Below are 115,343 nucleotides of genomic sequence, written 5' to 3'. Positions count from 1 at the left end.
GATAAGGAATTTGTACAAAGGTTATCGGAAAAAAGCCAAAAGATCACCCCTAATCAAATAGGAAAATATGGACAGTTGCAAGAGTGGCTGGAGGACCTAGATGATCCTGATAATAAGCATCGGCATGTTTCGCATCTTTGGGCGGTGTATCCGGGGAGCGAAATTAACTGGCAAGACAGCCCTAAATTAATGAATGCCGCTAAAAAATCATTGATTTTTAGAGGTGATGGCGGGACAGGGTGGAGTTTGGCATGGAAGATTAACCTTTGGGCCCGTTTTAAAGATGCGGAGCACGCTTATAAAATGGTCAGCCGATTGCTGAGTCCAGAGGAAGCAGGAGGGGGTGTTTATCCTAATCTTTTCGACGCACATCCTCCCTTTCAAATCGATGGCAATTTTGGAGGTGCAGCCGGTGTGGCGGAAATGCTTTTGCAGAGCCACCTCGGTAGCATTGATATTCTTCCGGCATTACCAAAAGCGCTGTACGCAGGTACTGTTAAAGGAATTCGTGCAAGGGGCGGTTTCGAATTGAGCTATCAATGGCAAAATGGACTATTGACCCATTTGGAAGTGTTCTCGCACGCAGGCGGGAAGTGCTCCCTTCGATATCGAGACAAAGAAATCCAATTTCAAACTGAAAAAGGACAAACATATTATTTGGATAGCAGTCTAAAACTCAATAGAAACTCCAAATGAAGATTTAATTGTTGGTGCAATGTTGGTGAAGACCGTCACAGGCTTAGCGATCTAAGCCTGCCGACGTGTCTCTTTGCAAAGAACCAATGTAGAGTTCGCCAAATCATGAAACGATTTTAACAATGCAAAAGATTAGACTGGGACTTTTCTGGATAGGTATATGCTTTAACTTATATGCGCTTGCGCAAGAGCCGCGTAAGCAGTATGACTTAACGGATAATTGGGTGAGTACCATGCATGAAACCGATTCGTTGGCCTTTAGCGGCTTTGAAAAAGACGGATATAACTCGGTAGATTGGCTTTCTGTGCAGGTGCCACATAATTGGGATACTTATGCCGGCTATCGCCGACTACTTCATGGCAATACACATGGTTATGCTTGGTATAGAAAAAAGTTTCGAGTTGAAAACGAAGGTAAGGATAAGCGTTATTTTCTTTATTTTGAGGGCGTGGGAGCTTACGCAACGGTATGGTTAAATGGTAAGAAAATAGGATATCACGCAGGTGGCCGCACTACCTTTACATTAGACATCACAGACGCAGTGCGATTTGACAAAGATAATATTCTTGCTGTAAGAGCAGACCATCCGGCTGCTATACGGGATTTGCCATGGGTATGTGGTGGCTGCTCGGAAGAACGTGGTTTCTCCGAGGGCTCGCAACCTTTAGGAATCTTTAGGCCGGTGCATTTATATGTGACAGATCCCGTTCGCATTGAACCTTTTGGTGTGCATATATGGAATGATACCACCGTTACTTCCAAATACGCGAAGCTGTTTTTAAACACGAGCTTTAAAAATTATGGTGTGGAAGCAAAAAACGCAGTGATTATGCAACAGATAAAAGATCAGGGAGGAAATGTAATTGCAGAAGAGCGTCAACAAAGAACAATTGCCGGTGAGAGCACCGAAGAAATCCGGCAACAACTTGAGCTGAAGAACTTCGTCCGTCTATGGTCGCCCAAAGATCCTTATCTCTATACGATTACCTCACAAATAAGTATCGATGGTAAAGTTGTGGATCAGGTGGAAACACCTTATGGCATTCGCTGGATAAGCTGGCCAATAGATCGAAAAGGAAGTGATAAACGTTTTCTTATTAATGGTAAGCCTTTTTTTATTAATGGAATAGCTGAGTATGAACACATGTTGGGGGGAAGTCATGCTTTCAGCAATGAACAAATAGATGCCCGTGTTAATCAAATCCTAGCGGGAGGCTTCAATGCTTTTCGGGACGCGCACCAACCACATAATCTGCGTTATCAGGAACACTGGGATCGTTTGGGGATACTGAGTTGGACCCAAATGGCGGCACATATCTGGTTTAACAACGATTCATTTAAGGCGAATTTTAAAAAGTTACTCACCGACTGGGTTATCGAGCGGAGAAATAGTCCGTCTGTAATTTTGTGGGGCCTGGAAAACGAAAGTACATTACCGGAAGCCTTTGCTCGGGAATGTACCGAACTGATCCGGAATTTAGACCCTACTACCTCTTCGCAAAGAAAGGTAACTACCTGTAACGGTGGAAGTGGAACGGATTGGGATGTGCCCCAAAATTGGACCGGAACTTATGGTGGTGATCCCGAGGTGTACGACCAAGATTTAAAAAGGCAAATTTTAGTAGGGGAATATGGTGCCTGGCGTACCATCGACTTTCATGCCGAAAAACCGTTTACGAAAACGAGCGCCAATACAGAAGACCGAATGCGTGAGTTAATGGAAACCAAAGTAAGACTTGCCGATAAGGTGAAGGACAGTGTTGCGGGTCATTTCTTTTGGCTATTCAATTCCCACGATAATCCCGGTAGAGTGCAGGGAGGCGAAGGAATCCGAGAGCTAGATCGTATTGGCCCCGTAAACTACAAAGGGCTCTTCACGCCCTGGGATGAACCTACAGATGCTTATTATATGTATCGGGCAAACTTTGTAGATCCGCGAAAGTCGCCGATGGTCTATATTGTTTCGCATACCTGGCCCAATCGTTGGGAAAGTCCCGGAGAAAAAAATGACATCACTGTTTATTCGAATTGTGACGAAGTTGAACTTTTTAATGATGTGAACGGATCGTCACTAGGAAGAAAGAAAAGGGAGGGAATGGGCAAGCCATTTGTGTGGAATAAGGTGCCGATTATGTTTAATGTATTGCATGCAAAGGCTTATGTAAAAGATAAAGTAGTTGCGGAAGATCTCATTGTTTTACAGGGCTTACCGCAAGCGCCCGCCTTTAATCGCTTGTATACAGATGATGAAAAAGTAAAAGACACGAACGGGTACAAATATATTTACCGAGTAAACTGCGGGGGACCAAGGTATGTAGACCAACAAGGACATGTTTGGGAAGCTGACCGCCCATTAACGGCTGATGACAGTTGGGGATCTTCTTCCTGGACCAACGGTTTTGATAATTTGCCTACAACTTTTGCAAGTCAGCGGCGTACTTTTGACCCCATAAAAGGGACCCGCAATTGGTCGCTTCTGCAAACCTTTCGATACGGGAAAGACAAATTGGGTTTTCAATTTCCCGTGCCGGACGGGGATTACCTAGTGGAGCTGTATTTTATCGAACCTTGGTTTGGCACCAGAGGAGGGATGGATTGCAAAGGATGGCGTTTATTCGATATCGCCATCAATGGTGCTATTGTGGATAGCAACGTTGATATATGGAACGAAGTAGGGCATGACCAGGTATTGAAGAGAACGTATGCTGCAAAAGCAAAGAACGGACGCATTGTCATTCACTTTCCAAGGGTAGCAGCTGGCCAGGCGTTGGTTTCAGCTATCGCCATCGCTGCGAAGAAAAAAATAAAAGCAGCTGCACCTTCACCACTTCTTATTCAGCAAGCAAGATTTGATTCTGATTCCGTAGATTTGTCGCCATCAACTTGGCTTGACATCGGAGACGAAGTCTTTTCCGGAAAAACCGACTATTTTACGGTAATTCCGCCAGCGCTATTTGGCGCTACCTGGCTGCGCTTTCCTGCCAATCTGACGGGCCAACAAAAGTCGCTTTCCTTTAATGTATCGAAGGATGTTGACGTATATGTTCTGCTACCAAACGATAACCGTAACGTTTACAATAGCTTAGCGGATTATGAAGATACACAAATGAAAATAGCAAGCGGAGGACCTACCCCGTCAATCTGGAAAATCTACCGAAAACGTTTTAAGGAGAATAGCTTTGTGCATCTTTCGTTTGGAAAAAATAATCCGCCATTAGCGTCCGTAATGGTTGTACCGGTAAGTAAGCTCCAATCAGCGCATGATCTGAAGACGTCAATAACCTATAAGCCTAGCACCGCAACGCGTTCCCGTGGAACAACAGCTATCCGTTATTTGGAAAAGGAGGCGATCAAACTTCCTGCGAACGGACCCGCTCAGATTGATTGGACGATCAAGACGGGCGTAGCCGATACCTATAGTATCACCTTGAGGTATGCCAACAACCTAAAGCAGCCCATAAAGGGGAAATTGACGCTACGAACGTTAGATGGGAGCCTATTGCACGAAGAAAATACGCTTTTTACCCCTTCACGTGCTGGGAAGTGGAGTTATTCATACAGCAATACCGCTACCATGATCAATGCAGGGCAGTATGTTGTAACGCTGACACTGCCTCAATCGAACGGTTTAGTTATTTCAAATCTTGACATTCAATAACGAGTACATTTTGATGCTTTTATTAAGTCCTTTTTTCCGCAATCGATTCCGATGATTTTGGATCTCAAGCTATGCTAACATCCTATAATAAGTAGATAATAATCGCTAAAAAATTACACAGGTAAGCGTTGATATTTGCATTACTAACCATAAGGAAATAGTACAAATTATAGATCTGTTCCACAAAATTAACAGTAAAAGGGAGAGTGAATAATTTTTTCCTTGTATAAAAAATGTCATAATAACACTACTGTTTTTTGGACTTTAACCAAATATATTACCATGAATGATTCTAAAAAATGTCTCAGAATATGCTCGGTTATCATGCTGTTCTTGGTGATCCTATTGCCAAAGCTGTATGCTTTTGAACAAGACGACTATACCCAAGTTATTACCAAAAGAGCACAGAAGATTGTTGACAAACTTAATTTAAATGACGCGAAACGTTTGGCGGTTCGGACGATTATTGTACGGCAATATCGCGATTTAAATACGATTCATACTGAATTGGAACAGAAAGAGCAATCCTATAAGGCAAGTTTAGCGAAAGAAGATGCTAAACTGCAATCAGAGAAAGCTTACGAGATTGCCCAAGCAAAACTAGTCAAACTTCACGGAAAGTACCTGAAGCGTTTGGGGAAGGAGCTCAATGAAGAACAGATTGAGCAGGTAAAAAATGAGATGACCTATAATGTGTTACCGATTACCTATAATGGCTATCTTGATATGCTTCCCAGTTTAACGGAAACGCAAAAAGCACAGATTCTCAGCTATCTTACCGAAGCAAGGGAAAAGGCAATGGATGCAGGTTCATCAGAAGCCAAGCATGCTTGGTTTGGTAAATACAAGGGGAAAATCAATAACTATTTATCAAAGGAAGGCGTGGAGACCAAGATTGCCAGACAAGTATGGGAGAAAAAACTAAAAGAAAAACAACAGAGCCAACGAAATTAGGTTTAAACTGATTTCGCCTTAAACTAACCGAAAATACATAACCAAACCTTATGAACGTACTATTAAAAAAAACAGTTATTGCCGCGAGCAAATTTGTTTTGTGGGCGCTGGTAGGTTGTAGCATCTTAACTATATCAAAATCGTGGGGTGCATCAACAGCAAAGACGTCTAAGGTCGCAAATAGCGCGACGGCAGCACGGATCAACATTCAGGGAACCGTAAAAAATGAAAAGGGAGAGCCTCTTCCCGGTGTAAGCATCAAGTTAAAGGGGAGCAAAACCACCAGCACGACTGACCAGAACGGTGTTTTTCGAATGAACTTACCCACAGGGAATGAAGTTTTGATTTTCAGTTATGTGGGATACAAATCGAAGGAAGTGGCGTTGGGTGGCCAGCGTTCAATCGAAGTCATTCTACAGGAAGATAATAGCGCATTAGATGAAGTAGTTGTAGTAGGGTACGGTTCGCAGCGAGCTAAAGATGTGACCGGGGCGATCGTTTCAGTGGACGTTAAGAAACTTGCTGATATACCCGTTGCCTCAGTTTCTGAATCACTAAGAGGGCAGGTTCCCGGATTGAATGTTACGGGAGGTAGTACCCGACCCGGAGCCATGGCTACCTTAAGTGTCCGGCAACAATTTAATTGGGGCAAAGATGGCGGAAATGACTATCCATTGATCATCATTGACGATGTGATTCAGGTGGATCCGCAAAATGGCAAGCCTTCTATGGAACGGTTCAATATGCTCGATGTTTCAGAAATTGAAAGTATAACGGTATTAAAAGACGCCAGCGCTGCCATCTATGGCTCCCGTGCATCCCAAGGGGCCATTGTTGTAAAGACAAAAAGAGGCCAAGTGGGCGCGCCGCGGATTTCCTATAGCGCTAAGTTTCAAACAAACGATGCCGTAAGCCATGAGAAAGTAATGAACGCTCGGCAATATGGGGAATTTGCCAATAAGTTTGGCAGGGCGCTCGGTTGGAACGACAATTATTTCTATTCAGCGGCAGAACTGTCGCAAATGGAATCACTGAATTACGATTGGTTAGCGAACGACTGGCGGGCTGCCCATACCATGCAGCACTCATTGGACGTTAGCGGAGGTTCTGAAAAAGCAACCTATTATACAGGTGCTTCTTACTATACACAGGGTGCCAATCTGGGATCGCAGGACTTTAATAGGTGGACTTTCAGGGCGGGTACCGAAGTGAAGGTAGCAAGTGACCTGCGCTTGAGCGCTACGATAGCTGCGGCTAATACCAATTTGGAGCGCTCCTTTACAAAGATCAATTTTAGCGACGGATATGCTGTCGGTGGTGAACAGAATGATTATAGCGTATTACTGCATATGCCTAAATACATTCCGTGGATGTATAATATAAACGGCGTCGACCAGTATGTCTCTCCTGCGTTAGGGCCCAATAAATTGGGAAATGTATCGGGCAATAATTCCCTAAGCAATTGGAACTATTATGATATGTTGAATAATGGTTCCAAGACCACCAATAAGGATTTTAACTATAATGCCAATTTCTCTTTGCAATACGATGTGCCTTTCCTAAAAGGACTCTCGTTCAAATTTAATTATGGAATTATTCAAGCGTCAGGCAATACAGAGCAGGTTCAGATGCCGCTATTGTTAGCACGGGCTCGTAACATTAATACGGCAGATAACCATTTATATTCCAACACCACACAATGGGATGATCCAGTACTTAATCGGGCCAATTCCCGCGTTACTTATGACAACACAACTTCCAAGAACGAACAGCTGAACTTCTTTGCCAACTATAACCAAAAATTTGGCGACCATGATATTGGTGCCATGTTCAGCGTTGAAAAAACAACCGCCGGATGGGAAGACCGGTACCAGATTTACGATAACCCAACGAGAGGAGTATATAACGGGACTTCTATATCTGCCGGAACCTTAAACACGTCTAACAGCATCACCTATCGTACAGAAAGTGGAACACTTTCTTATTTGGGACGTGTTAATTATAGCTATAAGAGCCGATATCTTTTACAATTTGTATTTCGTACCGATGCTTCCACAAAGTTTGCACCCGAGAATTACTGGGGCTTCTTCCCTGGCGTTTCTGCAGGTTGGGTCGTATCGGATGAGAATTGGTTCACAGAACATGTTGCCTGGATGAATTATTTGAAGGTGCGCGCTTCTGTCGGGATTACCGGAAATAACAATGTAAATCCATGGAAATGGACTCGGTTATATACAGCAGCGACCGATAAAGGAATGGCCTTTGGAAGTAACGGTGGAATGTATACGACCGGTATAACACCGGATGCTGACCCTAATCGGGACCTTCGTTGGGACCGCACCGTGCAGCGCAATTTCGGCTTAGACATGTCTTTTTTGAAGTCACAACTTAGCATGTCTCTTGATGGTTATTACAATACGACTACCGACATGTTAACGGATATGTCCGGAGCTATCGGAGTACCTATCTCTGTGGGAGGGGCCTTTGCTGAACAGAACTACGCAGGTGTAAAGGCTTGGGGAACCGAAGTATCGGTTACCTGGAAGAGCCATGTCAATGAGGTGAACTACTCCGTAGGTATGAACTTCGGTTTAGGTAATTACAAGACCACGCGATACTTCGATCAACCATTTGATTATCCCTCTGAAATGACTACGCGGCGCGCCGTGGGTAATACCGGATATGGCAATCCTGTTTGGGGATATAAAACATGGAAGCACACATCCGGGGGCGACGGTATGTTACGTACCGATGCAGACATTGATGCCTATTGGAACTATTTGACGGAAAATGCGAATAATTCGGGTATTGAAGGGGCTGAACCTAATTTTATGGGTATTACCGATAAATCGCAGATGAGAAAGGGAATGCTGGTGTATGAGGATGTTCGAGGTGCATTGGATGAAAGTACACAGACCTACGGCGGTCCAAATGGCGTCATAGAAAAGGATTCCGGACAAGATTGGGAAATTCTGAAAAAGTCAAACATGACTTATGGCATCACCACCAATTTGACTGCGGGATGGAAAGGTATTTCGTTTCAAGCCCAAATTTCAACCTCCTGGGGAGGAGCCAACTACTTGGATTATGTCAAGCAAGGTACCAGCAGCACAAACGCGTTGTGGTCGCAGTCCATTTATCTGACCGATATGTACGATCCGGAAACGAATCCGAATGGTAAATATCCCAATATTGCCTATTACGATGATTTCGGTGGAACAAATTCCGACTTCTTCTTGCTTCCTACATTTAGAATGTTTGTCCGTAATTTGAGCATCGGCTATACCCTGCCAAAGAAGTGGCTGACAAAGGCAAAGGTAGATAATGTACGGATTTTTCTTTCGGGAAACAATCTTTGGGATTTATATAACCCCTACCCGAACAAATACCGTAATATGTATGATTCACCGGGCTTGGGTTATCCAACATTACGAACTTGGTCTTTGGGTATAAATTTAGGCTTATAACACACCATTATTTGATCATCATGAACAAGAAGATATTGATTTTTGCAATGACCGTACTTACAATAGTCGGATGCAAGAAAGATTTTTTGGAGGAAATGAAAAGTTACGATAAATACGACGACAGTATTTTTGAGAACGAACTCCAAACAGGTTGGTATATCGACCGGATGTATAACTATTATTTTGTGAGTTACCGAAACCCGCTACAGCAGGTAGTTGGATTGTATAAAGACGATCGGTCAAGAATGACAGAAGAAATAGGAGGCACGGTGGGCGACTATATCAATCCGACTAAGACTTTACAATTAGCCTCACAAGCCGACGGCTATTATGGTAACTCGGTAACGGCCAGTGTACAGAATAATCCCTACACTCGCATACGATTTGCAAACTTCCTGATCGGCAGAATCGACCAGTCGGGGCAAGGACTGTCAGACTCCTTTAAAAGATCCGCCAAAGGACAGATGTATTTCTTAAGGGCCCTACAGTACTTCGATCTTGTTAGGGTTTATGGAGGTGTACCTTTGGTAACTACTGTCCAAGAAAATAGTGCTACTGATGAAACCATTCGAGAGCCAAGAGCTACCTCGTCGGCATGTTTTGAGCAAATCGTGAAGGACTTGGATTCGGCGGCCGCACTGTTGCCGATGCGATGGGACGGCGAAGCAAACAACTATGGGCGACTTACCGCAGCAGGTGCACTGGCTATGAAAAGTCGTGTTCTATTGACGGCTGCCAGCCCATTGTTTAATAAAGATTGGGATAACCCGGCTAATGAACGTTGGCAAAAGGCCTTGGAAGCCAGCCTGGATGCAGAAACAAAATTGACCGGCGCAGGCTATGGATTATTTGGTTCAAATGCAAAGGATTGGGCGGAAATGACCTTTAGAAATGACAATTCGTTTAATCCGGAGGCATTGATGGTTTTTTTACTATCAAATACTTCCACCGGTTCCGCGGGCTATAATAACGGATGGGAAAATCAGGTTCGTCCAGCTTCTTATCGGGGAGGTGGAGGTCTGGCTGCGCCAAAAGAGATGCTCGATCTTTTTCCAATGGCCGATGGTTCGCGCCCTAATGCCGACAATTATGTAGACACCTTCTTCTTTGTCAATAGAGATCCTCGGTTTTATCGAACATTCGCTTTCTCCGGATCAAAATGGGGAATTAAGGGTAACGAAAATAAATCGACCTGGTTCTATAGATGGAAAGACAATGAAACATCTACCAAGGTGACCTATTATGCGAATGACCAAACCAATAGCCCTGCACTAGTTCGCAAAATGTCCGATCCTGCGGCAGATAGCACCGGCTTTGCTTTTTCCGGTACGGATATCTTTGAGTATCGTTATGCGGAGCTGTTGCTTAATATAGCAGAATGTTATGCTGCTCGAGGAGAGATTGGAAACGCGGTGAACTACCTGACCAAAATTCGTCAACGGGTTGGTATTCCCTCGGCGAATAATTACGGAATAGGCATGCCGACCTCTAAATACGCTGCTTTGGAGGCATGTTTATACGAACGAAGGGTAGAACTGGCTTATGAAGGAAAGCGCTTTTGGGATATACAACGTTGGATGCTTTATGATAATATCCAGGAAAGTGGCAATTCGGTACAGAAGCTAGGCTTGAGCCCGATAAATGGTACGAAACGTACAGGCTATTACTGGCAATCAAAAACCTTTGGTAGGGATCCGCTGACCAATGCCGATAGAAACATCCTGATTGATCCTGATGCTGCGAACTTTAATGAAGAAATCGCCAAGCTAAAGGCAATTTATCAAAACTACTTTGTGATGACACCATTAGACCAAGAATGGGATCGCGTAAACAATGTACCGGTTACCATCCTATTCCGTCCCAACTATTACCTATCCGGGCTTTCGGCAACGGTGTTGAGTAACAACTCCTGGCTGGCGCAGACAAAAGGCTGGTTGGATTATTCCGGGGCTAGTGGTACTTATGACTATCAGCAATAAGCTGTAATTGAATGTTATGTTTAACCTTTTATTAAATAAATATGAAAAAGCAACAAATGGTGAGAGGGTTGGTAATATTTAGCTTTATTTTACTCGCTAGTTTTAAGAGTAGTTATGCGCAGAATGTAGAGATTCCTATTATTTTGCCCTACACAGGTAATTTCAACAATTGGATTATTACATTTACAAGTGGCAGTGACACTTATACTTTCGAAACAAATGATGACACCTTTGATTCGGGTATTTTAGGTACCCTACCTAAGGGTACTTATACGATTAATTTTAACAGTCCCTACTTTAGTTCTGAGAACTTTGATATTTTGGTTTACGATGGATCAGATCTCACCGGACATGGTATAACCTCGTTTACAGATCTAACCTTATACAATGTTGTTATTGGTGATGAACCGCTTATTCAAATAGATGCCGGTTATTAAAATGCATCAAAACGACTGATAATAAGTTTCTTCTTTTTTGTAATACATTAGTTTAATTTTTGGTGATACGCGGCACAATCTTAATGATTGTGTCGCTTTTTTGTTTTTAGATGATAGACGGCGAAATGAGCATAGGATATTGACTAGATCTATTAGCAGAATAGTAGCGTTATCTGCCGATTTTTAAAGCCTTGATTGCAATAACAACTAAATAATTGAAAAATGTCCTTCTCTATGTAATAAATTCGTGAAAGATAATATTGTATAATATCGCGTCAATATACTATAGAATATTTCGTGTCATCTTGACGATATTTGATACTATATATTTAACCAAGGTTCCTTACTTTCGGGTAGGGTAAACAAAAGCTAACCTTTAAGTAAATGCTATAAACTAATGAAGAAGTTTTTTTTAGTGCTACCCTTTTTTATTGGGATCGTTGCAACAACATATGCCCAATATCCAAAAATACCACAAGATGTCAAGCGGAAGAGTGACTCGATGATGAAGGCCGCAGCATGGCAGTCTGAAATTGCTTGGCAAAAAGCCCTGCCTATTATTGAAGAAGAAGCAAAAAACGGGAAACCCTATGTGCCTTGGGCATCGAAGGCCATTGATTTGCCACAGGCCGATATTCCGGCATTTCCCGGTGCTGAGGGGGGCGGAGCCTATTCTTTTGGTGGTCGCGGTGGAAAAGTAATTGTAGTTACGAGCTTAGCAGACAGTGGCCCCGGTACATTGCGGGAGGCTTGCGAACAAGGTGGGGCGCGTATCGTCGTATTTAATGTTGCAGGAATTATTCGTTTAAAAACACCTTTGATTATTCGCGCTCCGTATATCACCATCGCAGGTCAATCTGCGCCAGGAGACGGGGTTTGTGTCGCCGGGGAGTCTGTTTGGATTAATACGCATGATGTAATTATCCGTTTTATGCGTTTCCGCAGAGGCGAAACATGGGTTGGACGAAGAGACGATGCCATTGGCGGCAATCCGATTGGCAATATTATGGTTGACCATGTTTCAGCAAGTTGGGGATTGGATGAAAACATGTCAATGTATCGCCACATGTATAATGATAGTACCGGGAAAGCGATGGAGGAAAAGCTTGGAACCGTAAATATTACCATTCAAAACTCAATTTTCTCAGAAGCTTTAGACACCTGGAACCATGCTTTTGGTAGTACCCTAGGTGGCGAAAATTGTACGTTTATGCGGAATTTATGGGCAGATAATGCAGGTCGGAACCCTTCTATCGGTTGGAACGGTGTTTTTAATTTTGCTAATAATGTAGTATTCAACTGGGTGCATCGTTCGACGGACGGAGGTGATTATAAAGCCATGTATAATATTATCAATAATTATTACAAGCCCGGTCCACTCACACCGAAGGACTCACCGGTGGGCTATCGCATCATTAAACCGGAATCGGGTAGAAGCAAATTGCCTTACGTGGTATTCGGTAGATTGCATGTCGCCGGAAATATTGTTGAAGGGAATGAACGGGTTACCAAAGATAATTGGGATGGTGGCGTACAAATCGAGGGGAAAGATGGAAATGAAATGAGCTTGGAAACTGCCAAGACTTATTTTGCCAAAATGAAATATGATAAACCCCTTCCGATGGCTAAAATCAGCATTCTGCCTACTAAAGAAGCTTATAATTATGTGCTTGACAATGTCGGCGCAACACTTCCAAAAAGAGATCCGGTTGATACACGCGTTATTGAACAGGTAAGAACAGGAAAGATAAACTATATAAAAGATGTAAAATTGCCTGAAACGCAATTTGAACATCGTCGATTGCCAATTGACTCCTATAAACAAGGTATTATTACCGATATTAGTCAGGTAGGCGGCTATCCTGAGTACAAAGGTACACCTTATAAGGATAGTGATAAGGATGGGATGCCGGATGAGTGGGAAAAAAAGAATGGTTTAAATCCCAATGATCCAAGTGACGCATCGAAATATGCGGACAATGGCTATACGAATATTGAGAATTATTTGAATAGCCTGGTGGATGTAAAGACGGTGAAGCCGGTTTTAGCAAAGAATTAAGATTATCGCTGGTTGCGATTGGTTTAATATGGTTTATTGTGGTTTTAGTAGTTGGTTAGTGTGGTCCCTTACCTTTGCGCTCTGCTTAGGTAAGGGTAACACGCTTTATGCCCAAGACGCACTCGATTCGCCGTTGAAATGGGAAAGCAATCAATTGGTATATATGCCAGATAGTCTGGGCAATCGTATTCCTGATTTTTCCTACAGTGGTTATAAAGGAGGAGAGGAAGCGATCCCTTTGGTAGAAGCAAAGGCCTTGGTTAAACATCAAACGTCCGATGCAACGGCTACTATCCAGTCGGCCATAAACTACGTTGCTCAATTGCCGCTTGATCAAAATGGATTTCGAGGTGCTATATTGCTTGAAAAAGGTACTTATCAAATTGATGGCAGTTTGGTGATTCCCGCTTCGGGCATCGTCTTACGTGGCAGTGGCGCAATGAAGAATGGAACCGCATTGATCGGCACCGGTACAAGTCGGGAAACCTTGATCCGAATTGTCGGAGTAATGGATAGTACGCAAAGCCATACACAGAAAATTAAAACGAAATATGTACCCGTGAATGCCATGGCATTCGAGGTGACAAATAGTAAATCTCTTAAACCGGGCGATGGAATCACCATTCATAGGCGCTCGTCAGCGGCTTGGATTAAAACCCTAGGGACCGATCATTTTGGAGGTGGTATTACATCCTTGGGATGGAAACCTGGGCAGCGGGATATCTATTGGGACCGGAAGATTACAAAAATTGAAGGAAACAAAGTTTATATTGATGCGCCTATTACGACGGCGCTGGATCATCGCTATGATACAGCAGCAGTTAGTGTCTATCAATGGAAGGGACGAATTGGGCAAATCGGTATTGAAAATATAAGTTTGGAGTCGAGCTTTGAAGCTTCCAATCCTAAAGATGAAGATCACCGATGGACGGCCATAACAATGGAAAACGTAGAGGATGCTTGGGTTCGGCAAGTCAATTTTAAACATTTTGCAGGCTCAGCAGTTTATGTAGCAGAAACAGGTAAACGGATAACCGTAGAGGATTGTAAATCGACAGACCCTATATCAGAGATCGGCGGGCAGCGTAGAAATACTTTTTTTACCAATGGGCAACAAACCCTATTTCAACGCCTCTATGCAGAATATGGTTATCACGATTATGCAGTAGGCTTCATGGCGGCAGGGCCTAATGCCTTTGTGCAATGCCAAGCAGTACAACCTTTCAGTTTTAGCGGAGCGGTTGATAGTTGGTCATCTGGGAACTTGTTCGATTGTATAAATATTGATGGCCAAGCGCTGCGTTTTTCCAATTTGGAACAGGACGGGAATGGAGCCGGCTGGGCGGCCGCGAATAGCGTGTTTTGGCAATGTTCGGCTGCTCGCGTAGAATGTTATCAACCTCCAACGGCCCAAAATTGGGCTTTTGGAACTTGGGCACAATTTGTGGGGAATGCTTATTGGGAACAATCTAATGAGCATATTAAACCCTACAGTTTGTATTATGCGCAGTTAAGTCAACGGTTGGATGATCGTGCTGTCGGACGAGCAATTTTAATGCCCGAAGAAACGGAGGCATCCAGCAGCCCCTCGGTAGAAGTTGCCGAGGAGTTAACCCAATTAGCTGGCAAGCCCAAACTGACATTGAGTCAATTTATTGATCAAGCTAGTGAACGCACCTCTATATCTTTAAAGTCCAAAGAAGCCAAGCTGATTATTGCGGTTTCACCGAAAGCCGAAAATTCAATTACTTCATCGCCGTCGACTATACATATAGAAAATGGTTGGCTTGTAGGTAAAAAAGGTGTACTAACCGGAAAGCGGCAGGATGTGCAATGGTGGAACGGCAGTGCACGGCGCTACGCGCTGGAAAAAGCCCGCCCACATATCACCCGTTTTGTTCCCGGACAGGTAGGAAATGGCCTGACGGATAATTTAAAGGACGTTGTCGACACCTTGAAGAATCAGCAGGTTGTTGCGTTTGAACATAATTATGGGCTTTGGTACGATCGGAGAAGAGACGATCATGAACGTATACGTCGTATGGACGGCGATGTATGGCCTCCGTTTTACGAATTACCCTTTGCCAGAAGCGGTGAAGGACTCGCTTGGGATGGTTTAAGTAAGTATGATTTAACTAAATATAATAAGTGGTACTGGTCGAGATTAAAAACTTTCGCCAACCTCGCAGAAGCACAGGACATCTTGCTCGTTCATCAAAACTATTTCCAGCATAATATTATCGAAGCGGGCGCCCATTATGCTGATTTTCCATGGCGTACAGCAAATAATATTAACCAAACAGGTTTTCCTGAACCTCCACCCTATGCCGGCGACAAGCGGATTTTTATGGATGCCCTATTTTATGATGTTAGTAATCAACATCGGGCGGCTATCCACCGTGCCTATATCAGGCAGTGTCTAAATAATTTCAAGGAAAATAAAGGCGTACTGCAGTTAACGGGCGCAGAGTATACCGGACCGTTGCATTTCGTTCAATTTTGGCTGGATGTCATTGAGGAGTGGGAAATAGAAAACAAGCAGCAGGCGCTAATCGGGCTGAGCACTACGAAAGATGTACAGGATGCGATATTGGCCGATGCAAAGCGTAATAAAATCGTCAAGGTGATTGACATCCGATATTGGTACAAACAGGCCGATGGTAGCACTTATGAGCCCAAAGGGGGGCAGCATTTGGCACCACGACAGCAGGCCAGGTTGTTCAAACCGAAGAAAACATCCTTCGAGCAAGTTTATCAGGCTGTATCCACTTATCGGGAACAGTACCCTGATAAGGCGGTGATCTATTCGGCAAACGGCGCAGAAAGTAATGGCTGGGCGGTATTCATGGGAGGAGGTTCGTTGGCAAGCATTCCAAACTCACTACCCAGCGGCTTTTTATCCGCCGCTTCACAGATGAAGCCACAAGCAAGCGGAAAGGCGGGGATGTATATGCTGCAAGGAGAATTTGGAGAGCGAATTATTTACGCTGACGGCTTAAACGAACTGGAAGTCGATCTGCCCAACGGTAAGGGGCGATACATCGTGCTTTACCTTGATCCGGCAACTGGAAAGGTTAAGGGAAAACAACACTTACAAAGTGGTAAAAAACAACGAATTCAACTAAGAAATACTAACCAAAGCATTGTGTGGATACACCGTGCTTAACAACCGACATATTATGATGAAATTTAGCAACTATGCTTTCATATTGGCCTTTTTCTGCTTTATGAGTTGCACTAACAAACAGAAGAAAGAAGATTCTCTTCCACGTTTGAAAGTGTCTGAAAATGGGCGTTACATTGTGACGGAGGATGGTAAGCCCTTCTTTTGGCTAGGAGATACCGGCTGGTTATTATTTAGTAAGCTTACCAAAGAGGAAATCGACCGATACTTAGAAGATCGGCAAGAGAAGGGCTTTAATGTGATTCAAGTGATGCTATTGCATACGTTGAAAGCTAAAAATACGTATGGCGATTCCGCACTCATAATGGGAAATGTAGCAAATCCAGCGATTGGAGATACAACCGGGCAAGATAGCACCCAGCTAGCCTATTGGCAATTAGTGGATTACACGGTTAAAAAAGCGGCCGAAAAAAGCATATACCTGGCTTTAGTGCCGGTTTGGGGCACCAATGTAAAAGAGGGCGGCGTAAGTAGCGAGCAGGCTAAAACCTATGCTACTTTCTTGGCCGAGCGCTATGCATCGGCACCTAATATCATTTGGTTAAACGGAGGCGATTTGAAAGGAAGTGATTCAATTGAAGTTTGGAAAACGATTGGAAATACCTTAAATCAACTCGATTCTAATCACCTTATTACCTTTCATCCTCGAGGGCGCACTACTTCATCTGAATGGTTTCATCAAGAATCATGGCTTGACTTCAATATGTTCCAGTCGGGCCATCGGCGCTACGACCAAGACACCTCTGCAAATGAAACCAATCATTATGGTGAGGATAACTGGCGTTTCGTAAAAGGCGATTATCAACTAACACCTACAAAACCAACAATAGATGGCGAACCATCTTATGAGGGGATTCCGCAGGGTCTGCACGATCCGAAAGAACCGAGATGGACAGATAAAGATATACGTCGTTATGCTTACTGGTCGGTATTCTCCGGTGCTTTCGGCTTTACTTACGGTAATAATTCCATCATGCAATTCCTAAGCAAAGCCGATACATCCGCAGCCTATGGTGCAACGGTGTTATGGCAAGACGCTTTACAAGATCCGGGAGCCGGACAAATGCGTTATTTAAAGGAACTGATGTTATCAAAATCCTTTTTAGATCGCGTGCCCGACCAGTCATTATTGGCAGAAAACGGAGAACGCTATGATTACAAAGTCGCAACCCGAGGTAAAGATTATGCGTTGATCTATACTTATAATGGAGGAACTGTTAAAGTTAATCCGACAAGCTTATCAAGCGACAAACTGAAAGCCTCGTGGTTCGATCCGCGTACAGGTGTCTATACCGCAATTGGCGCGGTACAAAATACAGATGGGCAAAGCTTTGAAGCACCAGGCGGAAAGAAGGAGGGGAATGATTGGGTATTGGTTTTAGAGGCGATTTAATTGTTGGTTATTAGTTGTTCGTTATTGGTTATTCGTGTTGGTTATTGGTATTATGGAGGGGAGTAAAGGATAGCGTTTAAACCTTGAAAATTATGAATACATCACTCATCACTCATCATTCATCATTCATCGTTAATATACGTTCATCATTTAAAATCGTGCTGTTGGTGACAGTGGCAGGTTTTTTAGCCTCTTGCTCCAAAGATATATATATGTTTAGTTCTTTTCATGAGCCGGCGGATGCGGGATTACGGTTGTTGTATAGTGAAGATGCTTACCACTGGAAAGATTTGAACCATGTATTTATTAAACCTACGGTGGGTACCCAAAAGGTAATGCGTGATCCCTCCATAGTTCGAGGCCCGGATGGCCTGTTTCATTTGGTCTGGACCTGTAGCTGGAAAGGCGACAAAGGTTTCGGTTATGCAGCGTCGAAAGATTTGATCCATTGGTCGGAACAACGCTTTATACCGGTTATGGAACATGAGTCGGAAACGGTAAACGTATGGGCTCCTGAATTGTTTTATGATGATGAGGAAAAGCAGTACATCATTATATGGGCTTCCACCATTCCTTATCGTTTCGAGAAGGGCGTGGAAGAAGAGAAGAACAATCACCGAATGTACTATACCACTACAAAGGATTTTAAAAGCTTTACGAAGGCGCAGCTCTTCCTCGATCCCGGATTTAGCGTCATTGATGCTGTGATTGTCAAAAGAAAACCGAAAGATTATGTGCTGGTGCTTAAAGATAATACAAGGCCGAATCGTAATTTAAAGGTAGCTTTCGCTGAAAAAGCTTTGGGACCTTATCACGATGTTTCCCAAACCTTTTCAGGTGAAAAAACAGAAGGACCGAGTGTGGTTAAAGCAGGAGAAGATTATCTGATTTATTTCGATTCATATGGTGATAAAAAATATAAAGCCGTAAGTACAAAGGATTTTAAGCAATTTAAAGCGATCGACGACGAGGTCAGTATTCCGGAAGGGCATAAACATGGTACCATTTTCAAAGCAAGTAAAGGCGTTTTGAAGGGTTTAAAAAAGGAAGTGGAATAAGAAGAAATAATATAAACTGCTTCGTTGTACCTTCTCGCAGTGATGATACAATGTACTTCATTGCGAACCGAAGCGACTGGTTATGACAGGAGTGAAGCAATCTTAACTATATCGTTTTCAGGTGTAACGATTGCCATAAAAGAAAATTACTATCGGAAAGTTTACCTAAGAAGGTTTTGCTAGGCAGTCACTGGTCGTTAGCGATAAATCCGGCCTAGAAATATCCGGATAGAAGAGGCTAAGGAATGGCAGAAGTTTTCATAGGAGATTTCAAGCCGGGAGTTTTTGGTTACTTTTTGCGGAAAAAAGTAACACGAATTTAAAAATAAGGGCTTTGGGTATGATACCCGATAGTCATTAAAAGAATCTATAAAATGATATTCAAACTAAAAACAACAATATTAGTATTTAGCCTCTCCTATCTACTTCAAGTAGGAAAGGCAGCCGCTCAGGACACAGTAAAATACATCGGCACTACCTTATCCAATGTTGATTACCATCACGGTCAGTTAAGTCCGGCCGTTGGTGTACACAATATTCAGGTATTTAGAGCCAATAGAGAGCATCCTGAATTGGCAGGAGGACATAACTGGACCTACAATCATCAACCCATGCTTGCCTATTGGAACAATCAATTCTTTTTGGAGTTTTTGAGCGATCCCATTGGTGAGCATATTCCACCAAGTGAAAGTTTATTACAGACATCGAAAGATGGTTATCAATGGTCAGATCCCGTGGTGGTCTTCCCACCTTATAAAATACCCGATGGGTGGAAGAAGAAAGGAAATGATAAGGTTGCCAAAGATCTCTACGCCATCATGCATCAGCGCATGGGTTTTTATGTGTCAACGAGCGATCGCTTATTCGTGTTAGGCTATTACGGCGTGGCCATGGATGCAAAGGATGATCCGAATGACGGAAATGGCATCGGGCGGGTGATTCGTGAGATATACCGAGACGGTCGTTTCGGTCCAATTCATTTTATCCGTAATAATGCTTCCTGGGATAAAAAGTTATCAGCCTTTCCGTTTTATACCGAAAGTAAGGACAAAGGATTTGTGAAAGCCTGTGAAGAGCTGTTGGCACAGCCCCTGATGATGCAGCAGTGGGTAGAGGAAGCAGATCGGGACGACCCCTTGATTCCATTGAAACGCGCTATTAAGGCGTTCAATTACTACCATCTTCCAAATGGGCAGGTGGTGGGCTTATGGAAGCATGCACTGACTTCGATTAGCACCGATGGAGGTAAAACCTGGGCATATGATCCGCTGCGCGCACCGGGATTTGTGAATAGTAATGCCAAAATATGGGGACAGCGCACAGAAGATGGGCGCTATGCTACGGTGTATAATCCTTCTGAATTTAGGTGGCCACTCGCGGTTTCCACCAGTGATGATGGCATTCATTATAAAGATTTATTGCTAGTAAATGGCGAAATATCGCCCATGCGCTATGGTGGAAACTATAAATCTTATGGTCCGCAGTATGTGCGTGGAATTGTGGAAGGTAATGGTAATCCCCCGGGGCAGGCCATGTGGGTGTCTTACAGTATGAATAAGGAAGATATGTGGGTAGCCCGTGTCCCTGTTCCGATTACTTCCGAAGTCACGCAACCGATCAAAGAAGTCTTTAGCCGGATGACGGATGGTAAAGAATTAAACGATTGGAACCTTTACAGTCCACTTTGGGCATCTGTTCAGATCGAGAAGACTACTAATGGAAACAAGGTTTTGGCTTTAAGGGATAAAGACCCTTATGATTATGCAAAGGCAGAACGCGTAGTACCTGAAAGCAAAAAGTTATCGGTAAAGTTTACCTTGGTCCCACAGCAGGTTGATCACGGACTCCTCCATATAGAATGCATGGATGCAAAAGGGCAAGCCGCTGTACGTTTGATATTGGACAAGGATAGCCTCTTAAAAATCAAAGCAGGTTATCGGGATTCAAAGCTCAGTACGTATGAAAACGGGAAAGCTTTACAAATTGAGTTAAATCTGGATGTAAGCAGTCGCTCGTATACAGTTGCTGTCAATGGTGAGCAGAAAGGAACAAAAATATTTTTCGCGCCGGTAGCTAGTATTAGTCGTGTGGCCTTTCGAACGGGTGAAGTGAGGCGCTTCCCCGATGCGGATACACCAACAGACCAAGACTTTGACCTTAAAAATCCGGGAGATCCGGTGAAAGAGGCGGTTTATTATATTCAAGACTTCAGTGCTGAACGTAGGTAATGGAAATGCATGTAAAAGTTCGTGCCTATAACTGTTCAATACAGAAGATCTGGCCTCAAAAGGTTTTTATCGTTGGGTTTGTTTTCAAAGGAGATAAAACTATTCCGATAAAATCGGAATGGCCGGCAGAGGCTAAGTAGTCGAACATTCTTTGAAAGAAGCTTTTCAGCCAGGAGTTTTTGGTTACTTTTTGCGGAAACCTCGAGCCTGTAGGCGAGAAGTTTGAAGGCCTTAAAAACTGACAAATGATGAAAAAAAGTAACACGAATTAAGAGATATTAAATAGAAGTTATAAGCTTAATGATACGCAAAAAAGGTTCAATTTTTTTAGCTACCTTGTTTTTTGTTAACTTTTCTTTTGCCCAAGAAGCAAAACGCCTTTACCTATCGGGCACAGGGAAAGACAATCGAGTAAATTGGGAATTCTATTGCACAGGCGGAGCTCATGCAGGAAAATGGACTTCTATTCCCGTTCCATCCAATTGGGAGTTGGAAGGTTTTGGGAACTATAATTATGGCTTTGATAAAACCGAGCAGGTTGGGAAAGAAGAAGGTTTATATAAATATCGCTTTCCGGTTCCTAAAAAATGGAAGACGCAACATATTAACATTGTGTTTGAAGGCGTGATGACGGACGCCGAAGTGAAGGTTAATGGTCAGTTGGCTGGTCCCGTTCACCAAGGCGCTTACTACGCTTTTAAGTACGATATTTCGAAACTTTTGCATTACGGAAAAGAGAATGTGCTCGAAGTGAAGGTATCTAAACACTCCGCCAACGAATCGGTAAACGCAGCAGAGCGGAAAGGCGACTTCTGGATTTTTGGTGGTATCTTCCGTCCCGTATGGCTAGAAGTACTGCCCCAACGGCATATCGCGCGCGTTTCGATCAATGCCTTAGCAAATGGTGCCTTCGAATCCTTTGTAAAAGTTAATGGACAAGCTGACCGGATACAAGCACAAATTTATACACTGGAAGGTAAGGCCGTTGGCAATGTCATGCAGCAATCACTGGCTGGTGGTCAAGCGCAGATCAGTCTTAAAGGCCATATAGAAAAGCCTTTGTTATGGTCGGCCGAATTCCCTCATCGTTATGAAGTCGTATTTGACCTATATGATAAAAACAAATTGATCCATCGGGTTAAGCAGCGATTTGGCTTTAGAACGGTGGAAGTGAAGCAGCGGGATGGTATCTACGTCAACGGGGTAAAGATGAAATTTAAAGGAGTTAACAGACACTCCTTTTGGCCTGGCTCAGGAAGGACAACCAGTAAAGCCTTAAGTATCGAAGACGTTGAGCTGATGAAAGCCATGAATATGAATGCGGTCAGGATGTCACATTACCCACCCGACGATCATTTCCTGGAAGTCTGTGATTCGCTCGGACTTTATGTAATGGATGAATTGGCGGGATGGCACGGGCATTATGACACCTCAACAGGTACCAAGTTGCTAAAGGAGATGATGGTTCATGATGAAAATCATCCATCCATCGTGCTATGGGCCAATGGAAACGAGGGCGGCCATAACTTTGATTTAGATAGCATTTTTCTACAAGAGGACAGGCAGCAACGCCCTGTTGTACACCCTTGGCAATTATTCGGCGGGATCGAGACGCAACACTACCGAGAATATAATTATGGCATTGGGAATTACGATCATGGGAAGGATATTGTGATGCCTACTGAATTTCTCCATGGCATGTACGATGGCGGTCACGGTGCCGGATTAGAAGACTATTGGAAACATATGTGGTCAGAACCGCTTTCAGCAGGAGGGTTTTTATGGGACTTCGCCGATCAAGGCGTGGTACGAAAGGATAAAAAGGATTCCATCGATACCGATGGCAATCGTGGTGCCGACGGTATCGTGGGGCCCTATCGCGAAAAGGAGGGGAGCTTCTATGCCATTAAGGAAATATGGAGTCCTGTATTTATCGAGCGCAGGGAAATTACACCCGCCTTCGATGGTGTCTTGTCCATTGAAAATCGCTATGCCTTTACCAATCTAAACCAATGTTCCTTTACCTGGAAGTTGAAGACTTGGTCGGGCGATGGCCTAGCCACTGATTCTGTTAGTGGGACTATAACATCGCCAGATATTAAGCCATTTGAAAAAGGAACCTTACATATAACACTTCCCCAAAACTGGCGAAATTATCAGGTCTTGTATCTTACAGTCCGCGATCCTTATAAAAAAGAACTGTTTACCTGGTCGTTTCCCGTGCAAATTCCAAAGGAAGTGGCCAGCCAATTAATTAAAGAAGAGGGAACGAATAAAATAACCCATGAAGAGCGGGATAGCTTACTTCTCGTGCATATAGGAGCGCTGCGCTTGACCTTGAATAAGCAAAATGGCCAATTGTTACAGGTGACAAATGGAAAAGGAACGATCCCTTTCCATGACGGTCCCGTTCTGCAGCAAGGCATAAATAACTTTGGCAATTTTCAATTACATCAGGACGGAGCCAAACTCGTTTTTGCTTCTACGTTCGACAAAAAAACAAATTACAATACATTGGAGTGGACTTTCTTCCCTTCTGGATTGGTGAAACTTTTTGTACGTTATTTTCCGGGGGATTATTTCACCGATTATGTTGGCCTGAATTTTTCACTTCCCGAGAAGGAGATGTTGCGTGTTACTTATATGGGTAGAGGACCCTATCGCGTGTGGAAAAATAGGATGAAGGGGCAAAGTTTGGGCGTATGGGACAAAGCATATAATACGAGTGAAACGGGCGAGGCACCGTGGTTGTATCCTGAATTTAAAGGTTATCACGCGAATCTATACTGGGCGCGTATCAAGACTAAAAACCATTCCTTTAAAGTAATAACTCCCGATGAAGATATCTTTCTGCGACTGTACACACCTGCGTTTAAGGAAGACCCGTGGAAAAATTATGATCTCGTCTTCCCTTCGGGTGATATCTCCTTTATGCAAGGAATTTCAGGAATTGGGACGAAAACCCAAAAGCGGGAAAATACAGGCCCCATGGGTATGAAGAATATATTTTACGACTATGAAAAGGATCCTACACGTGCAAAAGAGTTGACCTTGTATTTTGATTTTAACGAATAATAACAAGATGCGAAACAAGCGTTTATTGGTTTTTATTTGCTGTACTTTATGGTTTTTCCCGGCAGTTTTTGCCGAGATGACCGATGTGCGGTTAAGCGATCTACGCTGTGAATCGCTAACTAATCCATTGGGGATTGATCAAGAGGTTCCGCGACTGAGTTGGCAGCTAATCGGCAGTAAACGGGGTCTGATGCAAACAGCTTATCAGATACAGGTGGCGTCTTCTTTGGATTTATTGAAACAAGGATACGCCGATCGATGGGATTCAGGTAAGGTGTTAAGTGATAGTAGTATACAAGTACCCTATAACGGAGAAAAACTGAATAGTCGCGATCAATGTTATTGGCGGGTGAAAATTTGGACAGATGATGGAGAGACTCGGTGGAGTGAACCTGCTTATTGGACTGTCGGTCTTTTGCGATACAATGATTGGAAAGGTAGATGGATTGGTCTCGATCGATCCTTTGATTGGGACCGTGAAGATCAATTCTCCAGGTTATCGGCGCGCTATTTCCGCAAGGAATTTCAAACGGATAAAAAGGTCAAACGGGCAATGGTTTATATCATAGGATTAGGCCTGTATGAACTTTATATAAATGGTGAAAAGATAGGAAAACAAGTACTAGCCCCAGCTCCTACTGACTATACGAAGGAAGTAAAATACAATACTTTTGATGTAACTCAATACCTTAATCAGCGCGGTAAGCATGCGCTTGGCGTTATATTAGGCAATGGTCGTTTTTACACCATGCGGCAAGCCTATAAACCATATAAAATAAAAACGTTCGGCTATCCAAAGATGCGTTTGAATCTTGATATATGGTATGAGGACGGCACGAAGGAAACAATCAGCACGGACGACACGTGGAAAGTGACGGCGGATGGGCCCATAAGAACCAACAACGAATACGATGGTGAAGAATATGATGCACGGAAAGAGTTGCTTGGCTGGCATCAGGTAGGGTATGACGATCAAACTTGGCTCAAAGCGTCTTTTGTACAGGAACTAGGCGGTATGCCTCGTGCACAACTCAATGAACCTATGCAAGTAATGGATACCTTGCGACCGAAAACGATTCGTCTACTTAATAAAAATACTTATATCGTCGATATGGGGCAGAACATGACCGGTTGGCTGAAAATTCGGGTAAAAGGCGCTTCCGGAACGGCTGTAAAGATGCGTTTCGCCGAATCCCTTCAAGCAGATGGGAGCTTGTTTGTTGCTAATTTAAGAGACGCGAAAGTAACGGATGTATACACCTTACGTGGCGAAGGAACGGAATATTGGGAACCACGCTTTGTTTATCATGGCTTTCGATACGTAGAAATAAGCGGCTATCCGGGGGAACCTACCTTAGACGATTTGCAAGGCTTAGTTGTTTATGATGCCTTGGCAACTACCGGCAGCTTTACAAGCGACCGGCCAATCTTGAATGCGATTTACCAAAATGCATGGTGGGGGATTGCGGGAAATTACAAAGGCATGCCGGTTGACTGCCCTCAGCGGAACGAACGACAGCCCTGGCTTGGTGACCGTACAACAGGTTGTTATGGAGAGAGTTTTTTGTTTGATAACGCGAAGTTATATGCCAAATGGCTGGACGATATTCAGGGTGCTCAACTGCCGGATGGAAGTATTCCGGATGTAGCACCTGCTTTTTGGCGCTATTACAGTGATAATGTAACTTGGCCGGGAACCTATTTGACCGTTGCCAATATGCTGTACCAACAATATGGGGATGTATATGCTATCAGGAAGCATTATCCATCCATGAAACGATGGATACAGTATATGTGGGAAAATTATGAAGAAAATGGATTGATCACAAAGGATAAGTATGGTGATTGGTGCGTGCCACCGGAATCCAAAGAGCTGATCCATTCCAAAGATCCATTACGTCAAACGGAGGGCATGTTATTGGCCTCGGCAAGCTATTATCAGCTGTTGCGACTGATGCAAGGCTTTGCGGATATTGTAAACAATGAGGTTGATAAGCAATTCTTTGAGGCCAAAGCAGCGGATATAAAGGAAGCTTTTAACCAAAAGTATTTGAACAAGAGTTTAGGACAGTATAGTAATAATACGGTGACGGCAAATTTACTTCCTCTTTATTTCGATATGGTTCCAAATGAATACCGAAAGCAGGTTTTTGAAAATATCGTTACCAAAATTACGAAGGAGAACAAGGGACATATCAGCACGGGTGTCATTGGCACGCAGTACTTAATGAGAGGACTTAGCAATCAGGGGCGTGCTGACCTAGCCTTTCAGTTGGCGACAAACACCAGCTACCCCAGCTGGGGATATATGGTGGAAAAAGGTGCAACAACGATTTGGGAACTATGGAATGGTGATACCGCAAATCCTTCCATGAATTCCCAAAACCACGTGATGCTATTGGGTGATTTACTGATCTGGTATTATGAACATTTAATTGGCATAAAAGCAAATAAACCGGGTTTCAAGCAAATTGTTATGAAGCCCGATTTCAGTCTCCCGCTCATGCAGGTAGAAGGGGCCCATCGTTCGGCATATGGACAGATCCGGAGCAGCTGGAAAAAAGGAAAAGATAAACTGCAATGGACGGTTGAAGTACCGGGCAATACAACCGCGCTGGTTTATTTTCCAACAGCAGATCAGGAAAAAATCCGTGAACATGGAGAAGGAATAGAAGGTCTGGAAGGCCTTCGATTTGTGAAAAAAGAAAACAGCCATAGTGTATTTGAGGTGGGAGCCGGAACGTATCAGTTCAGTGTTGACTTGGTTGAGTGATGAGTGATGAGTGATGAATGATGAATGATGAGTTGCCCGTTGTGAGTTGTGAAAAAGGTTTGTGTGACTGAAAGCTGATTGCTGATAACCGAAATCCGATAGCTAATAAAAATAAATTGTAGAGATGAAACAATTAAAAAACATCAAAACCTTAAGTTTCCTGTTTGCTTTGTTGCTATTCGCCTTTGCGAGTCATGGCCAAGATGATGCGGCGCGTTTGGAAAAGTCGGATGCCGAGCAGCTCAAGAAAGCACAGGAATGGGTCGAAAATTTGCAGTTGCACGACAAAACAAAAGAAGCACGCGTGGTGCAGGTGATATCCGGGCATCTAAAGGCCGTACGGGATTGGCACAATAGTCACCCGTTTACGGAGGTACCGGCGGGTATCAATCCCGCGACGGGAAATAAGTTAAGTGAACTCGATCGGCAAATCATTGCGGATAGTGCCATGCCGACAGAAGTTCATCAACAATTAATGGACGGTTTGCGAAAAGATTTGACTGAAGAGCAGGTAGCGACTATTCTGGATAAATACACGATCGGTAAAGTGGCTTTTACAACAAAAGGTTATGAAGCGATTGTTCCCGATTTAACAGCAAAAGAACGGGAGGTGATCAAGCAAAACCTCGAGCAGGCACGGGAGCAGGCGGTGGATTACAAAAGTATGAAGCAGATATCTGCTGTTTTCGAGATTTACAAAACCAAAATTGAACAGTATTTCAATGCAAATGGCCGGAACTGGCGTCAACTATTTAAAGCCTATGTCGATGCGGCAAAGGCGAAAAAAGCAAAGGAGAAAAATAATGGGTAAAAAGATGAAGATTAGTTTATTAACCTTGCTTATGCTTGGTGTATTTATAGGCCTGCATGCTCAAGAAAAACAGCCGTGGAAACAGGGCATCCTGAAAGAAGAGTTTTTGTATGAGAAGGCGGCTTTTCCATCGTGCCATTCAGCAACTATGGCAGAAACGCCTAGCGGTTTGGTAGCAGCTTTTTTTGGTGGGACCAAGGAGCGTCATCCCGATGTGGAGATTTATGTTTGCCGCTGTGAAAACGGCACTTGGACGGCTCCGATCTCGGCCGCTGATGGTGTACAGGAAGATGGTAAGCGTTTACCTACGTGGAACCCTGTGCTCTATCAAATTCCGGGCGGCGATTTACTTTTGTTTTATAAAATCGGTCCTAAACCCTCAGCGTGGTGGGGAATGCTAAAGCGCTCGAAAGATGGGGGAAAAACCTGGTCGACTGCCGAAAAGCTACCAAATGGCCATATCGGTCCGGTGAAAAATAAACCCGTCTTACTCGATAACGGACAACTTTTTTGCCCCAGCAGTACCGAAGGTAACGGCTGGAAAATCCATTTCGAAGTGACGCCGGATTTCGCGAAGACTTGGCGTAAAATTGGCCCCTTGGCCGCGAAGGATAGTATTGACGCGATCCAACCAAGTATCCTCGTACATGGTAATCGCACTTTACAGTTGCTTGCGCGTAGTCGCAATAGGGCTTTAGTGCAATCCTGGTCGACCGACAACGGCGAAACCTGGTCGCCACTCGAAAAAACAAGCTTGCCGAATAATAACTCAGGAACCGATGCGGTAACGATGGCCGACGGTCGCCATGTATTGGTTTATAACCATGTACTTCCTCCGGGAAATCTGGCAAAAGGCCCCAGGACACCTTTAAACGTATCGGTATCAAAAGACGGAAAGAGCTGGTCGGCCGCCCTGATACTGGAAGATTCTCCCATTAGCCAGTATTCCTATCCCGCCGTGATCCAAACGAAAGATGGTTTGCTGCACTTTATTTATACTTGGAGGCGACAAAAAATAAAACATGTTGTCGTTGATCCAAAGAAACTCAGACTGTTGCCTATTCAAAATGGAGAATGGCCGAAAGTAAAGGGGTATACAGCTCCTAAACTAGAAGAATACAAGAAAGAGGAAGATTAACAATGACAGGTCGAATTTCATTTATACTACTCATATCGCTGGTAATAAGTCAGCTATGTTTTATGCGATCAACTCGCGCGCAGGACAGCGATCGTCAATACCGGATGCCGCTTAAAGACGTACTGCAACAAATTGAGGCTCGCTTCGGTGTCAAGATCAAATACAACGAAAATCAGGTAAAAGATCGAAACTTAACCTATGCCTTATGGCGGTTTAGACCAACGGTAGATGAGACCCTATCTCAGGTCTTAGCGCCCTTGGACTTAAAAGTGAACAAGGAAAAAGAAGGTGTTTATGAGTTAAAGGCCTACGAATACTACCGTTGGCCTGTGCAAGAAGGTTGGGAGAAACTGGATACGCTGGCCGCTCGATATCACGACAAAGCAAGTTGGGAATTAAGGAAAGACAGCCTTAGGAAAGAATTATGGAACGCATTAAAATTAAGTCCATTACCCGCTAAGCCTGTCTCGAAACCGATAGTTACACCTGTACGGAAAATGGATGGTTATACGGTTCAGAATATTGCCCTTGAAATATTACCGGGAGTCTATGTGAACGGATCCTTATATCGGCCAATGAAAGCAAGGGGAAAAATACCCGTTGTTTTAAGTCCGGACGGACACTGGCAAGGCCATCGATTCCGCAAAGATGCACAGATCCGTTTTGCCATGACGGCCAGAATGGGAGCGATGGCCTTCAGTTACGATTTGTTCGGTTGGGGCGAATCCGGTTTACAATTTAAATACGAGGATCACCGAAAGAGCTTGTCGCAAACCGTACAGACACTGGGAGCCGTACGTATTCTCGATTATTTGTTAAGCTTGCCCGATGCAGATACTTCGCGGGTAGCTATCTGCGGAGGCTCCGGCGGTGGCAGTCAAACCGTGTTGATGGCAGCCCTTGATCCCCGTATTAAATTAAGCATTCCTGTCGTTTCACTGTCCTCATACTTCTATGGAGGATGTCCTTGTGAAAGTGGTATGCCGATCCATTTGTGTGGTGGTGGAACGAATAATGTGGAACTTGCAGCTATGGCCGCACCTAATCCACAGCTTGTTATATCCGATGGCGGGGACTGGACGGCCCATATGCCTGAGCATGATTTGCCTTATTTGCAAAAACTATACGGTTATTATGGGAAGCGAGAACTGGTGGAGAATATACATCTACCGCAAGATGGACATGATTTCGGTTTTTCCAAGCGCAAGCCGGTATATGATTTTATGATCAAGCATTTCGGTTTGGATGAAAAAGCCGTGAAAGATAAACAGGGAAATTACGACGAAAGTAAATGTACGATCGAAGATGAAAAGGCACTTTATGTATTTGGGGAGAATGGGGAAAAACTTCCTGTAAATGCCTTGAAAGGTTATGAAAATTTAGAGAAGTTGTTTCAATGAAATTAATTTGTGTTACTTTCTTCCGCAGAAAGTAACCAAAGACTCATCGCTTGGAACTTTGCTACAATGGTAGTGCCTCAACCTGCAAACCGCAAATTTCCTAGGCGATATTTTAGTAGAACGGAGGGTTTTGCAGATACCTAATAAAAAATAAGTGACTAACAAATATACCGTGTTGTGAAAAAGATTAATACTTCTGGTTAAAAGCAGATGCCTTGATATACGAAAATGTCGCCTCCAAAATTTACATTGTGCAATGGGAAGCACTAACGATCCTGTAAATTTTGCAGCGACGAGTTTTTTTGAATACTTTTTTTGCGGAAAAAAAAGTATTTGGCGGTGTCGCTGCCATTAAGCGACAAACAAAATGCTCTTAACCCTAATATTTCAACTTTGTTATCAGTAAAATCCAGATTTATGGAATCAAGAATAAGTCGAAGAAAATTTTTACACCAAGCCACTGCGGTGACCTTGGGAACAGCTTTATTACCTAATACAATCTATGCCTCCGCTAAAAACCCTTATAAAATAGGCGTAATAGATTTGATGATGCTGAAAAGGCAAAAAATCAGCGCACTTGATTTAACGCATGAATTGGGGGCGGATGGCGTGGAGGTTGATATGGGCGGTTTAGGTAATCGGGATACATTTGATAATAAACTAGCCGATCCGGCAACGCGGAAGGCTTACTTGGATAAACTAAAAGCGCTGAACATTGAAATATGTTCCTTGGCTATGACTGGTTTTTACGCACAATCCCTGGCTAAGCGCGCTACATACCAACAAATGGTACAAGACTGCATCGATACCATGAAAGCGATGCGTGTGAAGGTTGCTTTCCTTCCTTTGGGTATACAGTGCGACTTGATTCAATACCCGGAACTGCGACCAGTCTTGGTGGAGCGTTTGAAAGTTATCGGAAAAATGGCGGCTAAAGCAAAGGTAACGATTGGCATCGAGACGGCGCTGGATGCTGCGGGAGAAAAGAAGTTTTTGGATGATATCGGTTCAACCTATATCCGAAGCTATTTCAATTTTTCGAACGCCTTAAAAAATGGACGTGATCTGCATCAAGAATTACGAGTCTTGGGAAAAGATTATATCTGTCAAATACATTGCACGGATGAAGATGGTGTATGGCTCGAAAACAATAAACGCTTGAATATGATAGAAGTGAAAAAAACATTGGAGGAGATGGGCTGGAAGGGATGGCTAGTAATAGAGCGATCCAGAGATGCCAATAACCCGCGTGATGTAAGAGGTAATTTCGGTGCGAATACACGTTATATGAAGAAAATTTTTCAAGCATCATGAGTGCGGTTCAGTCTTTTGTTAGCTGTCTATTGCTCTTGGCCTGCTTGCTTCAGGCATGTAACAACCGAAAAGAAAAAAAAGAACAACAGCTGCATACCATTCCGACCGCTCAGGAGGTGGGAGCGGCTTGTATGCCGGATACAATTGCACCGATAAAAGCACCGTTTCCCATGAAAAATCTGAAGCGGCCTGTTTTTTCGGATCAAACCAAAAACATAGCGGACTTAGGAGCTAAAGCAGGTGCCCAAGTAACGGCTATTATTCAACAGGGTATCGATGAATTATCTGCTACGGGAGGGGGAACACTACGCATACCAAAAGGCAAGTGGAAAACAGGGCGTATTGCTTTGAAGAGTCATGTTAATTTGCACCTTGAGGAGGGTGCTGAGCTATATTTTAGTGGAGAGATTAAAGACTATTTACCCGTTGTCTTCACGCGTAATGAAGGTATGGAAGTGATGTCTTTAGGCGCCTGTATTTATGCAAATAATCAAGAGAACATTGCTATTACGGGTAAGGGACGGCTCATAGGGCCTGCAGAAGGATCCGTTCGGAAACAAATTATGACCCATGATGTAATTGAAAATGTTGTTCCACATGATAAACCGGTAGCCGAACGTATATACGACGGGAAGGACGGAAGTTTTATTTTTCCTCCCATGTTTATCGCGCCTATTAACTGCAGGGATGTACTTATTGAGGGAATCCGACTTGAACGCACTGCCTTCTGGAATATTGTGCCGCAATATTGCGATCGGGTCATTATAAGAGGGGTAACCATTCACTCGATTGGCATCCCAAGAGGTGATGGTATCGATGTTGAATCGTCGAAGAATGTACTAATCGAATACTGCACGTTGCAGACCGGTGACGACTGCTTGGCGATGAAAGCAGGGAGAGGCTGGGACGGATTGCGCGTTAATAGGCCTACCGAAAATGTGGTGGTACGCTATTGTCTGGCAGAAAAGGGGCATGGCGGGATTACCATTGGAAGTGAAACCGCCGGTATGATCCGTAAATTATATGTACACGATTGTGTTTTTAACAACGAAGGAAATGGAATACGTTTTAAAACAAGAAGACCGAGAGGAGGTGGTGGAGAGCAGTTGTTCTATGATCGTATTCGCTTACGTGTTGGAGAAACAGCGCTACGGTGGGATATGTTAGGAAGTGCAGTCCATGTAGGAGCGGCTGCCGATCGTTCTCAGAAAGTTGAGCTTAATGAACTAACGCCCCATTTTCGGGATATTCAGATCAGTAATCTAATCGTTGAAGATGCTTCACACTTTGTTCGAATAGATGGTATCCCGGAAGCTCCGTTGGAAAAAGTAGAAATTCGTCAGGTGAGAGCCAAGACCGAAAAGCTTTTTGATATAAAAGATGCGAGGCATATTGCCATTGAAAATGCAAAGCTGATTAGTCAAGATTCGATGGTCCATCTGGTAAATACGCAAGATATTACCTTTACCAAGGTTGACTTCGATATCCCTGCCAAGAAAATTTATCAGCATATCGCAACAGATGGTGGTGACTCGGTTATTTTGAAAGATATCCGATATACGAAAAATGATCGGTTTGAATGACTATCTAATGCAAAAGAAGTACTGTAATACTGCATAAACATCTGCTTCGGTACTGAGAAGGGATTCAATAACCTACGTTCTTCATGCAATTTTTTCATCAATATTGAGCGATTTTTTTTAATTTACAAAAGTTAGTGTAGACAGTAATAAATAGGTTGACGCAATCTTCATATTTTAGCAATTGATGAAAAAAATCGTTTTATTCCTCCTGTCGTTATGCCTCTTGCCGTCGGCTAATGCTCAGAAAAAACAAGTAGCAAAAGAGCTAAAAGCAATAATGGCAAAGTATGAAGCCGTCGGCCTATCGGTTGCAGTGCTAAAAGGTGAAAAAATCGTGTATAACCAATCGTTTGGTTTTAAGGACCTCACTACAAAAGAAAAAATCCGGAATCATGATATTTTCCGTATTGCCTCCATTTCCAAATCATTTACGGCGACATCTTTAATGCAATTGGTGGAAGCGGGTAAATTATCCTTGGATGATGATGTAAGTAATCTTATTGGTTTTAAGGTGAGAAACCCACGTTTTCCGGATAGGAAAATCAGTTTAGAGATGATCCTTTCTCATCGTTCCAGCTTGAGTGATAAAAATGGTTATTTTACCTTGGATGTGCTGAATCCGGACAAAAATGCGGAATGGGAAAAATGTTATCATGATTATGCACCAGGAGAGGGCTATCAATATTGTAATCTAAACTTTAATCTTGCCGGTACTATTTTGGAAAAAATATCCGGACAGCGGTTTGACCAATATGTGAAGACGCATATTCTTGATCCGTTAAATTTGTATGGAGGGTATTGGGTTGATGGTTTAGACAGTACCCGCTTTGTTAAATTATACGAATATGATACGGCAGGATTCAAATTAGCTGTTGATGCTTATGCTCCGAGAAGGAAAGAAATAGCTGTTTATCAAATGGGAGTAAGTACGCCGATTTTTTCTCCTACAGGAGGGATGAAAATATCAGCTAGGGATTTGGCCCTATATATGGGTATGCATATGTATTATGGAACTTTTAAAGGAAAACAGCTCATCACAGCGGCCAGTTCTCGCCGCATGCAAACGGTTTTGGATCCAAGTAGCGGTTATGGATTAGCCTTACTATCTACAAAAACAGTCCTTCCGGGAAAAACCTTGCTTGGGCATACGGGATCCGCTTACGGCTTATACAGTGCTATGTTTTTCGACCCTGCTAAAAAATATGGTTTTGTAGTGATTACCAACGGTTGCAATACAACGGACCCAGATGCGCCGGATAAACTTCGAAACGATTGTATTGCTAGTTTATATCGTTATTTTATTTCCGATGTGTGGTAATCAAGTAATTAAACAGTGCCTCCTAAAAATCCAAGTGCGGTACCCAGGGATTATCTTCGGTGAACTCTCGTTAGTCGGTTTCACCTTTAACATGTAGATGGAGGCGAATTCCCCGAGTCAAGAAGAACACTATGTAAAAAACAAAAATTTACAATTTCAAAACCAGATCGCCGTTTAAAGATAATATCCTACAATACAAGGAAAAATTGTTATAAGCGGATATATTCCAGTCCATTTATCTTTGCAACAAGGGCTAACCATAAACCTGAGGCTTTATACGAGTACTAACGAGGTTTATAAACTAAAAAATGGGTAGGATTATCATTATATTATGTGTGTTGTTTCATTGTTGGGGAAATAACTTTGCCGCTGACTGGAAGGCAACAGGCCTACGCGTGGAGTCTAAAAGCAATCCGAGGGGCATCGTAAATTTGCAACCTTTGTTAAGTTGGAAACTTGAAAGCCAGTTACGAAATACAAAACAAGTAGCTTATCAGGTACTGGTGTCGGATCAGCAAGGCAGCTGGGCGGATGATAAGCACATTGTTTGGAATTCGGGAAAAGTGGAGAGGGGTACAAGTATTCAGGTTCCATACCAAGGAAAGCCGTTGTCGGCCACTCAATGCTATTATTGGAAAGTTAAAGTGTGGGATAATCACGGCAATGAGTCAACATGGTCGGAGCCTGCTTATTGGCAAATGGGACTTTTCACCAAAGAAGACTGGAAGGGTGGCCAATGGATTGCTTATGAGGAGTTGCCGGAAGAAAGACGGGATCCCTTGCCAAAGGCCGATAAAAAAGATACGTATCAGGATAATAATGTGCTTCCCTTATTCAGGAAGTCATTTCAGGTTCAAAAGACAATCGAAAAAGCAACCTTATTTATTAGCGGTCTGGGACATTTTGAAGTGCATATAAATGGTGATAAAGTAGGCGACCATTTTTTAGATGCCGGGTGGGTTAAATATGATAAAGAAGCCCTGTATGAAACATTTGATGTCACCGAAACTTTAAAGAAAGGTGAAAATGCGATCGGTGTTCTTTTGGGAAATGGCTTTTATTATGTTCCTCCCGTAAAAGGTAGATACCGAAAACAAAAGGTAGCCTTTGGTTATCCAAAGATGATTTGTCGTTTGCAGTTGCGTTATACAGACGGGAGCCAAGAGGATATTGTCAGTAACCGTACTTGGAAGACCGATAAGGGTCCAATTACCTTTTCCAGTATCTATGGTGGCGAAGACTACGATGCACGTTTAGAGCGGAAAGGCTGGGATGATAGAGGCTTTGACGATACCGCATGGAAGCAAGCCATTGTAGTGGGAGGTCCTCCTGAAATCAACCCCCAAATGACAGAGCCCTTAAAGATCATGGAGCGATTTGATCCGAAGACCATTACAAAAACAAGTGCCGGAAACTGGGTTTATGATTTAGGTCAGAATGCTTCCGGTATTGTGCAGATTAAATTGAAAGGAAATCGTGGGGATACCGTTCGCATATATCCGGGCGAACTATTGAAAGAAGGAGCCGTTACCCAAAAAGCAAGCGGTGGTCCCTATTACTTTACCTATATTTTAAAAGGTGAAAATGAAGAACGTTGGCAAGCCCGTTTTTCGTATTATGGCTTCCGTTATGTAGAAGTACGCGGTGCAACACCGAGAGATCAGTCCGAAGGAGAAAAACTGCCTCAAATCATCAGTCTACAAGGGTTGCATGTTCGCAATGCAGCTCAACAGGTTGGTTCTTTTCAGTCGTCCAGCGATTTATTCAATCGCACACATCAGCTAATTGATTGGGCAATCAAAAGCAATATTATGAGTGTATTTACTGATTGTCCGCATCGCGAAAAACTTGGTTGGCTGGAACAAACCCATTTGATGGGGCCCTCAGTGCACTATAATTATGACATTGAATCCCTTTTGCAAAAGATAATAGAAGATATGCGAAAGTCGCAGTTGCCAAATGGTCTGATACCTGAAATTGCCCCGGAATATGTCGAATTCAACTGGGGCGGCGACATGTTCCGCGATTCACCTGAATGGGGAAGTGCAAGCATTATTCTTCCCTGGTACTTATACAAGTGGTATGGGAACAAAGAAGTGTTGAAGACGGCCTATCCGATGATGAAGCGTTATATAGGCTACTTGCAAACGAAAGCAACTAACCATATCCTTAAACAAGGCTTGGGCGATTGGTATGACCTTGGACCAAAACCACCTGGCGTTTCTCAACTGACGCCCATGGGCGTTACGGGAACCGCTATTTATTATTACGATTTAAGATTATTGGTGAAAATTGCCGAGCAGCTCGGAGAAACGAAGGATCAAGAGGCATTTGCATCACAGGCGAAAGAGGTTAAAAAAGCGTTTAATGATACCTTTTTCCATGTCAATACCAAACAATATGCTAGCGGGAGTCAGACCGCAAATGCGATGGCACTTTATATGGAGCTGGTCGACACTTCCGATAGAAAAGCGGTTTTGGATAATTTGATTCAAGACATCCGGAATCGGAATAACGCATTAACAGCTGGAGATATTGGTTATCGCTATGTACTCCGGGTTTTGGAGCAAGCCGGTCGGTCAGACGTCATTTATGATATGAACAGTCGTACCGATGTGCCCGGCTATGGCTATCAACTGGCTAAAGGTGCTACCGCATTAACCGAGTCATGGCAAGCGTTACCCTCCGTTTCCAATAATCATTTCATGCTAGGTCATTTCATGGAATGGCTTTACAGTGGCTTAGTAGGGATTAGACAACAAGAGGGAAGCATCGCTTTCAATCAAATCGAAATCCGACCGGAGGTAGTCGGGGATGTCCGCAGTGCAGAAGGAACCTACGACTCTCCCTACGGCCTGATTCGTTCAGCATGGAAAAAGGAGAAAGGTCAGTTTGAATTGGCAGTAAAGATTCCGCCGAATACGCGAGCCGCGATTTACTTACCCGTTCAGGACGGAGCATCTATTTATGAGAGTGGAAAAATGATGAATGACACGGACTGGAAAATAATAGGCAAGGAGCAAGGACGCATGATCGTTCAGATTGGATCGGGGGATTATCGGTTTAAAGTGGTAATGAATGATGAATGATGAGTGATGAGTTGCGAGTTGCCCGTTGTGAGTTGTGAGTTGTGAGAAAGGTTCGTTCGACTGAAAGCTGAAAAAGAATGATGAATGATGGGTGATGAGTGATGAACGGTGGGAGAATAGGCTTTTTTACTTCCTGCCTACCGCAGGCAGGTTTACTTTTGAATTTTTACTTTATCATACCTAAGTCTTAATACAAAAAATGGAAAAACACCTATATATTATTTTACTTTTTATTCTTCTCGGCAAGGGAGTTCCTCTTTATGCGCAAGCGGTAGCAGTGACACCCGAAGAGATGGAAAGCATCTACCGCGAGGTTAAAACACCGTATAAATATGGCTTGGTGATGGTACCGCCTAATAATGATAAAAAAATGGATTGCCCTACGGTTTTCAGAAAGGGCGATAAATGGTATATGACCTATTTAATCTTCGATGGACGTGGCTATGAGACTTGGCTGGCTAGCAGTGTTGATCTATTGAAATGGACAACCTTAGGCAAATTAATGTCATTTTCCGATCATGAGGCTTGGGATGCGCATCAAAAGGCCGGATATAATGCCCTACAGGATATAACTTGGGGAGGTACTTATGAGCTAAACAAATACAAAGGAAAATATTGGATGTCTTATTTTGGAGGTGACGGTAGAGGGTATGAAGCCGGTAATCTCTCCATTGGCATGGCTTATACAAAAGGGAAACCTTGGATAGCCCATGAGTGGACACGTATGGAAAAACCTTTATTCACCGCAAAAGACGCGGATGTGCGATGGTGGGAAAACCGTAAGTTGTTTAAAAGCACGGTGATCGAGGATAAAAAGCGATTAAGCGGTCATCGCTTTGTGATGTATTATAACGCCAATGGTGATTCAGCTCAAAATAATCTGAAAACACGGTGGTTTGAGCGGATCGGTATGGCCGTTTCAGACGATATGGTCCATTGGAAGCGCTATCTTCAGGAACCGATTGTCCATCATCCGGTAGGTATCACCGGTGATGCCGTCATTCAGCAGATCGACGATACCTACGTTATGTTTTATTTCGGTGCTTTTTGGCAAGATCGAAAGGGTGCCTTCAATCGTTTCGCAGCTTCCAAAGATTTAGTCCACTGGACGGATTGGGAAGGTGAAAACTTGATCGAACCTTCTGAACCCTTTGATGCTTTATATGCGCATAAATCTTTTGTGCTGAAGCACGAGGGCGTAGTCTATCATTTTTATTGCGCAGTGAATAAAGACGAGCAGCGGGGAATTGCCGTTGCTACTTCTAAAGATTTAGGAAAAAGTGAGCTGCAGTTTGTTGCTCCGCCTGTAAACCAAAAAAAACAACCATAAAATTTCTCAGAAATGTTTAAAGCCATTACTTCATTCTTCTTTCTCTATTTATTCACCTTGGCACTGTATGGGCAGGAATGGGGAAAAGCACGCTTTAATGATCAATGGAAGTTTCATTTGGGAGATCAGCCACAAGCAAAATCGGCAGACTTTAACGATGCAACCTGGCGAGAGCTGGATTTGCCACACGACTGGAGCATTGAAGGCACATTTTCGAAAGAACACCCGTCAACTAACCAGGGCGGCGCGCTTCCTGGAGGCATTGCATGGTACCGAAAGACCTTTCAATTAGCCGATACGATAGAGGGAAAGCAAGTATATATCGACTTTGACGGCATTTATCGCTATAGTGAAGTTTGGATTAACGGACACTACCTTGGAAAACGGCCGAGTGGTTACACGTCCTTCCGCTATGATTTAACACCTTATATAAAAGTCGGTAAACAAGCAAATGTAATTGCAGTTCGGGTTGACAATAGTCAGCAACCTAATTCCCGTTGGTACTCGGGTTCCGGCATTTATCGGAATGTTTGGCTGGTAACCAAAAATAAGATTGCTGTGGATCATTGGGGTGCTTTTGTAAGGAGCCCATCGGTTCAAAAGGAGCGGGCTATTATCGAACAGCAGACTACTTTTAAAAACCTAGAAGGTAAAGCTGTATCGGCAGATATAGTGATTACGATATTTAATAAAGAGAATAAGGCAGTTGTTAAAAAAAGCTTTCCTCAGCAACTGCCTTTGGGTACAAGTAAGGCAAACTTTGAAGTTGAAGTGCCGCAGCCAATCCTTTGGAGTCCCGAAAACCCGTATTGTTATCAAGTCGAAACACAAGTTTACGTTGGAAAACAACTAGTAGATCAATATAGGGTACCGATGGGCATTCGCTACTTTTCTTTTGATGCTAAAGAAGGTTTTTCGCTCAATGGAGAGAGAAAAAGGATACTAGGTGTTTGCATGCATCATGATCTGGGTGCCTTGGGAGCGGCCATCAATAAGAAAGCTATGGAAAGGCAACTTGTGCTGCTCAAAGAAATGGGTGCTAATGCCATTCGGATATCTCATAATCCACCGGCACCGGAGTTCCTGGATTTATGCGATCGTTTAGGCTTTTTGGTAATGGATGAAGCCTTTGATATGTGGCGGAAGAAAAAGAATAAGTTTGACTACTCGCTCGACTTTGATGAATGGCATCGACAAGATCTGATTGACCTGATCAAGCGCGACCGTAACCACCCGTCGGTTATCTTGTGGAGTATTGGGAACGAAATACGAGAGCAGTTCGACAGCACCGGTAGGGCGCTTACCCAAGAGCTGGTGGCTATTGTCCGTCGAGAGGACAATACCCGCCCGGTTACCGCTGCATTAACTGAAACTCATTTAGAAAAGAACTTTATTGCGCAGGCTAAGGCATTGGATATTTTGGGATTCAATTATAAGTATGAACAATACGATAGCCTGCCGATCAATTTTCCGGGACAAAAGTTCATCGCTTCGGAAACAACCTCTGCATTGGCAACCAGAGGCCATTATGATTTAGGGCATGATACCTTACGGTTTTGGCCACCGAGTGCAAAAGAGAAATTTGTTAAGAACGGGAATCCTGATTTTACCGTGTCTGCCTATGATCAGGTTGCGGCCTATTGGGGTACGAGCCATGAGCAGGCATGGAAGGCGGTTAAACAGCGCGATTTTATGACCGGACTTTTTGTATGGACGGGTTTCGATTATTTAGGCGAACCGGTGCCTTATGATTTCCCTGCGCGAAGCTCTTATTACGGTATCATTGATTTGGCGGGTTTTCCAAAGGATGTATACTATATGTACCAAAGCGAATGGACGGATAAGCCCGTATTGCATTTATTGCCACATTGGAACTGGCAAGTGGGGCAAACCGTTGATGTATGGGCCTATTTTAACCAAGCCGATGAAGTGGAGCTTTTTCTGAACGGTCGATCCTTAGGAACTCGGCGGAAGCAAGGGGACGATATCCATGTTTCCTGGAAGGTTCCTTTTCAAGCCGGAACGTTAAAAGCCGTTTCCAGCATAAATGGAAAGGAGGTTTTAGTAAAAGAAATTAAAACCGCTTCCACACCAGCCAGCATTCGGCTTACGGTAGATAAAAATAAATTGCGTGCAGGGATAAATGATCTAGCGTTTGTTACGGTGGACATCATGGACGACAAGGGAAATCCGGTACCTATAGCAGATAATGAAATTGTGTTTGATATACAAGGGCCAGGATTTATAGCAGGCCTTGATAATGGTTTTCAGGCGGATTTATCCTCGCTGAAAGGAAACCGAAAGAGAGCGTATAACGGCAAATGCCTAGCTATTATTCAAGCTAAAGCGAACACAGGAGAAATCATTTTAAAAGCAAGCGCAAAAGGGTTAAAAGGAGCGGCGTTGAAACTGAAGGTGGTGAGAATGATGAATGATGAATGATGAGTGATGAATGATGAATGATGAGTTATGAGGGATGAGTGTTTTTAAGTAGCAGTAGCACGAGCAGTGATGCCGAACGTTGACAGCTCTTAGCTGATAACTAATAACTAACAGCTAATAACTAAAATAATATGAACAACAGCATTTTTTTTGATCATATCCGTGTTGACAACTATTCTTCAACGCCAAAATACCTGCAACTCGCCTATGCGATATTAAGTGCCGTTAAAGAGGGAAAGTTTCAAAAGGACAATATATTGCCTTCTTTGAATGAGCTTACCAATCATTTAGAGATTTCGAGGGAAACGGCCGATAGAGGGTATAAATACTTACGGTACTTGGGTATCCTAAAAGCCGTGCCGGGAAAGGGGCATTTTATATCAACCACGGAAATCAGCAGTCCCGATCGTATTTGCTTGTTGGTTAACAAAATCAGCGAAGGGAAAAGCCTTTTTTATCATGAATTGGTAGCATCATTAGGTAGCCATATTCCGATCGACTTTTATGTATATAACAACGATTTTTTCTTGTTTAAGCGTTTATTAAATCAGCGGCACGACTATAGCCACTATGTGATACTGCCCCATTTTTTTGATAACCAAGATGAAGCGGAGGCTTTGATCGACTCACTTCCAAAAGACAAATTAATCCTACTGGATAAGCGTCTGAAACGACTTAAAGGGAATCATAGTACGATTTATGAAGACTTTGAAGGGGATATTTACCAGGCTTTGGAAAAAGCCTTACCTGCGCTCGAAAAATACCACACCTTGAAACTTATCTTTCACCGAAAGAGTTATCTGCCTAATGAAATTAAACGAGGTTTTAATAGGTTTTGTCAACAATATGCTTTTGAACGTGCCATTTTGGATACAATGGATCATATTCAATTAAATAGAGGCGAGGTATATATCTGCGTAAATGATGATGATATGGTGAATCTGTTGGATAAAGTTTCGACATCAGCTTTCGTGTTGGGTAAGGATTTGGGAATTATTTCCTACAATGAAGCACCATTAAAAAAATACATTGCCGGTGGTATTACGACCATCAGTACCGATTACAAACAGATGGCCTCCTTAACCGCTCAGTCGATTAAAGAGAATACGCCACAGCACATTGCTTTAAACTTTTGTTTACAGCTTAGGGGTTCGTTATAAACAATGATCTATTTATTAGGACAATGAAAATCAAATACTTCATTCCAATTTACTTATTGTTTACGCTGCTTTTTCAGGGAGTAAGCGGGGCAGAGATTTGGGTGTCTCCCAAGGGAAAGGACACCTACAGAGGCAGTATTGACTCACCCTTGGCTTCTATAAGTGCCGCATTAAGGAAGGCAAGGGAATGGAGGCGCTTACAGGCCAAGGAGGTATCCGGAGGGATTGACATTATTTTACAGGATGGAACCTATACATTACATGAAGCTATTTTTATCCGCCCGGAAGATGCAGGAACGGCGGATAGTCCAACACATATTAAAGCCTCCGCTAATGCACATCCGATTATCAGCGGAGGCATCAGCTTGCCGCATGGCTGGAAAAAAGTAAATAGAAGAATTGAAGGGTTACCCGCAGCAGCCCAGGGAAAAGTTTGGGAAATCGAAGCACCACTAATGGGTGATCAGGTACTTGACTTTAGGCAACTTTGGGTTAATAACCGGAAAGCGAAGCGTGCAAAGAGCACGGAAGGCGATCGCATGGAAAGGATATTATCCTGGGATCATCAAGCCCAAACCTGTTGGATTCCCAAGCCTAAATCGACACGGTTCAGCTGGCAGCCGGGAATGGAGTTTTTCATTCATCAATGGTGGGCCATTGCTGTATTACGCGTAAAAGAAGCATTTGTACAGGGGGATAGCGTGCGTCTATCATTTTTGCAACCGGAGAGTAAAATACAATCCGAGCACCCTTGGCCCGCACCATGGATATCGGAGGAGACCGGAAACTCTGCCTTTTACCTAAGCAATTCTATCCAATTTTTGGATGAGCCGGGAGAATGGTATCTTGATAAACTCCGTCGAAAGCTTTACTATTGGCCTCAAAAAGATGAACATTTAGCTACCGCGAATGTTATTGTTCCGTATTTAGAAACCCTGCTCCGCATAGAGGGCGCGCTGGATGCTCCTGTAAAGCATATCCATTTTTCCGGCATCAGTTGGCAGCATAGTACATGGCTTCGGCCCTCACAGCAAGGACATGTAGCTTTGCAAGCCGGTATGTACTTATTGGACGCTTATAAACTAAAGATTCCCGGAACGCCCGACAAAAAGGGACTCGAAAATCAAGCTTGGATTGGTCGGCCACCGGCTGCGGTAAGTGTATCGCATGCACAGCACACGTCTTTTAAAGGGTGCCGATTTGAACATTTAGCCTCTACGGGTTTGGATTATCATAAAGCCGTTCAGTTCAATACGATCCAAGGAAATGTGTTTCATGATATAGGCGGATCCGGTATATTGCTAGGTGTGTTTTCGGATGAGGCGTTTGAAACACACCTGCCTTATAACCCATCGGACAGGCGGGTTGTGGCCTCCCATAATAGCGTAGAGAATAACCTCATTAAAAATGTCACAACGGAAGATTGGGGGTGTGTGGCTATAGGAGCAGGCTATGTCAACAATACCGATATCCGGCATAACGAAATCAGTGAGATCGCCTATACAGGTATTAGTTTAGGTTGGGGCTGGACGCCAACGGTGAATGTAATGGCTAATAATCGTGTTATTGCCAATAAAATTCACCATTACGCCAAGTACATGAATGATGTAGCCGGTATTTATACACTCTCTGCGCAACCAGGCTCCGTCATCGAAAATAATTATATCGACAGCATCTATACCGCTCCATATGCCCATTTGCCGGAACATTGGTTTTACCTCTACACCGACGAAGGATCAGCTTATTTCACGGTTCGGAACAATTGGTGCCCGAAAGAGAAATTTTTGCAGAACGCGAATGGTCCCAACAATGTTTGGGAAAATAACGGCCCTATGGTATCAGAAGAGATAAAAAGAAAAGCAGGATTGGAGGACGCGTATGGTTGGTTAAGGAATGATGCCTGCCTGCCGGTAGGCAGGAATTAGGAGTTATGAGCGATGAATTTTGGAAATAGACCTTATCCTCTAAAGCTTATAGCTTATCGCTTAAGGCCTACAGCTTGATTGGAAGCTAATTCCTGAAAGTTGGCAGTGAACGGCGAAATTTAGTTGTTGGTTGCTAGTTGTGAGCGGTGAAGGCGAACCAAAAATTGATACATTTGGTTAAAAGCACAGACTGTATGTCTTCGAAAATGTCGCCTCCAAAATTTTACATCTTGCAGGTGAACGCACTACCGTTCTTGTAAAAGTTTGAAGCGACGAGCTTTATTCACTTTTGTTTGATTTTGATGGAGTTCATGAGCTCACTACGCTCGGTTTTGTTACTTTTTTGCGGGAAAAAAGTAAGAAGAGCTTTGATAATATCCTACACAAGCAAGCAAATATCTTACAAAACTTCAGCAGGTTTAAAACGTAAGTTTGACGCTTAAACCAATTTGAGCGTTGAATTTTTTTATTGTGGATATAAACCTAATTCAATGAAGTTAATCATGTTAATGACAAGCCTTTGGCTGTTGTCGGGGATAGCCTACAGCCAAGAACGTTCCTTGCAAGGAATGGTAATGAATGCCAAAACGAAAGAACCGCTTCCGGGAGTGGGAATTAAGACGAAAGATGGCACGAAAAGTAGTGTGACGGACGCCGAGGGCCGTTTTCGTATCGTAATCTCCCCAAATACCAAGAGCCTTATTATTTCATCCATTGGCTATGAGACGAAAGAAGTACCTGTTCAGCAACAGGATTTGCTACGAATTGAGCTTGTGGAACAAGAGCAAAGCCTTGATGAAGTCGTGGTGGTAGGTTACGGTACGCAAACTAAACGTGCGGTAACAGGGGCGGTAGCATCAATTAGTCACGAAAAAATTCAGGATCGCTCTTTCAGTAATGTAGCACAGTCGCTGGCAGGGCAGTTAGCAGGTGTAAACATTTCCCAATCTCAAGGAGCGCCGGGGCAGTCGCCAAATATTCGGATCCGTGGAACGAGTTCTATTACTGCCGGTACCAATCCGCTCTACGTCGTAGACGGCATGCCTATAGAGAACTTTAATTTAAATAATATCAACCCACAAGATATCGAATCTGTGGAAGTACTAAAAGACGCTTCGTCAGCAGCTATTTATGGTTCGAGAGGAGCCAATGGCGTCGTATTGGTAACGACCAAATTGGGTAAAGCGGGTACAACTCATGTCGGTTTCAACTACGAGTATGGTATCCAAAAAGTGAGTCGGCGCATTGATCTGATGGATGCACAACAATACATTCAATATTATGTCGACGCGCATAACAATGGGTGGATCAACTCGGGAGAAGGTAGAAGTGCTAGCGATCCAAATAGTGTTCGAACCAAGCCTTTTCAAATCCCGGAAGACTTTACCGATCCAGTGAAACGAGCTGCTTTGGGTACAGGAACCGATTGGCAGGACGTTATGTTTCGTACAGCCCCTTCGCATCAGGCGCAGTTATCTGTTTCAGGAGGTACGGAAAAAACACAATTTCTGTTTTCCGGCAATTACCTCGATCAAGAAGCGGTATTAGATCAGAATTATCTAAAGCGTTTAACCCTGCGCTCCAATATTCGGCAACAAGTATCGGATCGATTTGCCGTCGGATTAAATTTAGGTGTGACGGGCGTTTACGATCGTACCGAAGGAACGGAAGGAAAGAGCGATGTCATCAGTCTAGGTTTGCAAAGTGCACCTATATTTCCGGTGTATAACGAAAACGGTAACCTTGGATTTAAGGACCCGAATTCGACCTGGTACCGTTTTGCGCAATATACGGATTTGCAGCTATGGCATCCCTATTCACTCACAAGAGAACTTCACAAGCAGAATAAATCGTTCAATACACTTGGTAATGCCTTTGCTGAATACACAATTCTTGATGGGCTTAAATTTAAGACAAGCATCAATGCAAATCTGCTGAATACACGTTACGAAATGTTCTGGAATAAAGATCAGAAGTATGGGTATTCGTCGGCCCTTCCTGCACAGGGAAACGCTAACTCTCGATTTATGCTTAACTGGTTGTCGGAAAACACCTTAAATTATGATAAGCAGTTCAATGATCACGGTTTGGCTGTCTTACTAGGATACACGGTGCAAAAGCAGCGAGATGAATACCAAGCGCTTTCTGCCGGTAACTTTCCCAACAATCTGGTACCGACATTAAATGCGGGAACCGTGAATGGTGGAACTTCCCTGGCCTACGAATGGGCCATGATATCGTATCTAGGTCGCGTGAATTACAATTATAAAAATCGCTATTTTCTATCGGCAGTATTACGCCGGGACGGAAGTTCACGTTTTGGAGCAAATAACCGCTTTGGTTATTTTCCGTCTGTCTCCGCGGGCTGGGTGATATCCGATGAACAATTTTTCGAATCAGTAAAAGCAATTAATAACCTGAAATTACGTGCAAGTTATGGGGCAACGGGTAACAATCAGATTCCTAACTACGGTCCGATTGGCCTATTGGGAGCGTCCAATTATGTTTATGGAAGTGAGCTGGCAACAGGTTTAATGTTGACCAATATTCCTAATCTGGATTTGCGGTGGGAAAGAACCAATATGCTAAACCTGGGTGTAGATGTCGCCTTCCTTCAAGACCGCTTCCGGTTGAGTGCCGAATTCTACCATTCTGTTACGAATGATCTTTTACTCAATGTACCCGTACCGGATATCACCGGTTTTGCGACACAGTTAACCAATGTGGGTAAATTAAGGAACCGGGGATTTGAGCTGAATATTAATAGTCGGAATATAGACCGTGATTTTAAGTGGAGTACCGATTTTAATTTGTCGTTGAACAGAAATAAGGTTCTGCAATTGGGTCCCGGTAATGCGCCTCTACTTTATACCGATTACGTTGTTCAGGTAAAAACGGAAGTCGGCCAGCCTATATCAAACTTCTTTGGCTATATATATGACGGTGTTTACAAAAATCAGGCAGAAATAGACGCGAGTCCGGCCAGAGCTGACGGCTTTACAAAACCCGGAGATCCAAAAATTAGGGATGTAGATGGCGATGGCCGTATTACAGAAGCCGATCGAACCATTATAGGCAATAACCAACCCGATTTTATTGTAGGTTTGAACAATAGCTTTTCGTTTAAAGGGATTGAGCTATCCTTTCTTTTCCAAGGTTCATTTGGCGGTGAGATTACCAATCAGCTGGTTCGATTTAATGGTATATGGAATGCCGGACGTAATGCCTTTGCTAAGGTAGCCAATTATTGGAAATCGGAAAGCGATCCGGGAGATGGCTGGCATTTTAAGCCAACGGTTGATCCCAAAGGTTATCAAGAACGCTTCTCCAGCTATTGGGTAGAAGATGGCACCTTTGTTCGACTGAAGAACATCCGAATTTCCTATGCCTTGCCACAACGTTGGGTGTCAAAAACACCGGCAAAAGGAATACGCATTTTTGCCAATGCAGAAAACGTTTATCTGTGGAGTAAATACACCAATTATGATCCGGAGAATACCACTTACCAATCGACATCCTATAGCAATATATTTTCGAATGCGGTGCCGTCTGCAACATCAACTGTAAGTGTTCCATCCGGTGCATTTTTAGGAGTGGATTATGGCTCTTATCCGTTGCCGCGCGTTATTACGTTTGGCGCGAAAATCGATTTTTAGAAACAAGATTTAAGGATAAAAATGATTATTATGACACGCTTATTTAAAGTATATATATCACTGTCCATCATCTTCGTCCTGAATGGATGTGGAAAATCTTTTCTGGATCTGGCACCTATTTCCAATGCCAACCAGTCGAACTTCTATCAAACCATTGAGGATTTTGAATTAGCGGTTAACGCCGCATACGCCACTTTATATACCTTTTACGGTCCGACAAGCGCCGTGTCCTACTTTGCTGAACAACTATCAGACAACGCAACGCTCTATAATGTAGCAGGTATTCAGTCTGACCGTTGGGCCTTCAAGGATTATAATCTGAAACCGTCTAATACAGAAGTTTATCGCTTTTGGCAAGAATGTTACAAAGCTTTGTATAATGTCAATATTGTATTGGATAAAATTGGATCCGCAGAACTCAACGAAACCTATAAAACGGAAGTAATCGCACAGATGCGTTTTCTCCGTGGCCTATATTATTTCAATATGGTGCAAATGTGGGGAGATATTCCGTTGGTGAGCCGGCCGATTTCCGTTGAAGAAAGCTATGCCACCCTGCGCTCACCGGAGTCGGAGGTATATGCCTTTGTGGTAGAAGATTTAGCATATGCTGCGGCCAATTTACCCGAACCCACGGCCGTCACCCTAGCAGGTAAAGCTTCGAAATATGCTGCGTTGACCTTATTGGGGAAGGTTTATTTAGCTTTAAACCAAAAGGACAAAGCGGCGGAGAGTCTCTTGCAGGTTTATGGGAAGTTTAGCTTAATGCCACGGTATGAAGCTTTGTGGGGTGCAAATGTTAAAAATACAGCCGAATCCATTTTTGAAATCCAGTATCAGGGCGGAAGTCCTAATTTGCCTTTTAGTAGATACTGGCGTGAGTACGCGCCGACAGAGAATTTTGTGCTTACCTTGTATGGTGGCGGAATGAATCAGGTAACGGACGACTTGTATGGTGAGTTTGAGGAAGGCGATCCGCGAAGAGAACAAACCGTATCCCTGGGATATACCAATAAAGAAGGAACTTTTATTCCCATTAAATTTCAGAATAAATGGGTTGATAAAGAAGCGCCAGCTCCCTCCGGCGAAGAGCTGAGCAATAATAATTTCATGGTACTGCGCTACGCAGATGTATTATTGATGTTGTCCGAAGCGACAAACGATCCCCGTTATTTGAACGAAGTGCGGGCGCGGGTCAATTTACCGCTGTATGGTAGCGATGCTTATCCGAGTAGTCAATATAATAGCTTAGCCTTAGCTATTGAGCATGAGCGGAGAGTAGAGCTCGCCTTGGAGTTTCACCGATTCTTTGATCTGAAGCGGACCGACCGGGCGGTAGCGGTTGTAAGTAAGACGAAGCCGATCAAGAACGAAAACCAAACGGTATTACCTATTCCGCAAATAGTTATTCAGCAAAATCCGGCGATTACGCAAAACCCGGCTTATCAAGGATTATAAAAAAATTATGAGAAATATTGGATTCGCGTTATTGTTTTACTTTTCCTTTTTTTCGCTTTCATCAGCAGCTACGTCTGAACATAAAAAGGAACTTGTTTTAGTGGTACCGAAGAATATGGCACCGCGCTTCAAGTATGGTGTAGATAGCTTGGCGAGAACTTTACTCTCGGCGGGATATAAGGTGGATACAGACTCCAGTGGTATGGGGAAAACATCGAAAAGACGATCACTTTTAATCGGAAAAGTTTCGGATTTTTCAGGAAGATGGAAACCTGCTGAGGGACTTGATGAGAAGGAAGGTTTTCATATTAAACTCAGTGCAAATGTAGGCGCTATCCAAGCGCTGGATGATAGTGGTATCTTATACGGGACGTTAAAATTAACGGAAATTATCATGGAAAATGGTGGCCTATTACCGACGGATTTACAGTATGAAGATCACCCGGAAATGGTATTGAGAGGGACGGCCATCGGTATTCAAAAAACACACTATCTGCCGGGAAGAACGGTGTACGAATATCCCTATACACCAGCGGAGTTTCCATGGTTATATGATAAAAAGCAGTGGATACGGTATCTGGATATGCTATTGGAAAATCGGTATAATTCGCTTTATCTGTGGAACGGACATCCTTTTGCATCTTTAGTGCGCTTACCCGAATATCCTTACGCAGTAGAAGTGGATGAAGAGACATTCATGAAAAACGAAGCCATCTTTAAGTTCATTACGGAGGAGGCAGATAAAAGAGGGATTTGGATTATTCAAATGTTCTACAATATTATTATATCCAAACCATTTGCTGAAAAACACCAACTCAAAACCCAGGATCGAAATCGCCCCATCATACCGATGATTGCGGATTATACCCGGAAGTCGATTGCCGCTTTTGTGGAGAAGTATCCAAATGTGGGTTTACTGGTTACCCTTGGAGAAGCGATGGAAGGTGTAGGGCAAGATGACGTGGATTGGTTTACCAAAACCATTATTCCCGGTGTACAGGACGGCCTGAAACGCTTGGGATTAACGCAAGAACCACCGATTGTTTTAAGGGCGCATGATACGGATGCTCCTCGGGTGATGAAGGCAGCGCTTCCTCTTTATAAAAACCTCTACACGATGGCTAAGTATAACGGTGAGGCTTTAACAACGTATACGCCGAGAGGGAAATGGGCCGATTTGCATCGTACATTGAGCAAGGCAGCACCCGTGCATATACAAAATGTACATATCCTGGCCAATTTAGAGCCCTTCCGTTATGGTTCGCCGGATTTTATTCAGAAAAGCGTGCAAGCCATGCATCAGGTGTATCAAGCGAACGGATTGCATTTATATCCACAAGCGTCTTACTGGGATTGGCCTTATGCCGCCGATAAGATCGACAATATGGGGAATAAGCGACTATTACAGGTTGATCGGGATTGGCTCTGGTATAAAGCGTGGGCACGCTACGCTTGGAAAGCCAATCGGGATAAAGTTAAGGAGAATGATTATTGGTCGGGTTTGTTTGCGCGGCAATTTGGTGTCAATAAAGAAGCAGGGCTTGCAATAGTAAAAAGTTATGAAGAGATGGGAGAAATTGCCCCTAAGCTTTTGCGTCGTTATGGCATTACTGATGGTAACCGCCAAACATTAAGTCTTGGCATGTTTATGACGCAGCTGATCAACCCTTATCGCTACGGACTTTTTACTTTACTCTATGAGTCGGAAGCACCCGAGGGAGAGATGATCATCGATTATGCCAAGAAAGAATGGAACAAAGAACCGCATATAGGCGAAACCCCAATACAAGTGGCGGATGAGGTAAAAGAACATGGTAGAAAAGCAGTTGAGGGGATTGAAGCAGTGCAGGGTAAGGTGCAACACCATAAAGAGGAGTTTGAACGGATTCGCAATGATATGTACTGCTATCAAGCCTTGGCCAACTTTTATGCCGAAAAGGCAAGGGCTGCAATTGCGGTATTGCGCTACAAATATTCAAATGATATAATTGATTTACAGCAAGCCTTACCCTATCTGGAACGGAGCGTTGAACATTATCGACAGTTGACGGAACTAACCCGTCACAGTTATTGGTATGCAAACAGTATGCAGACTACGCAACGTAAAATTCCCATTCGCGGCGTAGACGGAAAATATAAAACTTGGGAAGAGTTATTGCCGCTTTATGAAGAAGAGTTAGTCCACTTCAGGCAACAGATCGATTCATTGAAAGGGGCGCCTAGAAGAGCAGATGTCGCAGTCAATCAGCTTCAATCAGTAGAGGTGAAATTGGAAGATAAAGAGCTGGAATATTATTCGTTGACCAAGGGCGCGAATCCATACGCTGACACGCCTGCTAGCCTGTCGGATTTAGCACCCGATTTAATTGGTTTGAAAGGCGTTCGTCTCCGTCAACGAAAATTAATCGACACGCTGACAAGCATTCGTTTTAGTACAACAAAGCCTGTTAAATTATTGGTAGGATACTTTAGACAGAAAGACCTTGCCTTCGGAGCGGAGCGCAGTGAAAATTCATATGCACCGGCGCCTGATTTGGAACACGATGCATCTGCCAACGACTATGGTCAGTCGGAAGTCTTTATTGCCAATGCGATAGCCTTAGGCGATCAACCCGCTGTAGACATTCACACCTATTCCTTTGCTGCGGGCAAGCACAGCTTAACCCTGCCAAAGGGACAACTCTTGTTGTTGGGATTTATAGATGGAACTATAGAACTAAAAAATTATGACGCTAATATTGGTGTGCCACCTGATGAACGGAACATCGATTGGTTATTTGAGTAATATGAAAAAACTTACTTGTTGTTTCCTTTGGTTGTTGTTCGCCTGTTCTTCTTCTGCACAGCAGCATGGACAGCCCTATCAATTTGTACAGCTTGTATTGAACGATAGTGACACCTTATCTGCTGAGTTGATGGCTGATTTGCTGAATCAGTCTGGAAGTAAGGATGATTTATACCATTGGAGAAATCGCCTTTTATTTTATGGAAAGGAGGAGGAGGCTATGGCCTTTTATGAGCAAAGTAAAATACGGTTTCCAAAAGCAGAAGTGATGTTAGTCCGCGAACCTTTTTATGTGTTTGATAGGACGCGATGTACAGACGGTAAGGAAAATAGCCGAAAGCGAGATCATCTAATTCTATCGGCCAATCTAGTGGCTGATAGTGCGAAGCAACAATCGTATCTCGATTATCACCGTCGGCAATTCGATGAATGGCCGGAAGTATCCGAGGGTTTTTGCAGAGCAGAATTTCAACAAGTGCAGCTATTTAAAACAGGTCGGCAGCTACTATTGGTTATCGATATTCCGGAAGGAGCAAATTTTGAAGAACTCAATAAAAGAACGGTGGAAAACAATCCACGAGTCGATGAATGGAATCGTTTGATGTCCACTTATCAGGAAGGCTTACCTGGTACCAAGGTAGGAGAAGTCTGGGTGCGGTTTGAAGCGACGAACGTTGAACGTTGAATGATGAGTGAATGTTGAATGATCAATGAGCTGAGAGTTGTGCGGTTTGAGAAAAGCCATAAGCGATAAGCTTTAGGCTCTAAGGTTTAAGGAATACGAAGCAGCATCCAATATCGATTTGCCGCTTTCTACCAACGAATAGTTAATAACTAACAACCAATAACAAACAACTAATAACGAAGATGTTAAAACTAGGGATTTTAGGTTTAGGTGAAGGCCGTAGTACGATTTCTGCGGCCTTGAACAGTTCAAAAATTGAACTGGTAAAAATGTGTGATCTGAATGAAGCGCTGTGTAAACAAAGAGCTGAAGAGTTTAACTTTTACGCGTATACTACGCAATACAGCGACTTACTAAAAGACAAATCAATAGACGCTATCGCTGTTTATACACCTGATAAGTTTCATGCGGAACACGTAAAACTTGCGCTCATGCATGGAAAACATGTGGTTTGCACGAAACCCTTTATTGATAATTTGGCTGATGCCAAGCCCTTATTGGAGTTAGCGCAGTCGAGTGGAAAAAAAGTTTTTATCGGACAAAGTTCGCGTTTTTTTGAGCCCATGAAAAGGCAGCGTGCCGATTTTGAAAAAGGTGTAATCGGAGAATTGATTACGATAGAGGCTTATTATCATGCCGATCATCGTTGGTTTTTAGCGAAACCGTGGTCTTTAGAATCTAACTTCAAATGGTTGTATGGCGGCTTAAGCCATCCGGTAGATTTTATACGTTGGTATCTGCCCGATATTGAAGAGGTAATGGGGTACGGCATGTTAAGCAGTAACGGGAAAGCGGGAGGATTAAAAAACGAAGACACGATGCATTTCATTTTCAAAGCAAAAGATGGCCGTATAGCGAGGGTCAGCGGAGCCTACACGGGGCCAATTCAACCCGTAATGCGGGATAGCGAAATGAGCTGTATTCTGAGGGGAACAACAGGCTGCAGTCAGGGTGATTATATGGATTTGCGTTATGCCGTCACCACCGCTGAGGGAGAGGAAAAGATAATCACTTGGGAACATAAGCTAAAACACTATTTCCGATTTGAAGGAAAAAGCCATCACGCCGGTGAATACCAAAACTACCTCGAATACTTCGCCGATAATATAGCGGCCGGGACCACTGCTTATCCTGATATTACTGAAGGTATAGGTACCGTTATCTTATTACAAGCGATGGACCGTTCATTACGCCTTGGAACCCCTGTAAAGCTACAGGAACTATATGATGAATTCGGTTTAGAGAACCCAATTAGATAAAGGATTGAAGGATGGAAAGTATTGCGTCAAAGTTGACCTGGGTTGATTATGCAATTATTGTCGGATATATTGCGTTATTGCTTATCATTGGACTTCGATCTAGTTTACTAGGTAAAGCAAAGCAGCAGGAATCGTTGTTTCTTGCTAACAAATCATTGGGTTGGGCAAGTATCGGCTTTAATATGTGGGCAACCAATGTTGGGCCTTCCATGCTTTTGGCCTTTGCTAGCATTGGATATACGACCGGTATCGTAGCGGTAAATTTCGATTGGTATGCTTTTGTGTTTTTATTGTTGTTAGCCCTTGTTTTTGCGCCTCGTTACCTAGCAGCCGATGTTATGACTTTACCCGAGTTTATGGGGAAACGCTACGGCGATACAACGCGCAGTATATTGGCATGGTATTCATTGGTGAAAATGCTGATCTCCTGGTTATCCCTCGGGCTTTTTGCCGGAGGTTTTCTGATTCGACAGGTACTGGGTGTTCCGATGTGGATTTCGGTGGTGGTGCTTGTCTTTTTTGCAGCCTTCTTTACCTACATTGGCGGATTGAAAACCATTGCCCGCATCAATATCTTTCAAATGCTGTTATTGATTGCGGTTTCCTGCTTGCTAACGGTGTTGGGCTTGCATCAAGTGGGCGGCTTTTCGGCTCTCTATAAAGGCGTACCGAGCGGGTTCTGGAACCTCATAAGACCGGCATCTGATCCAGATTACCCTTGGCATGCCATTCTCCTAGGTTATCCGGTGGCTGCGATTGCTTTCTTTTGCACGGATCAAGCGATGGTACAATCCGTCTTAGGAGCGAAGAACTTGGAACAAGGACAGCTAGGCGTCAATTTCATCGCTTGGTTAAAGATACTGTCGCTCCCTCTTTTTATTCTTACCGGCGTGTTATGTGCTGTGTTGTATCCCAACCTAGCCGATCCAACACAGGCCTACATGACCATGGTGACCAACCTTTTTCCAACCGGGCTGAATGGATTGGTGATTGTGGTGTTGATAGCGGTGTTGGTGGGGACGATCGGTTCTTCCTTAAATTCGCTGAGCACAGTTTTTACCATGGATATCTATGTCGAGCGCCTGCATCCTACAGCTAGTAAAGCGCAAATTGTCCGGGTAGGGCGACTAACCATTCTTGTTGGCTGTCTCTTTGCTATTATGATGGCCTTGGCGATCGACCAGATTAAAGGGCTTAATCTCTTCGACGTCTTCCAATCGGTACTCGGATTTATTGCACCGCCCTTATCCGTTGTCTTCCTTTTAACGGTATTTTGGAAACGGACAAGTCGCCTGGCTGTTAATGTTGTACTTTCTTTGGGATCTGCTTTCAGTTTAGGAGTAGGAGCCGCTTATCTATGGGTATTTACGCCAGATAAATATACTTTCTGGCCGCATTACCTGTTGTTATCGTTTTACATTTTTGTTATCTTGATGGGAACAGCGATCCTGCTTTCATTTGTTGGGAGAAAGGAAGACTTACCGGTGATACCTTATCTGGCCGTAAAAACAACGAAAACCGTGAAATGGGCATGGGGAAGTTTAATAGGGATTATGGTGTTGCTTTATGTCCTTTTCAGTGGGCATTAACATATCACCTGTTTCATGTGTCGAAAGCATTACGAGTAAGCGCCTTTACTGTGGAATAATGCTTATATTAAAAGAGCGTTTATTTTAGTCAATTTTTATTTAACACATGTTCTTTTCCTTAGATGAAAAGAGAACCAAAACCGAAGAACGTAGTGATGAGTTCATGAACACCTTTGAAAACAAGCAAAAGTAAATAAATCAAGGCTTTGTAAGCTACCTTGCAACTGATTGCAAAGCATTAACAGCGCGTATTGGAGCCGTTTCACTTCCTCAATCCGCTTGAATATTGCAAGATGAGCAGATGTTCAAATGCTTTGCTGCTCGTTGCTTCGGTATCCTCCAAGGCCGTTTAAGCACTTCGGAACGGCTTTGCAAGAGGACTTCCGTGTGTAGGGAAGAACGGCCTCACAGCGTGAGCGTTAAAAAGATTTAGGATAGCCAAGGCAAAAAAATCATGTGAAAAGCGAAGCAATGGATTGAAGGGAAGGGCGGCTCCACATGATTTGAGCGATGGACCTAAATCTTTAGCGAAGGATGTGCTGCCTTGATTGTTTGGTTCTTTATGATCAAGCATAAAGAACATGTAATAAGAAATTTGACTAAAGAAGAGGTTCCATTTTAATAAGCGGTACAGATAGCTAATATACTACAAAAGCTGGTTAACATCTTACAGTCGCAGAAGCTCAAAGAGTTTTATCTTTGAAGTTACTAACGCTTATAAATCATGTCCGTATATCGTCCAAAAAACAGGATCCAATTACTTGGCTGGCTTGTTCTAATACTTTCTTTGATTCATGCCACTTCATTTGCACAGAACAAAGCTACGTGGATTTGGTATCCGGGTGATTTTGAAATTTGGTTAAGTAATCAAATGCAGAATCGTCGAACAGAGCGCGCTACTTTCTTTCCTCCTTTTTGGCGAATGGACAATCCCTATGTGCTGGTGGATTTCCATAAGGTTTTCGATCTAAAAGAACCGGAAGATGTAAACATATATACAGAGGGGCAGTATAATGTAAAACTCGATGGAAAAATGCTGGAGGGCTATCCCAAAACCATTCATGTACCTGCCGGGAAACACAAGATCAATCTAAAAGTATATGCGCAGGATCGGGTGCCGGCCATCTATGTTCAGGGGAAGACCATCGTGTCGGATAGTACTTGGTTGGTTACTAACGAAGATAAGGAATGGATTGACGAAACAGGAAAGGCGTCCGATCAATCCGGTACTACCTGGCTGCAAGCAGGTTCATGGAATTTCGAGAGTCCCGTGCAGCGTCCTTCAGAGTTCCGTTTAGCTACTACGCCTAGACAGGCAGTGTCACGGGCAGTCAAAGGAAAAGGCTTTCTCGTAGATTTCGGAAAGGAAACCTTTGGGTTTATAAAACTTCACGGACTGGAAGGTGAGGGCATTGTATCGCTTTACTATGGAGAATCGGAAGAGGAAGCCTTGTCGACCGAAAGCTGCGAGACCTTGGATCGCGTGCAAGTGAACAGCAAACAGTCCATTGACTCCACCTTAAACTTATCAAAAGCTTTCCGCTATGTGTATGTAGAGCCTTCGGCGCAAACAAAAATTGATTCCATTTCCATGCTCTATGAATATCTGCCACTGGAAACAAAAGGAAGTTTTCGTTCATCCGACGAAGAGTTGAATCGCATCTGGGATGTGGGGAAATATACGATGGAGTTAACCACCCGCGAATTTTTTATTGACGGCATCAAACGCGATCGCTGGATCTGGTCGGGTGACGCCTACCAGAGTTACCTCATGAATTATTACCTTTTCTTTGATAGTCCTTCCGTAAAACGCACCACCTTGGCCCTTCGGGGTAAAGAACCGGTTAGTAGTCATATTAATACGATTATGGATTATACGTTTTACTGGTTCTTGGGTATTTATGATTACTACTTGTACACAGGCGATAAAACTTTTATTCAGTTGGTTTATCCCAGAATGCAAAGTCTGATGGGTTTTTGTTTAAGCAGGCGGAATAAGGAAGGTTTTATGGAAGGAATGGCCGGCGACTGGGTGTTTATCGATTGGGCTGAAAACCTCAGCAAAAAAGGGGCGCTTAGCTTTGAACAATTATTATTTTGTCGCAGTCTGGAAACAATGGCCTTATGTGCCGACTTGCTCGGTAATGAGGACGCTTCGAAATATCGAGACGAAGCAAAACGACTGAAAAGCAAAATATTCTCACAATACTGGGATGCCGATAAGAACGCCTTTGTACATAGCAGCATAGATGGTAAGGCGAGCGATCATGTGACGCGTTATACCAATATGTTTGCTATATTTTTCGACTACCTGACCGAAGAGCAAAAGGAAGGTGTAAAAACAAATGTTTTACTAAACCAATCCGTACCAAAGATTACCACCCCTTATATGCGTTTTTATGAATTGGAAGCGCTCTGCGCTATGGGCGAACAAACATACGTTCTACAGGAAATGAAAAACTATTGGGGAGGGATGCTGCGCTTAGGTGCTACGTCCTTTTGGGAAGAATATAATCCCGATAAGCAAGGAGCGGAACATTACGCCATGTACGGTCGCCCTTTCGGAAAAAGTCTTTGTCATGCTTGGGGAGCAAGCCCCATTTATCTGCTCGGAAAGTATTACTTAGGTGTCAAACCCACAGCACCTGGTTATGCAAGCTTTTTGATTGAGCCAAATTTAGGAGGACTGGATTGGATGGAAGGAAAAGTACCCACACCATCCGGGCATATTGAACTTTATTGCAGTAAAAAAGAGATAAAGGTAAAGGCTGACGCAGGAAATGGCATACTAAGGGTAAGAAGTAAGGTAATGCCTTACGGAAAAGGAATAAAAGCCGTTGAGAAAAGTAAAGGCCTTTATGAAATAGAAATTTTAAGTAACACGGATTACATTATTAATTATCAGATGCTTTCTCATTAACTGACCGTTGTGCTTGGCCGCATAATCTCTCCGTTTTGCTTAAAATATCGCCTAGGAAATTTGCGGTTTGCAGATTGACGCACTAACGATGTAGCAAAGTTCCAAGCGATGAGTCTTTGCTCCACTTTCAGCGGAAGAAAGTGGAACGAGATGATGATAATATCCTATAACAGCTAGCCAATTTCTTACAGAAAAGATAAGCTCCCTACTTTTATTTTTGATACTCACTAGCCAGCAAATTAGAACGAACCGTGATTATAAGCAATTGTCGTTTAAAAAGTAATTTAGTAATCTTGATCTGTGGGATGCTTTCGGCAAGTCTAAGTGCCCAAACCGTGGATGGTCTTCCAGCCACCATACCACCTGTTCCTTCTGTATATCAGGCAGAACCGTGGGAAGATCCATTAATAACGAGTGTAAACAGAGAGCCGGCTCGTGCAACGGCCTATTCTTATAGTACAGAACAAGACGCCTTATCCGACAATCGGGAAAGCTCGGGTAGAATGTTATCATTGAATGGCAAATGGGAGTTCGCTTTTGTGACTAAACCTGCTGATGCGCCGAAGGATTTCTATAAAGCTAAAGTGAGTGGATGGAATAAAATCGATGTGCCCTCCAATTGGGAGATGAAGGGCTATGATATCCCGATCTATAAAAGTGCGGTCTACCCATTTCGTCCGGTTGATCCGCCGAGGGTTCCGAAGGACTATAATGCTGTTGGCTCTTATCAGCGAACCTTTACGATACCCGAAGACTGGAACAATTTAAATGTTACGCTTCATTTTGGCGGGGTAAGCTCTGCTTTTAAAGTCTGGCTGAATGGTAAGTTTTTAGGATACGGGGAAGACAGCTGCTTACCTTCAGAGTTTAATATAACACCCTACCTTCGGGCCAGCGAGAATGTACTATCGGTACAGGTAATCCGGTGGAGCGACGGATCATATTTAGAGGATCAGGATCACTGGCGTATGAGTGGCATCCAACGGGAAGTAATGCTTTTGGCCGAGCCAAAAGTGCGCATCGCCGACTTCCACTGGCAGGCTAAATTGGATAAGGATTATCAAGATGCGATACTGAGTATACGACCACGCATAGAGAACTTGACAGGCGATTCCATCAACGGATATAGTGTACGTGCACAACTATATAATGCTGAAGGGGAACCGGTTTTTGAAAAGGCTTTACAGCGCTCCGCCAATGATATTGTGAATGAGATCTACCCACGACTCGATAATGTGAAATTCGGCTTATTGGAAACGAAGGTGCTTAACCCTAAAAAATGGTCGGACGAGGAACCTTATTTATATCGCCTTTTATTGACATTGGTAGATAATACGGGAAAAATATTGGAGGTAAAAACCTGTCGTGTCGGTTTTCGTAGTATAGAATTTGATAAGAATAGCGGAAAGTTACTGATAAACGGGAAAGTGACCTATCTGTACGGCGTTAACCGCCATGACGCACATCCTGAAAAAGGAAAGGCCTTGTCGAGGGAAGATATCAGGAAAGACCTTCAATTGATTAAACAATTTAATTTTAATGCCATTCGAACCAGCCATTATCCCAATGATCCCTATTTATACGATCTATGTGATGAGTATGGCATTTTTGTAATGGATGAAGCTAATTACGAAACGCACGGTCTTGGGGGGAAACTAAGCAACGATCCACAGTGGACACATGCCTTCATGGAACGAACGAGTCGCATGGTCATGCGCGATAAAAATCATCCATCCATTATTATCTGGAGTTTAGGGAATGAGGCAGGCCGAGGGCCGAATAATGCGGCTATGGCCGCGTGGATCCATGATTTTGATATTACACGACCGGTGCACTACGAGCCGGCTATGGGAAGCCCGAGAGAAGAGGGTTATATTGATCCCTCCGACCCGAGGTACCTAAAACCCAATGACCACGCACATCGACTTGGTAATCCAAGGGATCAATATTATGTAGATATCATCAGCAGGTTCTATCCCGGGATTTTTACACCGGAACTGTTGTTGAATCAGCAGAATGGAGATAAAAGGCCCATCTTGTTTGTCGAATATGCGCATTCAATGGGAAATTCGACAGGGAATATGAAAGAGTTTTGGGATATTTTCAGAAGTCATCCGCGATTGATTGGCGGATTTATCTGGGAGTTTAAAGATCATGGGTTAATAAAAAGAGATGGGCAGGGAAAGTCCTATTTTGCCTATGGGGGTGATTTTGGTGAGAAAAGGCACGATGGTAATTTTTGCATCGATGGCATCGTTGCCTCCGATGGCCGACCGAAGGCGGCTATGTATGAATGTAAGCATGTGTATCAACCGATCGAGACGAAGTTGATCGATACGAATGCAGTGCGATTGCAAATTTTCAATCGTCATGCTGTTCGCAATTTGGATAGTTATGACCTAATTATTTCCTTACTTGGTGATGGAGAGGTACTCCTGACAAAAAATCTAGGAAAATACCCCTTGAAGGCAGGATCAGACACCACTGTATTGCTTCGTAAATATCTACCAAAGCTAAAAGACAACAAAGAATATTTACTCAATATCAGTTACCGGTTAACAGAAGAAAAGTCGTGGGCAGCCAAAGGTTATGAAATAGCTACGGATCAGCTGGCTCTGACAAGTATAAGAAGCGGGCAAACAAGCCCCCGTAAATTTGGAGAAGTAAGGTGTCGGTCGGATAAGGAGCAGGTTATTCTGCAAAGTAATAACGGCATGGAAGTAATTATCAGTAAAAAGACCGGCGCACTCATTTCTTATAAAAGCGATGGCATGGAGCAAATCGCTCAGCCGTTTTTACCTCATTTCACCCGTCCCCAAACCGATAATGATCGAAAAGGCTGGAAACCATCTAAGCTGTTAAAGGTTTGGTATGAGACAAAACCAAGCTTAGTTGAACTATCCGTAGACAGTACGCAAAAAGGACAACTTGCGGTTACCAGTATTTATCACCTGATCAAAGACAGTGCTTCGGTACAAGTTAGTTATGTCTTTAATGGAGATGGGGTTTTAAAGGTAAACTATCAGTTACAGGCTTCGGACAAGCTACCTAATCTGCCTAAGGTAGGAATGCAAGGGGGGATAAAACGTAGTTTCGATCAGTTGGCCTGGTATGGTAAGGGCCCTTCCGAAAACTATATAGATCGGAGATCGGGCTTTGCCGCCGGTATTTATCAGGCGCCGCTTGAAACATTCATCGAGCCTTATGTGTACCCGCAGGAAAATGCCAACCGTACCGATGTTCGTTGGATGCATTTGTCAAATGCTCAAAATGATGGATTGCTGGTTGTTGCCGATAGCCTGTTGAGCATGAGCGCCTGGCCTTACACGGAAGAAGAGATCGTGACAGCCAAGCATCATCATCTGTTAAAAGATGCCGGCTATATTACCCTGAACATCGATCTCATACAAATGGGCGTTGGTGGTAACGATTCATGGTCGGCAGTCTCGCAACCTTTACCACAATATCAAGTGCCTGCTAAAGATTATCACTATAGTTTTTACTTATTGCCTTTCAAGGGAGATGTAAGTAAGCAGTCAGAAAGAATCAAAGCAATTAAATTCTAAGGAATAAGACGAAGGTGCTTAAACAAAATAGGAATGAAACGAATTGAACTGAAAGGAATTACTTGGAATCACAGCAGAGGGATTACACCTATGCATGCCACGGCGCAACGATTTAGCGAAATGCACGCCGGGATTGAGATAAAATGGGAAAAGCGCTCATTACAGGCCTTTGCCGATTTTTCAGTTCAGGAGTTGGCAGAGCGCTATGACTTATTGGTCATCGATCATCCATGGGCAGGTTTTGCGGCGCGTACTAAAAGCATTTTACCTTTAGACGACTATTTGTCATCCCATTTTTTAAAAGATCTCGAAGAAAATAGTGTAGGCCATTCTCATAAAAGTTATCAGTTTGATGGTCATCAATGGGCGCTGGCCATTGATGCAGCAACACCAGTTGCATCGAGTAGGCCTGACCTACTAAGAAAACATGGGTTAACACTTCCTGCGACCTACGAAGAGCTACTGGAAATTGCTGATCGTGGATTCGTCGGTTTCGCACTCATACCGATCGATACACTGATGAGCTTCTATATGTTTTGCTGCTCATTGGGTGAGGACCCCTGTCAGACAGACGAACACGTCGTCAGTGAGGTTATTGGCGTTCGAGCCCTGCAGCTTTTTAAGCGGCTTGCCGACAAAGTGCATAAGCGCTTTCACCATTTAAACCCGATTCAGGTATATGAGTATATGACCAATACCGATGACATTGCCTATTGCCCTTTTGCGTATGGGTATTCGAATTATGCGCGTCATGGCTACGCCCCTCGCGTACTGGACTTTCATGATCTGGTAAGTCTCGATGGAAAGGAAAACATGCGGAGCACCTTAGGAGGCACAGGTTTAGCGGTTTCGGCTAAATGTCAATACTTGCAGGAAGCGATGGATTATGTACGCTATGTGGCTTCTCCGGCTTGTCAACTTGGGCTGTATTTCGATAATGGCGGTCAACCTGGGCATCTGAAAGCTTGGCAGTCGGTACACACCAATAAAATGAGCGGAAATTACTTTTATAATACGCTGCCGGCATTGCAGCGTGCTTTTCTTCGTCCACGTTACCACGGCCATATGTTTTTTCAGGATCATGCAGGAGATGTGGTGCGCAATTTTATTATCGATGGCGGAAACGAACAAGCCGTATTGCAAAAATTAAATGAACTCTATCAAGAGTCTAAAGCATTAGTATGAAGCCATTAGAAGGAATATTGGTGTTAGAGTTTGCCCAATTTATGGCCGGTCCAACGGCGGGTCTCAAACTGGCAGATTTGGGTGCCCGTGTTATTAAAATAGAGCGGCCGGGTAAGGGTGAGGGTGGAAGACAAATCGCTATTAAAAATTTGTTTGTTGACGGTGATAGCTTGGTTTTTCACACCATAAATCGAAATAAAGAATCCTATGCTGCCGACTTGAAAGACCCGGAAGACCTCAAAAAGGTTAAACAGCTTATTGCCAAAGCCGACGTAATGACGCACAATTTCCGACCAGGTGTCATGGAGAAAATAGGACTAACGTATGATGCGGCCTGTAAGATTAATCCACAAATTATATATGGTGTGGTAACAGGCTATGGAAAGAAAGGCCCTTGGGCCAATAAACCTGGTCAAGACTTACTGATACAAGCCATGTCGGGGCTTAGCTGGCTTTCGGGTACTAAAAGCGATGGACCCGTACCATTTGGATTAGCAGTGGCGGATATGGCCTGCGGTGCGCACCTGACCCAGGGTATTTTGGCCGCCTTATTAAAGCGTAATAAGACAAGAAAAAGCGCCTTGGTTGAAGTCAGCTTATTGGAATCTACTCTTGATCTACAGTTTGAGTTGCTTACCACCTTTTTAAATGATGGCGGAAAGTTGCCGAAACGTAGCGCTATGCGGGGAAGCGGACATGCTTATTTAAGTGCTCCCTACGGTGTTTATCAAACAAGTGATGGTTACCTGACCTTGGCAATGGGCGACTTAATGAAAATAGGAACCAGCATGGGTTGCGACTTAACAGCTTATCAAGACCGATCTTCTTGGTTCGAAAAAAGAGATGCTATTATTAGCAAGCTAGGAAAACATTTTCGCCATAATAGTACAGAATATTGGCGAGTTCGACTTGAAAAAGACGGCATTTGGTGTTCTTCGGTTCTCAATTATCGTCAAGCATTAGATCACGAAGCCTTCCGTGTTTTGGAGATGACACAAGAAGTGATATTGGCTGACGGAAAAAAGCTGACTACAACCCGAAATCCCATACGTATCAATGGAGAGAAGTTATATGCCACTAAGGCAGCGCCGAAAGTAGGTGAGGACACCGACGATATTGTCAATGAGTTCAATATAGTATAAGATGAAGCCACTGGAAGGATATTTAGTTGTTGATTTTAGCCAATTTTTGTCTGGCCCCTCGGCTAGCCTTCGCCTAGCGGATTTGGGTGCACGTGTTATTAAAGTGGAGAAACCGATAACAGGCGATATTTGCAGAAGCCTGTATACGACGGACCTGATTATGAATGGCGAGTCTTCCGTTTTTCATGCCATTAACCGTAACAAGGAAAGTCTATCAGCTGATTTGAAGAATCCGGATGACATTGTTCTAATAAAGAAGTTGTTAAAGCAGGCCGATGTGATGATCCATAACTTTCGTCCAGGTGTTATGGAACGACTAGAGCTTGATTTCAACGAGATTATAAAGATCAATCCGCGTATTGTGTATGGGGAGATATCAGGATACGGAAATGAGGGCCCTTGGAAGGACCGACCGGGGCAGGATTTGCTATTGCAATCGCTTACCGGATTAACCTGGCTCAGTGGAAACGCGGGTGACGGCCCAGTACCTATGGGCTTGTCTATAGTCGATATGTTGGCAGGAGCAAATCTTGTGCAGGGAATACTTGCCTGTTTAATTCAACAATCCCGCACGGAACAGGCGGCGCTGGTGCAGGTAAGCATGACGGAAACAGCCTATGATTTTCAATTTGAAGCCATTACGACTTTTTATAGAGACGGAGGTGCTTTGCCTCAACGAACAAAAGTGAATAATGCACATGCCTATCTGGGTGCTCCTTATGGAATTTATCAAAGCTCTGACGGCTATATCGCCTTAGCAATGGGTTCCATTCCGGTTTTGGGCAAATTGTTAAAATGCCCTGATCTCGAAAACTACCCATTGGTGTCTGATGCGTTTGATAAGCGCGATGAGATAAAACAGATTATCGCTGTGCATTTAAAAGGAGGAAGCACCCAACAATGGTTAGACCTTTTGGAACCAGCGGACATATGGTGTGCAGAGGTATTAACTTGGGATCGGCTGGTGACTCATGAAGGCTTCCAAACGTTGGAGATGATACAGGAGGTAAGAATGCAAGATGGTTATACCTACCGAACCACGCGATGCCCGATCCGAATTGATGGTGAATACCTGATTTCTCCGATTGGATCGCCGATGTTAGGACAGGATAATGAGTCGATTTGGAAGGAATTCAGAGGGGAGGTGACGCGTGAGTCATAAACCTCTACGTATAGCGGTGAGAAAGTTCGAGCCCTTTGAACGGTCAATGAAGCAAGCTTGGGAAGCTTATGCGAAGGCGACTGGCTGCTCCTTGGAAGTGGAGTTGGTGGCTATGGACTTACATGAGCTTTATAACGAAACTATTCAGCAACAGGGTTTAAAAAAAGGTGTTTGGGATATCGCTCATATTAATACGGACTGGATCTGTGAAGCTTATACAGATCATGCGCTTTGCAATCTGGTGCCTTGGCTTCAAGCGAACCCACCGGAAGATTATCCTAATGGATGGAGCACATCACTCCTCAGCATGCAGCGTTTCGATGAGCAAGTGGTCGGTTTACCTTTTCATGATGGGCCCGAATGCCTGATTTACAGAAAGGATCTATTCGAACAAGAAGAAAATAAATCAGCCTTTTACAAACAATATAAAAGAGAGCTGAAAGTCCCCCAAACGTGGGATGAATATGTGGAAGTGGCACAGTTCTTCCATCGGCCAATGGATAAATTGTACGGAAGTGTGATGGCGCTCTATCCTGATGGGCATAATGCTGTATTTGATTTTTGTCTGCAATTATGGAGTAGAGGGGGGAACTTAGTGGATGCGCTTGGAAAAATCCGATTAAATACAACAGAAGCGGAGAAAGCCTTGCAGTTTTATAAAACCCTTGTATCGCAGTCGGACTGTATTCACCCCAACTCCTTTCAATATGAGTCGGTACAGGCAGGTGCTGCCTTTGCACGTGGGGAAGCGGCAATGATGGTGAATTGGTTTGGTTTTGCTTCGGTTTGCGAGGTAACAAAAGAAGGGGCATTAAGAGGGAAAATTGACATTGCATCGGTACCGGCAGGAAATAACGGCCAGGGAACGTCTCTGAATGTTTATTGGCTCTATACCATTGGCTCTGGTAGTAAGTATGCTTCTATCGCCTATGATTTTATACGTTTTGCCATTAGTAGGCAGATGGACAAACAGCTTACCTTAAACGGAGGGATTGGATGCCGTGTGTCTACCTGGAAGGATCCCTTTGTGAATCAAATGATCCCTTACTATTATAAACTTGAGCTCTTGCATGAGCAATCGCAGACCTTGCCTCGGAAAAAGAATTGGGCAGCTATAGCTAATAGGATCGATCAGTTAATACAAGAAGTTCTTAATGGAGATGAGGTGATTGCCTCTTTATTGGAACAGGCACAAGAGGATATCAATATATTGGATCATGAATAAAGAAATACAAATACCTTATCAAGCTGTTTTGCCGAAGCGTCCACTGCCTATCATTGTAATAGGGGCGGGTGGAATCGTAGGAGACGCGCATTTACCAGCCTATAAGAAAGCCGGATTTGACGTCATCGGTATTACGAATCGCACCAAAGAAAAAGCAACACGATTGGCCAGACAGTTTGCCATACCACATGTATATCACTCTGTGGAAGCAGCTATTGCACAGGCAACACCTAACGCGGTTTACGATATTACCATTATGCCCGATCAATTTGTGGAAACCTTGAAGAAATTACCGGACGAAAGTGCGGTGCTTATTCAAAAGCCTATGGGAGACTATTTTCAGCAAAGCAAAGAGATTTTAGCGATCTGTAGGGATAAAGGACTAGCCGCAGCCATTAACTGTCAGTTGCGCGTAGCACCTTATATTAATGCTGCTCGCTATCTAATTGAAGAAGGGTTTATCGGTGAGCTATACGACATGGAAGTTAAGGTCACCGTACAAACACCTTGGGAGCTTTTTCCGTTAGTAAAGGTACATCCACGCTTGGAAATACAATATCACAGTATTCATTATATCGACCTAATTCGTTCCTTCCTTGGCGAACCGATAAGCGTATTCGCGAAGACCTTAAAGCACCCGGCGAAACAATTGTCTTCGTCCCGCTCTGCGATCATACTAGACTATGGGGACACCTTGCGGGCGATTATTAATACCAATCACGACCATGATTTTGGTCCGCAACACCAAGAAAGTTATATCAAATGGGAAGGAACAAAAGGGGCAATAAAAGTTAAGATGGGCTTGTTAATGAATTACCCACACGGTGTTCCTGACGCCTTTGAATATTGTATACACGTAAAAGGAGAGGAGCCGCAGTGGCAGTCTCTGGCAATCGAAGGGTCTTGGTTTCCTGATGCCTTTATTGGAAGTATGGCCGCCCTTATGCGCTATAAAAATGGTGAGAGCGATGGGTTGAGCGCTCATGTAGAAGATGTTATCAAAACGATGGCTGTTGTCGAAGCGGCTTATCAGAGTAGTGATCAAGGAGGAATACCGATACAAACCGAATTTTAACATAAACCGGTCATTATGTACTTTAAATCAATTTTTTTTGAAGACTATCAGTTGGAAGATAAACGTGTTACATTGGGAAGGACGCTGACGGAGACAGACTTCGTTGTTCATGCGGGGCATACCGGAGACTTTTTCCCGCATCATTTAGATGCAGAGTGGTGTAAAACGCAACCATTCGGTCAACGTATAGCACATGGAACGATGGTGTTTAGCATTGGTATTGGATTAACAGCCTCCGAGATAAATCCAGAAGCTTTCTCGAAAGGTTATGATCGTCTACGTTTTATCAAGCCTGTTTTTATTGGTGATACCATTCACGCGGAAGTGACGATAAGCAATAAAAGTGAAGCAAAAAATCCAGCCTATGGTACCGTAACGGAGCATGTAGAGATCATCAATCAACGTGGAGAGGTTGTGCTGGTTGCCGATCATATTCTATTGGCTAAAAAGAAACCTTAAAACCCCATTGACCAATGGAGATTTTAGTAAATGAGTCCTTAGCTCAATCAAAAACGGGACAATCAACGAAAAAATATTTACTGCCTTTTATATTGGTAACAGGCCTGTTTTTCCTTTGGGGAATGGCCCATAATCTGGATTCTATCCTGATTCCTCATTTGAAAAAAGCATGTAATTTGACCAATAGTCAATCGGCACTTGTCGACACATCCGTGTTTCTCGCGTATTTTATCATGGCCATTCCTTCCGGGTTTTTATTGAAGCGTTTCGGATATAAACACTGCATTATCATTGGTTTACTAGTTTTTGCCGGTGGGGCCTATCTATTCGTGCCGGCAGCAAACAATTTGAGCTATGAGATTTTTTTATTGGCACTTTTTATCATCGGTTGCGGTTTAGCTATCTTGGAAACCACGGCCAATCCTTATGCTGCCGTTTTGGGGAGTCCTGCTACAGCAGGGCGTCGATTAAATTTAGCGGCCTCCTTTAACGGTTTGGCTGCTATGGTAGCGCCCATAGTAGGAGCCAACTTTATATTGTCTGGAAAAGAATATAGTAAAGACGCCTTGGCCGCTATGCAGGAGACGGAGCGTTTATCCTATTTTATGGACGAAGCATCCTCGGTGAAACTACCCTATGTTATATTAGGCACTGTACTTTTGCTAGTAGCAATTGCATTCCTTTTTGTCAAACTTCCGGAAGTTGGTCAACAACCGGAACATGTTGAAAATAGCAACTTTTTTTCAGTGTGGAAATATCGGAATCTTAGTTTCGGTGTGGTAGCTCAATTCTTTTATGTGGGCGCGCAAGTTTGCATCACGAGCTTTTTTATTCGCATGGCCCAGCAGGGTGCGAATGTAGACGAAAAGACAGCTGGTTATTACTTAGGTATCTATGGGTTCTTATTTATGCTGGGTCGATTTGTAGGAACTTTTTTATTACGCTTTCTTTCGTCGCGCAAACTGCTGATTCTTTTCACTGCGTTTGCCCTTCTTCTCTGTTTGGCGGCTATTTTAGGTGAAGGGATGTCGGTAGTATATGCATTGGGATCAATCGGGTTTTTTATGTCCATCATGTTTCCCACCATTTTTGCGCTGGGCATTGAAGGCTTAGGAGACCAAACAAAGGCTGCCTCATCCTGGCTTATTATGTCCATTGTAGGAGGCGCTATTTTGCCGTATGGTATGGGTAGCTTAATAGATTATGCCGGTGATAGTATACAGATCGGTTATATCGTGCCTTTAGTCTGTTTTGTAGTGGTGCTGGCTTATGGATGGAGAGGGGCGGGAGTGAGTGATGAGTGATGAATTGTGGGAATAGTTAATAGTGAGTAGGGAATAGTTACTAGGCTTTCTGGGACGTAAGACATGTTCCCAACTAACAGGTTTCCTTGTTCACTGAGGCAGTAGCAGCGGCACCAATTAAAGCCGAAGGCTGTTAGCTGAAAGTTGATATTAAACAAAGATTAAATGAAAAAAATAGGGAGCTGTTTTTTGTTTTTATTCATGCTGTGTTTGCAAGTTGTTTTTGCGCAGCATGAAAAGCTGTCCTCCCATATGGAATATGTAAACGGGCAGGGGCTTGAACAAGCGAAGCCTTGGGTCTTTTGGTATTGGATGCATTCCGCTTATTCCAAAGAAGGGATTACAGCTGATTTGGAAGCGATGAAAGAAATTGGGATTTCGGGCGCTTATTTAGCACCTATTAAGGGTAAAACGGATCCTCCTTTGTACGAACCGGTAATAGAAACGATGACACCCGCTTGGTGGGATTTAATACGCTTTACGTTGGAAGAAGCTGATCGTGTTGGAATAAAGCTTGCATTATTGCCGGGAGACGGTTTCGCGACCGCCGGTGGAAGTTGGATAAGTCCGGAGCTGTCGATGCAGAAAGTGGTATGGGCGGATACCGTTATTGCTGGCGGGAAAGATGTGCGACTGGCATTGCCCCAACCGGAAGCCTACCAAGGTTATTACCGTGATATAGCGACTTTTGCTCTGCCAGTAAAGGATTATCAACGTGAAGATAATCAGCCCACCGTAAGCACCAGTACGCGCACTGAAGCTCAATTTTTAACAATTAAGGGGAATAAGAAAAATTTTAGCAGTAAAGAACCCTGTTGGATTCAGTATACGTATAAGCAACCTTACACTTGTCGCGCTATCCAAATAGAAGTTGAAGGTTTTAACTATCAATCGGGCAGACTTATCATTCAAACAAGTAACGATGGTATTCATTTTCAGGAAGTAAGCCGGCTCAAACCGCCGCGAGCGGGCTGGCTTGATTGGGATGTTGGACTGACGCATGCGATAGAACCGATTACGGCGCGATACTTTCGTTTTGTGTATGACCCTGAAGGCAGCGAACCGGGGGGAGAAGACCTAGACGCAGCAAAATGGAAGCCTAGCTTAAAGTTGTCGGGTATCCATTTATTGTCGACATCGCGTATCCATCAATACGAAGGTAAATCAGGCGTAGCTTGGCGAATCAGTGAGCCAAGCACTTCTTTGCAAATTGCAGACACCGATTGCATCAAGAAAGACCAGCTGATTAATATCTCTTCTTCTGTACAGGCGGACGGCACATTGACTTGGAAGGCACCTTCGGGAGTATGGAAGATTTTGCGTATGGGGCATACATCAACAGGGCATATGAACGAAACTGCCGGAAACGGTAAAGGCTTGGAATGCGATAAGATGAACCCGAAAGCCGTTGAAATACAGTTGCAAGGCTGGTTACAAAAAGCGATTGATGTGGCAGGTGATAGCTTAGCCCGTCAAGTCTTAAAAATTTTTCATGTTGATAGCTGGGAATGCGGTAGCCAAAACTGGTCGCCCGTTTTTCGTAATGAATTTAAAAGAAGAAGGGGGTATGATCCAGTCGATTATTTACCGGCAATGGCCGGATATCCGATAGCGAGTGCCGATTTTTCAGAACGGTATCTGTATGACATTCGCCAAACGATTGCCGAAGTAGTAAATACCAATTTCTTTGAACCCATAAAAGCCTTTACACATAAGCACGGAGCTGTTTTCAGCGCAGAAACGACAGCGCCGGTAATGTTAACCGACGGTATGGCTCATTTTAAGACGGTGGACATACCCATGGGAGAATTTTGGTTAAGGAGTCCGTCGCACGACAAGTTCAACGATGTGCTCGATGCAGTATCCGGCGCTCATATCTATGGTAAACCCCTTGTGCAGGCCGAGGCTTTTACCCAAATACGGATGGAGTGGGATGAGCATCCCGGAAATCTCAAAACATTGCAAGATCGAAATTACGCCCTTGGCGTAAATCGGTTGGTCTATCATATTTACGTACATAATCCATGGCTGAATAGAAAACCTGGCATGACACTTAGTAGTATTGGTCTGTATTTTCAGCGTGATCAAACTTGGTGGAAGCAAGGAAAAGCATGGGTTGACTATGCTACGCGTGTACAACAGCTGCTGCAGGCAGGGACGCCGGTTACCGATTTGGCTGTTTTTACCGGTGAAGAGCTCCCAAGAAGAGCCATTCTTCCTGATCGCATGGTCTCAACCCTACCGGGTATCTTTGGTGAAAAGCGTGTATTGACGGAGCGAGCCCGGTTAGCTAATAAAGGCTTACCCATACAAAAAATCGCAGGGGTAAGTACAAGTGCGAATATGGTGCAGCCTGAAGATTGGGTGAATGCACTGCGTGGTTATGCCTATGATTCGCTTAATCCCGACATATTGTTACAAGCAAAAGTGGAGGACGGGCGCATCGTACTTCCTACCGGCGCAGCTTACGGAATATTGGTACTACCGGGTAGGCATGCTTTGCAGCCGAATGATCAAGCCATGAGCTTGGAAGTAGCGCGTAAACTGAAACAGCTTATCACTGAAGGTGCCAAAGTTGTACTAAGTAATAAACCACTGCGTACGCTGGGATTATCGGGTTTCCCGATGGCGGATACTGAATTGAATCGAATAACAGCACTTATCTGGGACGGCTCTTTCGAGCAAATGGAAGAAGGCGATAAATCTGTGCTCTTTAAAAAGCTCGGGAAGGGTATGATTATCAAGGCACCCTATTTGCTCTCTTCATTCAATCAATTCGGAGTGCGACCTGATGTTCATTTTAGTGAATTAGATGGCTCAGAAGCTACCGGCTTGGGCTTTAACCATCGGCGAACCGATGAAAAAGATATTTACTTTTTGACCAATCAACGGGAGCAAGATCGAAAACTGCTCGTGTCATTCCGGGTAGGGGGTAAAGTTCCGTACCTATATGATCCGGTAAGTAATATCGGGAAGCCCTTGGGCGAATGGCGTATCATAGGGGATCGCACGGAAATTCCGCTTCAATTTGCTCGTAATGCTTCTTTATTTGTTCTTTTTAAGGAAGAAACCAACTTAAAAGAAGCTAAATCAGCAAGGAACTGGCTGCAGTTACGGGAGAAAAAGAAATTAAATAGCCCCTGGAATGTTCAATTTGATCCCGATTACGGTGGGCCAAAAGAAGCAATCACAATGAAGGAGTTAAAAAGCTGGAGCGAGTTTGATGACCCGGCTATACGGAATTATTCCGGTACAGCCTGTTATCAGACGACTTTTCGCTGGGAGGACGAAGGCAAGCATTCGCCAATATGGCTGCAGTTGGAAGAAGTAGCCAATATCGCTACCATAAAAGTAAACGGCGTGGACTGCGGGACACTATGGACCGCGCCCTATTGCGTTGATATAAGTAAGGTTTTACGGAAAGGAGAGAACCAATTGGAGATAGCTGTAACGAATACCTGGGCGAATCGACTGATCGGCGATCAGGCATTGCCAATGGAGAAACGCATTACGCAAACAACGGCACCCTTCCGTTTAGAAGGGCAGCCTTTGTTGAAGGCCGGCCTTATTGGGACGGTGCGTTTGATGGAAGAAGAAGTTAATTAGCCAATTCATTAATTAGCTAATGTGATAATGGAAATAATGAACGATGAGTTATAAGTGAATGAGATATGAATGAGAAGCAGTATCTTACAACGAGAGCCTAGCAGCCTACCGTAGGTAAGCTAAGGGATTTCGCTTTTAACATACAGATGAAGGTATTTATATTAAAAGACTGTTTTTTTTTATTCAACTTTTCTTGATAAAAGTTGAGCAAAATCAAGGCTTGTGTAGGCTACCTTGCACCTGATTGCAAAGCATCATTAGCGCGTATTGGAGCCGTTTCACTTCCTCAATCCGCTTGGATACCGTAATATGAGCAGACATGCAAATGCTTTGCTGCTCGTTGCGTCGGTATCCTCCAAGGCCGTTTATCCGATACTCGGGGGCCATATGGCTATCCGCAAAAGCTTTCCGTTCAGCTGAAATATCGCCTAGGAAGTTTGCGGCTTGCAGGTTGAAGCACTACCATCGTAGCAAAGTTCCAAGCGATGAGTCTTTGGTTACTTTCTGCGGAAGAAAGTAACACAAATTAAAAAACCTGATTAGGAAAAACGTTCCTTTTTTAAAAGCGAAACCGACCAACGGGAGTTCATCGAGGTAATCCCGGTAGGTAAGATGAGGATCTGCCTTTGATCAATTATTATGTATGATGATATATAAAAATGCTATAAAAAGTCTTATTTGGTTAGGAGTATGTGCTACTCTTAATTTAAAAGCGCAGGAAGCCGCCTTGGTAAACACCTCTGCCAGCCCCTATGCGAAATTAAAACCTGTGGGAATGGACCAGGTACATTGGACGGAAGGTTTTTGGGCAAACCGATTCGAGGTGTGCAAAGAACGTATGGTTCCGCAACTATGGAGTGTTTATAACGATGAACATATCAGCCACGCCTATAAGAATTTTGAAATAGCTGCAGGTTTGGACACGGGGAGTCATAGTGGGCCATCTTTTCATGACGGTGATTATTATAAGATGTTGGAAGCCGTTGCGAGTCTATATGCTGTTACGAAAGATCCGGCACTGGACAAGAAAATGGACGAAGTGATCAAGACCATTGCTCTATCGCAACGGGAAGACGGTTACATTTATACATTGTCGATGATTCAGCAACGCAAAACTGGTGTAAAAAATCAATTTGAAGATCGCTTAAGTTTTGAAGCCTATAACATTGGGCATTTAATGACGGCCGCCTGCGTACATTATCGAGCTACCGGAAAACGTAATCTATTGGATGTTGCGATTAAGGCCACTGATTATCTCTATCGGTTTTACAAATCGGCTTCACCAACCTTAGCGCGAAATGCCATTTGTCCTTCTCATTATATGGGGGTAGTTGAGATGTATCGTACTTTAGGCGATAAACGATACCTGGAGCTGGCAAAACACCTAATTGATATAAAAGGCCAGATTGAGGACGGAACCGACGATAATCAGGATCGAATTCCCTTTCGGGAACAGCAAAAGGTAATGGGACACGCGGTGCGGGCAAATTACCTCTATGCCGGTGTTGCGGACGTCTATGCCGAGACAGGTGATACCAGTCTTTTTAATCAACTCCATAAAATGTGGACAGACGTCACCTCTCATAAAATGTATATAACCGGTGGTTGTGGTTCGCTATATGATGGAGTTTCGCCGGATGGCACTTCTTATGATCCCAAAGAGGTCCAGAAGATCCATCAAGCTTATGGACGAGACTACCAATTACCTAACTTCACCGCTCATAATGAAACCTGTGCCAATATCGGAAATATGCTATGGAATTGGAGGATGCTACTACTAACAGGTAACGCAAAGTTTGCTGACGTTTTAGAGTTGGCACTTTATAATAGCGTTCTATCGGGTATTAGCTTAGATGGAGAACGGTTTTTATATACAAATCCACTGGCTTACTCGGATAAATTACCCTTTAAACAGCGATGGTCGAAAGATAGAGTGCCATATATCGCATTGTCCAACTGTTGTCCGCCAAATGTAGTAAGGACCCTTGCAGAGGTACATAATTATTTTTATAGCATTTCGGATGAGGGCATATGGATTAATCTATACGGTGGAAGTGAGTTAAAGACGTCATTGCCGAATGGGGGTACGGTTAAATTAAAACAGGAAACGGCTTATCCTTGGGATGGAGTGATCAAAGTTGTGGTAGAAGAAGCTGTTAAAGATGACTTTTCTTTGTTTTTGCGTATTCCCGGATGGGCGGACCAAGCCATGATTCAGGTAAACGGGCAGGACGTGAACAAAGTTTTGAAACCAGGCTCCTATACCATGATACGGAGAAAGTGGAAAAAAGGGGATGTTGTATTCTTGAAGATGCCCATGGAAGCTCATTTGATGCAAGCTAACCCATTGGTAGAGGAAAGCAGAAACCAAGTAGCCGTGAAACGTGGCCCTATTGTGTATTGTTTGGAATCTTCGGACTTGCCCCGAGGCAAGAGCATATTCGATGTAGCAATTCCTGCTGATATGACCTTTCAGACAGAAAACCAGTTGATTGACAACTGCCCTGTTACCTCTTTAACAGGGGAAGCAAAGGTAATCGACCAACAGCAGAATTGGGACGGTGTTCTTTACAGAAAAATAGACAAGGGCATTAAGAAAACGATACCGCTCCGATTCGTGCCTTATTTTACCTGGGGTAATAGAGGACATACGGACATGACGGTTTGGATGCCTGTTAGTTATTAGTTGTTGGTTATTAGTTGTTGGTTGTTAGTTATTAGTTGTTAGTTATTGGTTGTTAGTTATTAGGAGTAATAGTAAGACGAAATCAACATCGCACCCTATGGGTCGACCTGGCAGCTGATCACTGATAACTGAACATAAATCTTATGTCCTTTATCTTAAGTCTTATGTCTTGATAAAAATAATTTAGTAAAATGAGAAGAGCACTTTTTATACTTTCTTTCCTCTTCATTTATGGCAGTGCTTTTGCCGAAATTAGGTTGGGAGCCATTTTTACGGATGGCATGGTACTTCAACGGCAGTCGGCCGTACCTATTTGGGGATGGGCGTCTCCTGGTACAAACGTAACGATCGAGAGTTCATGGAACCATCAAAAATATAATGTAAAGGCCGACGAGAAAGGCAAATGGCTTGTTAAGGTGCAAACACCGGACGCTGGAGGGCCCTATTCACTGGCTTTAAATGACGGTACGCCGCATACAATAAAAGACATACTAATTGGTGAAGTATGGCTATGTTCCGGTCAGTCAAATATGGAAATGCCATTAAAAGGCTTTAGAGGACAACCCATTATCGGGTCAAATGACGCAATTCTTCATTCGGCAAATAACCACCTTCGTTTATATACCGTGCCTCGATCCTCTCAGTTACAGCCTCAGGACGATAGCAAACCGTCGGTTTGGAAGGAGGCGAATCCTGAAAATGTAGCTAACTTCAGTGCTACCGCCTATTACTTCGGGCGCTTACTGCAAGAGATTCTGCAAGTGCCGGTTGGACTGATTCACAGCAGCTACGGCGGATCAACCATTGAAGCTTGGATGGATCGTGAACTGTTGCAGGATTTTAAGGAGGTTTCCTTACCAAAAGACAGTATTCCGGTAAAGAATCGGACCCCAACAACCCTTTTTAACGGGATGATTCACCCAATTGTTGGTTATACAATTAAGGGATGTATTTGGTATCAAGGTGAATCAAATTATGAAAACCCTGATCTATATGAACAGCTTTTTCCGGCCATGGTGAAGAGGTGGAGAGCCTTGTGGAATCAAGGAAATTTCCCTTTTTATTATGCGCAAATCGCACCGTATAATTATGCGCAGCTGCCACCTTATCATGCAGGTGGTAAAAATAATTCGGCCTTTTTGCGGGATGCGCAAAGAAAATCACTGGAGAAAATACCTAATAGCGAAATGATTTCTTTAATGGATGTAGGCGAAGAAAATTGTATCCACCCTGCTAACAAAAAAGTAGGCGGAGAACGATTTGCTTTAATTGCCTTGTCACAGGTATACGGCAAAAAAGGTTTTGCCTGGGCTTCCCCTACCTATGAATCAATGGAGGTGCAAGCAGGACAGGTGATTGTACATTTTAAGCATGCTCCCCTTGGTCTAAGCGCTTTTGGAGGTGAATTACATAATTTTGAAATAGCAGGCGAAGACAAAGTCTTTTACCCGGCGCAGGGATTGATTAAAGGCAATACCGTTATCCTAAGCTCGCCTTTCGTAGTGAAGCCGCTGGCAGTCCGTTACGCCTTTAAAGATTTTGTAAGAGGCGAACTATTTAGTACTGCCGGCTTGCCCGTTGCATCCTTTAGAACGGATAATTGGTAAAATGGTTAAGTTGTTAAGTAGGGAAGTGGTTGAGAAGGTTATACGGAGATATTAGTCAATGTGATGATGTGATAATGGAAAGCCCTATAGCGATAGGAGCGAGCTGAAGGTGTATAGCCGATAGCTAAAAAAAATTGAAAAAATAATGCAAAGATATTTTATCCTATTCTTTTTTTTTCTTTGGAAGTTTTCCGTTGGTCAAGAGGTAGATCTAAGTTCATATAATATTATATGGAACAGCCAAAGTAACAATTCGAGCGAATCCATGCCTTGTGGGGGAGGGGATGTGGGACTGAATGTATGGACAGAGAAGGACGACGTGCTATTTTATATCGCGCGCAGCGGAACCTTTGACGAAAACAATACGTTATTGAAATTAGGGCGCGTTAGATTGCGCTTATCTCCTAATCCATTTCATGGTGGCACCTTTAAACAGGAATTGAAGCTTCGGGAGGGGACCGTATATATTGAAGCGAAGAACGAAGAGATTTCAGCAAAGATCAACTTGTGGGTGGACGTGTTTGCACCGATCGTTCATGTAGACATTGCGGCTGATAAACCGCTGCAAGTAACAGCTACTTACGAAAATTGGCGGTACCAAGATCGGGTCACAAAAGGTAAGGAAAACAATGCAAATTCCTATAAATGGGCGCCACCTGGCGATGTTATTGCAAAAAAAGATATCGTAGGTTACGAAGGTAGTAGCGGAGTTTTATTTTATCATCGAAATAAGGAAAATACCGTTTTTGATGTAACTGTGAAACAACAAGGTCTGGATAGTGTTAAAAAGAAGTTATTCGATCCCTTGTCTGACCTGACCTTTGGTGGATTCCTGATCGGTGAAGGTATGCAACAAGCTGGTGAAACTTCAGGCAAATACCAAGATACAGATTTTAAGGGGTGGCGTCTAACGACCGAAAAACCAACAAAAAAACAATCAATCAAAATTTACCTTCATACAAAACAAGAAAAATCGGTAGATACTTGGAAGAAGGAATTGTTGCTCTTAGCTAAAACGAAGAAGGATAAGGGGGCTACTGTTCATAACAAGGAATGGTGGGCGAATTTCTGGGATCGAAGTTATATCTGCATCAAGCCCGGGAGTAAAGACACCAGCGATATTGATTGGCAAATGGCCCGGAATTATCAGCTATTTAGGTATATGCTGGCTTGTAACGCTTACGGAGTATATCCGACAAAATTTAATGGTGGACTTTTTACCTATGATCCGTCGAGGATAGATACGGCAATGACCTATACCCCTGATTTCAGGAATTGGGGTGGAGGCACTCATACGGCTCAAAATCAACGTTTGGTATACTGGCCCATGCTAAAGAGCGGAGATGTCGATTTGATGAAGCCTGCATTTGACTTTTACCGTAGGATATTAAGCAATGCTGAGTTGAGAACGCAAACCTATTGGGGCCACAAGGGCGCCAGCTTTACCGAGCAAATCGAAAACTTTGGCCTGCCGAATCCGGCCGAATATGGGTGGAAGCGGCCTGTGGATTTTGATCGGGGAATGGAGTATAATGCTTGGTTGGAATATCAATGGGATACCGTATTGGAGTTCTGCATGATGATATTGGAAAGCCATCGTTATACCGGCGCTAATATTCGTCCATATATGCCTTTAATAGAAAGCTGTTTACAGTTTTTTGATGAACATTATCAATACCTAGCGAAGAAGAGAGGACGGAAGGCTCTGGATGGAGATGGACAGCTTGTGCTTTATCCCGGATCGGCTGCTGAAACCTATAAAATGGCTTACAATGCAAATTCCACCATAGCAGCTTTGAAAACCGTTACGGAGGGACTGTTGACGCTTCCTGATACATTATTGCCTTCTTCAAGAAAGGCCGAATGGAAAAATATGCTATCCCGTATTCCTCCCTTAAGCTATAGAACGATAGATAATCGTATCTTACTGGCGCCGGCAAAACTGTGGGAACGTGTAAATAATGTCGAATCACCTCAATTATACCCTGTTTTTCCCTGGGGACTCTATGGGGTTGGGAAGCCAGGCTTAGATACGGCCCGTAATACCTATCAATTCGATCGGGATGCGTTGAAATTTAGAAGTCATATTGGCTGGAAGCAGGATAACATATTCGCTGCCCGTTTAGGGTTAACAGATGAAGCTTTACGGTTAAATCGATTAAAATTAAGCAATGCACCTCGTCGATTTCCTGCATTCTGGGGGCCGGGTTTTGACTGGGTGCCCGACCATAATTGGGGCGGCTCGGGTATGATCGGTTTGCAGGAAATGTTGTTGCAAACCGTAGGAGATAAAATCTATGTGCTTCCGTCGTGGCCGCTGGACTGCGATGTAGCTTTCAAACTGCATGCTCCTAAACAGACGACCGTTGAGGTGGAGGTGAAGAATGGGAAAGTTAAAAAGCTAATCGTTAAGCCGGCAAGCCGAAGAAGTGATGTCATTTTACCCGAATCTACTAATATCTTGGAATCCTCAAACAATATCAAATGAAGTTACGGTGTTTTTCTACTCCAAGAAAGTATATTCACAAAAAAAGCCCTACTGTAAGGTAGGGCTTTTCTTTGTTCTTAGGAGGACGTTATTCTGCTACAACCACAAAAGGAACTTGTACTTTAACTTCCTTGTGTAAGTTTAAATTAGCAGTATATTCGCCAAGCTCTTTTGGCTCTACATCAAAAGTGATACGACGGCGATCAACTTCAAAACCTTCTTTTTTCAAAGCATCAGCGATTTGAATCGTGTTAACCGAACCGAAGATCTTGCCGGTTTCTCCAGCTTTAGCGCCTATTGTTAATTTAACAGACTCTAATTTAGCTGCAAGATCGGTAGCATCCTTTTTGATTTTTTCTTGTTTAAATTGCGCTTGTTTAATGTTTTCTGCAAGCACTTTCTTGGCTGAAGGAGTAGCTAAAATCGCTAAACCTTGAGGAATTAAGTAGTTACGACCATAACCATTTTTTACGGTTACGATATCATCCTTCTCGCCAAGCTTCTTAATATCTTGTTTTAAAATAATTTCCATGTCGTTCTTACCTCCAGATTATTTTAATGAATCAGTTACATAAGGTAATAAACCAATATGGCGTGCACGTTTCACAGCCTGTGCCACTTTACGTTGGAATTTTAAAGAAGTTCCTGTTAGGCGGCGAGGTAAAATCTTACCTTGATCATTTACAAACTTCAATAAAAAGTTTGCGTCTTTATAATCGATATATTTAATACCGTTCTTTTTGAAACGGCAATACTTCTTACGGTTATCCTCTACTTTAGGGGCAGTAACGTATTGAATTTGCTCTTTTGCCATTATTTTGCTACCTCCTCAGTTTTCGTTTCAGGTTTCTTGTTAAAAGCACCGCTGCGCTTTTTCTCGTTATAAGCAATTGCATGCTTATCTAACGAAATGGTAAGGAACCGCATAACACGTTCATCACGTTTGTACTCAAGTTCCAGTTTGCTGATTAATTCACCTGGAGCCTTGAATTCTGTTAGGTGATAGAACCCTGTTGTTTTTTTCTCAATAGGGTACGCTAATTTTTTCAAACCCCAATTATCCTCGTGGATAATTTCGGCTCCGTTTTCAGTAAGAATGTTTTTGAATTTGGCAATTACCTCTTTCGCAACCTCTTCTGATAACAACGGGGTAAGAATTACTACGGTTTCGTATTGTTGCATTTTGTTAAAAAGTTTGTTATTATAATGTCCGCACAAAGCGGAGCGCAAAGATAGGTATATGTTTTTAGAATTGCAAACGTTCTTTAATTAGCCAATACATCAATTAGCCAATTAGCTAATCATCACATTGGCTAATTATCACATTGGCTAATTCCGGCAAAATCCGTACCTTCGTGCCGATGGATAATTTTATTGTTTCTGCGCGTAAATATCGGCCTTCAACCTTTGAAACGGTAGTGGGGCAGCAGCACATTACCGGAACGCTTAAGAATGCCATTAAGAACAGTCAGTTAGCACAGGCCTTTCTCTTTTGCGGTCCACGTGGGGTGGGGAAAACGACTTGTGCACGCATTTTAGCAAAAACAATTAATTGTCAACATTTAAGTTCGGAAATAGAGGCTTGTGGTACCTGCGACTCCTGTAAGTCATTTCAAAACGGCAATTCCTTTAGTATTCACGAACTGGATGCAGCTTCTAATAACTCTGTTGATGATATAAGAAGTCTGATTGAACAGGTTAGAATTCCCCCGCAGACCGGTAAGTATAAAATTTATATTATCGATGAGGTGCACATGCTTTCAACGCAGGCCTTCAACGCTTTCTTGAAAACATTGGAGGAGCCTCCCGCTTATGCTATTTTCATTCTGGCGACTACTGAGAAGCATAAAATATTGCCTACGATTTTATCTCGTTGCCAGATTTTCGACTTTAACCGGATTAAAGTTGAACATATTGCCGGTCACCTGGCAAACATAGCGAATAAAGAAGGCGTTGCTTATGACCAGGACGGATTGCATCTCATTGCACAAAAAGCAGATGGGGGACTTCGGGATGCCTTATCCATGTTTGATCAGATTGTTAGCTTTTCCAATAAGAACGTTAGCTATCAAGCAGTTATTGATAATCTGAATATCTTAGATTATGACTATTATTTTAAGCTAACCGATGCGATCTTTTCCGAAAATTCGGTGAATGCACTATTGGTTTTTGATGAGGTACTGTCCAATGGTTTTGATGGCAGCCATTTTATTTCGGGTTTAGCATCTCACTTTAGAAACCTATTAGTAGGAAAGGACGCCAGTACACTTAAATTATTGGAAGTAAGTGAAAATATTCGTCAACGCTATTTAGAGCAGGCACAACAAGCGGAGGTGGGCCTGTTGCTTTCGGCTTTAAATATCGCCAATCAATGCGAAATAAATTATCGAACGAGCAAAAACCAGCGACTGCAAGTAGAACTCGCTCTGTTAAAAATGTGCCACATCCGATCGGCAATCCAGTTTAATAAGCAAGCAATCGAAATGAATAACCGGCCTGAGTCGGTAAAAAAAAAACCTGATACTTTAGCAGTTAACGTGGTTTCAGCCCCTCCTCCTGTGACGGCGACGCCAAAGGAGCCGATGAAACCCACGTCTCCGGCAGACTCTTCGCCGAAATTGCAGGAGTCCACAGCCTCGGGAAAACTGAAGATTCCTAGTTTTAAGGATATCAAATTATCGTCCTCGATTCCCAGCTTAAGTGACGTTTTTAAAGATAAAAAGGAAACGGATCCTAACGCTGATCCCGAATATATAACGGGATCGGACCAGCAGCACTTTACCTATGACGATTTTTTAAAGGTTTGGCACGCTTTTGCAGATAAAGCGAAGGCCGAAAGCAAGATTACGCTTTTTACCTTAATGACCGCTAATCCTCCTAAACTCAGGGATGATTTCAAGGTAGAGGTAATCGTAGAAAATGCCATTCAGGAAAATTTATTGTCCATATCTAAAATTGATATGCTAAATGAATTACGGGTCAGATTGAAAAATTTTTCTATAGACCTGATTCCCGTACAAGCCGAATCGAATGTCGTACGTAAACCTTATACCAATCAAGAGAAGTATCAGGCAATGGTCGCTAAAAATCCTTTAGTGGATAAATTAAGACAAGAATTCAACCTGGGGTTTGAATAAGTTATTAGCCGTGAGGCCTGAGCTATTGGCTGTTGCATTTATTTATATTAATTGCTACACCTAAAGGCTAAAGCCCCTATAAGCAGTCCTAATCTCGTTTTGGATAACCCTCTTCATCTAGATCATCTCTTTCATCTTCAGGTGTTTCTGCTAATTTTTCATCCTCTTTACTTAAGCGTGTGATCCGTCCATTGTCGATATGCATACCTAACTCTTCGACATCAGTTTCTAACGATTTGTCGGGGTCGTATTCATCGCCTACATACTGATTAGCTTCATCCCAATCCGAATTGTCATCTTCCCCCTGCGGCGCAGTAGTATCATAAGGATCTTCATGTTGATACTCTCTTTCTTCGTTCGGATAGTCCTTCGTGTCGGGATCAATATCGTACTCAAAGCTATCTTCCCGCTCATTATAACGTAAATTTTCTATATTACCACGATCGGCCTGATCATTTGGAATCTCTTCGTTCTTTTGAATATTCGGTTTATCCTTATTCATAATGCTTTTTCTTAAGTCCGTATTCTTCCTATGGAACAGTTGATTTTAAAATAGGTTTGTTAAAATGTGTTTAATCCGAAGCTGTATCTTTGTTTATGCTTAATCGATGTGTAATCACATTTTTTTTCTTTATCGGTTTATCCGGAATATTGTTTTCGGTTCAGGCACAGCAGCCGGTTTTACTAACAGATAGCCTACATCAACATATGTTCACTTTTGGAGAACTCAAATCCATGGTAGATACGACAGATAGGTTAACATTCGAGCAGATTCAGCAAGCTCGCGGCGCGTCGTCATTTAAGACTAATAAAAGCAGCACTCCACAGAATACAGAAACCAACAAATACTATTGGTATAAATTACGCATTGATCACCGGGATACGCGGGAAAAGTTGTTTGTTCTAGAATTCTTTGACCAAACTATTGATGAGATTGAAGCTTATATTCCCACCCGGCAAGGCAGATATGCACAGGTCGTATTGGGTGATCAGTTAACGTTTTCTGCCCGTCCTTTTAGGCACAAAAACTTTGTGATTCCTTTGTATAACGAATTACAGGGAACGCATGACTACTACTTCCGTATTAAATCATCTCAGGTAGCAGATGTTATCATCGTCCTTCGTTCCATTGATTATTTTATAGGATATGCCTTGGGAGAGTATTTTAGTTTCGGTATTTTCTACGGCATGATCTTTATATTCTGTTTTTATAATATGGTTATGTTCTTCGCCGTAAGACAGAGAGCCTATCTTTACTACGTTTGTTACCTGTTATGTGTTGCCCTATTTGAAATGTGTACAGACGGTATCGCCTATCATTATCTATGGCCCCGTCTGTCAAACTGGAATCAATTTGCTTTTGGGATTGTTCTATGTTTGATGAGCATATTCGCCTTATTATTTACACAGCGTTTATTGCTGCTGCACCGAAAGGCCCCTCGCTTGCATTTTTTTATTTCTGTTGTTATTGCTGCCAGATTATTGTTCTTTGCTTATTGCCTGCTTTTTGATAAAAGTCTTTTCAATTATAAATTTCTGGAAGCTGTGCCACTTCTTGTCGCGTTTGGTTCAGGAATTTATATATGGACGACAGGCTATCGCCCTGCTCGATATTTTGTTATTGGCTATGGCTTCCTATTCTTCGGCTATCTCGTAAAGTTTCTCATTATGTTAGGGTTCACTTGGCTGAATTTTGGGATCATTTCCTATTATATATTAAGCTTCTGCTTTATTATGGAAATGACCTTTTTGTCATTAGCTGTGGGTGACCGCGTGCGTGTGCTTAAATACAGTCGCGATCGCGCGCAACAGCGCATCATCAAACAAATGAAAATTAATCAGGAGCTTAAAGATAATATTAACCGAGAGCTGGAAGCAAAAGTGACGGAGCGCACCAAAGAACTTATGGAAAAGTCCTCGATTATAGAGCAGCAAAACGAAGCGCTTTTTTCAGCCAATCATACCCTTCAGGAGCAGCGTGATGAAATAGCACGGATCAATGCGCTGCTTAATAAAGATAATGAAGAACTGAAAGAAAATGTAGAACAGGTTACTCGTGCGCGTGTGCTATCAACAGGTGTTCGGTTTGAGGAATTCAGTAAACTCTATCCCGATCAGGAGAGCTGCCTGAAATTTTTAGCAGAGCTTAAATGGAGGGAAGGTTATGAATGTAAGAAATGTGCAACCACCACTTATTATCCTGGGCATTTACCTTATAGCAGGCGTTGTTCGAACTGTGGCTACGAAGAGTCGGCGACGGCCCATACGCTCCTGCAAAATATACGTATACCTATTAACAAATCTTTCTACCTTATCTATTTAATCTACTCTACCAAAGGAAAAATATCCTCACACAAGTTATCAGATATCTTATCGATTAGGCAGAGCACCTGCTGGGCATACAGTAAAAAAATTAAGCAGCAAATAGAAGAGAAGAAACTAACCTTTCGGAAATTGGGCGATAAAGGATGGAGTGAATTGCTTTTTTAGCCTTAGTAAAAGTAGATTATGGGTGCTATTAAATTAAAAAATCGACGGTGTTAAAGCGTATCATAGTGTATTTAGTACACATGCTTCTATTTTAAAGGAAAAGTGCTGAAACACAAGCATTGCGACCCGCTTTATATTCCGGTATTAAAGCGTATCAATTAATTTGTAATTGTCTATATATCAGTTATTTACATATAAAAATATTTGTTTTTTTCCTGTTTTACCATCTATATTTGTCCCGGAATAAATAGCCAGCTAACAAGTAAACAATTTTAATTACACCAATTTATTAAACTATGTCGAGGAAGCTTTTACTAATGATTTTCCTATTTTTCATCTGCATCTCAGGTTACGGGCAAGGGCCCACTGTGAGAGGCGTGGTGAAGGATATATCCGGAGATGCCCTGCCCGGTGTATCTGTTAAGGTGAAAGGAGGGACGGGGGGTACCACTACCGATGGAAATGGGCAATTTACGCTAAAGACACCAGACAGTGCGGTATTGATTTTCTCTTATATCGGTTATCAGGTAAAGGAAGAAGCCGTACAGGGAAGCAGTACACTTGAAATTACACTATTGCCCTCCGATCAAGAGCTAGATGAAGTAGTAGTTGTAGGTTATGGCACGCAACGTAAAGGAGATATCACGGGGGCTGTAGGTGTCGTCTCACAAGAAGCTTTTGAGTCTAGACCTAACACCCAATTTGGAAGTATCTTGCAAGGTAAAACGGCAGGGGTGCAAGTATCCTCCCCCGGCGGTAAACCTAATGCGGGGTTGAACATTCGTATCCGTGGAACGAGTTCCATTACCTCGAGCAGCGACCCACTGTATGTAGTAGATGGCGTACCGATAGCCGATACACGTTCGATTAATCCCGCTGATATCGAAAGTATGTCTATTTTGAAGGATGCCGCATCGGCTGCTATTTACGGTGCGCAGGGAGCGAACGGCGTTGTACTTATCACCACAAAGAAAGGCAAGGAGGGGAAGACTCGTGTTGACCTAAATGCCTATGCCGGCTTTTCTTCCGTATGGCGTAAACTCGATGTGCTAAATGCGAGTCAATATCGGGAGTTGATGACAGCGTTAGGAAGAAACACGGATTGGGATCGATACACAGCCAACACGAACTGGCAAGATGAAGTTTTTCAACAAGGGGCATCCCAGAATTACCAATTAGCATTTTCGGGGAAAAGCAATAAAACAACTTATTACTTATCCGGCGGTTGGACCAAGCAAAAGGGAGCTGTGAGAAGCGCCGAAATGGATCGTTATAACTTTAAGGTAAATTTGCAACAAGAAGTAAATAATTGGCTGACGTTAGGTACCAACTTAGGTTATACGCGTTACCATGATGTAGATGTGGCCGACAATCAAGCAGTTAATCAAGGAGGGGTCATTATGGGGATTTTATCTACACCTCCCAATATTGGAATTTACAATCCTAACGGTACCTTCACCAGTAACCCCTTTCAGGATTGGGAAAACCCCCTTGCATTTACAGATGGATCTGAACGGGGTTATAGAAATCAACGGGTCATAGGAAATGCCTATGCAGAAATCACTTTTCTTCCCGGATTAAAGTTCCGCAGTAATTTTGGTATTGATGCAGGAAGTGGTGTATATGAATATTTCCTGGATCCGATCCGTACAAGCTATGGTCGTGCGCAGGAAGGTATTGGACGTTACAATACCGATCAACGTAATTACTGGATTGCTGACAACACCTTAACTTATAACAAACAGCTTGAAAAACACAATTTCGGTGCTTTACTGGGGATGGTGGCACAAAAAACCCAGTGGGAAAACAGTGAAACCGAACGTACCGGTTTTTCCGGTACATCGATTACGACACCCAATGCTGGCTCCGTGATACGGATAGCAAATGTGTCGAAAAGGGAAAAAGCAAATGTTTCCGTTATCGGGAGAGTTAACTACGATTTTGATGGTAAGTATCTGTTTACCGCCAACTTTCGTGCAGACAATAGCTCCAATTTCGGTTCGGAAAACAAATGGGGTTACTTTCCATCGTTTTCTGCCGGATGGCGTTTGTCAAAGGAAAATTTCTTAAATGAAGTTTCCTGGTTGGATGATTTAAAGTTGCGCGCAGGTTGGGGAATTGTTGGAAATGATAATGTAGGTGAATATGCTTATTGGGGGCGTGTAGCTAGTGATGCTAATTATCCCTTTGGAGGTGTTATATCCCCGGGAACCCGGCCATCCACTTTACAAAATGATAATTTGAAATGGGAGGAGACGAAGCAAACCAATATTGGCCTTGACATCAGTGTATTTAATGCTCGGTTAAATTTCAGTGCCGATGCCTATTTAAAGAAGACGAGCGACTTATTACTGAACGTTCCTGTACCTCGAGCAACGGGTTTTGATTATGTCTTACAAAATGCGGGAGCATTGGAAAATAAGGGTTTAGAATTTCAGGTAAATTCCCGAAACTTAGCGGGCGCGCTCAAATGGGAAACCGATCTAAATATTTCATTGAACCGTAACAAAGTAAGCGATTTGGCAGGTACCACTATTTTCGGTGCCAATATATCCGGAAGGGGAGATTTGAGTTATACTACCGTAGGCAACCCCATCGGCATGTTTTATGGTTATGTGTTCACAGGAGTAGATCCGCAGACGGGAGATGCTCTGTATTTAAGAAACGACGGAACAAGCTCCAACAATCCATCCCCGGATGATCGCCGAATTATTGGAAATCCTAACCCTGATTTCATTTATGGACTAACCAACACCTTTGGATACAAGAACTTTGGATTCAGTATTTTTCTACAGGGAAGTCAAGGCAACGATATTTACAATGGTACGCGGGTAGAAACGGAAGGAATGATTGATGCTAAGAACCAAACAACGGCGGTGCTCGATCGTTGGACCAGTCCAGGGCAGCTTACCAATGTTCCGCGAGCTGTACCGGATAATACCAATAATTCACGGAACTCCACTCGTTTTGTTGAAAATGGTTCGTATCTGCGCGTAAAATCAGTAACCTTAAGCTACAATTTGCCGGAAACATTATTGAGTAGGTTGAAACTAAGCAACGTAAAAGTATATGTAACGGGCGAAAACCTATTTACCGTTACAAATTATAAGGGCTTTGATCCGGAAGTTAATGCTTTCACTAATACCAATGATGCTACGCAGAACAAAAACACTTTTGTGGGAATCGACTACGGAACGTACCCGCAAACGCGTAACTTAATCTTTGGCTTGAATGTTTCATTTTAAAGAAGATAGATATGACACGACATATAATAAGAGGTATGGTCGTCTGCCTTGTTGCGACAACCATCATTTCCTGTAATAAATTTACCGATTTAACGCCGATTTCTGAGGCCACTAATGAAAATGCTTATACCACAGCAAAGGAAGCAGAAGCAGCATTGACAGGAGCTTATGACGCGCTGCAGCAGGAATACTATGTTTGGGACAACATCATATTCAGCGATGTAATATCCGACAATTACTACGCAGGGGGAGATAACCCGGAGATTTTTGCTGTTGATAAATTACAAATTGTTCCTACAAATGGTCGCTTATTCACCAATTGGGGGCAGCTGTATGGAGGGATCGCCCGGGCAAATACCGTATTGGAAAAGGTGCCGGGTATTTCCGATCCGCAATTGGACGAAAGCGGAAGACGGGATCAGATCCTGGGAGAGGCTTATTTTCTTAGAGCCTTTCATTATTTTAATTTAGTGAAACTTTTCGGCGGCGTGCCCTTGATCTTGGTGCCTGTGGAGGCGAGCAAAACAGAAGAATACATCATTTCCAAATCAACTGAAAGCCAGGTGTATGATCAAATTATTGCTGACCTGGAACAAGCAGTGGCTTTGCTGCCGGATACTTTTTCCGGTGAAAGCAGTATCAATAAGGCTCGGGCAACAAAAGGTGCCGCAAATGCTTTATTGGCGAAAGTGCACGCCCAAAGACCAGATCGCGACTATAACCGCGTGTTAAGCTATTGCGATGCCGTAATAAACAGTCCGGCCAATTATCAATTGTTGGCCAATTTTTCGGAATTATTTGATGGGGCGCATTACAATAATGCCGAGTCGATTTTGGAAGTGCAATATGTTGGCGCTCCCGAGGGTAATTTTGGTCCGCAGATGTTATTGCCACCGTCATTGAGTGGGGATACCTGGCGAAAATTTGTAACTCCGTCCCATGACTTGGTAAATGCTTTCGATAGCGAGGCAGATGTGGTACGGAAAAATAGCAGCATTTTATTTGAAAAAGTAAATTGGTTGGATGAGTTCTGGGGAAATCGGGCCGATAGTGAAGTTCCTTTTGCCTATAAGTGGAAAAGTGCCAGCGGTTGGGCCAGTTCCAATAGGCAGTATCTACTTCGTTTAGGGGATATTATTTTGCTGAAAGCAGAAGCTCTAAATGAATTGGGTAGAACGGCGGAAGCAAGGGAAATTTTAAATCAAATCCGACAGAGAGCAAAGATCAGTCCCTCCGAAGCCAACAGTCAATCAGCTCTACGAGCGGCCATCTTGAAAGAAAGAAGGCTGGAACTTTGTCAAGAAGCACAACGATGGGATGATTTAAAGCGCGCCGGTTTGGCGGTGGATGTAATGAATGGGCTGAATGAAATCGACTTACGCACCAATCAGCCAGTGGATTATAATATGACGACGGAGAAATTGCTGTTGCCAATGCCGCAACAGGAATTAGACCGAAATGGGCAATTGACGCAAAATCCGGGATACTAATTATGGTAGATATGCAGTTTGGGAAACTATATATGGCAATATTGGCCTTGATTATCTTTCTGTCTTGTAAACAAGATCTTTCAAAGAAAGAGCGTAGCGAAGCACAAGCAAGCGATACCGGCAGCGAGATTACTTCTTATTTAACCAGAGGAGACCGTTCGGCTTTATTGCAAAAATCTTCGCTGTCTTTTGGCGGAAGTAAAGCCTCGAAAAATATCGTGGTAAACACGTTGGAAACTTATCAGGAGATTGATGGATTTGGATATACATTGACGGGGGGAAGTGCCGATCTTATCGCTTCTTTGTCGAACACCAAGCAGGATAGCTTGCTGGAAGAGCTTTTTGCTGATAAGGAGCAATCAATCCGAGTGAACTATCTCCGTATAAGCATTGGAGCATCTGATTTAAGTGCCACTACATTTACTTACGATGAAATGCCACCGGGTAAAACCGATCCGGACTTGAACTATTTTTCGATCGCCAAGGAAAAGGAGACGTTGATTCCGGTCCTGAAGAAGATACTGGCCATCAATCCTGATCTTAAAATACTGGGCTCCCCTTGGACGGCTCCTACATGGATGAAAACAAATGGAGCCTTTAAAGGCGGAAGCCTGAAAAAGGAGTACTACGCAAGTTATGCGCAGTATTTTGTTAAGTATATAAAGGAGATGGAAAAGGAAGGTATTACAATTGATGCGATTACCATTCAGAACGAACCCTTGCACCCGGGGAACACACCGAGTATGTACATGGAAGCAAAGGATCAAGCCGATTTTATTAAAACGGCTTTAGGTCCTGCTTTTGAATCTGCGGGCATAAAAACCAAAATAATCGTATATGATCATAATGCAGATCGGCCCGACTACCCGCTGGAAATTTATGCAGATAAAGATGCAGCAAAATATGTAGATGGAGCTGCCTTCCATTTGTACGGTGGCAAAATTGAAGCATTGTCGAAAGTGCATGAGGCTTTTCCTGATAAAAGTCTCTACTTTACCGAACAATGGGTGGGCGGTCCTGGCAATTTTCCGGAAGATTTGAAGTGGCATGTGTCTACGCTTGTTATAGGTGCTACGCGTAATTGGAGCAGGAATGTACTTGAATGGAATCTGGCAGCGGATGCCTCTTATAACCCGCATACACCCGACGGTGGTTGTACCAGCTGCCTAGGGGCTTTAACCATAGATGGCGACCGCGTAAGTCGTAATGTGGCTTATTACATTATAGGTCATGTCTCCAAGTTCGTTCCAACGGGATCCAAGCGTATAGCCTCTACATGGATGGATAGTTTACCCAATGTGGCCTTCTTAACTCCTGAGGGAAAGAGGGTGTTGATTGTTGTCAATGTGGAAAGCGAGGAACAAAGCTTCACATTTGAAGAATCGGAACGAAATGTACAGGTTTCCCTATCAGGTGGATCGGTTGGCACCTTCGTTTGGTAAAAAGGATTTCGGTTTACGTTTTATCGAAAAGTTTGCTTTTCATGCTACTTTTGAGTTATTTTACCGTTTGTTAGATGATGCTTTGCCTCATCCTGTTAAAAAATCAAATAACTATAGATGAAACTTAACAAAATTGCTTTTATTGTTGCATTAGGAGCAGCTACGTTTTTCGTAAGTTGTAAAAGTAAAAAGCTGATTGTGAACGATGGTGCCGAAGTTGTCAATACAGGCGGTACGCCAGATCATATTGAAGGCGGTACCGTTTCCAGAACAGACGAAGGGGTGGTCCTTACTTTTGAATCCGATGTACTGTTTGCCACGAACTCTTCTTATCTGTCGGAAAAGGCGAAAGTAACAATGAAGAACATGGTGGCCTACATTAATAAGAATTACCCGAATGCACAAATTCAGATCAATGGCCATACCGACTCGACAGGTGAAGCGGATTATAACCAATGGTTATCCGAGAAACGTGCAGCATCGGTTAAGAACTATGCGGTATCCATAGGGCTTAATGGAAGCAACATCAAAACAAAAGGATATGGTAAAAGTAAACCGGTAGCAACGAACAGTACTGCAGATGGTAGGCAAAAAAATAGAAGGGTAGAGGTTATTATATTGAAATAGCTTTTAGCCTTTAGCGATTAGGGGTTAGTCTTTTGAAATGAAGTGCTAAAACTAATCGCTAACAGCTAAGGACTTCTAAAGTTCATTCGCTCTAGCTGTTATCTCTGCGATATCCAATACCTGCACTTCCTGCTCCTTATTGTAGTTTTTAACACCATCTTTGAGCATTGTCATACAGAAGGGGCATGCCGCTGCTATGATATGTGGATCGGTTTGCAGCGCTTCATCAATCCGTTCGATATTAATATCCTTTCTTCCTTTTTCGGGCTCTTTGAACATTTGGGCACCGCCGGCACCACAGCATAGTCCGTTGCTTTTACATCGTTTCATCTCCACAAGCTGTGCATCAAGTACTTCGAGTGCTTTTCGAGGTGCCTCATATACGTTGTTTCCGCGACCTAAATAGCAAGGGTCATGAAAAGTTATTCTTTTACCCTTAAATGGTTTTCCCTCCGTTTGCTTGAGTTTTCCCTCATCAATTAATTGTTGGATCAATTGGCTGTGATGAACCACTTCATATTGTCCGCCTAATGCAGGGTATTCATTTTTCAGCGTATTGAAGCAGTGCGGGCAAGCGGTTACGATCTTCTTTATCTCATACGTGTTTAATGTTTGGATATTCATTTGAGCCTGCATTTGAAATAGGAATTCATTGCCAGCCCGTTTAGCCGGGTCTCCGGTACAACCTTCTTCGGTTCCTAGTATGGCAAATTTAAGGCCCACATGATTCAAGATCTTACAAATGTCACGAGTGATGTGTTGAGCACGCTCGTCAAAGCTACCTGCACAACCTACCCAAAATAGTATTTCCGGATTTTCCCCCTTGGCTGCCATTTCGGCCATAGTAGGGATATGTAGCGTGTTATCCATTATTTTTATTTAAGTATCATGACTAAGTGTAAAGGATGTGCGTCCTCTTGATATATATTTATGCCTTGTATTTTCGATAACTAAAGGCCTTCTCTCCAGTTTACGCGATCAGCTTGTGCATATTTCCATGGAGCTCCGTTATTTTCAACATTAGTAAACATTGTATTCAAGCTGGATGGTGCCTGTGATTCTTCCATGACAATATATCGTCTCATATCCATAATAATTTCCAAGGGATTAATATTAACAGGGCAAGCTTCTGTGCAGGCGTTGCAGCTTGTGCAAGCCCAAAGTTCTTCCCGCGAAATATAATTATCTAATAGCGATTTCCCATCCTCTGTAAATGAGCCGTTTTTATCTATTTGTTTTCCGACTTCTACCATACGGTCCCGAGTATCCATCATGATTTTCCGCGGTGAAAGTAATTTTCCGGTGATGTTCGCCGGGCATACTGCGGTACAACGACCGCATTCGGTACAAGTATACGCATCCAGTAAATTTTTCCAGGTGAGATCCGTAATGTCTTTTACACCAAAGCGTGCAGGTTGATCACTTACTGGCGGTGCATAGGAAGGATCGAGCATCGCTTTAACTTCGTGCGTCACAGCGTCCATATTTGTAAATTGACCCTTCGGTTTTAGGTTGGAAAAGTAAGTATTCGGGAAGGCCAATACAATATGTAAATGCTTTGAATAGGGGAGATAATTCAAGAAAACCAATACACCCACGATGTGAAACCACCAGCAACTGCGCTCAATGACCCGAAGCGAATCCGGATTTTCAGGCAATAAAGGAAGTAGCAGAGAACTTATCGGGAAAGAGCCGGTGATCGATGTGCTATGAATTTGCAATTGCAATTTATAATCAGCTGCATTCATAGATAAGAATGCCGTCATTAAAGCTATCTCTGCAAGCAAAATAAGATTGGCATCGGTTCTTGGCCAACGGGTCATCTCTACTCCGAAGAAACGTTTTACATGTATAATGTTTCTTCGGAGTAAGAAGATCACGCAGCCGAGTAGTACAGAAAGAGCCAACCACTCGAAGCATGCTATCAGTAAATTGTACAGAGCGCCCAAACTGGAAAAAGCACGATGGGTGCCTGCTAAGCCGTCAATAACGATCTCCAACATTTCTATATTGATGATGATAAAACCTAGGTAAACAAAAAGATGCAATACAAAGGGAACGGGGCGCTTGGCCATTTTGCTTTGGCCGAAGGCAACACGAAGCATGGTTCGCCATCGCACACCAGGCTGATCACTCCTATCTGTCGGTTTTCCTAACTTGATATTCCGGATAATCTTGCGCGCGTTATAAGTTACTAAAGCAATTGCCGTCAATAAAATGATCGCAAAGATAATTTGGCCTATCATACAATATGGTTTTTTACGAAGTTACATAAAACTATTTATTATGCTTGCATAATAAATAAAATTTAGAAAAGATTTAAATTGCCAGATATGATGCTAAAGGTGTTGCTTAGTACGCGATAAAAGAGGTCATGATTTTTTAGGACCTCTCACGCAATACGGTACGATTTTGTAAAAAACCAGGTACATGTCATGTTTTTTGCCTTTTTTATTTATTTTCCTCAAGTAATTCATTCGATTATGGTTAAAAGACTACTCCTACTTAAATTATCTGTTTTTATCAGCTGTGCGGTAACGGCGCAGCAGCCTACTGAATCTATTCAAGTTACAGATATGCTTAACATACAACGTATCAATCAGCTTGAAATTTCGCCGGATAAAAAACTGATCCTGTTTAATGTTCAAAAAATAAAGGGGCGAGAAAGTGATGTAGATAATTATGAATATGATAACCAGCTTTGGATGGCGAACAGGGAAGAACAATATAAGCTAAGGCAACTTACCTATAGTGAGCAGAATCCAAGTCAGCCTTCTTTCAGCCCGAGGGGAAGCGATATTCTTTTTGTTAGGACGGTAAAAGGTAAACCGCAGCTGTTTTTAATGTCGTTATCCGGAGGAGAGCCGATGCAGCTTACCGATTTTAAATATGGTGCAAGCTCACCAAAATGGAGCCCTGACGGAAAGAAAATAGTATTTAGTGCCACCTTGAAATTGGAAGAGCTCCTGCAGGATTCGCTATTAAATCCGAAGCAACAACTGCCTTTATGGTTGAGTGAAAAACCCGGTTATCGAGATAATCATTATCTCGGAAGGTCGGATGCAAAAGCTAATCCAAATGGAAATCTTGCAGAAGTCAGGGCCTATCTGGCTCAGAATGAAAGGGAATATAAGGCAAAAGTAATCAATAAGCTACAGTTTCAGGGAGAAGCTGCTACCTCGAGTGAAATGCGCTTTACCCATTTGTTCGTCATTGCGGTTTTAGATGGTGCACCGCAGACCGCGCCAAGAGCAATCACGACGGGTTTTAACAGTTATAGTGATCCTTATTTTTGCAACAACGACCAAATCGTCGTTAATGGGAGGCTTTCGGATACAATATTTCCGGATCGTGCATTAGAAAGCGCTGTCTATAAAATAAGCTTGAGTAATCCTCTTCCTCAAAAAATATTGGGAAAAAAAGAGCTGTCTTATAGAATCAACACGGTATCTCCATTCGGGAACTATCTGATATATAGCGAATCCATGGTCGCTACACCGAATGTACCAAGTGTGCATGTGATGGATTTAACGGAATCTAAACACTTGTATCCAATTGACTTGGATCGGAATATGGGAAACTTCAAATGGGCTGAAAAAGAAGATCAGGTTTATTTTACCGCTCAAAGCAACGGAGGGATTCCACTTTATCGATTTTCGTTAAGGGGAGCCAAGCTGGAGAAATTATCGAGTGAACATGTAGGAATTGAAGACTACGTGATTGGAAAAAAAGTATTAGTTTATACCAAGACGAGTGTAAACAACCCGTGCGAACTGGAAATAGCCGATATGGATATGAAGCAAACCCAGAGAATAAGTTCTTTCAATGCAAGCTGGTTGAAGAACAGGAAACTCAGTTTGCCGGAAAAGCATGTTTTCAAGAACGAGGAGGGAATGGAAGTGGAGTATTGGGTAATGAAGCCCATTGGTTTTCAAGAGGGGAAGAAATATCCTTTATTGCTGGAGATTCATGGTGGACCGAGTGCCATGTGGGGCCCCGGCGAGAATAGTATGTGGCATGAATATCAGTTTTTCTGTGCAAAAGGTTATGGTATTGTCTATTGTAATCCGCGAGGATCGGGAGGGTATGGTGAAAGATTCCTTCGGGCAAATATGGATAATTGGGGAAAGGGACCTGCCAAAGATGTTTTGGAGGCTTTGGATCGAACAGTAGCGGAAGGTTGGGCTGATACGAGTAGACTGTTGCTGACAGGCGGTTCTTATGCCGGTTATCTGGTAAGTTGGATTATTGGGCACGACCAACGTTTTAAGGCAGCGTGTAGTCAACGAGGTGTGTATGATCTAAAGACCTTTTTTGGAGAAGGAAACGCGTGGCGGCTGGTGCCGAACTATTTCGGTGGTTATCCTTGGGAAGAGAAAACCAGACAAACGATCGAACGGGAATCGCCTATTAATTATGTGTCAAATATAAAAACTCCGTATATCATCTTTCACGGTGAGAATGATCTACGTACGGGTGTTATACAGAGCGAAATGCTATATAAAAGCTTAAAGATATTAGGAAGGCCGGTTGAATATGTGAGGCATCCCGGTGCTACCCACGAAATTACACGTAGTGGAGATAATAGGCAACGTATAGACCAGATGTTGCGTACTTACGAGTTTTTTGAGCGTTTTATTAACTGATTTTGTCCTTAGCTTTACCGCCCTCAGACGACATAGTAAAAAAGAGGGCGGCTTACTAAGGATTTTATATAACCAGGATGGTTTGTAAAAATAATTTTTGAAAGAATAGGCCGTACAATTGTTCTAAATTTATTATATTAAATTCAGCTTTGGAAAAAATAACGCCACTCTGGCAAAGGTAGAGAGATGAATGGTGACAAACAATCCCTGTTTTTCGGTATTTTTATTCTCTTTCATTAGAACCGATTTCCCATTTCCAAAGTTCAGAAGCCGGGACGCAAAATGCAAAAATATTCGACCAAATAACTATCTAATACGACAAAATGAGATTGTATTGATATGCGTATTGGTTTGGTTCGTCACTTCGAGAATTGTGTAACAAAAAAGCCTCAGTGTTATCTGAGGCTTTTTGTGGTACCAACTGGATTCGAACCAGTGACACAAGGATTTTCAGTCCTTTGCTCTACCAACTGAGCTATGGTACCGTCAAACGTTGGCTTTTTTATTTCCGTTCGTTTGTTTTGGGACTGCAAATGTAGTGTCTTTTTTGAATTCACCAAAGTTTTCTTAAAAAAAAGATGCGTTTTTTTTAAGAATATGGTGCATAGGCCTGATTCACAGCTACAAAATTTTAAATGTAATTTAGGCTTACCTGAGTAGCCCTTTTTCTTTTAGATCTTCAAATATAATCTTATCAACCTCAGAAACTCTTGGCTTGTCATTGTACGATAGCCAAACGACTTCTTCAATTTCAGCCGACGCTTGCAAAATACCGTGAAAGGATGCTGTGTAGCAGCGCATGTTAACCATAATTCCTACTGGATGATCATGAGCTTGGGCGGAGAATTCTCCATAAAATCTGATCGATTCAGGAATTATAGTCACTGTCAACTCTTCTGCGATCTCTCTAATTAGAGCTTCTATATCTGATTCGCCTGCCTCACGCTTACCGCCGGGAAGATAATAGGTGTCTTTCCCTCTGCTGCGTGTCGATAGGATTCGGCCGTCTTTAATTTCAATGAGTGCAAGTTTGTCGATCATTCCCTTTATTATGATTGATAGCCTAAGGCATGTTTGCTCATGGCGATATTAAATGTTATGTTTAGTGTTTTGTTCAATTTCGGAAAGCGTTAATTCATTCTTTCTTTGAGCCCAAAAGCCAATGATTATCAAAATCATTCCTGTCATAATCGATACATCCGCCATATTAAAAATACCTGTTTTAATGAAAAGGTAATCAATGTGCATAAAATCCGTGACCGATCCATAGAGAATTCTGTCGTAAAGATTGCCTATTCCGCCACCAAGCGCAAAGGCAATACCTACCGATAGCCAGGCTGAGTTTTTGTCTTGCTGTATTAAGTAATAAAGACCGAATAGTAAAATTAGGGCAGGAAGTATGGATAGAAATATGATTTTTACGATTCCGGGCAGGTTGTTGCCCAAGCTTAAAAAAGCACCGCTGTTTTCTACTTTAGTTAAGACAAAATACCTGTCGACAATCTTAATCTCTTCATAGTAATCAATTTTTTCACGAACGATGCGTTTTGATACTTGATCGCAGCCCACATTTATTAGTACCAATAGTAGGAGTAATATAGTTCTCATCTTCTCAATAACCTGTTGACCCTTTTTTTTCGAAGTTCGGGCAATACCGATTTGCAAGATAATACTAAAACTTCCATTTAGCAAGACCATTCGATGGACGTAGAAGAGAAGTATATTAGTTTAGGCGATGGTTGCGCTTTTGTTGATGCCATCTGGCAGCCTTGGTCTGCCAGATGGTTAGTAAATGACTTTGGCTAGGCGTTTAAACCGCCATCAATGGTAAGTGAAGTGCCGGTGATATACTTGCTTTCTTCACTTGCCAAGAACGCCACTAAATTGGCAATATCACTCCCGGTACCATAATCTGATAACGCCATTCTGCTTCGTAAAAAATCTGCCAACTCGGTGTTTGCAGGATTCATATCTGTATCAATTGGACCTGGTTGCACAACATTAACGGTGATGTTTTTTGGTCCTAGGTCCCGAGCCAGCCCTCTAGTAAAACCGGTTAATGCAGATTTACTCATTGTATAAAGTGTTGTTTGTGCACTCAGTGCATTCTCCGCCATATTGCTTCCAATATTAATAATCCGACCACCGTTGGGCATACTTTTTACTGTTTCCAATGCTGCTATAAACAAGGCCCGAACGTTAATATTCATAATTTGTTCATAATCTTCCAATGTATGCTCTTCAAAGGGCCTACCAATATAAATACCGGCATTGTTAACAAGAATATCAATAGGACCAAAGGCAGATACAACCTGTTGAATAGCGCTTTGTATCGCCTGCGGATCCGCGCTATCTGCTTGTATGGCATTTACTTGTTTGCCCGCTTTTTGAAGTCTATCAAGGAGCTGTTCAGCTTTTTCCGGCGATTTTGCATAGGTAAATGAAACATGCGCTCCTTCTGTAGCGAGTTTTTCTACAATGGCGGCACCAATTCCTCTGCTGCCACCTGTAACCAAGACTATCTTGTTTTTCAATCTTTCCATTGGTAATTTTTTTTACCAAAAGTAGGTTCTTAACTTTATATTTGTAAGTACAGATTAAATTGTTAGGTACTAACAAAAACGTAAGAAATGAGAAAAGAAACATCTACCAATGCTTTGAATGAAAAGCAAATTAATGATACTTGCGGTATGGCATATTCATTATCTATTATTGGAGGCAGGTGGAAACCGGCCATACTTTGTCGACTTGCTTATGGGAAAATGCGTTATAGTGATCTGAAGAACTCAATTGACGGCATTTCTGAGCGAATGTTAGTGGCTCAACTCCGAGAGTTGGAAAAGGATTATATTGTAAAACGTAATGTCTATGCTGTGGTGCCACCTCGCGTTGAGTACGAATTGACAGACCTTGGCCTAACGATGCGGCCTATGTTGCAGGCAATGTCCGACTGGGGGAATATGCATCGTAAAACAACGGTAAGAAAAAAGGATGACACTGCTGTTGCTTAGTATTTTAGAAGAGCGGGCAGATTATTGGGCAATAAAGACTGGAATATCGACGCGGTGTCTGAGCCTATTAACGGTTTCCCCATAAATAAAGTCCTTAAGACCGCGATGCCCATGGCTACCTACGATCAGGAGGTCTGCTTGGTAATAGTTGCATACCTTGGCAATGAATTTCACCCGGTTTTTATGGCCCACCTCAAAGCTTGTTTCAAAGCCTTTGTCTTTAAAAAGCTGAATATAACGGGACATTCTTGCTTCGTCGTGACGTTTCTCGTAATCATCTGTGTCTTCTTCCATCATTCGGGAAGATGCGCTTTCCGCCACATGAATTAGAATAAACTGCGTGCCGGGTTTGGCAAGCTTAAGTGCATATGAAACCACTAAGGGATCAGATGAAGAATAGTCTAGGGCTAGTGCGATACGGTTGAAAGCGGGTGTTTCCAATACAGAATCTTGAAAAGGCGGATGGACTTCCATATTCACTTTTTTCTTAAGTTTAATTATAGGGTAAAGGACCGTTAGTAGCAACAGTACAAATAATCCCACGCCACCTATAATCAGTAGTGCCGTCAGCCAAGGGTTGTTAAATACTTTAATCCAGTTTGTGATTTCTTCGTATACCAACTGAAAGTTTAGGAAGGATATAATGGCTGCGATTGTCCATGCAATTATTTTAAGACCCGTTGAAATAGCAAAGACCCCCATCCGTTTCCGATCACTGACAAAATGGATAAGCGGAATAACTGCAAAAGCTAACTGCATGCTTAATAAAACCTGACTAAAAACAAGCATTGGTCCCACTTCGTCATCACCGGCAATATAAATTACTAGAATAGCAGGAACAATGGCCAATAAGCGCGTCAACATGCGTCGTAAAGCTGGGCTAATACGTAAGCGTAGATAGCCCTCCATCACAATTTGCCCAGCCAATGTTCCGGTAACAGTTGAGCTTTGACCGGCCAGAATCAGTGCGACGGCAAATAGTCTGGGGGCCCATTCACTGCCCAATGTTGGTGCTAATAATTTATGCGCATCCTGTAATTCGGCGACGTTATTCATGCCGTTTTTGTGAAACACGGAAGCAGCCAGAATCAAGATCGCGGCATTGACGAAAAACGCAAGATTAAGGGCAATTGCCGTGTCCCAAAAATTATACTTCAGTGCTTTTCTAATAGAAGATTCATCTCGATTGATTTTGCGGGTTTGCACAAGAGCAGAATGCAGATAAAGATTATGAGGCATTACCGTTGCACCGATAATCCCGATACTAATATAGAGCGCGGCTGTGTTCGGGATGGATGGTATAAAACCGCTGGCGATAGAGGCCATATCCGGTTGCGCCAAAATCATTTCTACCAGAAAACACATGCCAATCATGAAAATCAAACCAATAATGAACATTTCCATCTTTCGCATTCCTAAGCGTTGAAGATAAAGTAGCAGAAAAGTGTCCAAGAAACTAATAGCAACACCCCATAAGAGATCCAATCCAAACAAAAGATTCAGTCCGATTGCCATACCTAACACTTCTGCTAAATCACAGGCAGCAATAGCTATCTCGGCAAGAATGTACAAAATGAAATTCATTTTTTTCGGATAGGTCTCCCGATTACACTGGGCTAAATCCTTGCCCCAAACTATGCCGAGTCGTGCCGTTAAGCTTTGTAACACCAGTGCCATCATGTTACTCATTAATAAGACCCAAATTAGTGTATAGCCAAACTGGCTGCCCCCTGCTAGATCTGTCGCCCAGTTTCCCGGGTCCATATAGCCTACGCTTATTAGATAAGCGGGGCCAAAGAAACTCAAGATCTTTTTAAATCGCGACCCTTTTATATCGGTCTCAACGCTTTGATGTACTTCCTCTAACGATTTGTGTTGGTTGTTCAATGTTTTCGTTTAATAAAAATGTAATTCCTATCCTCAAACAGACAATATATTCAGAATGTTTTTAGTGTTGCTTAACTAAAAAGTTTTGCTTGGCTAACTTATGAATTTTATAGTACAAAATCAATAGCCGTTCGCAAGTTCGTATACAGCTGCCTGATCGGTCTGTTTTCTTGAATTGTAGAATGGCCGTATCTCTTCATACGGTCTTTGTTTGATAAAAATTTAAATTTTTCAATCAATTTGCAATGGTCAATGTTTTAATAAAGAAAGAAAGGAGTTTGTTATGACGATTACTGTTCGGGAGCCTGGTACCAAGGCATTTATAAATATTAATGCGTATCCTGAAGAATACAAAGATTCTACAGCGTGGCGGATACAATACCCGGGAATTAAACCCTTCCTAATGATCAAGCGAGACGGTGAATGGATAATGGTTGATCACGAAGCAATTAATATTGAAGTAGCCGAAGCTGTAATTGAGGCAATGAAACAAGTTGACAATTAATGTTTCGATTTGGTATCGCTTTTGCTAAATAGCAGTAAAAATAAAGCTATGATTAAAAGAATTTTGACTTACGTACTTGTCAGCGGCATATTTTGGAGCTGCAATAACGGAACAAAAGGCACCGGGGATATAAATACTACCGACACTACGACTGAGGAGTATGTACCAATCGATGCCACATCTGATACGGCGGATATGCATAACGCACAAAACTCATTAGATGTTGTTGGAATTTATAAGGGTGTGCTACCCTGTGCCGATTGTGAAGGGATAAATACCGAGTTGGAATTGAAAGCAGACAGCACTTACACATTAAAAAATAGCTACTTGGGTAAAGGAGACAGTCAGTCCTTCGAAGAAGATGGCCGCTATGTTTGGATTGATGGGAGCACGATTGAGTTAAAAGGAGGCAGGGATGCACCCGGTAAGTACTTTGTAGGTGAAAACACCCTTACACAGCTCGATATGAACGGTGATAAAATAACCGGGGCGCTGGCTGACAAATACATTTTACGAAAATAAAGACCGTATACGGAAATTGAAGAACGTGTCGCAATGACACGTTTTTCAATCTTGTTCACTACCGTTCTTAGAAGACAGTCCTTTTTTTCGTTTATTTTTTTACGCAATCGGTTGATCCCCCTTTTCATTTTCTATCTTCTTTTATTTCGCGTAGTTTGCCATCAAAATCAATTATGATATGCAAGTAAAACGCGTCGTGCTTCTCTTTAGCAGTTTGTTAATTATCATTTATCAAAGTCTCGGACAAACCAAGCCCATTCCGGAAAACATTGTGAAAATACCGATTGGCGGAAATTCTTGGCAAACGGGTACGACTTCCGGAAAGGATAATCTAATTTCGAAAGCGGGTATCAAACAATGGGACGACCCGAAGAAAGGCTTCAAGACATTCGTACGGCTAGAAAAAGTAGGTGCCTTAACAATTTGGTTAGATGCGAAAATTAATGAACCCAGTGCCTTGCGGGTTACGGTTGCAGGAGAGACGAAAACCGTGAATCTGAAGGCCCAGCATAAAAAAATGGTTTACCTGGGCGACTGGGTCATCCGTGATACAGGATATACAGTCATTAACATACATGGTCGACCAGTTAATTTGAGTAATATAGAATATTTAGGAATCCATGGCACTGCGGTTAATGATCGTGCTCATTTTGTCAAAAATGATGAAGGAAATTTTTTCTATTGGGGTAGACGTGGGCCCTCTACGCATCTGAATTATCAATTGCCTGAAAAGGATATCATGTATTATTATAATGAAGTAACAGTACCGGAAGGTAATGACCTTATTGGGTCTTATTTTATGGCCAATGGCTTTAGCGGTGGTTATTTTGGTATGCAGGTTAACTCAAAAAGTGAAAGACGTATTCTATTTTCCGTATGGAGCCCTTTCCAAACAGACGATCCGAAAACCATTCCACCGGATCATCAAATAAAACTATTAAAAAAAGGTGAAAGAGTACATACGGGTGAATTCGGTAATGAAGGAGCCGGTGGACAAAGTTATTATAAATTTAACTGGATAGCTGGTAACACTTATAGGTTTTTGTTAAAAGGCGAACCAGTAGCTAATAATTATACAAATTATACGGCGTGGTTCTACGCACCTGAAGTTGCTGAATGGAAATTAATTGCTAGTTTTAGTAGACCTCAAACATCAAGCTGGCTTAAAGGCTTTCATTCTTTCTTAGAGAATTTTTCACCTGAGGAGGGAATTTTCGAAAGAAAGGTTTATTTCGGAAACCAGTGGGTCATTGATAAAGAAGGGCGTTGGTATGAGGTGAAAAGAGCTAAATTTTCTGCTGATAATACAGCCCGCGTCGGATATCGGATGGATTACAGCGGTGGAAGTGAGCAGGATAAATTTTTTCTGAATAATTTTGGTTTTTTTAGTCATTATACCCCCATTGGAGCACAATTTAGCAGATCGACGAACGGCGACAAACCAACGATCGATTTCAATAAATTGCCATAAAAGGGAGAGGAAAGACTGATTATTATTAATATTTTAGGAAGCGCATAGATCTACAAAGATCTATGCACTCTGATTGTTAACGATCTGTTAGTAACCTGGGTTTTGCGTTAGTTCGCCGTTTAGTACAATCTGACTGCTTGGTATAGGATAAAGATAGTAGTTGGGATCTTTTATAACAAGCATTCGATCCAATGCCAGGCCCGTTCTACAGAAATCGAACCAAGCTTCACCTTCAAACATGAGCTCGCGCTCTTTTTCTTCTTGCACCGCTGTGATGAAATTCTCTATACTGCCAAAAGAATTTATTGGGGGAGGGGTTAGGCCGGCCCGCTTTTGTACCTCTTGATAAGAATGATAGGCAGCATCGCTGACTGTGCCATCCACTCTCGCCTGTGCTTCAGCATGTATCAGAAAAATTTCAGCAATTCGAATAACCGGCAGATTTTGTGTTGCGGGACTTGCCTTGGGGAATTTGCCAATATAATAACGATCGCGCGATCCGAATTTGACCGTGAAGTCCCTTCTTTTATCTCCCTCGGCATATTTCTCGTATACAGTAGTTCCTCTTGCATAAAAGAGCATACTTGGATTATCGTTGCTAACTGAGGCCAAGGGATTGGTTGCTTGATCATCAAATTGTAATTCGAAAATGGATTCTTGCGTATTCTCCGTTGTCCATATAGACGCGAAATCAGGTATCAGCGTGAAACGTTGACTATTAATAACTTCTTGCGCGAGGCTCGCAGCTTGGGAGTAATCACCTGTAATCTGACCGTTGTATAATTGCACTTTAGCGAGCAAAGCCTTCGCTGCAAGGCTCGTTGCTCGGCCTTTGGATGTGGCATCATCGCCATAACTGTCCGGAAGTGTGGCTGCGTCCTGTAGATCGGTAATAATTTGTTGATAAACTTGATCAATGGGTGTGCGTGGAATCGCTATGTTTTCCTCTTCTGTTGTAGCAGTTGTCTTTAAAGGTACAGCGCCGAAGGCCCTTACTAGGAAAAAGTAATTGAGCGCCCGAACAAATTTAGCCTCTCCGACAAATTGCTGTCTCTTTTCAGTTGAGATGCTGCTCTCGGGCATTTCAGGAACCCTGGTTATAATATTGTTGGCTGCATTGATAGTGACATAGGTCGCTTGCCACATATTATTGGTCCAAGGGTTGTTTACTTGGATATTATTTGTTCGGAAATTTTCGTATTCGGGATAGACCGAAGCATGACTTACATGACCTGCGGAAAATTCGGGAACGATAATGATGGACTGGCCAAAAGAAAAGGAGTTTAGCATTGTCCGGTACATGCCAATTACGGCTGAATTAGCGTTTGTTTCTGAATTAAAATACTCATCGGGTGTAATCTGGCTAATCGGTTCTTTATCAAGGAAGTCGTTACAAGCCGACAAGGAGGCTGCTAGCAACGTTATTATAACGATATTAAAGAATGTCTTCATTGTTTTCAAGTCTATTTTGAACTATTAAAAAGTTAAGTTTACGCCAGCTGTAAATATGCGAGGCTGAGGATAACTGCCATAATCATAACCGTAAATGAGGCCGGTGTTAGCACCGCCATGACTGGATCCTACTTCCGGGTCGTATCCCCGATAATTGGTGAAAACGTAGGCATTTTGGACCGTTACGTAAACCCGCAGTCGACTTAAGTTGATATTTTCAATCATTTTAGTTGGGAAAGTATACCCTAGGGTGATGTTTCTCAATCTAAAGAAAGATCCATCTTGTACAAAACGGTCGGAAATAGCACCGTTATTCAGATCGCCTGGACTTGGTCGTGGAACATCCGTGATATCTCCAGGGTTCCTCCACCGACGGGTCCAATCGGTAAAGCCATTACTACTTGCGTTATACCCCTCTAAACCGGTTGCTAAATTATAGTTGAACACATCGTTTCCGTAGGAGAATTGTCCCATGATACTTAAATCAAAATTCTTGTACTGGAAAGTGTTCGTTATACCACCAAAGAAATCGGGATTTGGATCACCAATAATTTGTCGATCATCCGGATTAGTAGGCGTGGTTGGGTCGCCATTTTGGTCTTCAAAATCAATCAGTCCGGTTTCGGGGTTGACACCGATCATTTTCCATCCATAAAAGGTTCCGAGGGGAAGTCCCGGTTGTGCAATATTTAATTCACCTACTCCTCCAAGAATCCTGTTAACAGGTAAAGACACCACCTTGTTGCGGTTGAACGTCATGTTGAGTGTGGTATTCCATTTAAATTCCCCCACAAGGTTTTGCGTTGACAGCTCAAATTCAAACCCTTTATTTTGGATTTCGCCGAAATTGGTGAATCTGTTTTGAAAGCCTGAATTTGTGAGAACAGGTATTCCGATCAGCAAATCAGAGGTGTTTTTCAAATAGTAGTCTGCCAATAAGGAAATTCGATTACCGAAGAGACCTAAATCCAAGCCGATATCCCATTGTTTGGTGGTTTCCCATTTTAAGTTTTTATCTCCCAAAACATTAGGTATGAAGCCAGGTAGGCCTAAATAATTCTGTCCACCTGTATAAAGCGAATAACTAGCATAGTTGCCGATATTCTGGTTACCGGTAATCCCCCAACTCGCCCTTAGTTTTAAATTGCTAATTGCTTTGATATCTTTAATAAAATCCTCGTCCGACAACCTCCATGCAGCGGCAAACGAAGGAAAATACCCCCACCGGTTATTTTCTCCAAATCTAGAGGAGCCGTCAGCGCGGAAATTTGCTGTAAATAAATATTTCCCTTTAAAACCATAATTTACCCGAGCGAATCCTGATGCAATAGCCCATTCTTCAGGATATGAATTAGCTCCCGTTATAACACCTCCCGAAGAAATGTACTCAATATCGTTTGAAGGAAAATTAGAGCGTTGTGCATCAACAAATTCCAATCGCGACTCTTGAACAGAAAAACCTGCCAGCGCATTAATACTGTGGTCGCCGAAGGATTTGTCAAAACTTAATGTTGTTTCATTAATCCATAGTTGATCACGGGTGTTTCGTCTGGCACCTATTCCTCCCTGACTAGCAAAAGAACGCAATCCCTGCGGAGGCATAAAAAAAGTTTCATCAATAAAACTTAAATCGGTACCGAAACTTGTTTTAAGTGCCAGTTCCGGTATAAAGCGATATTCAGCCGAAGCATTTGCCAACACCCTAAATGTCTGTGCATTGTTGGTGGGAAGTTCTAGCATGGCTACTGGATTTTCCCGAGAAGTGCTTACTTCATCGAAGGCGTAGCTGCCATCCGGATTATAAACTGGAATATTTGGTGGCGCTACAATGCCGTTTTTTGTGGCTCCCTCTTTTGAGTTTTCTTCCTGAACGCGATCATTAATAGCCCTGGTTAGATTAATAGAAGTAGAGAAACGTAATTTTTCACTATGTTGATGGTCAAGATTAAGGCGGGCACTTAAACGGTTAAAATTTGAGTTTAACAGCACCCCCCCCTGTTTCATATAGCCGATCGAAGTATAATATTGTGTTTTTTCGCTGCCTCCGCTCGCTGACAATTCATAGTTACGTGTGGCGGCCGTACGGAAGATAGCATCTTGCCAGTCGGTGTTAATGTTGGGGTTTGCTAAGATCTGATCCGGGATCGCCGTGACGGTAGAATCCATTTCCATCCGATACTTATAATAATCCCGCATGTAATCTTGGTACTGTGCTGTGTTCATCATATCGTACCAACGTTCCTTCGGTACTTCAGAAAAACCTTCATACATATTGAAATTAAATGTACTTGTGCCCGCCTGTCCTTTTTTTGTGGTTATTAGTACAACGCCATTAGCTGCGCGTGCACCATATATAGAGGATGAGGCAGCATCTTTAAGTACTTCAACAGATTGTACATCCGAAGGATTAATAGATGAAAGAATATTAATCCCCTGTGTACCGCCGCCAAAATTAAAATTCGTTCCACCTGTAAAATTTGTGGTACTATTTACGGGAATTCCATCTACTACATAAAGCGGGTCGGAGCTTGCATTGATTGAGGTCGTTCCGCGTACACGAATATTGAGGCCACCTCCAGGTGATCCCGATTTTTGCGTAACCTGAACACCGCCGGCTTTACCTTGAATAGCCTGTGTTACACTGGGCAATACATCATTTTCAATTTGATCACTTCCGATACTTGATACAGAACTGGTTAATTTAGAGCGATCCATTGTTCCGTAACCGACAGCAACTACCTCCACTTCTTTTAAAGCTTGAGCCTCCTCACTAAGTGTTGTATTGACTACTTTTCTATTGTTTACAAACTCCTCTTTCGTATCGTAGCCTAAAGAACTAAATACGAGTACAACATTGCCTGGCGCGGCTACACTGTATTTGCCCTGCTCATCCGTAATAACGCCTTCTTTTTTGCCTTTAATAGTTACGCTAACGCCTGGGATTGGGCCTTTTGTATCCCTTACAACACCGGTAATTTTTTCTTGTGTACTATCTGTTTTTGCAGTGTCCGGTTTTACCTGCGTGCTGTCACGGCGAAGCGAATCATTGGCTATCTTGTTTGTATCCGGTGTAACGTTAGCGGCAGGTTGAGACGAACTGGCCACAGGTTTTTCTATCAGTTGCAACTCAATATTAATCTCCTGCATTTTATTAACAGGTTCTTCTTTTGTTTGGTAACCGGAAGAGGTGAAAATTAACACGCCTATCGCTGGACTGTTGATAACATATTTTCCATCCTGGCCCGTTAGTACGCTGTCCCTTGAACCTTTAGGTTTTACAGAAACGTTAGCCAAAGGTTTGCCGGAAGAATCTGTGACCACGCCCTGTATCCGGATAGTATCGAGAACCGGTTTTTTCGTCGTGTCTTGCATGGTCGTGTCCTGATAGGAAAGAAGCAGATCCGATTTATTGCTTGCATGTGTGGTTTTTACGGTAGCGCCTTTTGAGTAATAGCCAAGGAGGATTAGGCTTAAGATAAATACAATTTGGGTGTAACGACTTCGTTTCATTCTTTGCTTTTTTACTATAATTGATTGTCTCGTCAGCAAGTGACGGGTTATCTTAACTGACGATCAAAAAGCTTAACAAAAGATGATTTAATAAAGTTTGCGGTATTGTTATACAGATTTTGTAACTATTATATTGATAATCAAAGGATTGCTGTGTATAAAATCCGCTTTTTGTGGACTTTGGTACACATAATGTTGAAAAATTAAAAAAGTAAGGCTGTTCGATGGGCGAACAGCCTTAACTTAACCAATTATAAACCTAAATTATGAGAAGGATCTTTATATAAAAACCAATGTGATGGTTGTCTATTACTTCAAACAAAGATAGCCAAGAGAACAAAAAAATTCTAAAATATAGTGTTAAATTTATGTTAATATAACGTCAAAAAGGATGTAAATAAACTGTATACCAATTGGGTATATAGTTAAAAACGCAAAAAACAAATTAATATTGTGTGACCCTAGGCTATTTATTTCCTTGATAAAAACAATTTCTGCAACGAGGTTCGTAACTCTCCTTTTCTCCTATGAGCACTCTGGTATTGCCGGTCGAAATTCTATAGGAATAGTTGGCGGGGGCTCCGCAACATACGCACACGGCGTGAACCTTGGTAACATGTTCGGCAATAGCCATTAGGTTTGGAATTGGGCCAAAGGGTCTACCCATATAATCCATGTCTAGCCCGGCGACAATAACCCTTATTCCTTTATTTGCCAGTATGTTACATACTTCGGGAAGATTGTCGTCAAAAAACTGCGCTTCATCGATGCCAACTACTTGAGTTTGTGTTCCCAATAATAAAATAGCAGAAGACATTTCCACAACCGTGGATTGAATACTATTCTTATCGTGTGAGACAATTTCCGTTGTCGCGTAACGCGTATCAACAGTTGGCTTAAAAATCTCAACTTCCAACTTTGCTATTTGTGCCCTTCTCAATCTTCTAATCAGTTCCTCGGTTTTTCCCGAGAACATAGAACCACATATCACTTCTATACTTCCTTTCGGGCCTGTTTTGTTTATGAAATTATGCTCACTGAACAGCATGGATTGTTGTTTTTATTCTTTAACACTAAAATCACCTTAGAAAAAGGGATGCTAATATCGCCATTTATTTTTGGTTTTGCCGCGTAGCTTCGCTATAAGAAAGCATGGTTGCTTAATAATAACCAATAGAGCAAGATAGCTCTTGCCAATCCATGCTATTTTATCTAAGTTTGACTAATATTCTTCAACATTTAGGATAAATAAGCGTTAATACATATTATGGTAACACAGAAAAGCATTTTTGAAAAGATAGGTGGTCTGTTGCAGGATTTGACTGAACAGTATGAGTTTCTAAAGGAAAATCCAAAGGAACAACAAGGTATTCATTTGGAACTTTTTGAGGCAAATATGACTTATCTAATGGGGCATGTAACGATATTAAAAAAACTCACCTCTTTGGATACCACAGAAAGTTATGCTAGCAAGGTACACGAGACAGGGCTTGATGCGAAAAAAGAGGAAAAGCCGGAGATTTCGATACCTGAAATAAGTGCAGAGCAAGCAGTAGACGAAAAAGTAACCTTAAGGGAGGAAGAAGGCGAACAAACGTCTGCATTGAATTATGTAGATCAACAAGAAGTGAAAGAGACTTATTTTACGCCTGCCACAGCAAGTGAAGACGAGAAAGCCGAGGAATTTAAATTAGAGGATAAGCGCGATAAAAAAGAGGAGGAAAGAAGAGAACAGGGGGAATCAGGAGAACGGATCGATTATCCTATAAATGACAGAAAGCAACCAGAAGATACGGCTGAAGAAACAGCGGTTGTAAAAAGCAGCGAAGAAGATGATCAACAAATTCATGCTGAGCGTATGCTGGAGAAGGACCCTGATGAAGAAGAGAAGGAAGAAGTAGATAGAACCGGTGTAGGATTTATGGGAGAAAACGAAGTAGAAAAGGAAAAAACAGGGAAAGAGACTATGTCGACGGGAGAAGGGGAGCCCGTATCAAAACAGGTTATAGAGGAGGCCAAATCAGTTGTTATTCCAAATGATCAAAACAAGGCTGAGCCAAAACAAGAAGAACCAAAGCGTCCAATGACCTTAAACGAATTGTTCTCTGCTCAACGTAAGCAAGAGCAAGGTATATTGAATGAACAGCAAGCGTCCGGTAATTTTGCCAAACAAGAATCCCCGACTACCACTAAACGGATTACGGATATAAAATCAGCTGTTAGTTTGAATGACAAGCTGCTATTTATCAAAGACTTGTTCAATGGTTATAGTTTAGCTTATACAGAGGCGATTGAGCTCTTAAGCCGTTATGATAATTTTGCCGATGCGGATGCCTTCCTGCAGAGTAATTATGCTCAAAAGAATAACTGGGCAAATAAACAAGCCACAGTGGATAAATTATATGCCATATTGCGGCAAAGATTCGCTTAATAGTGTTTGACACGATTGTTCAATGAGATAATCCAGGTATCTTTGAGTGCCTGGATTTTTTATTAAACAACTCCTTTTCTGTTCGAGTCAAATTTCAGTAGGATAAAGAGCAGCAGGGTGAAACTCAGTAGAGAAGAGCCTCCATAGCTAAGGAAAGGTAGCGGGATACCAATGACAGGTACAATGCCTATCGTCATACCGATATTGATAAAAAAATGAAAAAAGAAAATGGAGGCAACACCATAGCCATATATTCTGGCAAATGCGGATCGCTGTCGTTCTGCCAGCTGGGTTATTCTCAGTAGTAAGGTCATATACAGCAATACAATAACCATTGAACCAACAAAACCCCATTCTTCACCTACTGTGCAAAAAATAAAATCCGTACTTTGTTCGGGAACGAAATTATACTTTGTCTGGGTTCCCTGTAAATATCCCTTTCCAAAAAGCTGCCCCGACCCGATGGCTATTTTGGATTGATTCAGGTTATAACCCTGTCCTCGGGGATCATCTACTTTTCCGAGAATTACATCAATCCGATTGCGTTGGTGCGACTGTAAAACATGTTCGTAAGCAAAATCAACCAGCAATACAAAAACAGCAGAGGCTATAAAAGCAATTACAATTGACTGAATTACTTTACGGCTTCTTTTAAACATATAGATTGACAATGCCGCTAATATAGCGAGTACGCCAATGATATACCACTGGGAGAAAAGTAGCGTAAGAATAAAGAGAATGATACAGATAAATGCGAATGCGAGGAATTGACCCGAGACATAGCCTTCACGATAAAAAACAAGCGTAAGTGCAAAGAAGGTAAGTGCAGAGCCCGTGTCCGGTTGAAGCATGATGAGAAGTACCGGTACAAAAAGGATGAGTGCCCCAAATACCAAAGTTTTAAGATTTGGCATTTTATTGCTATGTGAACTTAAATACCTTGCCAATAGTAAGCAAGAGCCCAATTTAGCAAATTCTGAAGGTTGCAACCTAAAGGTGCCGATTGGAATCCAAGCTTGGTTACCGCCCACGTTGCGTCCTACGATTAAAACGATGACCAAGAGAAGAAGAGTAATCCCGTACAGAATAGGGGATATATAATTGTAAAATTTACCATCGATAATCATCACTGCACAAGCAACTAACAAACACACTAAAATGTAAATGAACTGTTTACCATAATTGGTGCTCAGGCTTATTAAGCTGGCGTGTTGTGGGTCAAAGACGGCAGCACGAATATTAAACCAGCCGATAATACAAAGGGTCAACCAGATGAATACTGTTATCCAATCAATAGAGCCACCGTATATTTTTTTTGTTTGATTCATGAATGTTATCTTCCTTCGCTGTTTTTGTATTCGATGTGCCTTTTCAATTCATTAATAACTGCCACTTCATTATGTTTAACATAGCTTTCGCGCTTTCTTGATTGCGGTTTATTGCCGTTTGCTTTACTGATAACCGGTTCCGTAGTATTTTTAGGAGGCTCGGGCACGATTAAATTGCTTTCTTTCAATACTCTTTCTTGTACAGCTTTAGACATGCTGATGGTATCTTTTAGGTATTTTTCAACCATCATACTTGCTATTGGCGCTGCATAGGTTGCACCATAGCCTACATTTTCTACGAAAACAGCAATGGCAATTTTTGGATTTACCCTTGGAGCAAAAGCAAAGAAAACGGAATGGTGTTTACCGTGAGGGTTTTGAGCTGTACCGGTTTTTCCACACATTTCTATATCCGGGATTCGAATATTGGCATTATATTTAACGACGCGGCTCATTCCTTCTATAACCGGCTCAAAGTATTTCTGGTCGATGCCAACAGGTATTTTCTCAACAAACTCCTTCTTTACTACTTTTTTTTCTCCGATGGATTTTATCAGGTGCGGTCGAAAGTAATACCCTCGATTGGCAACGATTGCCATGATATTGGCCATTTGTAAAGTGGTAATTTCAACCTCTCCTTGTCCAATGGAGTTTGAGATATTGTATCCTGAACCCCATTTATCGTTTCCATAACGTTTGGAATAGAAGTCGGCCGTCGGAAGAAGTCCCTTTTTCTCATTTGGAAGATCGACGCCCAATTCCTGGGCGACACCAAATTTCATGATAGCATCTCGCCAAAGTGAATAGGCTTTAGTTGACTTCATTTTTCGTTGATCAATCATTCTTGCATATACATGGCCAAAATAAGTATTGCAAGAGCCTTGAATAGCTGCGGGAAGATCGATCGTGCCATGGACGTGGGTACAGCGCATAAAGCCTCTACCTCCTCCATAACTGTAACCACCGGGACAATTCCATCGGGTATGCTCATCGATCATGCCTGCCTGTTGCGCTACGAGTGCACTTACAACCTTAAACACTGATCCTGGAGGATATTGAGCCTGAATGGGGCGAATGAACATAGGTTTATTGGGATCATTCAGCAACTTCATGTAATTATTACCCCGTTCCCTCCCCACCATTAGATTCGGATCGTAGCTTGGGGTGCTGGCAAAGGCCAAAATTTCTCCTGTTGAGGGTTCTATGGCAACTACCGAGCCACGCTTATTCTTCATGAACTTTTCAGCAAGTTTTTGCAATTCTAAATCAAGAGAAGAGACAAGGCCTTCTCCTGCGACTGCGAGGGTGTCGTACTTTCCATCCATAAAGTGCCCCTTTGGACGATTAAAGGCGTCAACCATTAAATTCTGTACTCCGCGTTGGCCTCTTAATAGTTCTTCATAAGCACGCTCCACCCCGCTTACTCCGATGTAATCACCAGGACGGTAAAAGTTATTGGATCGCTCAATATCTTTTTCCGTAACTTCATTGATATAGCCCAGAAATTGAGCGGCAACCGAATCCGGATAGCTTCGTACCGTTCGATTTTGAACGTAGAATCCCCTGAATTGGAATAATTTCTCCTGTAGTCTGGCGTACGTTTGCGCTGATAATTGTTTTTCAAATATGGATGCACGATAGGGAGAAAAGTTGACAGCTTTTTGATAACGCTTATCAAAGCCTTCTTTGTCAATACCGATCAGCTCGCAAAGTGCCAAGGTGTCAAAAGGCTTGACCTCTCTTGGAGTGACCATTAGATCGTAAACCGGTTCGTTTTGGACCAATATTTTGCCATTTCGATCTAAAATAACGCCTCTAGC

The 115,343-nt window shown here is 42.7% G+C and carries 70 protein-coding genes and 1 tRNA gene (2 of these 71 cut by a window edge); 55 read left to right on the top strand and 16 right to left on the bottom strand.

Annotated elements, in window-relative coordinates:
- The 43 genes from M1D52_RS19585 to M1D52_RS19375 all read left to right on the top strand — a co-directional run.
- A protein-coding gene (locus M1D52_RS19585) for a glycoside hydrolase family 95 protein (protein WP_437393209.1) crosses the window boundary here: on the top strand, positions 1 to 696 show its 3' portion. It extends 2,136 nt beyond the left edge of the window; only the last 696 of its 2,832 coding nucleotides appear in the window; its start codon lies beyond the left edge, outside the window; its stop codon occupies positions 694 to 696.
- A 122-nt stretch (positions 697 to 818) separates the two neighbouring features.
- The gene (locus M1D52_RS19580; RefSeq protein WP_437393210.1) at positions 819 to 4,355 is read left to right on the top strand and encodes a malectin domain-containing carbohydrate-binding protein; all 3,537 of its coding nucleotides are present in this window, start codon (positions 819 to 821) and stop codon (positions 4,353 to 4,355) included.
- A 282-nt stretch (positions 4,356 to 4,637) separates the two neighbouring features.
- Complete coding sequence (locus M1D52_RS19575; RefSeq protein WP_437393211.1) at positions 4,638 to 5,309, top strand: DUF3826 domain-containing protein; 672 nt, start codon at positions 4,638 to 4,640, stop codon at positions 5,307 to 5,309.
- 50 nt (positions 5,310 to 5,359) lie between these two features.
- A complete protein-coding gene (locus M1D52_RS19570) occupies positions 5,360 to 8,776 on the top strand; it encodes a SusC/RagA family TonB-linked outer membrane protein (protein ID WP_437364234.1) in 3,417 nt (1,138 codons plus the stop codon).
- A 20-nt stretch (positions 8,777 to 8,796) separates the two neighbouring features.
- Positions 8,797 to 10,755, top strand: a complete 1,959-nt coding sequence (locus tag M1D52_RS19565; RefSeq protein ID WP_437393212.1) for a RagB/SusD family nutrient uptake outer membrane protein — start codon at positions 8,797 to 8,799, stop codon at positions 10,753 to 10,755.
- A gap of 41 nt (positions 10,756 to 10,796) precedes the next feature.
- Positions 10,797 to 11,192, top strand: a complete 396-nt coding sequence (locus tag M1D52_RS19560) for a hypothetical protein (protein WP_289553572.1) — start codon at positions 10,797 to 10,799, stop codon at positions 11,190 to 11,192.
- A 397-nt stretch (positions 11,193 to 11,589) separates the two neighbouring features.
- Positions 11,590 to 13,251 carry a polysaccharide lyase gene (locus M1D52_RS19555; protein ID WP_437393213.1) on the top strand — a complete coding sequence of 554 codons (1,662 nt, stop codon included), beginning with the start codon at positions 11,590 to 11,592 and terminating at the stop codon, positions 13,249 to 13,251.
- 58 nt (positions 13,252 to 13,309) lie between these two features.
- On the top strand, positions 13,310 to 16,417 hold the full coding sequence (locus tag M1D52_RS19550) for a DUF6298 domain-containing protein (protein WP_437393214.1): 3,108 nt from the start codon (positions 13,310 to 13,312) through the stop codon (positions 16,415 to 16,417).
- 13 nt (positions 16,418 to 16,430) lie between these two features.
- The gene (locus M1D52_RS19545; RefSeq protein WP_437393215.1) at positions 16,431 to 17,828 is read left to right on the top strand and encodes a glycoside hydrolase family 140 protein; all 1,398 of its coding nucleotides are present in this window, start codon (positions 16,431 to 16,433) and stop codon (positions 17,826 to 17,828) included.
- 92 nt (positions 17,829 to 17,920) lie between these two features.
- Complete coding sequence (locus M1D52_RS19540) at positions 17,921 to 18,886, top strand: glycoside hydrolase family 43 protein (RefSeq protein WP_437393216.1); 966 nt, start codon at positions 17,921 to 17,923, stop codon at positions 18,884 to 18,886.
- Between the two features lie 374 nt (positions 18,887 to 19,260).
- Positions 19,261 to 21,114 (top strand): exo-alpha-sialidase, encoded by a 1,854-nt coding sequence (locus M1D52_RS19535; protein ID WP_437393217.1) that lies wholly within the window; start codon positions 19,261 to 19,263, stop codon positions 21,112 to 21,114.
- Between the two features lie 300 nt (positions 21,115 to 21,414).
- Positions 21,415 to 24,189, top strand: a complete 2,775-nt coding sequence (locus M1D52_RS19530) for a glycoside hydrolase family 2 TIM barrel-domain containing protein (RefSeq protein ID WP_437393218.1) — start codon at positions 21,415 to 21,417, stop codon at positions 24,187 to 24,189.
- Positions 24,190 to 24,196: 7 nt separating this feature from the next.
- A complete protein-coding gene (locus tag M1D52_RS19525) occupies positions 24,197 to 26,962 on the top strand; it encodes an alpha-L-rhamnosidase (RefSeq protein WP_437393219.1) in 2,766 nt (921 codons plus the stop codon).
- Positions 26,963 to 27,086: 124 nt separating this feature from the next.
- Positions 27,087 to 27,773, top strand: a complete 687-nt coding sequence (locus tag M1D52_RS19520) for a DUF3826 domain-containing protein (RefSeq protein WP_437393220.1) — start codon at positions 27,087 to 27,089, stop codon at positions 27,771 to 27,773.
- A 4-nt stretch (positions 27,774 to 27,777) separates the two neighbouring features.
- Positions 27,778 to 28,911, top strand: coding sequence for a sialidase family protein (locus tag M1D52_RS19515; RefSeq protein ID WP_437393221.1), 1,134 nt, complete (start codon positions 27,778 to 27,780; stop codon positions 28,909 to 28,911).
- A gap of 62 nt (positions 28,912 to 28,973) precedes the next feature.
- Positions 28,974 to 30,311, top strand: coding sequence for a DUF4974 domain-containing protein (locus tag M1D52_RS19510; protein ID WP_437393222.1), 1,338 nt, complete (start codon positions 28,974 to 28,976; stop codon positions 30,309 to 30,311).
- Between the two features lie 417 nt (positions 30,312 to 30,728).
- Positions 30,729 to 31,625 (top strand): sugar phosphate isomerase/epimerase family protein, encoded by an 897-nt coding sequence (locus M1D52_RS19505; protein WP_437393223.1) that lies wholly within the window; start codon positions 30,729 to 30,731, stop codon positions 31,623 to 31,625.
- Positions 31,622 to 33,208, top strand: a complete 1,587-nt coding sequence (locus M1D52_RS19500; protein WP_437393224.1) for a glycoside hydrolase family 28 protein — start codon at positions 31,622 to 31,624, stop codon at positions 33,206 to 33,208. Before M1D52_RS19505 ends, M1D52_RS19500 begins: the two co-directional genes overlap by 4 nt.
- Before the next feature lie 184 nt (positions 33,209 to 33,392).
- Positions 33,393 to 34,526: a serine hydrolase domain-containing protein gene (locus M1D52_RS19495; protein ID WP_437393225.1), complete on the top strand. Its 1,134-nt coding sequence runs from the start codon at positions 33,393 to 33,395 to the stop codon at positions 34,524 to 34,526.
- 308 nt (positions 34,527 to 34,834) lie between these two features.
- A complete protein-coding gene (locus M1D52_RS19490; RefSeq protein ID WP_437393226.1) occupies positions 34,835 to 37,615 on the top strand; it encodes a family 78 glycoside hydrolase catalytic domain in 2,781 nt (926 codons plus the stop codon).
- 199 nt (positions 37,616 to 37,814) lie between these two features.
- Positions 37,815 to 38,945 (top strand): glycoside hydrolase family protein, encoded by a 1,131-nt coding sequence (locus M1D52_RS19485; protein WP_437393227.1) that lies wholly within the window; start codon positions 37,815 to 37,817, stop codon positions 38,943 to 38,945.
- A 12-nt stretch (positions 38,946 to 38,957) separates the two neighbouring features.
- Positions 38,958 to 41,387: a sugar-binding domain-containing protein gene (locus M1D52_RS19480; protein ID WP_437393228.1), complete on the top strand. Its 2,430-nt coding sequence runs from the start codon at positions 38,958 to 38,960 to the stop codon at positions 41,385 to 41,387.
- 131 nt (positions 41,388 to 41,518) lie between these two features.
- Positions 41,519 to 42,547, top strand: coding sequence for a winged helix-turn-helix domain-containing protein (locus tag M1D52_RS19475; protein WP_437393229.1), 1,029 nt, complete (start codon positions 41,519 to 41,521; stop codon positions 42,545 to 42,547).
- A gap of 23 nt (positions 42,548 to 42,570) precedes the next feature.
- Positions 42,571 to 44,472: a right-handed parallel beta-helix repeat-containing protein gene (locus tag M1D52_RS19470; protein ID WP_437393231.1), complete on the top strand. Its 1,902-nt coding sequence runs from the start codon at positions 42,571 to 42,573 to the stop codon at positions 44,470 to 44,472.
- A gap of 491 nt (positions 44,473 to 44,963) precedes the next feature.
- Entirely contained in the window at positions 44,964 to 48,128 is a 3,165-nt protein-coding gene (locus M1D52_RS19465; protein WP_437393232.1) for a SusC/RagA family TonB-linked outer membrane protein, read from the top strand.
- A 30-nt stretch (positions 48,129 to 48,158) separates the two neighbouring features.
- The gene (locus M1D52_RS19460) at positions 48,159 to 49,586 is read left to right on the top strand and encodes a RagB/SusD family nutrient uptake outer membrane protein (RefSeq protein ID WP_437393234.1); all 1,428 of its coding nucleotides are present in this window, start codon (positions 48,159 to 48,161) and stop codon (positions 49,584 to 49,586) included.
- A gap of 7 nt (positions 49,587 to 49,593) precedes the next feature.
- Positions 49,594 to 52,371 carry an alpha-d-galacturonidase gene (locus M1D52_RS19455; RefSeq protein ID WP_437393235.1) on the top strand — a complete coding sequence of 926 codons (2,778 nt, stop codon included), beginning with the start codon at positions 49,594 to 49,596 and terminating at the stop codon, positions 52,369 to 52,371.
- Positions 52,313 to 53,056: an L-rhamnose mutarotase gene (locus tag M1D52_RS19450; RefSeq protein ID WP_457941580.1), complete on the top strand. Its 744-nt coding sequence runs from the start codon at positions 52,313 to 52,315 to the stop codon at positions 53,054 to 53,056. Before M1D52_RS19455 ends, M1D52_RS19450 begins: the two co-directional genes overlap by 59 nt.
- A 182-nt stretch (positions 53,057 to 53,238) precedes the next feature.
- Positions 53,239 to 54,315 carry a Gfo/Idh/MocA family protein gene (locus M1D52_RS19445; RefSeq protein WP_377612425.1) on the top strand — a complete coding sequence of 359 codons (1,077 nt, stop codon included), beginning with the start codon at positions 53,239 to 53,241 and terminating at the stop codon, positions 54,313 to 54,315.
- Positions 54,316 to 54,326: 11 nt separating this feature from the next.
- On the top strand, positions 54,327 to 55,904 hold the full coding sequence (locus tag M1D52_RS19440; protein WP_437364189.1) for an SLC5 family protein: 1,578 nt from the start codon (positions 54,327 to 54,329) through the stop codon (positions 55,902 to 55,904).
- Positions 55,905 to 56,628: 724 nt separating this feature from the next.
- Positions 56,629 to 58,824: an alpha-L-rhamnosidase-related protein gene (locus M1D52_RS19435; protein ID WP_437393238.1), complete on the top strand. Its 2,196-nt coding sequence runs from the start codon at positions 56,629 to 56,631 to the stop codon at positions 58,822 to 58,824.
- A 305-nt stretch (positions 58,825 to 59,129) separates the two neighbouring features.
- Positions 59,130 to 62,390 (top strand): glycoside hydrolase family 2 TIM barrel-domain containing protein, encoded by a 3,261-nt coding sequence (locus M1D52_RS19430; protein ID WP_437393239.1) that lies wholly within the window; start codon positions 59,130 to 59,132, stop codon positions 62,388 to 62,390.
- Positions 62,391 to 62,423: 33 nt separating this feature from the next.
- Complete coding sequence (locus M1D52_RS19425; RefSeq protein ID WP_437393240.1) at positions 62,424 to 63,575, top strand: ABC transporter substrate-binding protein; 1,152 nt, start codon at positions 62,424 to 62,426, stop codon at positions 63,573 to 63,575.
- A complete protein-coding gene (locus M1D52_RS19420) occupies positions 63,572 to 64,717 on the top strand; it encodes a CaiB/BaiF CoA transferase family protein (RefSeq protein WP_013665615.1) in 1,146 nt (381 codons plus the stop codon). The genes M1D52_RS19425 and M1D52_RS19420 overlap by 4 nt, the downstream gene beginning before the upstream one ends.
- Before the next feature lies 1 nt (position 64,718).
- Positions 64,719 to 65,879, top strand: coding sequence for a CaiB/BaiF CoA transferase family protein (locus M1D52_RS19415; protein ID WP_437393241.1), 1,161 nt, complete (start codon positions 64,719 to 64,721; stop codon positions 65,877 to 65,879).
- A gap of 16 nt (positions 65,880 to 65,895) precedes the next feature.
- Positions 65,896 to 67,104, top strand: coding sequence for an extracellular solute-binding protein (locus tag M1D52_RS19410; RefSeq protein ID WP_437393242.1), 1,209 nt, complete (start codon positions 65,896 to 65,898; stop codon positions 67,102 to 67,104).
- Positions 67,097 to 68,179, top strand: a complete 1,083-nt coding sequence (locus tag M1D52_RS19405) for a Gfo/Idh/MocA family protein (protein ID WP_437393243.1) — start codon at positions 67,097 to 67,099, stop codon at positions 68,177 to 68,179. Before M1D52_RS19410 ends, M1D52_RS19405 begins: the two co-directional genes overlap by 8 nt.
- Before the next feature lie 15 nt (positions 68,180 to 68,194).
- Entirely contained in the window at positions 68,195 to 68,638 is a 444-nt protein-coding gene (locus M1D52_RS19400) for a MaoC/PaaZ C-terminal domain-containing protein (protein WP_013665619.1), read from the top strand.
- Between the two features lie 14 nt (positions 68,639 to 68,652).
- Positions 68,653 to 69,942: an L-fucose:H+ symporter permease gene (gene fucP / locus M1D52_RS19395; RefSeq protein WP_437393244.1), complete on the top strand. Its 1,290-nt coding sequence runs from the start codon at positions 68,653 to 68,655 to the stop codon at positions 69,940 to 69,942.
- A gap of 165 nt (positions 69,943 to 70,107) precedes the next feature.
- On the top strand, positions 70,108 to 73,548 hold the full coding sequence (locus M1D52_RS19390) for a glycosyl hydrolase (RefSeq protein ID WP_437393246.1): 3,441 nt from the start codon (positions 70,108 to 70,110) through the stop codon (positions 73,546 to 73,548).
- Positions 73,549 to 74,191: 643 nt separating this feature from the next.
- Complete coding sequence (locus M1D52_RS19385) at positions 74,192 to 76,234, top strand: aceric acid hydrolase (RefSeq protein ID WP_437393247.1); 2,043 nt, start codon at positions 74,192 to 74,194, stop codon at positions 76,232 to 76,234.
- A 191-nt stretch (positions 76,235 to 76,425) separates the two neighbouring features.
- Entirely contained in the window at positions 76,426 to 77,841 is a 1,416-nt protein-coding gene (locus M1D52_RS19380) for a sialate O-acetylesterase (protein ID WP_437393248.1), read from the top strand.
- Positions 77,842 to 77,986: 145 nt separating this feature from the next.
- Entirely contained in the window at positions 77,987 to 80,329 is a 2,343-nt protein-coding gene (locus M1D52_RS19375; protein ID WP_437393249.1) for a DUF5703 domain-containing protein, read from the top strand.
- An 88-nt stretch (positions 80,330 to 80,417) separates the two neighbouring features.
- Here M1D52_RS19375 and rplI read toward each other — a convergent pair whose 3' ends face one another.
- The 3 genes from rplI to rpsF are packed head-to-tail and all read right to left on the bottom strand — an operon-like array spanning position 80,418 to position 81,511.
- The gene (rplI, locus tag M1D52_RS19370) at positions 80,418 to 80,861 is read right to left on the bottom strand and encodes a 50S ribosomal protein L9 (RefSeq protein ID WP_013665625.1); all 444 of its coding nucleotides are present in this window, start codon (positions 80,859 to 80,861) and stop codon (positions 80,418 to 80,420) included.
- Positions 80,862 to 80,879: 18 nt separating this feature from the next.
- Positions 80,880 to 81,143 carry a 30S ribosomal protein S18 gene (gene rpsR, locus M1D52_RS19365; RefSeq protein ID WP_013665626.1) on the bottom strand — a complete coding sequence of 88 codons (264 nt, stop codon included), beginning with the start codon at positions 81,141 to 81,143 and terminating at the stop codon, positions 80,880 to 80,882.
- Positions 81,143 to 81,511 (bottom strand): 30S ribosomal protein S6, encoded by a 369-nt coding sequence (gene rpsF / locus M1D52_RS19360; protein WP_013665627.1) that lies wholly within the window; start codon positions 81,509 to 81,511, stop codon positions 81,143 to 81,145. Before rpsF ends, rpsR begins: the two co-directional genes overlap by 1 nt.
- Positions 81,512 to 81,690: 179 nt before the next feature.
- Between rpsF and M1D52_RS19355 the strand changes: the two genes are divergently transcribed.
- Entirely contained in the window at positions 81,691 to 83,466 is a 1,776-nt protein-coding gene (locus tag M1D52_RS19355) for a DNA polymerase III subunit gamma/tau (protein ID WP_377612398.1), read from the top strand.
- Positions 83,467 to 83,554: 88 nt separating this feature from the next.
- On the opposite strand, the gene M1D52_RS19350 is transcribed toward M1D52_RS19355, so the two are convergent.
- Complete coding sequence (locus M1D52_RS19350; RefSeq protein WP_013665629.1) at positions 83,555 to 83,968, bottom strand: hypothetical protein; 414 nt, start codon at positions 83,966 to 83,968, stop codon at positions 83,555 to 83,557.
- A gap of 95 nt (positions 83,969 to 84,063) precedes the next feature.
- Between M1D52_RS19350 and M1D52_RS19345 the strand changes: the two genes are divergently transcribed.
- The 5 genes from M1D52_RS19345 (at position 84,064) to M1D52_RS19325 (ending at position 92,760) form a co-directional block, all read left to right on the top strand.
- Positions 84,064 to 85,956 (top strand): 7TM diverse intracellular signaling domain-containing protein, encoded by a 1,893-nt coding sequence (locus M1D52_RS19345; protein WP_437393251.1) that lies wholly within the window; start codon positions 84,064 to 84,066, stop codon positions 85,954 to 85,956.
- A gap of 296 nt (positions 85,957 to 86,252) precedes the next feature.
- On the top strand, positions 86,253 to 89,201 hold the full coding sequence (locus M1D52_RS19340) for a SusC/RagA family TonB-linked outer membrane protein (RefSeq protein WP_437393252.1): 2,949 nt from the start codon (positions 86,253 to 86,255) through the stop codon (positions 89,199 to 89,201).
- Between the two features lie 11 nt (positions 89,202 to 89,212).
- Positions 89,213 to 90,691: a RagB/SusD family nutrient uptake outer membrane protein gene (locus M1D52_RS19335; RefSeq protein WP_437393253.1), complete on the top strand. Its 1,479-nt coding sequence runs from the start codon at positions 89,213 to 89,215 to the stop codon at positions 90,689 to 90,691.
- 2 nt (positions 90,692 to 90,693) lie between these two features.
- On the top strand, positions 90,694 to 92,133 hold the full coding sequence (locus M1D52_RS19330; RefSeq protein WP_437393254.1) for a glycoside hydrolase family 30 protein: 1,440 nt from the start codon (positions 90,694 to 90,696) through the stop codon (positions 92,131 to 92,133).
- Positions 92,134 to 92,250: 117 nt separating this feature from the next.
- Positions 92,251 to 92,760 carry an OmpA family protein gene (locus M1D52_RS19325; protein ID WP_013665634.1) on the top strand — a complete coding sequence of 170 codons (510 nt, stop codon included), beginning with the start codon at positions 92,251 to 92,253 and terminating at the stop codon, positions 92,758 to 92,760.
- 75 nt (positions 92,761 to 92,835) lie between these two features.
- Here M1D52_RS19325 and M1D52_RS19320 read toward each other — a convergent pair whose 3' ends face one another.
- Both M1D52_RS19320 and M1D52_RS19315 read right to left on the bottom strand, forming a co-directional pair.
- Positions 92,836 to 93,630, bottom strand: a complete 795-nt coding sequence (locus tag M1D52_RS19320; protein ID WP_013665635.1) for a (Fe-S)-binding protein — start codon at positions 93,628 to 93,630, stop codon at positions 92,836 to 92,838.
- A gap of 80 nt (positions 93,631 to 93,710) precedes the next feature.
- Entirely contained in the window at positions 93,711 to 95,006 is a 1,296-nt protein-coding gene (locus M1D52_RS19315; RefSeq protein WP_437393255.1) for a 4Fe-4S dicluster domain-containing protein, read from the bottom strand.
- 237 nt (positions 95,007 to 95,243) lie between these two features.
- On the opposite strand from M1D52_RS19315, the gene M1D52_RS19310 reads away from it, so the two are divergent.
- Positions 95,244 to 97,406 (top strand): S9 family peptidase, encoded by a 2,163-nt coding sequence (locus tag M1D52_RS19310; RefSeq protein ID WP_437393256.1) that lies wholly within the window; start codon positions 95,244 to 95,246, stop codon positions 97,404 to 97,406.
- 412 nt (positions 97,407 to 97,818) lie between these two features.
- Here the strand turns inward: M1D52_RS19310 and M1D52_RS19305 are convergent.
- The 4 genes from M1D52_RS19305 to M1D52_RS19290 form a co-directional block, all read right to left on the bottom strand.
- A tRNA-Phe gene (locus M1D52_RS19305) sits at positions 97,819 to 97,891 on the bottom strand.
- Between the two features lie 163 nt (positions 97,892 to 98,054).
- Complete coding sequence (locus M1D52_RS19300) at positions 98,055 to 98,447, bottom strand: NUDIX hydrolase (RefSeq protein ID WP_377612380.1); 393 nt, start codon at positions 98,445 to 98,447, stop codon at positions 98,055 to 98,057.
- 48 nt (positions 98,448 to 98,495) lie between these two features.
- Positions 98,496 to 99,014: a signal peptidase II gene (lspA, locus tag M1D52_RS19295; RefSeq protein ID WP_437393257.1), complete on the bottom strand. Its 519-nt coding sequence runs from the start codon at positions 99,012 to 99,014 to the stop codon at positions 98,496 to 98,498.
- A gap of 194 nt (positions 99,015 to 99,208) precedes the next feature.
- Positions 99,209 to 99,949, bottom strand: coding sequence for an SDR family NAD(P)-dependent oxidoreductase (locus M1D52_RS19290; RefSeq protein ID WP_377612376.1), 741 nt, complete (start codon positions 99,947 to 99,949; stop codon positions 99,209 to 99,211).
- 87 nt (positions 99,950 to 100,036) lie between these two features.
- Between M1D52_RS19290 and M1D52_RS19285 the strand changes: the two genes are divergently transcribed.
- Entirely contained in the window at positions 100,037 to 100,417 is a 381-nt protein-coding gene (locus tag M1D52_RS19285) for a winged helix-turn-helix transcriptional regulator (RefSeq protein ID WP_013665641.1), read from the top strand.
- A gap of 21 nt (positions 100,418 to 100,438) precedes the next feature.
- Here the strand turns inward: M1D52_RS19285 and M1D52_RS19280 are convergent, their stop codons facing one another.
- Positions 100,439 to 102,304, bottom strand: coding sequence for an Nramp family divalent metal transporter (locus tag M1D52_RS19280; protein WP_437393259.1), 1,866 nt, complete (start codon positions 102,302 to 102,304; stop codon positions 100,439 to 100,441).
- 283 nt (positions 102,305 to 102,587) lie between these two features.
- Between M1D52_RS19280 and M1D52_RS19275 the strand changes: the two genes are divergently transcribed.
- The 3 genes from M1D52_RS19275 (at position 102,588) to M1D52_RS19265 (ending at position 104,802) form a co-directional block, all read left to right on the top strand.
- On the top strand, positions 102,588 to 102,809 hold the full coding sequence (locus M1D52_RS19275; protein ID WP_377612372.1) for a hypothetical protein: 222 nt from the start codon (positions 102,588 to 102,590) through the stop codon (positions 102,807 to 102,809).
- 48 nt (positions 102,810 to 102,857) lie between these two features.
- Positions 102,858 to 103,331 carry a copper resistance protein NlpE gene (locus tag M1D52_RS19270; protein WP_377612370.1) on the top strand — a complete coding sequence of 158 codons (474 nt, stop codon included), beginning with the start codon at positions 102,858 to 102,860 and terminating at the stop codon, positions 103,329 to 103,331.
- A 178-nt stretch (positions 103,332 to 103,509) separates the two neighbouring features.
- The gene (locus M1D52_RS19265) at positions 103,510 to 104,802 is read left to right on the top strand and encodes a DUF3472 domain-containing protein (RefSeq protein WP_377612368.1); all 1,293 of its coding nucleotides are present in this window, start codon (positions 103,510 to 103,512) and stop codon (positions 104,800 to 104,802) included.
- Positions 104,803 to 104,889: 87 nt separating this feature from the next.
- Here M1D52_RS19265 and M1D52_RS19260 read toward each other — a convergent pair whose 3' ends face one another.
- The 3 genes from M1D52_RS19260 to M1D52_RS19250 all read right to left on the bottom strand — a co-directional run bounded on the left by M1D52_RS19260 (position 104,890) and on the right by M1D52_RS19250 (position 110,812).
- Positions 104,890 to 106,254, bottom strand: coding sequence for a RagB/SusD family nutrient uptake outer membrane protein (locus M1D52_RS19260; protein WP_437393260.1), 1,365 nt, complete (start codon positions 106,252 to 106,254; stop codon positions 104,890 to 104,892).
- A 24-nt stretch (positions 106,255 to 106,278) separates the two neighbouring features.
- On the bottom strand, positions 106,279 to 109,764 hold the full coding sequence (locus tag M1D52_RS19255) for a SusC/RagA family TonB-linked outer membrane protein (protein ID WP_377612364.1): 3,486 nt from the start codon (positions 109,762 to 109,764) through the stop codon (positions 106,279 to 106,281).
- A gap of 466 nt (positions 109,765 to 110,230) precedes the next feature.
- Positions 110,231 to 110,812: a thymidine kinase gene (locus tag M1D52_RS19250; RefSeq protein WP_013665648.1), complete on the bottom strand. Its 582-nt coding sequence runs from the start codon at positions 110,810 to 110,812 to the stop codon at positions 110,231 to 110,233.
- A gap of 219 nt (positions 110,813 to 111,031) precedes the next feature.
- Here M1D52_RS19250 and M1D52_RS19245 point away from each other — a divergent pair, with 219 nt between their 5' ends.
- The gene (locus M1D52_RS19245) at positions 111,032 to 112,195 is read left to right on the top strand and encodes a hypothetical protein (RefSeq protein WP_437393261.1); all 1,164 of its coding nucleotides are present in this window, start codon (positions 111,032 to 111,034) and stop codon (positions 112,193 to 112,195) included.
- 62 nt (positions 112,196 to 112,257) lie between these two features.
- Here the strand turns inward: M1D52_RS19245 and rodA are convergent, their stop codons facing one another.
- Complete coding sequence (gene rodA, locus M1D52_RS19240; RefSeq protein WP_130856872.1) at positions 112,258 to 113,523, bottom strand: rod shape-determining protein RodA; 1,266 nt, start codon at positions 113,521 to 113,523, stop codon at positions 112,258 to 112,260.
- Positions 113,524 to 113,528: 5 nt separating this feature from the next.
- Positions 113,529 to 115,343, bottom strand: the 3' portion of a protein-coding gene (gene mrdA, locus M1D52_RS19235) for a penicillin-binding protein 2 (protein ID WP_013665651.1). 159 nt of this gene lie beyond the right edge of the window; 1,815 of the gene's 1,974 nt are visible here — the last part of the coding sequence; its start codon lies beyond the right edge, outside the window; its stop codon occupies positions 113,529 to 113,531.

The sequence above is a fragment of the Olivibacter sp. SA151 genome (genome assembly GCF_054130995.1).
This window is presented reverse-complemented; position numbering and strand designations above follow the sequence as displayed.

Excerpts from the sequence above, each read along its gene's own strand:
- fucP (WP_437393244.1), top strand. The coding sequence starts at position 68,653 with ATGGAGATTTTAGTAAATGAGTCCTTAGCTCAATCAAAAACGGGACAA.
- M1D52_RS19525 (WP_437393219.1), top strand. The coding sequence starts at position 24,197 with ATGCGAAACAAGCGTTTATTGGTTTTTATTTGCTGTACTTTATGGTTT.
- M1D52_RS19345 (WP_437393251.1), top strand. The coding sequence starts at position 84,064 with ATGCTTAATCGATGTGTAATCACATTTTTTTTCTTTATCGGTTTATCC.
- M1D52_RS19505 (WP_437393223.1), top strand. The coding sequence starts at position 30,729 with ATGGAATCAAGAATAAGTCGAAGAAAATTTTTACACCAAGCCACTGCG.
- M1D52_RS19560 (WP_289553572.1), top strand. The coding sequence starts at position 10,797 with ATGAAAAAGCAACAAATGGTGAGAGGGTTGGTAATATTTAGCTTTATT.
- rpsF (WP_013665627.1), bottom strand. The coding sequence starts at position 81,511 with ATGCAACAATACGAAACCGTAGTAATTCTTACCCCGTTGTTATCAGAA.
- M1D52_RS19265 (WP_377612368.1), top strand. The coding sequence starts at position 103,510 with ATGCAAGTAAAACGCGTCGTGCTTCTCTTTAGCAGTTTGTTAATTATC.
- M1D52_RS19430 (WP_437393239.1), top strand. The coding sequence starts at position 59,130 with ATGCTTTCGGCAAGTCTAAGTGCCCAAACCGTGGATGGTCTTCCAGCC.
- rplI (WP_013665625.1), bottom strand. The coding sequence starts at position 80,861 with ATGGAAATTATTTTAAAACAAGATATTAAGAAGCTTGGCGAGAAGGAT.
- lspA (WP_437393257.1), bottom strand. The coding sequence starts at position 99,014 with ATGAGAACTATATTACTCCTACTATTGGTACTAATAAATGTGGGCTGC.
- M1D52_RS19290 (WP_377612376.1), bottom strand. The coding sequence starts at position 99,949 with ATGGAAAGATTGAAAAACAAGATAGTCTTGGTTACAGGTGGCAGCAGA.
- M1D52_RS19515 (WP_437393221.1), top strand. The coding sequence starts at position 27,778 with ATGAAGATTAGTTTATTAACCTTGCTTATGCTTGGTGTATTTATAGGC.
- M1D52_RS19455 (WP_437393235.1), top strand. The coding sequence starts at position 49,594 with ATGAGAAATATTGGATTCGCGTTATTGTTTTACTTTTCCTTTTTTTCG.
- M1D52_RS19540 (WP_437393216.1), top strand. The coding sequence starts at position 17,921 with ATGAATACATCACTCATCACTCATCATTCATCATTCATCGTTAATATA.
- M1D52_RS19470 (WP_437393231.1), top strand. The coding sequence starts at position 42,571 with ATGAAAATCAAATACTTCATTCCAATTTACTTATTGTTTACGCTGCTT.
- M1D52_RS19480 (WP_437393228.1), top strand. The coding sequence starts at position 38,958 with ATGTTTAAAGCCATTACTTCATTCTTCTTTCTCTATTTATTCACCTTG.
- M1D52_RS19570 (WP_437364234.1), top strand. The coding sequence starts at position 5,360 with ATGAACGTACTATTAAAAAAAACAGTTATTGCCGCGAGCAAATTTGTT.
- M1D52_RS19320 (WP_013665635.1), bottom strand. The coding sequence starts at position 93,630 with ATGGATAACACGCTACATATCCCTACTATGGCCGAAATGGCAGCCAAG.
- M1D52_RS19575 (WP_437393211.1), top strand. The coding sequence starts at position 4,638 with ATGAATGATTCTAAAAAATGTCTCAGAATATGCTCGGTTATCATGCTG.
- rodA (WP_130856872.1), bottom strand. The coding sequence starts at position 113,523 with ATGAATCAAACAAAAAAAATATACGGTGGCTCTATTGATTGGATAACA.
- M1D52_RS19390 (WP_437393246.1), top strand. The coding sequence starts at position 70,108 with ATGAAAAAAATAGGGAGCTGTTTTTTGTTTTTATTCATGCTGTGTTTG.
- M1D52_RS19405 (WP_437393243.1), top strand. The coding sequence starts at position 67,097 with ATGAATAAAGAAATACAAATACCTTATCAAGCTGTTTTGCCGAAGCGT.
- M1D52_RS19325 (WP_013665634.1), top strand. The coding sequence starts at position 92,251 with ATGAAACTTAACAAAATTGCTTTTATTGTTGCATTAGGAGCAGCTACG.
- M1D52_RS19275 (WP_377612372.1), top strand. The coding sequence starts at position 102,588 with ATGACGATTACTGTTCGGGAGCCTGGTACCAAGGCATTTATAAATATT.
- M1D52_RS19270 (WP_377612370.1), top strand. The coding sequence starts at position 102,858 with ATGATTAAAAGAATTTTGACTTACGTACTTGTCAGCGGCATATTTTGG.
- M1D52_RS19485 (WP_437393227.1), top strand. The coding sequence starts at position 37,815 with ATGGAAAAACACCTATATATTATTTTACTTTTTATTCTTCTCGGCAAG.
- M1D52_RS19250 (WP_013665648.1), bottom strand. The coding sequence starts at position 110,812 with ATGCTGTTCAGTGAGCATAATTTCATAAACAAAACAGGCCCGAAAGGA.
- M1D52_RS19510 (WP_437393222.1), top strand. The coding sequence starts at position 28,974 with ATGCGATCAACTCGCGCGCAGGACAGCGATCGTCAATACCGGATGCCG.
- M1D52_RS19350 (WP_013665629.1), bottom strand. The coding sequence starts at position 83,968 with ATGAATAAGGATAAACCGAATATTCAAAAGAACGAAGAGATTCCAAAT.
- M1D52_RS19475 (WP_437393229.1), top strand. The coding sequence starts at position 41,519 with ATGAACAACAGCATTTTTTTTGATCATATCCGTGTTGACAACTATTCT.
- M1D52_RS19490 (WP_437393226.1), top strand. The coding sequence starts at position 34,835 with ATGGGTAGGATTATCATTATATTATGTGTGTTGTTTCATTGTTGGGGA.
- M1D52_RS19310 (WP_437393256.1), top strand. The coding sequence starts at position 95,244 with ATGGTTAAAAGACTACTCCTACTTAAATTATCTGTTTTTATCAGCTGT.
- M1D52_RS19545 (WP_437393215.1), top strand. The coding sequence starts at position 16,431 with ATGATGAAATTTAGCAACTATGCTTTCATATTGGCCTTTTTCTGCTTT.
- M1D52_RS19530 (WP_437393218.1), top strand. The coding sequence starts at position 21,415 with ATGATACGCAAAAAAGGTTCAATTTTTTTAGCTACCTTGTTTTTTGTT.
- M1D52_RS19435 (WP_437393238.1), top strand. The coding sequence starts at position 56,629 with ATGTCCGTATATCGTCCAAAAAACAGGATCCAATTACTTGGCTGGCTT.
- M1D52_RS19565 (WP_437393212.1), top strand. The coding sequence starts at position 8,797 with ATGAACAAGAAGATATTGATTTTTGCAATGACCGTACTTACAATAGTC.
- M1D52_RS19400 (WP_013665619.1), top strand. The coding sequence starts at position 68,195 with ATGTACTTTAAATCAATTTTTTTTGAAGACTATCAGTTGGAAGATAAA.
- M1D52_RS19500 (WP_437393224.1), top strand. The coding sequence starts at position 31,622 with ATGAGTGCGGTTCAGTCTTTTGTTAGCTGTCTATTGCTCTTGGCCTGC.
- M1D52_RS19255 (WP_377612364.1), bottom strand. The coding sequence starts at position 109,764 with ATGAAACGAAGTCGTTACACCCAAATTGTATTTATCTTAAGCCTAATC.
- M1D52_RS19445 (WP_377612425.1), top strand. The coding sequence starts at position 53,239 with ATGTTAAAACTAGGGATTTTAGGTTTAGGTGAAGGCCGTAGTACGATT.
- M1D52_RS19355 (WP_377612398.1), top strand. The coding sequence starts at position 81,691 with ATGGATAATTTTATTGTTTCTGCGCGTAAATATCGGCCTTCAACCTTT.
- M1D52_RS19420 (WP_013665615.1), top strand. The coding sequence starts at position 63,572 with ATGAAGCCATTAGAAGGAATATTGGTGTTAGAGTTTGCCCAATTTATG.
- M1D52_RS19245 (WP_437393261.1), top strand. The coding sequence starts at position 111,032 with ATGGTAACACAGAAAAGCATTTTTGAAAAGATAGGTGGTCTGTTGCAG.
- M1D52_RS19465 (WP_437393232.1), top strand. The coding sequence starts at position 44,964 with ATGAAGTTAATCATGTTAATGACAAGCCTTTGGCTGTTGTCGGGGATA.
- M1D52_RS19495 (WP_437393225.1), top strand. The coding sequence starts at position 33,393 with ATGAAAAAAATCGTTTTATTCCTCCTGTCGTTATGCCTCTTGCCGTCG.
- M1D52_RS19260 (WP_437393260.1), bottom strand. The coding sequence starts at position 106,254 with ATGAAGACATTCTTTAATATCGTTATAATAACGTTGCTAGCAGCCTCC.
- M1D52_RS19580 (WP_437393210.1), top strand. The coding sequence starts at position 819 with ATGCAAAAGATTAGACTGGGACTTTTCTGGATAGGTATATGCTTTAAC.
- M1D52_RS19335 (WP_437393253.1), top strand. The coding sequence starts at position 89,213 with ATGACACGACATATAATAAGAGGTATGGTCGTCTGCCTTGTTGCGACA.
- M1D52_RS19425 (WP_437393240.1), top strand. The coding sequence starts at position 62,424 with ATGAAACGAATTGAACTGAAAGGAATTACTTGGAATCACAGCAGAGGG.
- M1D52_RS19385 (WP_437393247.1), top strand. The coding sequence starts at position 74,192 with ATGATGATATATAAAAATGCTATAAAAAGTCTTATTTGGTTAGGAGTA.
- M1D52_RS19300 (WP_377612380.1), bottom strand. The coding sequence starts at position 98,447 with ATGATCGACAAACTTGCACTCATTGAAATTAAAGACGGCCGAATCCTA.
- M1D52_RS19450 (WP_457941580.1), top strand. The coding sequence starts at position 52,313 with ATGACGCTAATATTGGTGTGCCACCTGATGAACGGAACATCGATTGGT.
- M1D52_RS19285 (WP_013665641.1), top strand. The coding sequence starts at position 100,037 with ATGAGAAAAGAAACATCTACCAATGCTTTGAATGAAAAGCAAATTAAT.
- M1D52_RS19440 (WP_437364189.1), top strand. The coding sequence starts at position 54,327 with ATGGAAAGTATTGCGTCAAAGTTGACCTGGGTTGATTATGCAATTATT.
- M1D52_RS19415 (WP_437393241.1), top strand. The coding sequence starts at position 64,719 with ATGAAGCCACTGGAAGGATATTTAGTTGTTGATTTTAGCCAATTTTTG.
- M1D52_RS19535 (WP_437393217.1), top strand. The coding sequence starts at position 19,261 with ATGATATTCAAACTAAAAACAACAATATTAGTATTTAGCCTCTCCTAT.
- M1D52_RS19555 (WP_437393213.1), top strand. The coding sequence starts at position 11,590 with ATGAAGAAGTTTTTTTTAGTGCTACCCTTTTTTATTGGGATCGTTGCA.
- M1D52_RS19340 (WP_437393252.1), top strand. The coding sequence starts at position 86,253 with ATGTCGAGGAAGCTTTTACTAATGATTTTCCTATTTTTCATCTGCATC.
- M1D52_RS19380 (WP_437393248.1), top strand. The coding sequence starts at position 76,426 with ATGAGAAGAGCACTTTTTATACTTTCTTTCCTCTTCATTTATGGCAGT.
- rpsR (WP_013665626.1), bottom strand. The coding sequence starts at position 81,143 with ATGGCAAAAGAGCAAATTCAATACGTTACTGCCCCTAAAGTAGAGGAT.
- M1D52_RS19315 (WP_437393255.1), bottom strand. The coding sequence starts at position 95,006 with ATGATAGGCCAAATTATCTTTGCGATCATTTTATTGACGGCAATTGCT.
- M1D52_RS19375 (WP_437393249.1), top strand. The coding sequence starts at position 77,987 with ATGCAAAGATATTTTATCCTATTCTTTTTTTTTCTTTGGAAGTTTTCC.
- M1D52_RS19520 (WP_437393220.1), top strand. The coding sequence starts at position 27,087 with ATGAAACAATTAAAAAACATCAAAACCTTAAGTTTCCTGTTTGCTTTG.
- M1D52_RS19330 (WP_437393254.1), top strand. The coding sequence starts at position 90,694 with ATGGTAGATATGCAGTTTGGGAAACTATATATGGCAATATTGGCCTTG.
- M1D52_RS19460 (WP_437393234.1), top strand. The coding sequence starts at position 48,159 with ATGACACGCTTATTTAAAGTATATATATCACTGTCCATCATCTTCGTC.